Source organism: Arthrobacter pascens (genome assembly GCF_030816475.1).
GTDB classification, from domain to species: Bacteria; Actinomycetota; Actinomycetes; order Actinomycetales; family Micrococcaceae; genus Arthrobacter; species Arthrobacter pascens_B.
Genome location: NZ_JAUSXF010000001.1, coordinates 2,692,709 through 2,807,243 on the forward strand (window position 1 = coordinate 2,692,709; position 114,535 = coordinate 2,807,243).

The following is a 114,535-nucleotide window of genomic DNA, read 5'->3' on the forward strand; positions in this document are numbered from 1 at the left end:
GGAGTGAAGCTGACCCTCACGACGCTGGGTTCCGCCTCCGTCACAGGCGTGGCGGTCCAGGACCTCGTGACCATCCTGGGCAACCTCCTGGACAATGCGATTGATGCGGCGGCCGAAGGCCAGGTACCCAAGGAGGTGTCGCTGACAGTGGAGTCCGACTCCGAGGGCCTGGACATTACGGTCCGCGATTCCGGGCCCGGAGTGGACCCGTCCGCCGTCGAGCACATCTTCAAGCACGGGTTCAGCACCAAAAAACCGGGGGCCTTCGGCCGCGGCATTGGCCTGGCCCTCGTCCGGCAGGCGGTGCAGCGGCTGGACGGTACGATGACGATCACAGGCACTGGCGGAACACAGTTCCACGTTTTCCTGCCGGCAATGGCGCCGGGAACCGACAAAGAGGAGCAGTACCAGTGAGTGATATCCGCGTCCTCGTCGTGGAGGACGAGCAGGTGGCGTCAGCAGCGCATGCCGCCTATGTGGGCAGGCTTGAGGGATTCACGCTCGCCGGAACCGCTCCGGACGGCCAGTCGGCGCTGCGGCTTCTCACGGAGTTCGCAGCTTCAGGCGACCCCGTGGAACTCGTCCTTCTCGACATGAACCTTCCCGATCTCCATGGCCTGGACATCGCCCGCCGCATGCGTGCATCCGGGATCCTGGCGGACATCATCGCCATCACCGCCGTCCGCGAACTGGCCATTGTCCGCAGTGCCGTGGCGATCGGAGTGGTCCAGTACCTGATCAAGCCGTTCACCTACGCCACCTTTGCTGACAAGCTCGCGAGCTATAGATTGTTCCGGCAGCAGCTTGCATCACCCGAAGCCGGCTCAGGCCGGACCGGGGCATCCCAGAGTGATGTGGACCAGGCATTCGCCAGCCTGCGGGCGCCATCGGAAATGCCACTGCCCAAGGGCCTGTCCGCCTCAACTCTTGTGTCCGTCCAGGAGTACATGAAACAGCATCCCCAGGCCGTTTCAGCGGCGGAAGTCATGGACGCGCTGGGCATGTCGCGGGTCACTGCGCGGCGGTACCTGGAATACCTTGCCGACGCCGGCACGGTCTCCCGGACCGCCCGTTATGGGACTCCCGGCAGACCGGAAAATGAATACCGGTGGAGCGGCCGATAGTGCTTCCAAGCGTATTTGTATACACAGATCGCGCTTTTCCTGACGTACTCGTCCCTTTGGTAGGCAAACTGCCCATTGGTGTATACAGTGGAGCTGAGATCCAGCGAAGGAGAACGGGAATGCGCGCCAGTGACCGGGCCTACGCCGTGCTCCGCGACGACATTGTCGAATGGCGCCTTCGCCCCGGCACCGTTCTCGCTGAAGTGGAGCAGTCCGAGCGGCTGGGTGTCTCACGCACTCCACTGAGGGAGGCCCTGGGACGGCTTACAGCCGAGGGGCTTACGACGGCGGCCGGCGGCCGCGGCGTCGTCGTCACCGCCATCTCCCTCGAGGACATCGACGAACTGTTCGAGCTCCGCGAGACGCTGGAGGGCAAGGCAGCGGCGCTGGCCGCCGAGCGGGGCGATCCCGAGGAATTCCGGCAATTGCACCGTGAGCTGCTGGCTGCCCCGGATCTACTCAGCGGGGACGATCCCGCACGGCACGGCTATTACGGTCTGGTGGCGCGGTTTGACGCGGCCATCGATGCCGCGGTCTCAAACGCCTACATGGCGCAGGCCATGGGCAGCCTCCGGGTCCACCTGGTCCGCATCCGCCGGCTCGCCGTGGACGATCCGGCCCGCCTTACGGCCGCAGCGTCCGAACATGCAGCGATCGCCGAGGCCATCGCCGACCGCAATCCACGACTGGCCGAAGCGGCCACCACCGTGCACCTGCACCGCAGTCTTTCGCACGTCAAAGCAACCCATACGCCTTATGAGAAGGAGCCCCATGGTTAAGGAACACCACGTCCGTGTCTTCCGCAGCGAGGAAAACCTGGCCCGGGAGGACCAGCTGGCACACAAGATCGCCGTTGTCGCCGCGGACCCCGTCGAGGTGACTAATGAGGTCACGAACATGGTGATCAACCGGGTCATCGACAATGCTTCGGTGGCCATCGCATCGTTGAACCGTGCCCCGATCGTTGCGGCCAGGGCCCAGGCGCTCAGTCACGGGCCCAGCACCGGGGGCAAGGGCGCCAAGGTCTTCGGCATCGGCGAACGCGTCGCCCCCGAGTGGGCCGCCTGGGCAAATGGTGTGGCCGTCCGTGAACTCGATTACCACGACACCTTCCTGGCGGCGGACTACTCACACCCGGGCGACAACATCCCGCCGATCCTCGCCGTCGGCCAGCACGTCGGATCCAGCGGCAAGGACCTGGTCCGGGCGATCGCCACCGGCTACGAGATCCAGGTGAACCTCGTCAAGGCGATCTGCCTGCACAAGCACAAAATCGACCACGTCGCCCACCTTGGTCCGTCCGCGGCCGCCGGCATCGGCACTCTTTTGGGACTCAACGTCGAGACGATCTTCCAGTCAGTGGGCCAGGCGCTCCACACCACCACCGCCACCCGGCAGTCCCGAAAAGGCGAGATCTCCACCTGGAAGGCACACGCCCCGGCCTTTGCGGGCAAAATGGCAGTCGAAGCGGTGGACCGCTCCATGCGCGGCCAGACCTCCCCCGTACCCATCTATGAGGGCGAAGACGGTGTGATCGCCTGGCTGCTGGACGGCCCCGACGCCTCCTACAGCGTCCCCCTTCCGGAGTCCGGTGAGCCGAAACGGGCCATCCTGGACACCTACACCAAGGAACACTCAGCTGAATACCAGGCCCAGGCGTGGATCGACCTGGCGCGCCGGTTGCACGGCGAGCACCCCGAGGCCACCGATCCGGCCAACGTGAAGTCAGTGCTGATCAGGACGAGCCACCACACGCACAACGTGATCGGTTCCGGTGCCAACGATCCCCAGAAGTACAGCCCGACCGCCAGCCGTGAAACCCTGGATCACTCCATCCCCTACATCTTCACCGTGGCCCTCCAGGACGGCATATGGCACCACGTCGATTCCTACTCCCCCGAACGCGCCGGACGGCCGGACACCGTGGATCTGTGGCACAAGGTCAGCACCGAGGAAGACCCGGAATGGACCCGCCGCTACCATTCGCTCGACATGGCCGAGAAGGCCTTCGGCGGCTCCGTTGAGATCACCCTGGCCGACGGCACTGTGATCACTGATGAGATTGCCGTGGCCGATGCCCATCCGCTGGGCGCGCGCCCCTTCGCCCGGGAACAGTACGTGAACAAGTTCCGCACGCTTGCGGCGGGTCTGGTAGAGGAAGCGGAAATCGAACGGTTCCTCGCCGCCGCTGCTCGGCTTCCCGAGCTGGAGCCCGGTGAGCTGGACCAGCTGAACATCACGGCAGCCTCCGGCATCATTGACTTCGCCACCGCACCGAAGGGACTGTTCTAGATGCTGTACTCCAAGACCACGCCGGAGCAGAAGCGGATCCGACTGCGGGAGATGCTGGCGTCCGGAACCATCCAGCAGTTCCCCGGCGCCTTCAACCCGCTGTCCGCGCGGCTGATCGAGGAAAAGGGCTTCCCGGGCGTCTACATCTCCGGCGCCGTGCTCGCCAACGACCTCGGGCTGCCCGACATCGGGCTCACCACCCTCACCGAAGTGGCCACCAGGGCCGGGCAGATCGCCCGGATGACTGACCTGCCCTCGATAGTGGACGCCGACACAGGCTTCGGCGAGCCCATGAACGTGGCCCGCACAGTGCAGGAACTCGAGAACGCCGGGCTGGCCGGCCTGCATATAGAGGACCAGTTCAACCCGAAACGCTGCGGCCACCTGGACGGCAAGAACGTCGTGGACCTGGACACCGCCACCAAGCGAATCCGCGCTGCAGCGGACGCCCGCCGGGATCCGAACTTCCTGATCATGGCACGCACGGACATTCGTGCCGTGGAGGGTCTGAAGCCAGCCCAGGACCGGGCCAAAGCCCTCGTCGAAGCGGGAGCCGACGCCATTTTCCCCGAAGCCATGAAGGATCTGTCCGAATTCCAGGCCATCCGGGAAGTCGTAGACGTCCCCATCCTGGCCAACATGACAGAGTTCGGCCAAAGCGAACTGTTCACGGTGGATCAGCTGGCCGCCGTCGGAGTCTCCATGATTATTTATCCGGTGACCCTGCTCCGTAGTGCCATGGGCGCCGCGGAGCGTACGCTGGAATCGATCAAGGCTGATGGAACCCAGGAGGCACAGGTCGGAAGCATGCTGACCCGTGCGCGTTTGTATGACCTGGTGGACTACGAGGCCTATAACCGCTTTGACACAGGAATCTTTAACTTCCAGATCCCCGGCACATAAAGTCCACCCACAAAATCCGGCTCCGGCCGGCTCACCAGGCGACAGGAACGAAGGAGTCTCAGCATGGCTGAACAGGACATCAAAAAGGGCCTCGACGGCGTCGTGGTGGACTACACCGCCGTCTCGAAGGTCAACCCGGAGACGAACTCCTTGCTGTACCGCGGCTATCCCGTCCAGGAGCTGGCCGCCAGGTGCAGCTTTGAAGAAGTCGCCTACCTGCTCTGGAACGGCGAGCTTCCCGACGCCGGGCAGCTCGCGGACTTCACTGCCCGGGAAAGGGCAGGACGGGCACTGGATCCGGTGGTCAAGCAGGTCATCGACGCGCTCCCCGCCAGCTCCCACCCCATGGACGTATGCCGTACCGCAGCATCCGTCATGGGGGCACGCCACGCTCTGGCGGAGGACTCCTCCCGCGAGGCGAATTTGGCCAAGGCCATTGACCTGTTCGCCGCGATGCCGGCTGTCGTTGCCTATGACCAGCGCCGCCGCCACGGCCAGGAGCCGGTGGCACCCCGTGAGGACCTGGACTATTCCGCCAACTTCCTGTGGATGACCTTCGGCGAGGAACAGGTCCCGGAGGTTGTGGAGGCGTTCAACGTGTCCATGATCCTTTACGCGGAGCACTCGTTCAACGCTTCCACGTTCACAGCCAGGGTGATTACATCGACCCTCTCGGATCTTCATTCGGCCGTGACGGGCGCCATCGGGGCGCTTAAGGGAGCGCTTCATGGCGGCGCCAACGAGGCCGTTATGCACACCTTCGACGAGATCGGCATCCGGCCGGAGGAATCCTTGGAGGACGCCGCCGCGCGCGCCAAGACATGGATGGAAGACGCCCTCAAACAGAAGAAAAAGGTCATGGGCTTCGGCCACCGCGTCTACAAGCACGGCGACTCCCGCGTCCCCACCATGAAGGCCGCACTGGACAAGATGATCGCCCACTACGGCCGGCCCGAACTGCTGGGGCTCTACAACGGGCTGGAAGCGGCCATGGACGAGGCTAAGGGGATCAAGCCGAACCTCGACTACCCCACCGGGCCTACCTACCACCTCATGGGATTCGACACCGCCACGTTCACTCCCCTGTTCGTAGCGAGCCGGATCACGGGCTGGACTGCGCACATCATGGAGCAACTGGCTTCGAACTCGCTGATCCGCCCGCTCAGCGAATACAACGGCCCCGAGGAAAGGCACCTCCCCTAGCCCGCGCGTCCGCCAGGCCAAGAGCAGGATCAACAGTCTGGCTCAACGGGCACAACGGGCGGCCCGGTCACCTTGAGGGTGACCGGGCCGCCGTCGTCCGCACCCTACCCGGGCAGCGACAGGGTCAAGATCATCTTCTTCAGGTTCCGGTACTCGTCGGTGCTCATGTATGCGGTGGCTTCGGCCATGGTCTGGAATACGGGTTCATCGGGGGCATTCCACGCCCTGTCGGCGAAGTAGAGCGTGCCGCGCGGCACGCCGTGGACTACGGAGTACATCAGGCAGCTATTCGTCAACCGGCCGCTGGACTCATCAACCAGCCCCGCCTGGTAGGAGAAGCCTCCGCCAACCGAGGTCCTGTCAATGAGGCGGTAGGAGAAGCGGACGCCGGCGTTTGGATCCCACCCAGCGGTATATTCCGCGGAGTCCAGCTCGATTTGCGTGTACTTTTCTGGACCGCAGGCGCCTCCCAGGCCACCACCGGTGCCGTAGTAGAGGGTCGCTACCGTCTTGCCGGCCTCGTCTGACACCTCTATGCCGGAGGCCGGGTAGTCAGGCGCTCCAGCCGGCACATCCTTCGCAGTCCAGCCAGCCGGCACTTCGAACGAAACCCCGGCACTGGGACTTGAGAACCGCCGCCAGTCTGCGACAGGCGGCGATGCCGGTTCAGAAGGGGTAACGGGCAAAGTCGCGGCGGGCGTTGGGGCCGGGCTGGCCGATGGTGTTGAACTCGCGGTTGCGGTCGGTGTTGGACTAACGCTGGAACCGGCAGTTGGAGTCGGTGTGGATGTGCCCGCCGGCGCCGGTGCGGAGGTCAGCGGTCCAAGGTTCAGGGATACGAGGACACCGGCTGTCACGGCCGCTGCCGCTATCGTCATCAGCCCCAGCACCCTGCCGCGGCGCTGCCTCCGCTCCGCGAGGGTCGGAATGTCCGGGGACACCCGGTCAGCGAAAACCTCCGGGCGGGAAAACATCGAGCCCAGGGCCTCCTCAGCATCCGGAACGATGGGGTCGGGACCGATCGGGTCAGCTCCCGCAACGAGATTCCTGATGGCGTCCATTGCTAGGCACCCACTTTCTGTTCGAACGGCCCGCACAGGGCCGGAAGAAGTTTACGGAACGCTTCCCTGGCCCGGTGCAGCCGCACCTTGGCCGAAGACTGAGTGCAATGGAGCACCTGCGAGATCTCCAAAATGGTGAGCTCATCCCAGTACGCCAGTTGCAGAATGTCACGGTCCTTTTCCCGCAGCGCCATCATGGCGTCCTCCACTGAGGCGTTGTCGCTGTTGTCCCAGGAACCCTCCACCGAGGAGACCATGAGCTTGTCGTGCAGCGCGTGCTGCCGGTCCCGTCCGCGATAGGCGTTGCCAATGAGATTGCGGGCCACGGTAAAGAGCCACGCAATCTCCGTGCTGCCCGCGCCGTCCCACTTCTGCCAGGCAACGCGGAAGACATCAGCAGCCAGCTCCTGGGCCAGCTCGGCGTCATCAACCCGCCGAAGCACGAATTTGTGGATCCTCGGATAGCTGTCCTTGTACAAGGCGACAAACGCCTGCTCGCGCTCTGAAAGCACGATCCCCCCTGAAGTTGTCTCGTCCCGGTCTAGCCTGTAACCCTATAGTTTCCGCCCAGCCCGCAGAGGTTACACCGACTCTCCCCAGGCCAAAATTCCGCTTCAGCGCGTGGTGTAGTCCAGCACTTCGCGCACAGTCTCGTTGTCATCGTTCAGAACCACTGTGATCTGAAGTACGGCGCCTTGCAGGGCCAGCGGGAGCCAATGGGCTGCGTCCTGCCACATCCGGTCGACGGGAAGGGATCCGACGTCGAACCATTCCGGGAGGATCTCGGCGCTTTCGGCCGGTTCGCCGCTCCAACGTGCCGCGACAAACAACCGCGTTGTCATGTTCCATGCCGGGCGGGCCGGGAAATCGAACATCACCAGACCCGCATCGCGGAGATCCTGCTGCCGGACCACCAGTCCGGATTCCTCGTGGACCTCGCGGCAGGCGGCCTCCGCCTCCGTTTCACCCGGTTCAACGTGGCCGCCCAGCCCGACGATTTTCCCCCGCCCGAAGCCGGTCTTCTTAAGTCCCAGCAGGACCTGGGGCACGCCGCCGTACTCACGGGTGAGAAAGCACAGCGTGACAGGGGTGAACGTCATGCCCTCACACTATCGCCTGGCAGCATGCCATCTCGGGTGGTTGCTTGCTCGGGGCGGATTACTTGCTCAGGAGGCGTCTGTCGGGCCTTCTCCAACCAGCTGCCGCCGGAGTTCAACAGGGATCCCTTTCTGTGCGAATTCCTTGTCCATCGCTTCCTGCGCAGTCGCCCGTTGGCCGTTCTGCGAGACGTCGTTGTTCAAGGCCTGGAATTTCCAACTGAAAACCGTGGACCACGGCGCCTGCACATCAAAGAGGAAACGTCCGTTCTGCAGCCTGGCAATGTAATACCAAGCGTTTCCCCCATCGAGCTGAAGGTCCCTGGCGCCCTCGTCCGAAATCGAGTAAGCCAGCCAGCCGTCAGCGCAGCCAAGCACCGTGTAATAGTGCTGCTCGGCTGCGGCAATCGGCTCAATCACAGGGGTACGGGTGTTCATGAGCTGGTCAATGTTGGCCACGATGCAGGGAACGCCGCCCGTGCTCAGGGCTGCGGGTGAGGTTGCAGTGGGGCTGAGCGACGGTGACGGCGACGGTTCGGTGGCGCCTGGGCTCGGGGCAGGAGGCGCTTGGGTGCTGGCCGCCGGTGCAGGCTGGGGTTGCGGTGCCCCCATCCCGCTGGCAACCACGACGGCCCCGACCACGGCGGCGGCGGCAAGGCCGACGACTGCCGCTCGGGCAGCCGTCCGGCGAGCGGACCTGTGCCTTGAAAAGGGGACCACATCGGCGTGATCGGACAGGACGATGGAGCGTGCAGCGGCGGCCGAGGCGGCGCGTGGTTCCGCGACCTGTGGTTTGGCATCCTTCATGAGCTGTTCGATCCGGTCCATGGCTAACCCTTCCGTTCGGTCATGAGTTGTGCGGGGGCCACACTGGCAAACGCCTTGCGTGCCCGATGAAGGCGCACGGCGGCGGCGGAGGGGGAACATCCCAGTGTCTGGGCCAGTTCCGCGGTGGTCAGGTCGTCCCAGTAGCTGAGCATGAGGACCTCCCGGTCCCGCTCCTTCAGCCGCAGCAGGACTTCGGCCACGGCGGCCTGCTCTTCATCGTTGGAGCCCGGGGCCTGGCTCCAGGCCTGGTCCTTCAGCCGGTCGACAAGTTCGAGGCGACGGCGGCGGCCCTTATATTCGTTGCTGAGCAATTTCCGCGCGGTGGCGAGCAGCCAGCCAATGCCGGGGGGTTCGGCCGGCTGTTTTTCCCAGGCGATCCTGAAGACATCCGCCGCCAGTTCCTCCGCCCGGGGCAGGTCATTAATCCGGTAGGCGATATAGCGGTAGACGCGCGTGAAGTGCTGGGTGTGCAGGTCGATAAAGTCATGTTCACTGGCTGCCAACATAGTGTTCCCCCCGGCATCGGATGACCTTGGTTGTTAACCAACTAGTGTCCCGTGGCGCCGTGTTTCTTACACCCGGGCAAAGGTATTTTTGCCGGACCGTTAAGCGCGGATTCGGCCCGGCAGTCAGCCCAGCGCCCGGGGGTGGGCGGCAGCGTAGATTTCACGGAGGGTGTCGGCAGTAACCAGCGTGTAGACCTGTGTGGTGGTCACGGAAGCATGGCCCAGAAGCTCCTGGACTACGCGTACGTCCGCACCGCCTTCCAGAAGGTGCGTGGCGAAGGAGTGGCGCAGCGTGTGCGGCGAGACATCCTTGGTGATGTTGGCCTTCTCCGCCGCGGCCTTCAGGATGGTCCAGGCGCTTTGGCGGCTGATCCTTCCGCCCCTGGCATTGAGGAACAGCGCCGGTGTGCCCTTACCCTTGACCGCCAGCAGTGGACGGGCACGCACCAGATAGGCATCCAGGGCCCTGGCTCCGTATGATCCGAGGGGCACCAGCCGCTCCTTGGAGCCCTTGCCGAAAAGACGGACGATCGCGGGGCCGGCCTCGGCTTCCTGCAGCCAAATGTCGTCTACATCCAGGCCCACGGCCTCGCTGATCCTGGCCCCGGTGGAGTAGAGGAATTCGAGCAGGGCCCGGTCGCGCATGCCGGTCGCCGTATCCGTTCCGGTTGCCTCGAGGATCCTGGTGACTTCGTCCACGCTGATCGCCTTGGGCAGCCTCTTGCCGGGCATGGGCGGATGGACATCACTGGCGGGGTCAGTGGTCGTCAGTCCTTCCAGGGCCCAGAACTTATGCAGCCCGCGGACCGCCACGACTGTCCTGGCCGCCGACCTTACGCCCAGGGCGGTGCCGCCGTCGGAACCGTCGGTGAGGGCCCGGACGTACCCTGTCACATGGTGCCGGGTGACCTGGTCCGGGCGTAGACAACCGGCCTTGGCCAGGTAGCGGGAGTACCTGGTGAGGTCCCGCCGGTATGCCGAGAGGGTGTTCGCCGCAAGTCCCCGCTCGACGCCCATGTGCTGAAGATATTCGGTGATGGCGCGGTCGATGGCAGTGGGCTGCCGGGTGTCAGGTTCAGCGGGATCTGTCGCGGCGCTCCCGGCTGCAAGTTCCTCCGAAGTCGCTACGGCCATCAGCGCTGGCTGGGGTGCGCGGGCCACGGAGCATCCGCCGGCCGGAGGTCAGCATAGCCGCGGGTCCGGGCAGCAGCGGCGGCAAGGATCCCGACGACGGCGGACGGGTTGTGCAGCCGCCCCTCCAGGACAGCGTCCACGGCGTCGTCCAAGGCTATCCAGTGGAATTCGATTTCCGCTTCCTCATCCATCCGCTCATGGCGTTCGTGATGGGGAACGTAGGCGATGTCCCGGGCGAGGTAGATCCTGATGGCCTCGCTGGAGGATCCGGGCGAATTGAAGAAATCGGCCAGGACATTCCAGGTGCCGGCCGCGAGGTCCGCTTCCTCCGCGAGCTCACGGGCGGCACCGGCCACAAAGTCCTCACCCTCCACGTCCAGCAGGCCGGCCGGGATTTCCCACAGGTCCATGCCCACCGGGTGGCGGTACTGCTTGAGGAGCAGGATCTCACCGGCGTCGTTCATCGGCAGGACCGCCACGGCGCCGGGATGTTCGATGTAGTCCCGGGTCAGCGCATCGCCTGTGTCCTGCAACTGGAAGCTGTCACTGACCACGTCCCAGATCCGGCCTTCGTAGACCTTCTCGGTAGATAAAAGACGGCGCGGGCTCGGTGTGTCCGAAACCTGCCGTGCAGCGTGGGGGGTTTCAGGGATACCGGGCATCGCGCCGTCCTTTGCGTGTGTTGAACTACTTAGCGGCAACCGTACGCGATTGCCCGGCAGCAGCCGCTTCCGCCACGGCGGCAGGCGCCGTGGGGGCATCCGCCAGGTCGGGTCCTTGCTGGTGATCCAAGGCAGCCTTGATCAGACCGGCAAAGAGCGGGTGCGGCCGGGTGGGGCGCGAGCTCAGTTCCGGGTGCGCCTGCGTGGCGACATAGTAAGGGTGAACCTCAGCGGGCAGCTCCACGAACTCCACCAGCTTGCCGTCGGGGGACGTTCCGGAGAAGACGAGGCCCTGCGCAGCGATCTGCTCGCGGTACTTGTTGTTGACCTCGTAGCGGTGCCGGTGGCGTTCGCTGACAGTGGTCTTTCCATAGGTCTCGGCGATTACTGAACCGGCGTCGAGCTTGGCTTCGTACAGGCCCAGGCGCATGGTGCCGCCCAGGTCGCCCTTGCCCTCGACAATATCCAGCTGTTCTTCCATCGTGGCGATGACCGGGTACTTGGAGTCGGGCTCGAACTCGCTGGAGGAGGCACCTTCCAGGCCCACCACGTTGCGGGCGTATTCGATCACCATGCACTGAAGGCCAAGGCACAGGCCCAGGACGGGCAGCTTGGTTTCGCGGGCGAACTTGAGTGCGCCCAGCTTGCCTTCGAGCCCGCGGATCCCGAAGCCGCCCGGTACGCAGATCGCGTCCACTCCGTCGAGGGAAGCGACAGCTCCCTCATGGGTTTCGCACTCGTCGGACGGGACCCAGCGGATCTTGACCTTGGTGTCGTTGGCGAAACCGCCGGCACGCAGGGCTTCAGTCACCGACAGGTAGGCATCCGGCAGGTCGATGTACTTGCCCACGAGCGCGATCTCCACGTGGTGCTTGGGGTTGTGGACTGCTTCGAGAAGTTTGTCCCAGCTGGTCCAGTCGACGTCCTTGAACGGCAGGTCCAGGGCGCGGACGATGTAGGAGTCCAGGCCCTGGGAGTGCAGGGTCTTGGGGATGTCGTAGATGCTCGGCGCATCGGCGGCGTTGACCACGGCGTCGATGTCGACGTCGCACATGCGGCCGATCTTTTCGCGCATGGCGTCCGGGACTTCACGGTCTGAGCGGATCACGATCGCTTCAGGCTGGATGCCGATAGAGCGCAGCGCAGCTACCGAGTGCTGCGTCGGCTTGGTTTTGAGCTCCTGCGAGGGGCCGATGTAGGGAACCAGCGAGACGTGGAGGAAGAAGACGTTGCCCCGGCCGATGTCCTGGCGGACCTGGCGGGCTGATTCGAGGAACGGCTGGGACTCGATGTCGCCCACCGTGCCGCCGATCTCGGTGATGATGACGTCGGGCGCGTTTTTGCCCTCGGCGGGCAGCCGCATCCGGCGCTTGATTTCATCGGTGATGTGTGGGATGACCTGGACGGTGTCGCCGAGGTATTCGCCGCGGCGCTCCTTGGCGATGACCGTGGAATAGATCTGGCCCGTTGTCACATTGGCCGAGCCCTCGAGGTTTTCGTCGAGGAAGCGCTCGTAATGTCCGATGTCCAGGTCCGTCTCGGCGCCGTCGTCGGTCACGAAGACTTCACCGTGCTGGAAGGGGTTCATCGTGCCCGGATCCACGTTCAGGTAGGGATCCAGCTTCTGCATAGTTACAGACAAGCCGCGTGCCCGCAGGAGGTGACCGAGGCTCGAAGCCGTCAGTCCCTTACCGAGCGAGGACGCCACACCACCGGTGACGAAGATGTGTTTGGTCGTCTTGGACGAGCCCGGGAACCGGGAATTTACACGGGAATTTGATCGCTGCACCACGGAATTTGAGCCTATCATCAAATGCGCCTTCCACGGGTTCGGAAACTGTTCCCCAAATGATCCAGTGTGCAGTCCTGCCGGCCTAGGATCAAGGGATGGCCATGTATCCAGACCAGGAAAATCCGTTGCCCCGCTCCGCCGGCGAAGGATCGTTGCCGGCCTTCCGGTCCCTCGCGCTGGATTCCATCCCGTTCCCTGACTACGCCGATGTGATTGTCCTCCCAGTCCCTGACGGGCTACACAATGGCGATGGCGGTGAAAAAGGTGCCATTGAAGATCCGCGCGTCTGGGCGGAGGCGCTGTTCTCAGCAAAGTCCATGCCGGCCTGGGTGGTTGCCCTGATGGGGCTTCGGCAAACCGTGGTTGGTCTGATCGGCGCCAGCCGGGCGACAGCGGGCGTATTTGCCGTCTCGGAAGTCCGTGGCGAGGAAGCCCTCATCAGTACCGATGACCGGCACCTGGATTTCCGTTGCGGAGTGGCTTACGACGCCGGTGCGCGGCTGTTGCGGGTCACCACCACCGTGCGCCTGAAGGGCTGGCGGGGGCGGCTGTACTTCTTCCCCGTGCGGCTGCTGCATCCACTGGTGGTGCACGCAATGATGGCACGGGCCGTCCGCCGCCTCACCCAGGTCCCGGCAAGCCGGCAATGAGAACCGGCAGCTGATATCTGACGTTGAAATCCAGTGGCTGTCAGGCCCGCTGGGGCAGCAGCTTTGCGTCGTCGAGCAGTTCCTGGGCGTGGGCCTGCGCCGATTCCGAATCTTCCTGGCCCGCCAGCATCCGGGCAAGTTCGCGGACCCTTTCGGGACCGCTGAGCAGCCGGACATCGCTGGAAGTGAACCCCGTGGCGGTGCCGCCGTCGGCTCCCCTGACGGAAGTCTTGGTGACCGTGATGTGCTGGTCGGCGAAGGCAGCCACCTGCGGCAGGTGCGTGACCACCAGGACCTGGACGTGCTGCGCCAGCATGGCAAGCCGGCGGCCGATCTCGACGGCGGCGCGTCCGCCCACGCCGGCATCCACTTCATCGAAAACAAAGGTGGGCACGGGGTCAACGGCGGCCAGGACCACTTCGATGGCCAGCATCACGCGCGACAGTTCACCTCCGGACGCACCCTTGCCAAGCGGCCGCGCGGGGGCCCCGGAGTGCGGCTGGAGCAGGAACGAAATCTCATCCCGGCCGTGCGGTCCGAGCCGGCCGGCGGCCTCGATCGCAATCACCAGGGTGGCCTCCGCCATGGCCAGGGCCTTAAGCTCGGCACTGACACGGGCGGACAGGTCTTTGGCGGCCTTCGCGCGGATCTTGCTGATCGCCGAGGCCTGCTTCTGCAGCTCCGCTTCCGCGCGGACCACTTCCGCGTCGAGGGCCTCGATCCGGGTGGAATCGTCCTGCAGTTCGTCGAACCGGACCCGGGCGTTATCGGCCCAGGCCAGGACTTCGTCGATGCTGGGCGCGTACTTGCGCACCAGTTTTGCCAGGGCACCCCGCCTGTCCTCGATCTCGGCCAGCCGTTCAGGCCCCTCAGAATCCAGCCCGGCCTGGTAACTTGCCAGTTCGGTGGCGATGTCATTGAGCAGGAAGCCCACTTCGGCGAGCCGGGCAGCGGCGGCACCCAGTTCGCCGTCGTGCTCCGCGACATGCTCAAGGGTCCGTTTCGCGGCATCCACCAGGGTGGTGGCATCCCCGGCATCACCGAAATCCTCGGCGATGAGTGCCTGGTGGGCTGTACTGGCGGCGATCCTCAGCTCTTCAACATTGGCGAGTTTCACAGCTTCCGCCTTGAGGGTCTCATCCTCCCCAGGCTGCGGGTCCACCTCATCGATCTCGGCAAGGGCGGTCTCCAGGGACTCGGCTTCACGGAGCCGGTCCCGGGCGGCGCCGCGCAGGGTGTCCAGCTCCGCCTGGATGGACTTCCAGTGGCCGTACAGGGCCTGATACGCCTCGAGCGGACCTGCCAGCGCCTCGCCGGCAAACTTGTCCAGCGCGCCCCGCTGGGCGGTGGCCCCCTTCAACCGGATCTGGTCCGACTGGCCGTGGACCACCACGAGGGTTTCGCCGATCTCCCCGAGGACTCCCACCGGAGCCGCCCGCCCGCCCAGGAAGGCACGGCTGCGGCCGTCAGCGCCAAGCCGACGGGCGAGGATGAGCTCTGCACCGCCGTCGAACTCCTCCACATCGGCCCCGGCTTCAACGGCACGGGCAACCGCCGGATGGCCGGCTTCAAGCCTGAGGACCGCCTCGGCAGTGGCGCTCTTTGCGCCGCTGCGGACGGCGCCGGCGTCGGACCGGGCACCCAGCAGAAGCCCGACGGCGGTGACCACCATCGTTTTGCCGGCACCGGTTTCGCCGGTCACCACGCTCAGCCCGGGGCCCAGCGGCAGTGTGGCGTCAGTGATGACGCCCAGATCGCGGATTCTCAGTTCTTCAAGCATGGTTCACTTTGCTGTTGACGGATCGGAATCTTCTTCGGGCTGGTCGCCATGGGAGACCTGCAGCGGTGCCATCGGCCTTGGAGTCCTGATAATGGGAATCGGCCCCGTATGGATGGCCTCGGCCTTGGGTACCGGGCCCCTCCAGCCATGGATCGGGAGCTCGAATTTGCGGACCAGCCGGCCGGAAAATGGCGTCTGGTGCGTCCGCGCCAGCCGCACCGGGATGGCTGACTTCGTCACTTCCACACGCGCGCCGGGCGGCAGGTCAACGGACCGGCGGCCGTCGCACCAGAGCACCCCCTGGGCATCGGTCCGGTTCAGCACCTCCACGGCCAGCTTTGACCGCGGCGATACCACCAGCGGTTTGGCAAAGAGCGCATGCGCGCTGATGGGGACGATGACCAGGGCCTCGACCTCCGGCCAGACCACGGGTCCGCCGGCGGAGAAGGCATAGGCGGTTGAGCCGGTGGGGGTGGCAAGAACGACGCCGTCGCAGCCGAACGAGGTCAGCGGGCGTTCGTCCACTTCCGTGACCACCTCCAGCATCCGTTCCCGGTTGCCTTTTTCGATCGCGGCCTCGTTCAGGGCCCAGGTGTGCCAGATCTTCTGCCCGCGCACCCAGACCTGCACGTCGATGGTCATCCGCTCTTCCACTGTGTAGTCCCGGCGGGCAATCCACTCGACGGTCTGCGCGAGGTCCGCCCGTTCGCTCTCTGCCAGGAATCCGATGTGGCCCAGGTTGACACCCAGCAGCGGCACATCGACTTCCCGCACCAGTTCAGCGGCGCGCAGGATGGTGCCGTCGCCGCCCAGGACCATGACCAGCTCAACGTCCGGCAGCTGCACATGGTCATGCAGGACCTCCACCGGCTGGGTCAGGTGTCCGAAGAACCGTTCCATGTCGCCCAGCTCGGACTCCTGCATGACGGGCACAATTCCGGAGCCATGCAATTGGGCGCAGGCCTCCCAGGCGGCCTTCAGTGATTCCTCGCGGCCAGTGTGGGCAAGGACTAATACTCGCCTGCTCATCGGGTTCCGCTTTCTAGTGGTTCGGCCAGATACGTCCAAGCAACTCAGCTATGGCTGCTTCGCGCTCTTCGATCTTAGGCAAGTCTTGGGTCATCCTGCGCTTTATCCACAGGAAGTATTCGACATTTCCGTCCTGGCCCGGCAAAGGACTCGCCGCCAGACCGCATAAGTCGAGCCCGGCCTCAACTGCTGCTATGGCTACTTTTTCCACCGCCATCCGGCGTTCCCGCTCGGAATTCACTACGCCGGTACGGGCCAGGCGGTCCTTGCCGATCTCGAACTGGGGCTTCACCATCAGCACCAGATCCCCGCCGGGTTCGGTGCACAGAGCCAGGGGAAGGACCACCAGGGTCAGTGAGATGAAGGACAGGTCAGCCACAGTCAAGGCGGCCTGTCCGCCGATATCCTCAGGCGACATGTACCGCACGTTCAGGCCCTCATGAACTGCGACCCGGGGATCGTTTCTGAGCTGGGGGACCAACTGGTCATGTCCGACGTCGACGGCCACCACATGGGCGGCACCCCGCCTCAGGAGCACCTCAGTGAAGCCGCCGGTGGACGCGCCGGCATCAAGGCAGCGTTTCCCGGCCACGGCGATCGATGGAAAAGCATCCAGCGCGCCGGCCAGTTTGTGGCCGGCCCGGCTCACGTATATGTCCTCCTCGGTGTGCTCCACGGCCAGGTCCCTGCCGTCAGTGACCTGGAGGGACGCTTTGGACAGGATCTGCCCTGCGGAGCTCACTTTGCCTTCGGCAATCAGGGCGGCGGCGTGGGTGCGTGACCGTGCCAGGCCACGGGCAACGAGTGCCTGGTCGAGTCGTGCCATGCTCAGGATCCGCCGTTCCCTGACGGGGCGTCCTCATTCAGTGCTTCGAGCAGCGCATCATGGAGTTGGCCATAGACGGCCTCGTGCTCAGCCACCGGCAGGGCCTTCAGGCCGTCCAGCGCGGCGACGATAGCCTCAACTGACGGATCGCCGATGTCATCGGCCCGTACTTCCGGCCATTGCGGCGTGGGCTGGGCTGCCTGGTGCTCTTCGTTCAGCTCAGTCATGGCACCAGTCTAGTGACCCACCCACTCGAGCTTTGGCGCCTGTGCCTCTGCGGTCTCCGGCACGGCGGCCCACCACGCGGCGCAGGCGGCCCGCCAGGAGTCCAGGTCATCCTCGTTGCCCGTGACCTTCACTGTGCCGTCGCCGGCCACGGCGCTGGAGGCGCCGCACCGGTAGACGCCGTCGGCGTTTTCAATTACGGGATAGGGCTGGTGCAGGTCCGAAAGCGAGTTGATCAGGTAGTTGGGGCGTTCGGCAGTCCTGGCGGCCAGGATTGTCTCCCTCGTATCGACGCCGGTTAGGACGGCCACCGTGGCAAAGCCTGCGTTGTTGCCGCCAAGGATGTCGGTGTCCAGCCGGTCGCCCACCACCAGCGGGCGGTCAGAGGCAAGCCGCTTCGCGGCGGCGTGGAACAGCGGAGCCTCCGGTTTACCGGCGACTCGTGGCCTCTGGCCCGTCGCAGCGGCTACCGCGGCTACCAGCGTGCCGTTTCCGGGAGCTATGCCGCGTGCCTGCGGGATGGACATGTCAGTGTTGGTCGCCACCCAGAGGGCGCCGGCGGCAACCACGTAGGCGGCCTCGGCGAGGTCCTTCCAGCCGATAGCGGGGTTGAAGCCCTGGACCACCGCAACGGGGTCCTCATCCTGGCTCCAGACAGGGGTCAGGCCCACAAGTTCAATTTCCTGGGCAAGCGCCGGGCTTCCCGTGATCAGGACGCGGGAAGCCGGGGCGAGCACCGAGGCAAGCAATTCCGCCGCGGCCTGCGAGGAACTGACCACCTGCTCGTCTTCGGCAGGCGCGCCCAACTCCCTGAGGTGGGCGGCAACCTGGGCAGGCGTACGCGAAGCGTTGTTGGTGACATAACCAAGGCCCACGCCCAGTCCGGCCAGCTGCTGAAGCGAATCAACAGATCCCGGAACCGCGCGCGGGCCGGCGTAGACCACCCCGTCCAGGTCTGCCAACAAGGCGTCGAAACGGGAAATCAGAGAAGCGGCGGCCATCCGGACTACTGTTCCCGGCTCTCGGTGTTACCTGCAGCCTCGCCATCGGCCTGTCCGGCTTCAATGAGTTCAGCTTCATCGCCAGATCCCGATCCCTCGAAGTCCGGTTCATCCGACTCGAGTTCACCTGATTCAAGTTCGTCGGACTCGAGCTCTTCTGATTCAAGGGAGTCCTCATCCGATTCCGCGTCATCCGACTCGAAGAAGTCTGATTCGGCGTCATCAACCGATGAGTCCACGCCGGTTGGCTCCGGAGCGGGAACGGGCTCCACTGCCTCGGAGCGGGTGGCGGATGCGGTTGCGGTGCCGGATTCGCTTGAAGCGCGTTCCAGCAGGCGACGGCGGTCCGCCTCCTCACGGGCTTCTTCTTCCTCGTCCCAGCCCAGGTCCAGGATGTCCGGCTCTTCGTCTGCGCCCAGGCCCAGGGCGTTTTCGGCCACGATGGCCTGCTTCTCCCACTTAGCCGCCTCGGCCTCGCGGCCCACCGCGGACAGAGCGTTCGCATAGGCACGGAATAGCCGGGGGCTGTAGGAGAAAGCGCGGTTGATATCAAGCTGCGGAATCTCCAGCTCAGCAACGGCGGCATCCAGCTGGCCAAGATCGGTGCGTGCTCCGGCAGCCACGATAGCCAGCTCGGCCTTCCCCGGAGCGTCGAGGTCCTTGGCTTCCTCGGAGCGCACCACATCGAGGGCGCGGTCCGGGCGGCCCAGGCCGCGTTCGCAGTCTGCCATCACCGGCAAGTGGACGTTTGAGCCGCTGATGCGGCGGTAGGTCCTGAATTCCCTCAACGCTTCACCGTAGTGCCCTGCTGCATAGGCCGTGAGGCCAACAGCCTCGCGGACGGCGGCCAGCCTGCCGCCACGACGGCTCGCTGCCAGGGCATGCTGGAAAGCAAGCTCCGGCTCGTCATCGATCAGCCGGCCGGCCATCACCAGGTGACGGGCCACCCACTCCGCGCTCTTGTCTTCGAGGGTCTTAACCTGGTGTTGGGTGGCGCGGTCAAGCTCCTTGCCCGTGACGTCATCGTCGATCTCCGGAGAGCGTTCGCGGTCGGGGCGGTTGGCGCTGCGGAGGTCACGCGCGTTGGGCACGCGTGCCGGGCGGTCTTCCGGACGGTCACGGCCAAACTGGCGGGGGCCTGAATCGCTACGATCGAAACCGCGCGGTGCCCTGTCCTGGCGGTCGCCAAAGGGCTTCCGGTTTTCGCCCCCCGAATAGCTGCGGCGTTCGCCATCACCCTCGCGGCGCGGACGCTCACCGTACGGCTTGTTTTCACGGTCACCGTAAGGCTTCCGGTCGCCGTAAGGCTTGCGTTCACCGCCGGCGCCACCACCGTAGGGCTTGCGTTCGCCGGCTCCGAAGCTGCGGCGTTCGCCATCACCTTCACGGCGCGGACGCTCACCGTACGGCTTGTTTTCACGGTCACCGTAGGGCTTCCGCTCGCCGGCTCCGAAGCTGCGGCGTTCGCCATCACCTTCACGGCGCGGACGCTCACCGTACGGCTTGTTTTCACGGTCACCGTAGGGCTTGCGTTCGCCGGCGCCGAAGCTGCGGCGTTCGCCATCACCCTCGCGGCGCGGACGCTCACCGTACGGCTTGTTTTCACGGTCACCGTAAGGCTTCCGGTCGCCGTAAGGCTTGCGTTCACCGCCGGCGCCACCACCGTAGGGCTTACGCTCGCCGGTCCCGAAGCTGCGGCGTTCGCCATCACCCTCGCGGCGCGGACGCTCACCGTACGGCTTGTTTTCACGGTCACCGTAAGGCTTCCGCTCTCCGCCACCGCTGAAGGGCTTACGCTCGCCGGAACCGGTACCGGCAGCACGTCGAGGCCCGTCCGTGTCCCGGTTCTCCCGGGCCCGGAAGCCGCGGGGCTCTCCGCCCGAGTTATTGGTTCCGCGGAACGGTCCGCGGTCTTTTCCGCCGCGGTTGCCGCCGTTGTGCTCAGCCATGTGGGATTCCTCCTGTTGCGAGCCGACCACTGGCGCAATCGCAGCCGCTCTTCTCGGTGTTTCGTCTTCTACGCAACCCGAAATCAAGCGCTTCCAAGTCCGTACATCTGCATCAATTCTAGGCGAGTGGCCCTATGGTGCGTGACAGGTATCCCGTCCAGGCCGTTATCGTGAAATTCTTCACACCCAGGACCCTCTCTCACTTCCTGCAGGAAAATGAGCAGCGCTCTCTCACTTTCCGTGGTTCATGCCGGACGCTCTCGCAGTTGTTGCCCCGGTCGGGGCCTCAGGTGAGGCAGCGTTCGGGATGGACGTACGACGGCGTCACGCCAGGCAGCCTTTTTGCCCAACGTTGGTGCCGCTGGTTCGCCAAACCGGGATGCCGCCGTCGTCCGCTGTTCAGAAGCCTGCGCCGCGTGATGCCCGCCGGCGCCCGTGCACCCTAAGGTGCGGGTAGTGAGTGAGGGTCGCGGGTTTCTGCGGGTGGTGGGAGGGGGTTGTGTGTGGTGGTTAATGTGGGAGAGCCCCCCAACACGTGTGTGTTGGGGGGCTCTCGACCTAATGGTTGTCCGGCGGTGACCTACTCTCCCACACCCTCCCGGGTGCAGTACCATCGGCGCTGTGGGTCTTAGCTTCCGGGTTCGGAATGGGACCGGGCGTTTCCCCCACGCTATGACCGCCGTAACCCTTGTACCCGGACCCGTTGGCTGTGCCGCGGGGTGGGGAAATCATTGGTTACAACATTCGTGCCCGTGTTAAGGGGCAGTTGTGGTGTTGTTATGTAGTTGTGGTTTTGTTCCCTGCAACTAACCGGTTTGGTTTGTTGTTTGGGAACCACATAGTGGACGCAAGCAGTCTTGTTTCTTTTTACCAGCCCCGTGGTGCAAACGCTTTTGAAGTTCGTTTGCGGGGTGGTGTGTGGTGTAAGTTATCGGCCTATTAGTACCGGTCAGCTTCACGAGTCGTTAGTCCTCGCTTCCACATCCGGCCTATCAACCCAGTGGTCTGGCTGGGGGCCTCTCACACACGAGGTGTATGGAAATCTCATCTTGAAGCGAGCTTCCCGCTTAGATGCTTTCAGCGGTTATCCCATCCGAACGTAGCTAATCAGCGGTGCACTTGGCAGTACAACTGACACACCAGAGGTTCGTCCGTCCCGGTCCTCTCGTACTAAGGACAGCCCTTCTCAAATTTCCTGCGCGCGCAGCGGATAGGGACCGAACTGTCTCACGACGTTCTAAACCCAGCTCGCGTACCGCTTTAATGGGCGAACAGCCCAACCCTTGGGACCTACTCCAGCCCCAGGATGCGACGAGCCGACATCGAGGTGCCAAACCATGCCGTCGATATGGACTCTTGGGCAAGATCAGCCTGTTATCCCCGAGGTACCTTTTATCCGTTGAGCGACGGCCATTCCACAATGTACCGCCGGATCACTAGTCCCGACTTTCGTCCCTGCTCGAGATGTCTCTCTCACAGTCAAGCTCCCTTGTGCACTTACACTCGACACCTGATTGCCAACCAGGCTGAGGGAACCTTTGGGCGCCTCCGTTACTTTTTAGGAGGCAACCGCCCCAGTTAAACTACCCATCAGGCACTGTCCCTGACCCGGATTACGGGCCGAAGTTAGATGTCCAAAGTGACCAGAGTGGTATTTCAACGATGACTCCACCCGAACTGGCGTCCGGGCTTCAACGTCTCCCACCTATCCTACACAAGCCACTCCGAACACCAATACCAAACTATAGTAAAGGTCTCGGGGTCTTTCCGTCCTGCTGCGCGTAACGAGCATCTTTACTCGTACTGCAATTTCGCCGAGTTTATGGTTGAGACAGCGGGGAAGTCGTTACTCCATTCGTGCAGGTCGGAACTTACCCGACAAGGAATTTCGCTACCTTAGGATGGTTATAGTTACCACCGCCGTTTACTGGGGCTTAAATTCTCAGCTTCGCCTTGCGGCTAACCGGTCCTCTTAACCTTCCAGCACCGGGCAGGAGTCAGTCCGTATACATCGTCTTGCGACTTCGCACGGACCTGTGTTTTTAGTAAACAGTCGCTTCCCCCTGGTCTCTGCGGCCCCGATCCCCTCCGGACAGCGTGTGTCCATCAAGGTTGGGGCCCCCCTTCTCCCGAAGTTACGGGGGCATTTTGCCGAGTTCCTTAACCATAATTCTCTCGATCGCCTTAGTATTCTCTACCTGATCACCTGTGTCGGTTTGGGGTACGGGCGGCTAAAACCTCGCGTCGATGCTTTTCTCGGCAGCATAGGATCACCAAATCCCCCCGTGAGGGGGTCCCATCAGATCTCAGGCATCATGAACAGCGGATTTGCCTACCGTTCGCCCTACATCCTTAGACCGGGACAACCATCGCCCGGCTTGGCTACCTTCCTGCGTCACACCTGTTAATACGCTTACCTCCCAGGATCAGGTCCCGCGCTCCACCAAAACCCTCACACCACAAGGGTGATCGGGCAGGTCTCGGGCAGTTAGTATCCCCTGTTCAGCATGGACGGTTTTTCGCCGGTACGGGAATATCAACCCGTTGTCCATCGACTACGCCTGTCGGCCTCGCCTTAGGTCCCGACTTACCCAGGGCAGATTAGCTTGACCCTGGAACCCTTGATCATTCGGCGGACGGGTTTCTCACCCGTCTTTCGCTACTCATGCCTGCATTCTCACTCGTGTAGGCTCCACCGCTGGTTTACACCGCGACTTCACCGCCCACACGACGCTCCCCTACCCATCCAGACGCCTGAACCACAAGGGCTTAGCAAAAATCTGAATGCCACAACTTCGGCGGTGTACTTGAGCCCCGCTACATTGTCGGCGCGGAATCACTTGACCAGTGAGCTATTACGCACTCTTTTAAGGATGGCTGCTTCTAAGCCAACCTCCTGGTTGTCTTCGCAACTCCACATCCTTTCCCACTTAGCACACGCTTAGGGGCCTTAGTTGGTGGTCTGGGCTGTTTCCCTCTCGACTATGAAGCTTATCCCCCACAGTCTCACTGCTGCGCTCTCACTTACCGGCATTCGGAGTTTGGCTGACGTCAGTAACCTTGTAGGGCCCATTAGCCATCCAGTAGCTCTACCTCCGGTAAGAAACACGCAACGCTGCACCTAAATGCATTTCGGGGAGAACCAGCTATCACGAAGTTTGATTGGCCTTTCACCCCTACCCACAGCTCATCCCCTCCATTTTCAACTGAAGTGGGTTCGGTCCTCCACGACGTCTTACCGTCGCTTCAACCTGGCCATGGGTAGATCACTTCGCTTCGGGTCTAGATCACGCCACTGCAACGCCCTATTCAGACTCGCTTTCGCTACGGCTTCCCCACACGGGTTAACCTCGCGACGTAACACTAACTCGCAGGCTCATTCTTCAAAAGGCACGCCGTCACAGCTACTTGTGATTACTCACGGCTGCTCCGACGGATTGTAAGCACACGGTTTCAGGTACTGTTTCACTCCCCTCCCGGGGTACTTTTCACCTTTCCCTCACGGTACTGGTCCGCTATCGGTCATTAGGGAGTATTTAGGCTTATCAGGTGGTCCTGACAGATTCACACGGGATTTCTCGGGCCCCGTGCTACTTGGGATACTCTCACAGGCGGTACACAACATTTCGGTTACGGGGCTCACACCCTCTCTGGCCGGCCTTTCAAGACCGTTCACCTATGCCTGCACATCACACCCCACCGGTCCGGCAGAACCAGTATGGAAAGTCCCACAACCCCGACCATGCAACGCCCGCCGGCTATCACACATGGAACGGTTTAGCCTGATCCGCGTTCGCTCGCCACTACTAACGGAATCACTATTGTTTTCTCTTCCTGCGGGTACTGAGATGTTTCACTTCCCCGCGTTCCCTCCACGCACCCTATGTGTTCAGATGCGGGTCACCAGATCACTCGCGCGTCTGGCGGGGTTTCCCCATTCGGACACCCTGGGATCACAGTCCGGTTATCGACTCCCCCAGGCTTATCGCAGATTCCTACGTCCTTCTTCGGCTCCTAATGCCAAGGCATCCACCGTGTGCTCTTAAAAACTTGACCACAAAAGATCAAAAAACTAATTCACGAGAGAACCACGAAAACCACCCGGGAACCACCACCACAACCCAAAAGAGCCACAGCAACAGCACCCCGGACAGATCCAGGTTCATATTCTTGGAAATTGCTTCTTATAAAAGATGCTCGCGTCCACTATGTAGTTCTCAAACAACAACCCCAAACCACACACCCCACACACCACCCGCCCCAAAGGACAAGCAAACCGTGCGATCAGTGCAGCCAGGAAACCAGAAACAAACAAACCCGGAAAAACACACCACAACCCGTAAGCCATGACGCATCCCACCGGCCCTGTTGCCTCAGGACCCAACAGTGTGCCAAACACTAAACCACCCAAACCACACCCCGACGTTCCAGGACACCCGCACTCCCCAAAGGAAGAACAAAACATCCGTACTAGACAAGGCATAAACCAGGCAGCCGCTATTCGTTGATATTCCACCCTTGAGCACCCGCCGCAGAACTTGCGTCTGCGCAACGGGCATATACTCCTGACAAACCCCCACACCACATACATGGCATGAACAATCCGTAGGTGCTCCTTAGAAAGGAGGTGATCCAGCCGCACCTTCCGGTACGGCTACCTTGTTACGACTTAGTCCCAATCGCCAGTCCCACCTTCGACAGCTCCCTCCCACAAGGGGTTAGGCCACCGGCTTCGGGTGTTACCAACTTTCGTGACTTGACGGGCGGTGTGTACAAGGCCCGGGAACGTATTCACCGCAGCGTTGCTGATCTGCGATTACTAGCGACTCCGACTTCATGGGGTCGAGTTGCAGACCCCAATCCGAACTGAGACCGGCTTTTTGGGATTAGCTCCACCTCACAGTATCGCAACCCTTTGTACCGGCCATTGTAGCATGCGTGAAGCCCAAGACATAAGGGGCATGATGATTTGACGTCGTCCCCACCTTCCTCCGAGTTGACCCCGGCAGTCTCCTATGAGTCCCCGCCATAACGCGCTGGCAACATAGAACGAGGGTTGCGCTCGTTGCGGGACTTAACCCAACATCTCACGACACGAGCTGACGACAACCATGCACCACCTGTGAACCAGCCCCAAAGGGGAAACCACATCTCTGCAGCGGTCTGGTCCATGTCAAGCCTTGGTAAGGTTCTTCGCGTTGCATCGAATTAATCCGCATGCTCCGCCGCTTGTGCGGGCCCCCGTCAATTCCTTTGAGTTTTAGCCTTGCGGCCGTACTCCCCAGGCGGGGCACTTAATGCGTTAGCTACGGCGCGGAAAACGTGGAATGTCCCCCACACCTAGTGCCCAACGTTTACGGCATGGACTACCAGGGTATCTAATCCTGTTCGCTCCCCATGCTTTCGCTCCTCAGCGTCAGTTAATGCCCAGAGACCTGCCTTCGCCATCGGTGTTCCTCCTGATATCTGCGCATTTCACCGCTACACCAGGAATTCCAGTCTCCCCTACATCACTCTAGTCTGCCCGTACCCACCGCAGATCCGGAGTTGAGCCCCGGACTTTCACGGCAGACGCGACAAACCGCCTACGAGCTCTTTACGCCCAATAATTCCGGATAACGCTTGCGCCCTACGTATTACCGCGGCTGCTGGCACGTAGTTAGCCGGCGCTTCTTCTGCAGGTACCGTCACTTTCGCTTCTTCCCTACTGAAAGAGGTTTACAACCCGAAGGCCGTCATCCCTCACGCGGCGTCGCTGCATCAGGCTTGCGCCCATTGTGCAATATTCCCCACTGCTGCCTCCCGTAGGAGTCTGGGCCGTGTCTCAGTCCCAGTGTGGCCGGTCACCCTCTCAGGCCGGCTACCCGTCGTCGCCTTGGTAAGCCATTACCTCACCAACAAGCTGATAGGCCGCGAGTCCATCCAAAACCACAAAAAGCTTTCCACCCCCCACCATGCGATGAGGAGTCATATCCGGTATTAGACCCAGTTTCCCAGGCTTATCCCAGAGTTAAGGGCAGGTTACTCACGTGTTACTCACCCGTTCGCCACTAATCCCCCCACAAGTGAGGTTCATCGTTCGACTTGCATGTGTTAAGCACGCCGCCAGCGTTCATCCTGAGCCAGGATCAAACTCTCCGTTGAAGTAAAACAAAAACGAAAACACCATGGAAACCACGGGAAAACGCGGCAACCACACTGCAAAAATTTGAAACCAGCTGTAAAAACCAGACCCAACCACGAAGTGGCGGACCCGGCCAAAACAACCAATCAATAAAACAATTGGTATCAACAAACTTGGCACACTATTGAGTTCTCAAACAACAGACGCATTCGAATATTCCCGAAACAATTCATATTCAATGAATTCTTATTCCGTATTTCTTCGCTGCGATGTTTCTAGCTTATTTCATTCATATTCACTTTGCAAATCCGGGTTATTTTCCCGATATTCACTTTGCGGCATGAATCCGCCCATCAAAAAATGAAGCTTTTCTTCATTTCCGTGCTGTGCACACGAAGAATCGCTTCTTTTGTGAAGGGGGTTTGTCACCACTCACCGGCGGCGACTCAGAAAACAATACACGCTCCCCCGCGGCCGTGCAAATCGGCTGCGGAGGAGCGTGCAAGCGGTGCAAAAAGGGCTACGGAACCAGTACTTCCACGGTAGCCAGGTTCTTCTTGCCGCGGCGCAGCAGCAGGTATTGGCCGTGAAGCAGCTCTGATTCAGAGATCACGGCTTCCGGGTCGGATACCTTCTCATTGTTCACGTAGGCACCGCCTTCACCGACAGTCCTCCTGGCGGCGGACTTGCTCTCTGACAGGCCTGAGGCGACCAGCAGATCCACAATGCCCATTCCGTCCACCTGAATAGTGGCGGAGGGAAGTTCAGACGTGGCTGCTTCAAGAGTCTGCTTATCCAACGCCGTCAGGTCTCCGTTGCCGAACAGGGCAGCCGAAGCAGCAATGACCTTCTCTGTCGCGTCCACGCCGTGGACCAGGGAGGTCACCTCGAATGCCAGCTTCCGCTGGCCTTCGCGTGCGAACGGACGCTCCGCCACCGCGGCGCCAAGCTCTTCAATCTCTGCCCGGCTCAGGAACGTAAAGACCTTGAGACGGTTGACTACATCCGCGTCGGCGGTGTTGAGCCAGAACTGGTAGAAGGCGTAGGGGCTGCACATTCCGGCATCGAGCCAGATTGCATTGCCTTCACTCTTGCCGAACTTGGTGCCGTCGGAATTGGTGATCAGCGGAGTTCCCAGGGCGTGCACACTCTTGCCCTCAACCTTCCGTATGAGTTCGGTGCCGCTGGTCAGGTTTCCCCACTGGTCCGATCCGCCGGTCTGCAGCACGCAGCTGTAATCGCGGAAGAGCTGGAGGTAGTCCATGCCCTGCAGGATCTGGTAGCTGAACTCGGTGTAGCTGATGCCTTCTTCGGAGTTGAGCCTGGAAGCAACGGCATCCTTCCGCAGCATTGTTCCCACCCGGTAGTGTTTTCCGATTTCACGCAGGAAATCGATGGCACTCAAGGGAGCGGTCCAGTCAAGGTTGTTAACCATCCGGGCAGCATTGGGCCCCTCGAAACTCAGGAACCGTCGGACCTGCGCCTGCAGGTAACCCACCCACTCCGTCACGGTGTCCTTGGTGTTGAGCGTCCGTTCGGCCGTGGGACGCGGGTCACCGATCAGGCCAGTGGAACCGCCCACCAGGCCCAGCGGCTTGTGCCCGGCAAGCTGCAGCCGCCGCATCAGCAGCAACTGGACCAGATTCCCCAGGTGCAGGCTGGGTGCCGTGGGGTCGAAGCCGCAGTAATACGTGACCGGCTCGCCGGCGAGGAGCTTTTCCAGTTCCGCTTCGTCAGTGGAGACATGGACAAGACCGCGCCATTTGAGCTCCTGCCAGATGTTGGCAAAGGAGGGGTCGTTCTGCTGGGATTCGAGATCGTTGAGTTCTGACACGCCTTCTAAGTTAGCAGGATTGCAGGTCTCAAGCGCCGAATCGACCAACCGGAGGCATTACATGCCATGTGGCGCAGGGCGACATGTCCGCCACCCTGCGCCCCAACAAACTCAGCGTTCGATACCCGCCGGAATGCCCTCGGCCGCGATCAGCCTGAGCCGCTGGGTTGGACGGGTCATGGCAACATACAGGTCCCCCACGCGGCCATGCTCATGGTTGAGCATCATGGACGGCTCCAGCACCACAACACCGTCGAACTCGAGGCCCTTGGCCTCGCGCGGACTGATGACCACGATGTCCTGTTCGTAACTTCCCGCGCCATTGCCAATGCGCCTGCCATAGACAGCGCGGAGGGCTGCAGTGGCTTCGGGCAGGACGTGGCCGTCCGCGATGACGGCCAGCAGGCCGCCGTCGAGCGCCTCCAGTTCCTCCGGCAGGACCTCAACCAGACGGTTGACGATGGCACCCGTATCGACCCTGTCGATAATGGGCGACCAGCGCCCCTCCCGGACGGCCTTGGGCGCCGAAACCACCAGTCCGGCCGCGTTGGCCATCCGCGCCGCCGCTTCCGCGATCTGGGACGGGGTGCGGTAGTTGACCGTCAGCTCCTCCAGCTGCCAGCGGTCCCCGAACATCGGACCGAGCGCCCCCTGCCAGGAGTTGGCCCCGGCAACTGAACTGGTCTGGGCAATGTCGCCCACAATCGTGAAGGACTTCAGCGGGCACCGGCGGACCAGGAGGCGCCACTGCATCGGCGAGAGTTCCTGTGCCTCGTCGACCACGATGTGGCCAAAGGCCCAGGTCCTGTCGCTGGTGGCGCGCTCGGCGGCAGTCAGCCTGCCCTCCCGCTCCTGGTTCTGGTCGACGAGCTCTTCGGCGGACATCAGCGCGTCCACGCCGGCGGCCTCCATGTTCACCAGGGTCTGCTTGGCGTTGGCGAGATCGCGGGCGCGGTCGTGTTCCTGCTGCGCTAGTCCGCGGCCGGCGGCCGGATCCAGCTCGCCCAGAAGCTCCGCGGCTTCGTCCAGGAGAGGGACATCGGATTCCGTCCAGGGCGCGCCCGCAGGGCGGAGCAGCAGGGCACGTTCCTTCGCAGTCAGCTGCGGCGTGCAGGCTTCCAGCACGGCGGGCTTGCTCAGGAGCTCAGTGATCAGTTTCTCCGGAGTCATGGGCATCCAGCACAGGTTGAGAGCGATCCGCACATCCCGGGCGGTACGCACGTCCTCGGCCAGATAAGAGCGGTCGGCGTTGTTTCCGATGCTGCCTGCCTCCACAAGCTCGGTCATCTGCTCCGTCAGTTCCCGCAGCAGGATCTTGACGAAGGTCAGGCGGGCCTCGTTGTGCGGCTTGCCGGTGGAACGGGCACGCTCTCGGGCACGCCGGACCTGGCGCGGCGTCAGCACCAGCTTGCGGCCGTCGACTTCCAGGATGCGGTCCTCCGCGGGAATCCGCTGCCGGTTGGCCACCGCATTGGCCACGACGGCGGCCATGTCCAGCCGGCCCTTGATGGCCGCGATATCGGCCTCGGGCTCGGCCACAGCGTTGATGCCGGGCATCAGGCGTCCGAGGCTGGCCATCACCACTCCGGTTTCACCCAGCGAGGGCAGGACCCGCTCGATGTACTTCATGAACGACGACGACGGGCCGACGAGCAGGACGCCTGCGGTCTTGAGCCGGTCCCGGTGGGTGTAAAGCAGGTAGGCCGCCCGGTGCAGCGCAACCGCCGTCTTGCCGGTGCCTGGGCCGCCCTGGACCACCAACGCGCCGGAGATCGAGGACCGGATGATGCGGTCCTGTTCCGACTGGATGGTGCCGACGATGTCGGACATCCTGCCCGTGCGTTTGGAGTCCAATGCCGCAAGCAGCGCTCCTTCGCCCTGCAGCGACGCGTTGTCGGCCAGCATCCCGGCATCCAGGACATCGTCCTCGATAGCCTTCACCACGCGGCCCTGCAGAATCAAGTGCCGGCGGCGGCGGACACCCTGCCGGTCAAACGCCGTCGCCTGGTAGAAATGCCCCGCCTCCGGTGCACGCCAGTCAACCATGAGCCGCTGAAGATCATCAGTGGTCAGGCCGATACGGCCGATGTACTGCGCCTCGCCGGAATCAAGGTCAAGCCGGCCGAAGACCAGCCGGTCATCAACGGCATCGAGCTGCGCCAGGCGGTCCTCATAAAGTGCGGCAAACGCGTCGCGCTCGGAAACATTCTGCATGGTGCCCACGGCACCTGCCCGGCGGACCTGCGCCAACTGCTTGCGCTTTTCCTCGCGGAGCTCTTCAAGCCGCGCATACAGGCCGGCAACATACTCCCGTTCGTGGGCCAAATCGGCGTCGAGCATTAAACGTTTCCCCTATCGCAAAAGACAGACCGTCCATTCTACAACCATTTCGGCTGGCGCACGTGTTCTCCTAGGCACTGTCATCCCGCCCTTCGGGGTTTTGCGGCCTTATATGCGGAAACTGTGGGGTCTCCGGTGATCCAGAACCGCCACGCATACTGGTCCGACCCGCCGGCGCCCGCGACTCCCACGCGCGGCCCCGAGCTGATCCCTCCGACCGGCGACGGCGGCAGCACCAGGCTAAACGGTTCAGCAAGGGCATCCCGGCCGCTGTCAGCCGTGGTGAGGCCCAGCGCCTTGGCCAGCCTCGCGGGACCCCTGGCCAGGTCTGCGGGCGACTTCGACGTCGGCCGCCGGTGAGCCGCCAGCGCCTGTCCCGCTGTCACGGCACCGGCCCGAAGCAACACCGCGGACGCCACTCCAGGAGGGCCGCAGACGATGTTGGCGCAATGGTGCAGACCATACGTGAAGTACACATACAGGTGCCCCGCGGGACCGAACATGGGCGCATTCCTCGGCGTGGGCCCACGGAAGGTGTGCGAGCCCGGATCCGGGTGGAGCGAGTCCGCCGGACCCAGGTAGGCCTCGACTTCCGTCAGCCGGACGGACACTGCCCCTTCCCTGGAGTCATGGGTCAGGACGGCACCCAGCAGCAGTTCGGCCACCTCGCGGGCGTCGCCGGAGAGGATCTCCCGGAGCGGTGCCTCCCCCGGCAGGGCTTTGCTGCGCATGTTCCGACTCTATCCAAGCCGACGCCGCCCGTGCCGGCAGGCACCACGGTCATGTCCGATTTCCGCTAGCAGCCACCTTCCGGGACTGGCAGGATAAAGGGATGGACTTCTGGCAGCGCTACCGTGCAATCGACGCACGCGATACCCGCTTCGACGGCCAGTTCTACACTGCCGTGCGGACCACCGGTATCTACTGCCGGCCCTCCTGCCCTGCCAGGACCCCCAAAGCCTCCAACGTCACGTTCTACGAAACCTCCGCCGCAGCACACGACGCCGGCTACCGGGCCTGCAAGCGCTGTCTCCCGGAAGCCGTCCCCGGCACGCCGGCATGGAACATCCGGCAGGACATCGCGGGCAGGGCCATGCGCCTGATCAACGACGGCGTGGTCAACCGGGAAGGTGTTGACGGCCTCGCGGCCCGGCTGGGTTATTCGGCCCGCCAGCTCAACAGGATCCTCAGCCACGAACTTGGCGCGGGACCCCTGTCGCTTGCACGGGCCGGCCGCGCCCAGACAGCCCGCACGTTACTGGTATCGACATCCATGAAGCTGGCCGACATCGCCTTCGCCGCAGGATTCAGCAGTGTCCGCCAGTTCAACGAGACGGTGGCGGAGGTCTTTGCCATGACACCCACCGCGCTGCGGGCCACGGCAAAACATTCCAAGCCTGCCGCCGCTGCCACTGCCCTCACACTCAGCCTGCCGTACCGCGAACCGTTCGACCCGGGTATCTTTTCCTTCCTGGCGGCTCGGGCCATCCCCGGCATAGAGGCCGGGACGCCGACGTCGTACGCCCGCACGCTGAGGCTGCCCCACGGCGATGCCCGCTTCAGCGTTGATTACGACGCCGACACTCCCGGGCGGCCGCTCACCCTCGCCGTCGGTGCCGTGGACCTGCGCGACCTGCCTGCACTGCTGAGCCGGGTGCGGCGCCTTTTTGACCTCGACGCCGATCCCGTGGCGATCGACACTGCCCTGGCAGCAGATGCCCGGCTTGCTCCAGCCGTCATCGCGGCCCCGGGCATCAGGTTGCCCGGCGCCCTGGATCCGCAGGAGCTGCTGATCAGGGCCATGATCGGGCAACAGATCACCGTCGCGGCCGCCAGGACGGCCCTGACCCAGCTATCCGCCGTCGGAAGCGCTGCCCTGTTACCTGGCAACGGCCTGAACAGGTTGTTCCCCACCGCAGCCGACATTGCGGAGACCGGACATGCACTTCTGCGCGGTCCCAAGCGACGGCTTGACGCCCTCCGGTCAGTTGCGCGGGCCCTTGCGGCCGGGGAGCTCGAATTTGGCTACGGCGACGATCTGCCCGGGCTGTCGGCCAAATTGCTCCCGCTACCCGGCATAGGACCCTGGACCGTGGGCTACGTGGCGATGCGTGTACTCGGTGCCCCGGATGTTTTCCTGTCCAATGATGCGGCGGTGCGGAACGGAATCCACGCGCTCGGCCCGCTTCCGGACCGGGCCGGGCCAACTGTCAGCACCGACTTCCGTGAAGCCACCCCCTGGCGCTCCTACGCCACCATGCACCTTTGGCGCGCCGCCGCCATGATGAAAGCCAATGCTCCAGAGAAAGCGATGCGATGAAAGCCCAGCTGTTACTGATGTCCACCCCTGATGGCCCGTTTACCATCATTGCCCGGGACGGAATGGTCCTGGCATCCGGCTGGACCACTGATCCCGGTGATTTGACCGGCCAGATCAACCCCGGGCTGCGGCCGGCCGAATTTGAAGTGGTGGCGGACCTTGGGCCGATTTCGCAGGCAGTGGAAGCCTTCTACGCAGGAGACCCGGTACCGGCCATGAACGTTCCCGTCATGCAGAAGTCCGGACCTTTCCGCGCCCGTGCCTGGGACGTCCTGAGGACCGTCCGGCCCGGGTTTCCGGTCACGTACAGCCAGTATGCCGAGCTGTCGGGTAATCCGAAGGCTGTCAGGGCTGCGGCCAGCGCCTGTGCCTTCAACGCCGCCGCCCTGTTCGTGCCGTGCCACCGGGTGATCCGTACCGATGGATCGTTGGGCGGCTTTCGCTGGGGCATGGCCATCAAGGAGAGCCTGCTCGCCCGGGAGGCTTCCTAGGCCCCCGTCCGCGTCAGTGCAGCTCTATTTCGCCGGCGTCCCGGCAGGCCAGGGCAGGAGCTCCGGGAGGTCCACGTCATCAGCCGCTGCCGAAGCGCGAAGGCTGCCCAGGGATGGTTCGCGGCCGGCCAGCCACGCCGCAATGTCCGTGATCATGCCGCTGACGACGACGGAACGGCCGCCGTTTCCGATGGTCACCGGTGCCAGTCCGAGCGGCTGCAGCACCAGCCTGTGGGTCTCGGGAACCCTGGCTGACAGGAACTCGAACAGGTGCTCACAAAACTGCCTGCTCCAAGCCTCCGGACCATAGCCGGTGCCAAGGTCCGCGGTATGGATCACCAGTTCGCGCCAGAGGGCCAGGCCGCCGTCGAGCACCACTCCCCCTCGGTACGAGATGGGAGTCTGCCAGGTGGCGCCGCTTGCCGCGGACGCTTCGGTGCTGCTTTCCGTGGCCGCAGCTTCCGCAACGTTCAAGGAATCAAAGGCCTTCAACACCCGCTCAAGGGCGGTGTTGAGGTCTGCGAGGTGGGTAGCAGCGTCGTGGCCGGCTGCCGTGTCGATCGCCTTGTTCCGCCCCTCCTGGCCGCCGTCATACAGTTCAACGGTCTCGCCACGGCTGGCAAATTCCAGCTGCCTGGCCATGGCATTGCAGATCCCGGTGAGGTGGGCCAGGACGTGGCCACGGGTCCAGCCGGGCAGGGCGGACGCAGCCGGGATGTCCGCGTCAGTGAGCTTCGAAGCGGTGGAAGCAGCGACGTCGGCGGCTTTGTGGAGTTGGGCCAGCAGGACGTCGGGTGCAGGAGCTGTCATGGCGCTCATCCTAACGGAGGTTGCGTCTCCGAGCCGGGTGCCCGCATGCTTTAGGAGCCGTAGCGGTGCCGGATGTGCCGCCGGTCGTGGCGGGCCTGCCAGAATTCAATTTCCGCGGCACGGATGGAGTACAGCTGCCAGTCCGGATTGTGTCCGCCGTCAGCTGCCGGGCGCGCCTGCCAGTCAGCCGCTGAGGCTTCTGCGGACAACTCCACTACCGCGCCGGCAACCCTGACCTGACGCCCTTGCTGTGGCCAGTAGAAGTTCAGTGCTGCCTGCGGGTTTGCGCTCAGTTCCTGGCCCTTCCGCGAGGTGCGGGATGTTGCGAAGTGCCAGCCGTCGTCGTCGATGTTCTTCAGGATCAGCATCCGGGCGGACGGCTGGCCGTTTCCGTCCGCGGTCGCCAGGCTGCAGGCGTGCGGCTGCTGCACACCGGCAGCCAGGGCCTCATCCAGCCACTGCTTGAACAGCTCTGCCGGATCGGAGGGGGCTGTGGCCGGGTCAAAGTCCGGCAGGTCGGGAGGAAAGTCGGGCAGGGCCCGGAGTTGGCTGCGGAAGGCATCACTCATTCCCCAAGCCTAGCGAAAGGGGTCAGCCTGACTTCGCGCGGGTGGGTTCATCAGCAATGTCCTTTGCACGGCAGGGACCGGGCTCAGGGTGGCCAATGTCAGCGGCTCATGCCATCGTGAGGCATGACCATTGAACGCATCCGCCCCGAGGGGCTTGTCCGCAGTCCAGCCTTCAGCCACGTCGCCATTGTGCCGCCGGGTGCGACCACCATCTACGTTGGTGGCCAGAACTCCGTCGCTGCCGACGGTTCCCTCGTCGGGGAAGGCGACGTCGCGACACAGTCCACCCGCGCCCTGGAGAACGTCAAAACTGCGCTGGCCGCCGCCGGCGCCACCATCGACGACGTCGTGCAGTGGACGGTGCTGTTCGTTGACGGGGTCGACCTTGCGGCGGCATACAACGCCATCGGGTCGGAGCTTGCTTCGGACGAGCCCGCCTTGGTGACGGGGGCTCGAGTCGCCGGGCTGGGCGTTCCGGGGGCGCTGGTCGAGATCGGTGCAGTCGCCGCCGTCGTTCGATAATGGCCAAACACGCTGCACCTGCCCGGTAAATCAGGGAAGTCCCGGCGCTGGAAAGTCCTGTGGGTGTTGCCCGTTTCTCCGCGTTCGTCACGGTGACGTGCCGGCGTCTGCGGATAACGCCGCCGTCGTTCTTGAAACATGAGTGCATCAGAAGATCCGATGCCACACACGAGAAGGCCCCGGACCAGCTTCTACTGGTCAGGGGCCTTCAGCGGGTTAGGCTCGTTTCGGCGATCCCCTATCCGGCGTACTCCCGCACACCCGCGAGCTCGGCTTCCAGTGCGACGAGCTGGCGTTCGACGGCGGCGGGCGCCGTGCCGCCCTGGGAGTTGCGGCTGTTGAGCGAACCTTCGGTGGACAGGACTGTCCGCACCTCGGGGGTGAGGTGATCCGAAATCGCGGCAAATTCCTCGTCCGTCAGGTCCCACAGCTCGACGTCACGGCTTTCGGCCTGTTTGACGGCGGCACCGGACAGCTCATGCGCCTCGCGGAACGGGACACCCTGGCGTACCAGCCATTCGGCGATGTCAGTCGCCAGTGCAAAGCCCTGGGGCGCCAAGGACTCCATCCGCTCCGTGTTGAACGTCAGGGTGGCGAGCATGCCGGAGACAGCCGGGAGCAACAGCTCAAGCGTATCCGCGGCATCAAAGACGGGTTCCTTGTCCTCCTGCAGGTCGCGGTTGTACGCGAGCGGCAGGCCCTTGAGGGTTGCCAGCAGCCCCGTGAGGTTGCCGATCAGGCGCCCTGCCTTGCCGCGGGCCAGTTCCGCCACGTCAGGGTTCTTCTTCTGCGGCATGATGGACGATCCGGTGGAGTAGGAATCGTGCAGGGTCACGAAGGAGAACTCCTTGGTGGCCCACAGGATGACTTCTTCGGAGACCCTGGACAGGTCCACCCCGATCATGGCCGTGACCCAGGCGAACTCGGCGAAGACATCGCGGGAGGCCGTGCCGTCGATCGAGTTGTGCGTCGCCGAGAAAAAGCCGAGGTCAGCCGCAACCGCCTCCGGGTCCAGTCCCAGCGAAGACCCGGCAAGGGCACCTGAACCGTATGGCGAAACACCGGCCCGCTTGTCCCAGTCCTGAAGCCGCTGCACATCGCGCAGCAGTGCCCAGGCGTGGGCGAGCAGGTGATGGCTGAGCAGGACCGGCTGGGCATGCTGCAGGTGCGTGCGGCCTGGCATGGCCACACCCTGGTGCGCCCTGGCCTGCTCCACCAGCGACTCGATGGTTGCCAGCACGCCGCGGGCGATGATCCGGGCGTGGTCCCGCAGGAACATGCGGCCGAGGGTCGCCACCTGGTCATTGCGGGAGCGGCCGGCGCGGAGCTTGCCGCCCAGCTGTGTCCCGGCGCGTTCGATCAGTCCGCGTTCCAGCGAGCCGTGCACATCCTCATCGGACTCCGCCGGCAGGTACGCACCGGAAGCCACGTCCTCGTCCAGCTGCGCCAGGGCGGAGAGCATGCCCTCAAGCTCGGAATCGTCCAGCAGTCCTGCCTTGTGGAGCACACGGGCGTGCGCCTTGGACCCGGCGATGTCATAGCGGGCCAGCCGCCAGTCGAAATGCGTGGACTTGCTCAGCGCCGCGAGGGCATCCGCGGGGCCGCCGGCAAAGCGGCCGCCCCACAGAGCACCCGTGTTGGTAGCTTCGGTCTTTTGCTCAGCCACCGGGGCTACTGTCCTGCGACCCGGATATCGCGGCCGGAGGCAACCTTGGCGGACATGCCCCACAGCTCGATGAAGCCGCGCGCCATGGACTGGTCGAACGTGTCGCCGGTGTCGTAGGTGGCGAGGTCGAAGTCGTACAGCGATGTCTCGGAGCGGCGTCCGTTGACGATCGCCTGGCCGCCGTGCAGCACCATGCGGATGTCGCCGGAAACGTACTTCTGGGTGTCTTCGATGAAGGCGTCCAGGGAGCGCTTGAGCGGGGAGAACCACTGTCCGTCGTAGACCAGCTCGGCCCAGCGCTGGCCGACTGTGGCCTTGAAGCGGGCCTGCTCGCGCTCGATGGTGATGTCTTCGAGGTGCTTGTGGGCGGTGATCAGCGCCATGGCTCCGGGGGCCTCGTAGATTTCGCGGGACTTGATGCCCACCAGGCGGTCCTCGACGACGTCGATGCGGCCCACGCCCTGGGCACCGGCCCGGCGGTTGAGTTCCTTGATGGCCTGAAGCGGGGTGACCTTGACGCCGTCGATCGCGACCGGGACACCGGCTTCGAAGGAGATGGTGACCTCGTCCGGTGCCGGCGGGAACTCCGGCGTGGCCGTGTAGTCGTAGATGTCCTTGGTGGGCGCGTTCCAGATGTCCTCGAGGTAGCCGGTTTCGACGGCGCGTCCCCAGACGTTCTGGTCGATGGAGTACGGATTTTTCTTGGTCGTCTCGATCGGCAGTCCCTTTTCCTCGGCGAAGGCGATGGCCTTGTCGCGGGTGAGGGCGAGGTCGCGGACCGGGGCGATGCACTTCAGGTCCGGGCCCAGGGTCTGGATGCCCACTTCGAAGCGGACCTGGTCGTTGCCTTTGCCGGTGCAGCCGTGCGCGACGGTGGTGGCGCCGAACTCGCGCGCGGCCTTGACCAGGTGCTTGACGATGACGGGGCGGGAGATGGCGGAGACCAGCGGGTAGTGGCCCTGGTAGAGGGCGTTGGCCTTCAGGGTGGGGACGCAGTACTCGTTGGCGAACTCGTCGGACGCGTCGGCCACATAAGCTTCGACGGCGCCGCAGCCCAGGGCGCGCTGCCGGATGGTCTCCAGGGATTCGCCGCCCTGTCCGACGTCGACAGCCACGGCGATGACCTCGGCGCCGGTCGCTTCGCCGATCCAGCCGATGGCTACGGAAGTATCCAGGCCGCCGGAGTAGGCCAGAACAATACGCTCAGTCACGGAAAATGCTCCTCATGTTGGGTTGGTAGTTGATTGTCTCGGACGTTCTAGGGGAATTCTTTACTGAAAGCCTGTCACAGACGGCGGCGGGCCATTACTGGCCGCCGGCTTCCTCTGCGAGCTGCAGGAACCGCGCAGCCAGGTCCTGTCCGCCCTGGGGGTCCCGGGAGACCAGCAGCACGGTGTCGTCCCCGGCGATGGTCCCCAGGATCGAAGGCATCACGGAATGGTCGATGGCCAGGGCCAGGAAATTGGCCGCCCCCGGCGGAGTCCGCAGGACCGCGATGTTCGCCGAGGCTTCCGCCGTGACCAGGAGTTCGCTGCACAGCCGGGCAAGCCTCGCGTCAAGGATTTCCTGGCTCACACCGCTCTTGGCGGCGCGTTCGCCGCCCTCGCCCGGAACGGCGTAGACCAGGACGCCTTCCTTGCCGCGTACCCTGACGGCGCCAAGTTCCACAAGGTCCCGGGACAGCGTCGCCTGGGTGACCTGCACGCCGTCGTCCGCCAGCAATGCCGCGAGCTCCGCCTGGGAGCGGACGGATTCACCCGTCAGGATGGCGGTGATCCGCGCCTGGCGGGCGGTCTTGGTGGCCGGGCTTGAGCCCGGCTGTGCAGGTTGGACGGACACTAGAACGTGCTCTCCCCGGTGCCTTCGACAGGAGAAAGTCCGTCCACGAAAGCCAGGCCGGAGCGGTGCATGAGCCACGCCATCAGTGCCTTCTGGGCATGGAGCCGGTTCTCGGCCTCGTCCCAGACGATCGACTGCGGGCCGTCGATAACGCCGGCCGAGATCTCATAGCCCCGGTAGGCGGGCAGGCAGTGGAGGACGACGGCGTCATCCGCCGCGTGTTCCATGGCCGCCTCATCGACGGAATAGTCCCGGAACAGCTGCATCCGGGCTTCCTTTTCGGCTTCCTGGCCCATCGACACCCACGTGTCGGTGGCCACGACGTCGGCGCCCTTGAGGGCCTCGGCAGCATTGGTGGTGACCAGCACCGAACCGCCTGTTTCGGCGGCCCGTGACTCGGCTGCTGCCACGATCTCCGGGGCCGGCAGGTAGCCCTCAGGCCCGGCGATGCGGACGTGCATTCCGGCCGTGACACCAGCCAGCAGGTAGGAGTTGGCCATGTTGTTGGCGGCATCGCCGAGGTAGCTCATGGTGAGGCCCTTGAGCTCGCCTTTGTGCTCCTTGACTGCCAGCAGGTCTGCCAGCAGCTGGCAGGGGTGGTAATCGTCGCAGAGAGCGTTGATGACAGGCACCCTGGAGTTCTGCGCCATTGCCACGAGCCCGGAGTGCGCCCCCGTGCGCCACACGATGGTGGAGACCATACGCTCCAGGACCTTCGCGGTGTCCTCCACGGATTCCTTGTGCCCGATCTGAGCCTCGCCCGGATTGATGATCAGGGCATTGCCGCCCATGTCAGCCACTCCGGTGGCGAACGATACCCGGGTGCGCGTGGAGGTCTTGTCGAAGATGACAGCCACCGTCCTGCGGCCGTTCCCGTCTGCGGCGTACGGCTGGACGCTGTACGGTGCGGCCTTCATCCTGACGGCGAGCTCGAGCACCTCGGCCTGCTCGGCCGGGCTGAGGTCAGTGTCCTTGAGGAAATGCCGGGTTGTGATGGCTGAAGGAACTGTGGTGATTGAGGAATCTGCGGTCGTCACTGGGCGTCCTTGGCTGTTTGGAGGATGGCCGGGAAGGCCGCGAGGAACGTGCTGGCCTGGTCCTTGGTCAGGACCAGGGGCGGAGCGAGCCGGATCGTGCGCGGCCCGGGGCTGTTGACGATGAACCCTGCTTCCAGGCCGGCGGTCACCACGGCAGGAGCGACGTCGGCGTCGAGGTCGAAGCCGATCAGCAGGCCCTCCCCCCGGACTTCGGTGACGCCTTCAATGCTGGCCAGCCGGGCCCGGAGGTGCTCCCCCACCACGTCAACGTTCTCCAGCACTCGCTGGCTTTCGATGGCGTGCAGCGTGGCCAGTGCGGCTGCCGTCGCAACCGGATTGCCGCCGAAGGTGGTGCCGTGCTGGCCTGCAGACAACAACGACGACGTTCCGTCACCGAAGGTGATCAGGGCCCCGATGGGGAAGCCGCCGCCCAAGCCCTTGGCGAGCGTGACGGCATCGGGCATAATCCCGGAGTCCTCGCTGGCAAGCCACTTGCCGGTCCGGCCAATTCCGGTCTGCACCTCGTCCAGGATCAGCAACGCCCCTACCCTGGCAGTCAGCTCCCGTGCTGCCCGGAGATATCCGGGCGGCAAGGGGCGCACGCCCGCCTCGCCCTGGATCGGCTCCAGGAAGACCGCAGCCACGCTTTCGTCCACAGCATCCTTGAGTGCCTCCACGTCGCCGAACGGGATGTGGACCACGCCGCCGGGCAGCGGCTCGAACGGTGCCCGGTAGGCTTCCTTGGCGGTGAGGGCAAGGGCGCCCATGGTCCGGCCGTGGAAGGCTCCCTCAAGCGCAATGATCTTGGTCCGCTTCTTGTCGCTGCCGCCCGTATTGCGCCGGGCCAGCTTAAAGGCGGCTTCATTGGCTTCGGTGCCGGAATTGGTGAAGAACACCTTCGAGCCCGCGGGGGCGTCCGTCAGGTCCAGCAGCTTCTCTGCCAGCGCGATCTGGGTGGGGCTGGTGAAGAAGTTGGAGACATGTCCCAGTGTGGCCAGCTGGCTGGAGATCACGGAGGTGACAAAAGGGTGGGCATGACCCAGGGCGTTGACGGCGATCCCGCCGAGCAGGTCCAGGTACTCCTTGCCGTCGGCGTCCCAGACCAGGCAGCCGGCACCGCGCACCAGCACACGCTGCGGTGTGCCAAAGACGCCCATCAGGGATGTGGAATAGCGGGCCAGCCAGTCGGCACCGCTGGTGTGGCCTTTGCCGTCGACCAGGTCTCCGACTGGTGTTTTCTCAAGTGTTCCGGCCGCGTGGGTTCCGGTGCGTGTCTGGTTCATGGGGTTACTCCTGCTGCTTCGTTGAGTACGTCTCCGTCGGGGACCACCTGCGTGCCGATGCCCGCGGTGGTGAATGTTTCCAGGAGCATGGAGTGCGGGAGCCGGCCGTCCACGATGTGCGCCTGTTCAACGCCGCCGTCAATGGCCTTCAGGCACGCCTGCATCTTGGGGATCATGCCCGATTCCAGTGATGGCAGCAGCCGGCGCAGTTCGGAGGCTGTGAGCGAGGAAATGAGCGAGGACCGGTCCGGCCAGTTGGCGTACAGGCCTTCAACATCTGTCAGGATGACCAGCTTGGACGCGTTCAGTGCCTCGGCAAGGGCAGCGGCTGCCGTGTCCGCGTTGACGTTGAGTACCTGCCCGGTGGTCTGGACGCGCTGGTCCGGCTGGAAACCCTGGCCGGCCCCGCCGTCGTCCTCAATTTCCGGTGCGACGGTGGATATCACGGGGATGCGTCCGGCCGCCAGGATGTCCAGGATGCCTTCGGGGTTGACGCCCACCACTTCGCCCACGAGGCCCAGGTCAACTTCCTCGCCGTCGATGACGGTGCCGGTCCGGACGGCGCGCAGGAGCCCGCCGTCTTCACCGGACATTCCGACGGCGTAGGGTCCATGGGAGTTGATCAGGCCGACGAGTTCGCGTCCCACCTGGCCGGTGAGGACCATCCGGACCACGTCCATGGCCTCCGGCGTGGTGACCCTGAGCCCGCCTTTGAATTCGGATTCGATGCCCAGGCGGCCGAGCATGGCGTTGATCTGGGGACCGCCGCCATGGACCACCACGGGATGGATCCCGACATGGTGGAGGAAGACCACATCCTCGGCGAAAGCACGGCGCAGCTCGTCGTTGACCATGGCATTGCCGCCGTACTTGATCACCATGGTGGTTCCGGCGAAGCGCTGGATCCACGGCAGGGCCTCGATCAGGGTGCCGGCCTTGCTCCGGGCGTCAGTCATGGACGTGGTCTCACGGGTCTGGGTGTTCATGGGGTGCAGCATCTCCAGGTTTGGCTGGTTGATCTAGCTTGAGTAGGCGCTGTTTTCGTGCACGTAATCATGCGTGAGGTCGTTGGTCCAGATGGTGGCTTCCGCGTCGCCGGCCTGAAGGTCTATCTCCACGTGCACTTCCCGCGGTTCCAGGTCCACGAGGTTGCGGTCATCGCCGATGCTGCCGTTGCGGCAGATCTGGATCCCGTTCATGGCCACATTGAGCTTGTCCGGCTCAAAAACGGCGTCAGTGGTTCCCACAGCAGACAGGACCCGGCCCCAGTTGGGATCCTTGCCGAAGATGGCCGCCTTGAAGAGGTTGGACCTCGCGACGGAACGGCTGACAATTTCGGCGTCCCGTTCGCTGGCCGCGTTGAACGTACGGATGGCGATGTCGTGGCTGGCACCTTCGGCGTCGCCAATCAGTTTGCGCGCCAGTTCGGCACACACCTGGGTGAGGCCGGCACCGAACGCCTCGGCAGAGGGCACGGCGCCGGATGCACCGGAAGCCAGCAGCACCACAGTGTCGTTGGTTGACATGCAGCCATCAGAGTCGGCACGGTCAAAGGTGACCCGCGTGGCGTCCCGAAGGGCGAGGTCAAGCAGTTCGGGAGCGACCTCAGCGTCAGTGGTGAGCACAACCAGCATGGTGGCCAGGCCGGGGGCCAGCATGCCTGCACCCTTCGCGATGCCGCCGATGGTGAACTCCTGGCCGTCGCCGTTCATGCCGATGAACAGAGCTGCCTTTGGTACGGAGTCAGTGGTCATGATGGCAAGGGCCGCCTCGGGGCCGCCATCCGTGCTGAGCGCCGTCGAGGCTGCCTCGATGCCTGGCAGGATCTTGTCCATCGGCAGCTGCTCGCCGATGAGGCCAGTGGAGCATACCAAAACGTCGGTCGCCGAAATCTCCAGCACCTTGGCCACTTTTTCGGCGGTGCTGTGGGTGTTCTGGAATCCTTCGGGCCCGGTGCAGGCATTCGCACCGCCGGAATTGAGGACAACGGCGTCCACCCGGCCGTCGGAGACAACCTGGCGTGACCAGTGGACGGGAGCGGCTGCCACCCGGTTGCTGGTGAAGACGGCGGCGGCTGCCTTGGAGGGTCCGTCGTTGACTACCAGGGCGAGGTCGGGTTTGCCGGATGCCTTCAGTCCGGCAGTGATGCCGGCAGCCCGGAATCCGAGGGGGGCTGTAACGGTCACGGGGCAACTCCCTGCAGGTTGAGGCCGGCGGTTTCTGCCAGCCCGAGCGCGATGTTCATGGATTGCACAGCGCCGCCTGCAGTCCCCTTGGTGAGGTTGTCCAGGACACACGTGACGATGACGCGGCCAGTGTGTTCGTCCAATGCCACCTGCATGGCGGCGTGGTTGGATCCAACAACGGACTTGGTGGTGGGCCACTGCCCTTCCGGCAGGAGGTGCACAAACGGCTCGTCGTCGTACGCGTCGGCCCAGGCCTGGCGGACGTCGGCTGCTGTGGTTCCCGCCTTCACCCTGGCTGTTGCCGTGGTCAGGATGCCGCGGCTCATGGGTGCCAGCGTAGGGGTAAAGGAAACAGTCACACGTCCACCGGCGGCATTGGACAGGCCCTGCTCGATTTCCGGAGTGTGGCGGTGTCCGCCTCCCACCCCGTAGGGGCTCATCGAGCCCATCACTTCCGATCCAATCAGGTTGACCTTCGCCGCTTTGCCCGCACCGGACGTACCGGAGGCGGACACAATCACCACATCTTCGGGCTGAAGCAGTTGGGCTGTGAAGCCAGGCGTCAAAGCCAGCAGGGCCGACGTCGGGTAGCAGCCGGGAACGGCGATGCGGGTGGCGCCCTTCAGCGCCTCGCGCTGGCCGGGAAGTTCCGGCAGGCCGTAGGGCCAGGTTCCGGCGTGGGCCGAGCCGTAGAATTTTTCCCAGGCGGCAGGATCCTCCAGCCGGTGGTCCGCCCCGGCGTCGATTACGACCGTGCCTTCGGGGAGCTGCGCGGCAATCTCGGCGGAGGCGCCGTGCGGCAGGGCGAGGAACACAACATCGTGGCCCGCCAGGTTCTCCACGGTGGTGTCTTCCAGGAGCCGGTCCGCCAGCCCCAGCAGATGGGGCTGCAGTTCGCCGAGGCGGGATCCTGCATTGCTGTGCGCGGTGATGGCGCCGATGGTCACGTCCGGGTGTCCCGCCAGGAGGCGCAGCACCTCTCCCCCGGCGTAGCCACTCGCCCCGGAAACGGCAACAGAAATAGTCATGCCTTGAATCATACAGCAAACAGCAAAAGTATTCATGCTGTCCGATAATTATGCATGACCTTGGAGTTGCTCGGATAAAGAACGGCGCGACCCCTGCCGTATGCTGGACAAAGGGTGATCCTGACCGTGCAGTCCGAGTGTCGGCTGCAGCGTTGCCCGTAACTGTTACGAGGCCCCGTTACATGACCGCCACCCTCCTTACAACTGAACGCCCTAAATCGCGTATCCGCCAGCCCAACGCCGTCGTCCTGAGCTATTCGGAACTGCTGAAGTCCGTCAAGGCCGCGGGTTTGCTGGAACGCCGGGTTGGTTTCTACGTCACTGTCTTTGCCAGCCTGGTGCTCCTGATGGCGGCCACCTGGTTCGGTTTCGCCCTGATCGGTGACAGTTGGTTCCAGCTCCTGATCGCTGCGGCCCTGGGAGTCCTTTGCACCCAGCTGAGCTTCCTGGCCCATGAGGCCGGGCACCGCCAGATCTTCGCTTCACGCCGCGCCAACGACTGGTCCGCCAGGCTGCTCGCCACCTCTGTGGCCGGGATGAGTTACTCGTGGTGGGAGCAGAAGCACGGAGCCCATCACAACCACCCGAACGTGATCTCCAAGGATCCGGACATCATGGACAGCCCCATCGCCTTCCACACCGAAACCGCGGCCGCCCGTCAAGGATGGCTCTCGTCCGTCCTGACGCGAAAGCAGGGCTGGTTCTTCTTCCCGCTCCTCCTGGGCGTGGGCCTGGGCCTCCAGATCGATTCCGTCAAGTTCGTCTTTCGCCGCGCCAAGGTCACGCACCGCTGGGTTGAGCTGCCCATCCTCGTCGTCCGGCTCAGCATCCTGCCCATCCTCGCCTTTTCATTCCTGCCGCTGGGGATGGCCTTTGCCTTCATCGCCGTGCAACTCGCCGTTTTTGGTTTCTACATGGGTGCCTCGTTTGCACCCAACCACAAGGGCATGCCTGTCCTTCCCGCAGATAGCCGGGTGGATTTCTTCAGCCGTCAGGTGCTGACGTCCCGGAACATCTCGGGCGGCTTTTTTATGGATATCCTCTTGGGCGGCCTGAACCGCCAGGCCGAGCACCACCTGTTCCCGGACATGGCCCGGCCGCAGCTGGACAAGGCTGCAAAGATTGTCCGTGAGTATTGCCACAAGCACCAGGTCCCCTACACGGAAACGACGCTGCTGCAGTCCTACGGCATCATCGTCCGCTACCTCAATGACGTGGGGCTTGCCGCCGGACGCCACTTCGAGTGCCCGATGGCCACGGTTACCCGCCGCTACTGAGCGAGGCTGGCGTTCCGCCCGGGTGTCCCTAGGATGGTCTGAGGATCCGGGCAGGAAATCCCGTGCCGGAGGAGGAGAGCAGCCATGACGCATGCAATCGTCGCCCGGCAGCAGGGCGGCCCCGAAGTACTGGAGTACGCAGAGGTTGAGCCGCCCGTTCCCGGGCCCGGCCAGGTGCTCATCAAGGTGGCCGCCGCCGGCGTCAACTTCATTGATACCTACCAGCGCGGCGGCGTGTACAAGGTTGAATTCCCGTTCACACCCGGGTCTGAAGCCGCAGGAACGGTTGAGAAGCTTGGTGCCGGGGTCGAGGATTTCACGGTGGGCAGCCGCGTGGCCACCGCCGAAGGCTCAAAGTGCTATGCGGGTTATACCGTCGTGGACGCCGCAAAGGCCCTCCCAGTGCCGGAGGGCGTGGACGACCTGACGGCGGCGGCGCTCCCGCTGCAGGGCATGACCGCGCACTATCTGATCAATTCCTCGTTCCGGGTGGAGCCAGGCCACACCGCCCTCGTCCACGCAGGTGCCGGCGGCGTAGGACTGCTCCTGATCCAGCTCCTCAAGGCTCGCGGCGCACGCGTCATCACCACGGTCTCCTCCGGTACCAAGGAGGAGCTGGCCCGGGCAGCCGGGGCCGACCATGTGCTGCGCTATGCCGGCTTCCCGCATCATGTCCGTGACCTGACTGACGGAAAGGGTGTGGACGTGGTGTACGACGGCGTCGGCAAGGACACCTTTGACGGGTCCCTTTCCTGCCTGCGCATCAGGGGTTTCCTGGTCCTTTTCGGTGCGGCTTCCGGGCCCGCCCCGGCTTTCGACCCGCAGCGGCTGAATGCTGGAGGATCGTTGACCCTGACCCGTCCTACACTGGGGCACTTCCTCCTGAACCAGCAGGAACGCCGGTGGCGTTCCACAGAAATTTTCGGCGCGGTTGCTGACGGAAGCCTCAAAGTCAGGGTGGGGTCCACGTATCCCCTTGCAGACGCCCGGCAGGCCCACGAGGACCTTGAAGGTCGGCGCACCACGGGCAAGGTACTGCTGATCCCCTAGGTGCGACTTTGTCTGCAGGGGAACAACTCCCATTCCGCGCCCCAGAGGTTACGGCCGGGAAAAACGCAGGCGAACCCGCGGTGGACGGCCGGCAAACCGCGACACTTTCCGTTCATCTTGTCCAGAGAGACTGCAGGGGTGACCGAGCAACAACTCAGCGGCCTTGCACCAGACTGCCATGCCGAATATCAGCCCCAGCTGCCCCGGGCCGCCGCATCTCCGCCTGTGAGGACATTGGTGGAGATCCTCGAGGCAACTGCCGACCTCCATCCGGACGCATCAGCCCTCGACGACGGACGTCAGTCGCTAAGTTACGCCCAGCTTCTGACAGCCGTCAGGTCCGCAGGCAGGCAGTTGCATCTTGCCGGGCTTGGAACAGGTGACAAGATCGGCGTGCGGATCCCTTCCGGCACCAACCAGCTGTACATCTCCATTCTGGCGGTCCTCCACATTGGGGCTGCTTACGTCCCGGTGGATGCCGACGACCCCGACGAACGGGCACGCCTGGTCTTCGCTGAGGCAGGAGTGTCGGCCATCCTGAGCGCGACGGGCCTCACCCTGACGGGCGTGCGGCCCGCGCCCTTCCCGGCGCCGCGGGCCGCCACTCCTGACGATGATGCCTGGGTAATTTTCACCTCGGGTTCCACCGGCACCCCCAAGGGCGTCGCAGTCACGCACCGGTCTTCGGCTGCCTTTGTCGATGCAGAAGCACGCCTCTTCTTGGCGGCCGAGCCCATCGGCCCCCAGGACAGGGTCCTGGCCGGACTCTCCGTGGCGTTTGATGCCTCCTGCGAGGAGATGTGGCTGGCCTGGCGGCACGGGGCCTGCCTCGTGCCCGCGCCCCGCACCCTCGTGCGTACTGGAATGGACCTCGGCCCTTGGCTCATCAGTCACGGGATCACTGTGGTCTCCACTGTTCCCACGCTGGCCGCCTTGTGGCCGGCAGAGGCACTGGAGAACGTCCGGCTGCTGATCTTCGGGGGCGAGGCCTGCCCTCCTGAGCTTGCGGAGCGCCTCGCTGTGGAGGGCCGCGAAGTCTGGAACACCTATGGTCCTACCGAGGCGACGGTAGTGGCCTGCGCTGCGCCGCTGGGCGGCCCCGGGCCGGTCCGGATCGGCCTGCCGCTTGACGGCTGGGACCTGGCTGTGGTCGATTCCCTCGGCGTTCCGGTCGTTGAAGGCGGCGTGGGTGAACTCATCATCGGTGGCGTGGGGCTGGCCCGCTACCTCGACCCCGCGAAAGATGCTGAGAAGTACGCTCCGATGCCCGCACTGGGGTGGGAGCGCGCCTACCGGTCAGGGGACCTGGTTCGGTTCGAAGCCGCCGGGCTCGTTTTTGTGGGCCGTGCCGACGAACAGGTGAAGCTGGGCGGCCGCCGGATCGAACTCGGGGAAATCGACGCCGCGCTGCAGGCCCTCCCCGGCGTTGCGGGGGCTGCTGCGGCGGTCCGGACCACTGCCGCCGGCAACCAGATCCTGGTGGGATACCTCGCCCTTGCCGCGGATGCTGATCCGGACCTCGCCGCCGCCCGTCAACTTCTGGCAGCGAACGTTCCAGCCGCGCTCATCCCGCTGCTTACAGTCGTCGATTCGCTGCCGACGAAAACGAGCGGCAAGGTGGACCGGCATGCCCTTCCCTGGCCGCTGACCGGAGCCGGCCTGGCAGACGCCGACAACGCCCCGCTGAATCTGCCGGATGACGCCCGCTGGATCGTCGAACAATGGGCCGCCGTGCTCGGAAGTCCTGCCGCCAGCCTGAATGCTGACTTCTTCGCCCACGGCGGCGGATCGCTTGCCGCGGCGCAACTCGTTTCCGCCCTCCGGCTGCGCTACCCCACCATCACCGTCGCTGACATCTATGCCACACCACGGATGGGAGCCTTGATCGACGCGGCCCGCCAGTCGCTGCCCGACGGCGTTGCGGCCGGGCCGGCAAGGGAACGCACCGTCCGGCCCACGGCACGGAAGTCCCAGGTTTTCCAGACCTTCATGGGCGTCCCGTTGCACATCCTGGTGGGCATGCGCTGGCTGACCTACCTCATGGCGGGGAACAACCTCCTCGCAGGGCTGGCCGGGTTCACGGCGGCTCCAACAGTTTCCTGGTGGTGGGTCGCGGCATCGTGGCTCGTGTTCGTCAGCCCGCCAGGCAGAATGGGACTGTCCATAGCGGCGGCCCGGATCCTGCTGCGAAAAGTAGTCCCGGGAACTTACCCACGGTCGGGCAAGGTGCACCTTCGCCTGTGGCTTGCCGAGCAGATCCAGGATCTGTCAGGCGCGGTGAGCCTCGCCAGCGCCCCCTGGGTGCCCCACTATGCCCGTGCCCTGGGAGCGAAGATCGGCACCAACGTGCAGCTGCATTCCCTGCCGCCCGTGACAGGTCTGATCTCCCTGGGCAACGACGCGAACATCGAGCCGGAGGTGGACCTTTCGGGGTGGTGGATCGACGGCGACAGTGTCCACATCGGGGCAATCCACGTTGGCGCAGGTGCGACAGTGGGCGCGCGCAGCACGCTGATGCCCGGTGCCAGCATCGGAGCCGGCGGCCAGGTGGAACCGGGCTCGGCTGTACTTGGCAAGGTGAAAGCCGGCCAGGTGGTGGCAGGCTCTCCCGCACAGCGGCGGGGCAAGGCCCGGCAGGACTGGCCGGAGGCGCCCCGCACCGGAGCGCTGGCCGGCAGGCTCTGGTTCACGGCGTTCGCGGCGGCGTCGGCCGTACTGGCCGTGATTCCCTACTTCTCTGCGGCAGCCGCCTGCCTGGTGGTGTTCCTCTTCATCCGGGGCGGCAGCTCGCTTTCAGCTGCCTGGCCGCAATTGCTGGCGTCCCTCCCGTTGGCTGCCCTGGCCTGGTTCGTGGCCAACCTGCTGCTGGTCCTGGGAACCACGCGCCTGCTCGGACTGGGCCTGGAGGAGGGCTACTACAGGGTCCGGAGCCGGATCGGCTGGCAGGTCTGGGCCACGGAGCGGGTTCTGGACCTGGCCAGGGACCTGCTCTTCCCGATCTATGCGAGCCTGTTCACACCCGTCTGGCTGCGCCTGCTGGGAGCAAAGATCGGCAAGAATGTGGAAGCCTCCACAGTGCTGCTCCTGCCGAAGATGACCACCGTTGGTGAAGGGGCATTTCTTGCCGACGACACCATGGTGGCATCCTACGAACTCGGCGGCGGGTGGATGAGGATCGCCCCGGCCAAGATCGGGAAACGTTCATTCCTTGGGAACTCAGGCATGACAGGGGCAGGCAGGAACGTCCCGAAGAACTCCCTGGTCGCAGTCCTGTCCGCAACGCCGTCGAAGGCCAAGTCCGGAACGTCCTGGCTCGGCAGCCCGCCTGTCCGGCTGCGGCGCACCGCAATTGCCTCGGACAACTCCCTGACATTCAAGCCCCCGCTCCGTCTTAAGGTCGCCCGGGCGCTCTGGGAAGCCTGCCGATTCGTGCCGGTGGTGCTGACGGTGGGTCTTGCCTTCGGCGTGCTGCTGGCCTTCGACCGGCTGGCCGCTACCTTCGGCTACGTCCTTGCCGCTGCGCTAAGCGGAATAGTGATTCTGGTGGCAGGAGCCGTGGCTGCCGCCAGCGCCGTCATTGCCAAATGGCTGCTGGTGGGCAGGATCAGGGAGGGCGAACACCCGCTCTGGAGCTCCTTTATCTGGCGGAACGAAGTAGTGGATACCTTCATCGAGATGGTCAGCGCGCCGTGGTTTGCCCGTTCTGCCACCGGAACGCCGGCACTGGTGTGGTGGCTCCGCGGTCTGGGGGCCAAAATCGGCTCCGGAACCTGGTGCGAAAGCTACTGGCTGCCGGAAGCCGACCTGGTGACTCTTGGCGCTAATTCCACCGTCAACCGCGGGTGCGTGGTCCAGACGCACCTGTTCCACGACCGCATCATGAGTATTGGCACTGTTACGCTCGAAGACGGGGCGACCATGGGGCCGCACGGCGTCATCCTTCCGCAGGCACGGATCGGCCGTGGCGGAACCGTAGGGCCGGCTTCGCTGGTGATGCGTGGGGAAACTGTTCCGGCAGGAACGTACTGGATGGGCAACCCGGTGAGTCCGTGGGCCGGTCCGGGCAGTCCCGCGCCCCGCCTGAAGCAGGCAGGCTCCGCAACAGAGACAAGACCGCTTGTCCATAACCTTTTGTGATTGAGGCCCGCCCAGCATGAGCTCACCAGATTCGACCAGCTCCGGAACAGCATTGGGGACGACTGAGGCCCGCCCCGTAACCGATCCATATGTCGCCGGCCATGGTACTGACGCCTACAGCGTATCGCGCTATGAGCTGGACCTCGATTACCGGCTGTCCAGCAACAGGCTCTCCGGTCACGCTGTCCTTCATGCCGCGGCCACCCGCACTGTCTCGGCCATAGTGCTTGACTTGGCGGGGCTCCGGGCCGTCAAGGTCTCCCTCAACGGTCGGCGCGTCCGGCGTTTCACGCACCGCGCGGAACAGCTGGTGGTCCACCTCGAGACGGGGCTTGTCCGGGGCGACGCCATCAGCCTGGACATCCGGTACGAGGGCAACCCGTCACCCCGCCGTGGCCTTTGGGGTGAAGTGGGCTGGGAAGAGCTGACCGACGGCGTCCTCGTGGCAGGACAGCCGAATGGAGCGCCGTCGTGGTTCCCCTGCAACGACCACCCACGTGATAAGGCCAGTTACCGGATCTCCGTGACCACTGACGCAACCTACCGGGCCGTCTGCAACGGGAAACTGGTGGGCCACACCAGCAGGTCCAGCCGGGAAACCTGGACGTACGAGCAGGACGAGCCGATGGCCACGTACCTGGCGACGGTTCAGATCGGCCGTTACGACGCCTTGGTCCTTGACCCCGGAACAGCGCCCGGGGGCGTCCTGCAAAGGGTGGCTGTTCCGGCAGCCCTGGCCGGCGCGGCCCGTGAGGGGCTTCGCCTGCAGCCGGAAATGATGAGGACGTTCATCAGCTCTTTCGGGCCCTATCCGTTCGCTGAATACACCGTGGTTGTGGCTGACGATGTCCTGGAAATCCCGCTGGAAGCCCAGACCCTGTCGATTCTTGGCCGCAACCACCTGAGCCTGGACTGGGAGGCACAGCGGCTGATCGCCCATGAACTGTCGCACCAGTGGTTTGGCAATTCCCTGACGGTGAGTGCTTGGAGCGACATCTGGCTCCATGAGGGCTTCGCCTGCTACGCCGAGTGGATCTGGTCCGAGGCCGCCGGCGTGATGCCCGCACAGGACCGGGCAGCGTCGGCCTGGCGGGGGCTCTCCGCCGACCCGCAGGACCTGGTTGTCGCAGATCCAGGCCCGGCGCTGATGTTCGATGACCGGGTCTACAAACGGGGAGCCCTGGCCCTCCACGCCCTCCGGGTCCGCTGCGGCGATCTGGCTTTCTTTGCCCTCCTGCAGGAATGGACAAGGAGCCGCCGGCACGGCTCCGTATCCACCGCCGAGTTCATTCTCCTCGCTGACAGCACCGCCGGCATCGATTCGGAAGCGCTGCTCCACCCGTGGCTGTTTGAGGAAGCACTTCCTCCGCTGCCTGCAAGGGGGCGGCCGGCCTAGGCGGTCGGCCTGGCCGGCCGCAAGTTCATCCCTTCGCCACAATCATCCCAGCGCAACAGCCGCAGCGAAGGCGTCAGGCAGGCCTGTGCGGGTGGCGGCGAGGTCGGCGATTCCAGGCAGGCTTCCCGCATCAACAGTCCGCGGATCCCTCCGAACCCCCTCGCCCGTCATCTTGAGCCAGGCCTCTTTCCGGACCCACAGACGGGCGCGCTCGCTGAGCAGCGCAGGACCGGAGAGCGACGCGACGCCGACCCGTTCATCCTGTCCCAGGGCCACGGCGTCGAATCCTTCAAAGCCCAGCCGTCCCGGGTCCTCGGCATCAACCCCCAGCCGCAGGCCCTTGACCGGCGACGTTAGCCCTGCAAGCAGAATCCAGTCCTGCGTCCGTGCCAGGCTCAGCAGCACCGGCAGCTGTTTGCCCCTGCGTGCATACCCTGGACGGCCATGGGAGACCGCCGGGCCTGACCCGCAGACCGGGCAGGAGTAGGAGGCTTCCAGCTCATCGGGTGGCACGTCCAGCAGCGTCGCAGCGAACCGGCGCAGGGCCGTCCTGCCGGCGATGAAGCGAGCCCGTGAATCCGGCACCATGGCCGCCGCACGGCCCGCTTCCGCAGGATCCAGCAGGAGGCCATGCACGTTGTGCCCGGCGGAACCCGGACGGTCGCCCTCCCTTCCGGTTTGAACGGCCTGAAGAACGAGTCCGGGTTCCATACGCAGCGACTACCGCTGGACGGCGCCGAAACGCTCCGAAGCCACGGCAACTGCGCTTTCACGGGCTGCGGAAGCCTCGTCCGCGGTGAGCGTCCGGTCATTGGCGCGGAACCGGAGCCCGAAGGCCAGGGACTTCTTGCCTTCTTCGATCCCCTTGCCCGCATACACATCGAACAGCGCGACATCTTCCAGGAGCTCCCCCGCGCCTTCGCGGAGCGCCGTCAGGACATCGTCCGCCGGGACGTCCTGCGGCACCACGAGGGCCACGTCCTGGGTCGCCACCGGGAAGGTGGAAATGTGGCGGGCAACAATGACGTCGGCGGCCGCTTCGAACAATGCGTCCGCGTCGATCTCCACCGCAACGGAGCGGGGAGGCATGTCGTGCGCGGCAAGGAGCTTCGGATGCAGCTCCCCTGCGTAGCCCACCACTTCACCGCTGCGCAATGACAGCTGCGCGGTGCGGCCCGGGTGGAAGGCCTGGTGCTTGCCTTGGCTGACCACTGTCTCCACGCCCAGGACGTCACCGGCGAGCCGGGCGATGTCCAGCGCATCGGCCCAGTCCCAGGCACGGGGTGTATGGGCAGCGGCTGCCGGCGAATCGTGGCCGGTCAGTACGGCGGCAAGGTGCAGCGGCTGGTCCGGGACGCCGTCGTACAGTGCATCAAGCACCTCGTCGGAGGGCTTGACGCCAAGCGGCGGAATGGAAGCGGTTCCCACGGTGCCGCCGGGCAGGAACACCAGCCCGGACTCGAAGAGTGCCAGATCCCGGAAACCTCGGGAGTGGTTGCGCTTGGCCACCTCGATCAGGCCGGGGAGGATGGAAGTCCGCAGGAAGCCCTGCTCCTCGCTGATGGGGTTGGCGAGCTTCACGGCGGTCCGTTCGGCCCCCGCCTCCGCCACGCCGAACGTGTCGTTGGAGGCCTTGGATACAAAGGGGTACGCGATGACCTCGGTCAGGCCTGCGTCGGCCAGCGACTGTATCAGCCGGCGCCGCTGCTGCTGCGTACGCGTCAGGCCGCGCCCCGGAGGCGCAACCGGCAGGGTAGCCGGGATGTGGTCATAGCCCACCAGCCGCGCGATTTCCTCGGACAGGTCCTCTTTGGTCTCAAGGTCGTTCCGCCAGCTCGGGGCAGTGACTGTCCAGCCGCCGTCGTTCTGCTCCACCACGGCGCCGAGGTCCTCAAGGGAGGTGACGATCTGTTCTTCCGTGAAGTCAATGCCGATCCGTTGCGCCGCAAATGCAGCCGGCAGGTGGATGGACACGGCATCCGGAGCAGTCCCGACGTCGGTACCGGCCCCGTCCGCGATGCCCCCGGCGAGTTCCACGAGCAGGTCGGTGACCCGCTGGGCAGCGACGTTTGCCACCTGCCAGTCGACGCCGCGCTCAAAGCGCTTGGAGGCTTCGGACGGCAGCTTGTGGCGGCGGCGGGAGCGCGCAATGGACACTTCGTCGAAGTGCGCCGCCTCCACCAGGACGTTCGTGGTGGAGTCGGAAACCTCGGTGGCGGCCCCGCCCATGACCCCGGCGATGCCGATCGCGCCCGATCCGTCAGTGATGAGCAGATCCTCGACGTCGAGCGTGCGCTCTTTGCCGTCCAGGGTGGTGATCTTCTCCCCCGCTACGGCACGGCGGACCACGATGTCCCCTGAGAGCCTGTCCAGGTCGTAGCAGTGCGTGGGCTGGCCAAGTTCCAGCATGACGTAGTTGGAGATGTCCACCGGAAGGGAAATGGAGCGAATTCCGGCAAGACGCAGCCGCGAGGCCATCCAGGGAGGCGTCGGCTTGGTGGCGTCAACGCCGCGGATGGTGCGGGCTACGAAACGGTCGCAACCTGGCTTGCCGTAGATCGGGGCGTCGTCGTTGAGCTTGACGCCGTGCCCGCCGGAAAGCTCGGCCGGCGCGTTAACGCGGGAAGCGGGATCGGTGAAGGAGGTACCGGTGGCGTGAGCGTACTCGCGTGCCACACCACGGATGGAGAAGGCGTAGCCGCGGTCAGGGGTGACGTTGATTTCGGCTGCTTCGTCATAGAGGCCCAGGAGTTCCATGGCGTCGGTGCCGATTTCCGGATCCAGCCCGATGCGGGACAGCACCAGGATGCCGTCGTGGTCCTCGCCGATGCCCAGTTCGCGGACCGAGGCGATCATGCCAGCGGAGAGGTGGCCGTAGGTCTTTCGGGCGGAGATGTGGAAGTTCCCGGGCAGTACCGCGCCCGGCAGGGTGACCACCACTTTGTCGCCCTCAACGAAGTTGTGCGCGCCGCAGATGATGCCCTGGACTCCGGACGGATCGATGCCGTCGCCTGTAAGTGTCTGCTGCTGGCCCTCCGGGACAACCCGGACCTGGCACCAGTTGATGGTCTTGCCGTTGGACTGCGGCTCCTTGACCAGGCTCAGCACCTGACCGACCACGACGGGACCCTGCAGCCCATCGGTGGGGCGGTGGACAGCTTCCTCTTCAAAGCCGACCTTGACCAGCTCAGCCATGACCTCTTCGGCCGTTGCTCCGGCCGGTACCTGCGCGAATTCACGCAGCCAGGAAAGTGGGATACGCACTGTTAGATCTCCATCCCGAAGTGCTCGCTGAAACGTACATCGCCTTCGATCATGTCGCGCATGTCGCCCACCTCATTGCGGAACATGAGGGTGCGCTCGATGCCCATGCCGAAGGCAAAACCTGAATAGACGTCCGGGTCGATACCGGCCGCGCGGAGCACGTTGGGGTTGACCATTCCGCAGCCGCCCCATTCGATCCAGCGCGGGCCCCCCTTGGCGCCCGGGTGCCAGATGTCCAGCTCGGCGGAGGGTTCGGTGAAGGGGAAGTAGTTGGGGCGCAGCCGGATCTGAGCTTCGTCGCCGAACATCTGCCGGGCGAAGTGTTCAAGGGTGCCGCGAAGGTCAGCCATGCTCAGGCTCTTGTCGATGGCCAGACCCTCGAACTGGTGGAAAACCGGTGTGTGCGTCGCATCCAGCTCATCGGTACGGAAAACCTTGCCAGGGCACAGCACGTAAATGGGCAGCTCGCGTTCGAGCATGGAGCGGACCTGTACCGGCGATGTGTGCGTGCGCATCAGCAGGTGGGCTTCCGGCGGCTCCACAAAGAATGTGTCCTGCATTTCGCGGGCCGGGTGGTCCGGCTTGAAGTTCAGGGCATCGAAGTTGAACCACTCCGATTCGACCTCCGGTCCTTCGGCGATTTCCCAGCCCATACCGACAAAGATGTCCGCGACGCGGTCCTGGAGAGTTGAGAGGGGATGGCGGGCACCGGCACGACGACGGCGGGGCGCGGCAGTGACGTCCACAGTCTCTTCGACCAGTATCCGGGCGTCATTCTCGGCTTCCAGCTCGGCGGTGCGGTCAGCGAGCGCCTTGTTGACACGTCCCCGGGAGGAGCCCATGAGCTTGCCGGCAATGGCCTTCTGGTCCTTCGGCAGGGCACCGATTTCACGGTTGGCCAGGCTCAGCGGAGATTTCTCGCCCGTATGCGCGAGCCTCACCGCCTTGAGCTCGTCAAGGGAGCCGGCGCCGGCAATGGCGGCGATGGCCTGGTCTACGGCGGCGGTGATGGCGGCTTCATCCAGAGGGTTCGGGATGGCGGCGCCCGGCAAAGTTTCAGTCATCTACTGTTCTTAGCTACGAGTCGGGGCTGATGAATTACCTCAATGACCTGGGCGGCCGTACACGGTTTCCCGGCAGCCGCTTCCGTCACTGGCAGGCCACCTTACGAATCCGCTGAAAGATCGAGGTTGAATCATTCAGCGCACTTAATTCAGTGACCGGGTCAGGGCACACCGGGACAAGTCCGGCGGCCACTATCCCCAGTCTAATTGAACGCCCCGGCTACCATTGCCTCATGACACAGCGGCAGCGCCGGCGGGCAGGACAGCCGTTGACGCCGGGACAGCGCGTACGACGATTCGCCAACCTGGCCAACGGCACTACGGTCCTGGGCCTGGCTCTCGCCCGGGCAGCAGGAACGGCAGTCAGCCGGGGCCCGCGCGGCCTGGTCATTGCCTCCGGTTACCGGTGGCGCGTCCCCTTCGCCGGCGCCTTCGCGGTGGGCAACGTCGTGATCTGCCGCTCGGCAGCCGGGAAACTGGCGTCCGATCCCGTCCTGCTGGGCCACGAGGAGAAGCACTGCACGCAATATGCGTGGTGCCTTGGGCTCCCCTTCCTCCCGCTCTACTTCCTCGCGGCAGGCTGGTCGCAGCTTCGCACGGGAGACCCGGCGTCGGGCAACTTCTTTGAACGCCGGGCGGGCCTTGAAGCCGGCGGATACCGCATCATTAGCAAACGACAGCCGGCTCCTGGCCCCACCCGCGGAATAGAGGATTGGACATGACTCCCGAAGCTCCCACCCGGACCATTTCCGTGAGCGGTGCGGGGACAGCCGAGGCAGTCCCGGATCTGCTGACCATTTCCGTAGGCGTGGAGTGCCGGCGGGACACCGTGGGCGCCGCCTATGCCGACGCCGGGGCAGCCTCCGCCGCTGTCTCCGATGCACTCAGGCAGCATGGCGTTGCCGGAGCAGACATCCGGACTTCCGGGCTAAATGTGCGGGCAGACCTCACCTGGCTCGAGGGCGAAGGCCAACGAGTGGCCGGCTATGTCGCCTCCAGCATGCTCACCGTCCGGCTCCGGGAACTGTCCGCCGCGTCAGCCTCCATCGCTGCAGTTGTCGACGCCGGTGGCAACGACGTCCGGCTCAACGGGCTTGAACTCGGCTTTGCCGACGAGGCGGCCGTCAAGGCACGCGCGCGGGAGGCTGCCTGGAAGGATGCGCTCAGAACCGCGGAGCAGTACGCGTCCCTCGCCTCGGCCCGGCTCGGCGCGGTGGTGTCGGTCAGCGAAGGCCCGGACCTCCCGGCGCCGGTACCGTTGGCCGGGGTCCAGCGGGCGGTTTCCGTCGAAGCCTTGAATGTTGAAGCTGGCGAAACGGGCGTGTCCGCCGGCGTCAGGGTGGTCTGGGAATTGCTGGACTGACCCCCGTCCGCATCCTGCTGCGGCTGTTCCGGTGTTGACGGACGGCCTGCGGAGGCGAGAGTGGATTCATCCCGGATAGGCCGCGGCGGCCTTGACTTAAGTTCGAACATAGATTCGAATGAGATGTATGAGATGGGATGCCCAAGCACTGATCCCGCCGCCACCAGAAGCAGTGCCCGGCGGAGCGACCCCGGCGTTCCTGCCGCTCGCCGGACTGGTCCGCTCCGTATCCACTCCCGAGTTTGCCGGCATCACCTTCCATGAGGTCACCGCCAAATCGGTGCTCAACAAGGTGGTTTCCGGTTCGCGGATGCCGTTCGAGTGGACGGTCAACCCGTACCGCGGCTGCAGCCACGCCTGCGTATACTGCTTTGCGCGGAAGAGCCACACCTACCTGGATTTCGACGCCGGACTGGACTTTGACAGTCAGGTGGTGGTGAAGGTCAATGCGGCAGAAGTGCTCCGGAAGGAACTGGCCAAACCGTCCTGGGGACACCACCAAGTGGCCCTGGGCACCAACACGGACCCTTACCAACGGGCAGAGGGCCGTTACCAGCTGATGCCCGGGATCATTTCGGCACTGGCCGACTCCGGCACGCCACTGTCCATCCTGACCAAGGGAACACTGCTCGCCCGCGATATTCCGCTCCTGAAAAGTGTTGCGTCGCAGGTTCCGGTGGGCCTCGGCATATCCCTGGCCATGACCGACGAAGCCCTGTCTGAAGCCGTGGAACCGGGGACTCCTGGCCCGCGGGCCAGGCTGAAGCTGGTCTCTCGCCTCCGCGAGGCGGGACTGCCCTGCGGGGTCATGGCCATGCCCATCCTCCCTTGGCTGTCGGACAGTGACGAAGCCCTGGACGACCTGTTCAGGTCCCTGGCTTCCGCCGGGGCCACCGGTGTTACCGCCGGCGCCCTGTATTTGAAACCCGGCACCCGCGAATGGTTCATGCAATGGATCGCCAGGCACCACCCCGGGCTCACCGGACGCTATGAGGAGCTCTATGGCAGAGGGTCCTACGCGTCAAAGGAGTACCGGAGCTGGCTCTCCGGCAAGATCCGCTACTTCAAGCAGCGCCATGGCTTCTCCGGCTCCGCGGGCTTCAGCCACCGGGATCTGGAGGACGATCCGCGAGGCGAAGAGGCGCAATATCCGGCAGGCAGCCTCCCGGCAGCCGGGTCCGGGACGGCGGAACTGCCGGCCGGCGCCATCGCATCCGGCACCATTAACCAGGGTGAGCAGCCCACCCTTTTCTAGCCGTCGTTTCCCGCGGGCCGGCGAGCCGGCGGGGGCGTCAGCGGCCGCTCTGCAGGGATCCTGATGTTCCACTTGAAGCCTGTCGCTTCCCCGTGAGTGAATCCAGCAGTGCCCGGACAATCGGGAAGTCTGCTGGAATCCAGGGAAGGCTAAGAGCTTCGTCACCGTCGCCCAGGCTGATCCATCTCAGTTCGTCGTGATCCTCAAGCGGCACGGGCTCGCCTTCGCAGATCTCCGCCAGCCAGACCCGCATGGTGGCCCGCTCGTTCAGTGGCCAGCCGGCTGCGGTCGCTGCGGCGAGTTCGTTCCCCAGCCGGACCTCTATTCCGAGTTCTTCGCGGAGTTCCCGGTGCAGTGCGGCCTGGGGCGCCTCACCCGGTTCAACTTTTCCGCCAGGGAACTCCCAGAGGCCGGCGTACTGCTCGGGGGCACTGCGACGGGCCACCAGAATGGAGGTGGGATCTGCGAGGGAGTCCAGCACAGCTCCGCCAACTACGTGTATGTGTCCAGTCACTGCCCCATTCTATGGGGGACCATTTCGATGGGGGACAATGGAGAGGCCTTTCCTTTCCGGGTGGCGTTCCCGCCCCTCTCGACTGCGGGTCCACGGAACACACTCCGGTTGGGCGGGTCCTAGACATTTCTTACTACTTCCGATCGCAGCAGCGGTTTCCCGGTAACTCCCGTAAAGCAGGCACATGAGCAGCGCCATCCAAACCCCGACCACGCCAACCCGAACGGCCAGCGTAGCGCCAGCCATTATTTCCCTGGCGATGGGCGGTTTCGGTATCGGTGTCACCGAATTCACCATGATGGGTCTGTTAAAGGAAGTGGAGCAGGGACTCAACATCACAACCCCTGAGGCCGGGCATCTGATTTCGGCCTATGCCCTGGGCGTCATGGTGGGCGCGCCGCTACTTGCCGCCGTCGGAGCCAAACTGCCCCGGAAGCACCTGGCACTGGGGCTGATGCTGTTCTTCACCCTGGCCAACCTCACGTCGTTCATTGCCCCCGACTACGGGAGCATGCTCGTGTCCCGCTTCGCAGCGGGGCTTCCGCATGGTGCGTTCTTCGGTGTGGCAGCGGTGATCGCAGCATCACTGGTTCCGCCGACGCGGCGGGGCTGGGCCATCTCCATGGTGATGGCCGGCCTCTCGGTTTCCAATGTCGTCGGGGTGCCGATTGCAACATGGGTGGGCCAGGCCTTTGGCTGGCGCCTGCTGTTTGTCCTGGTGGGAGCCATAGGCCTGCTGACCCTGGTCCTGCTGTGGAGGTTCGTCCCGTTCCAGGAAGCCCATCCCGAGGCGAGCATCCGCCGGGAGCTGGGCGCGCTGAAGCGCCTGCAGGTGTGGTTGGCCATTCTGATCGGCATCGTCGGCTTTGGCGGGTTTTTCGCCACGTACACCTACATTGCCCACACGATGACCTATGTCGCCGGCATCCCCTCAGCCTTGCTTCCCCTCGTGGTTGCCTTGTACGGCCTGGGAATGGTGGCGGGCAACATCGTGGGCGGCCGGATTGCAGACAAGTCCGTGATGGGGACCATCTACCGGGTCCTGCCGGGCATCGCCGTCGCCCTGGTGGTTTACGCCGTGGCTGTCCACTGGCCCTGGTCGGCGTTCGTCATGGTTTTCGTGGTCGGTGCAGCCGGCAGCATGCTGGTGCCTGCCTTGCAGACCCGACTGCTGGACGCCTCACCGGACGCGCCTTCGCTGGCGTCCTCGCTCAACCACGCCGCCCTCAATGTAGCCAATGCGCTGGGTGCATTCCTCGGTGGCGTGGTGATTGCATGGGGCTGGGGCTACGTCGCACCGGCCCTCGTCGGTGCCGTGCTGGCGGTCCTGGGGCTGGCGGTAGCCGCCGCCAGTGGCCTGCTGGAACGCAAAAAGCCGTTGGCTGCCTGATCCCAGGGAGAGGTCAGGCCTGAGCGTCCTGGGCGCTGGAGTCTGAGGCCGCCGGGTCGCTGAGGGCTTCGGTACGCGGCAGGTCGGGTTCGAGGTATATGACCCGGGCGATTGGAACAGCTGCACGGATCCTCGATTCCGCATTGTCAATCGCTGCCGCGATGTCGCGGCCCCGGTCGGAGCCACCGATGGAGATCTTTGCCGCTACCAGAAGCTCCTCGGGGCCGAGGTGGAGGGTCTTCAAATGGATAATGCTGGTCCCGTCCGCCTCGATCGCCTGGCTGATCCTGGTGACGTCGCCGCGGGTGGCCGACTCACCCAGAAGCAGGGACTTGGTTTCCACTGCGAGTACTGCAGCGATGGCCACCAGCAACAGGCCGATCATGCCGGTACCCACGGCATCCCAGATTCCGTTGCCGGTAATAAGCGTCAGCCCCACGCCTACGAGGGCGAACGCCAGACCCATGAGGGCCCCCAGGTCCTCCAACAGGATGACCGGGAGTTCCGGTTGCTTGGCGTTCCGGACAAAGCTCACCCAGCCTTGCCGTCCACGCACAGGGTTGGACTCCCTGATGGCCGTCCGGAAGGAAAAAGACTCCGCAAGGATGGCCCCGATGAGCACGCCCAGGGGCACCCACCAGAAGTCACCCTCGATGGCATGCGGATGCTGTAGCTTCCCCCACGCCTCATAGAGCGCGAACAGGCCACCGACGCTGAAAAGCACAATCGAGACGATGAAGGCGTAGATATAGCGTTCGCGGCCGTAGCCGAAGGGGTGCTGGGCGTTTGCCTCTTTCCTGGCCCGTTTCCCACCAACCAGCAGGAGCAACTGGTTGCCTGAGTCCGCCACGGAGTGGATGGCCTCGGCCAGCATGGACGACGACAGGGTCAGGATGAATGCTACGAATTTAAGGACGGCGATGGTCAGGTTTGCAGCAAGTGCCGCGACAATCGCCCTGGTACCGCCAGTTGCAGCCACGAAGGCTTCACCTCTTCAGGATTACGGGACAAAACAGGGGAAAATGCTGAACCGGCAGCGGCTCCGCCCATGAATACCGTACCCGCCACGACGTCCGGCACGCACCTGTCACAACCGGTAAGCATACTGACAATAAGGGTGCTGTGTGTTAGCTTGTTGAGTAATCGGGACGAACAAATCCCGACGAATATGAAGGAGGAGACAATGGGTTTTCTTGCTTGGATTATTCTCGGCCTCATCGTGGGGGCTATCGTCAAGGCCGTTATGCCCGGAAGAGTGGGCGGCGGATGGGTAACTAGCCTCGTACTCGGTGTGGTCGGTGCGATCGTAGGCGGCTGGATCGGAAGCCTCCTGTTCGGCAAGGGCGATCTTGCCTTCTTTGATCTTGGCACCTGGATCCTCGCCATCATCGGCGGCCTGGTCGTCGCCGGCGTCTACGGCGCCATCACAGGACGCGACAGGACCACCCGCGCACCCTGATTGCCGATTTCTCACCTGAAAGATTCACACTAAAGGGCTCCGGAGATTACTCCGGAGCCCTTGTCTGTGCCGGCTGTCCCGGCAAGTCCCCTATTCCGGCAGTCCCAATTCCGGCCATCCAGGCCAGTCCGGACTGGACCCTAGGAGGGACCGAGTCTTGAGGCAGATGCGGAGACGCTGCCCTGCTGCGACCGAGCACTCGCGTACAGGCAGACCGTGGCCGCTGTGCCCAGGTTCAGGCTTTCTGCGGTCCCGTACACCGGCACCGCCACCCGGTGGTCAGCCAGCGCCAGCTCGGCCTCAGAGAGTCCCTGTGCCTCGTTTCCGAAGAGCCAGGCTGTGGGCCGTTCCAGCGCGTAGGCCGATTGCGCGTCGGAACCCGCTAGGCGGCGCGCGGCATTTTCGTCCTGCAGGATGTCAAGATTCAGGTCACCGTAGCCATCGGCGGCCAGGAGGCCTATCCCCCGCGCCCGGCAGGCAGCTGCCAGTTCGTGGATGTCGGCTCCCAGGACAACCGGCAAGTGAAACAGCGAACCGGCCGTTGAGCGGACTGCCTTGGGATTATAGATATCAACGCTGGAGCCGGTAAGGATCACAGCGTCCGCGCCGGCTGCGTCCGCGGCCCTGAGCACCGTGCCGGCGTTCCCGGGATCCCTGACCTGGCACAGGACAGCGATAAGGCGCGGTCCGCCGTCGAGCACTTCTTCAAGGCTGACGTCCACGAAGGCGCAGACGGCAATGATGCCCTGGGGATTCACCGTGTCCGCCATCGCCGCCAGCACGTCGTCAGTGGCCAGGCGGGCGCTGGTTCCCTCAGCCAATTCCTCGAATTCGGGATAGCGGTCAAGGCATGCTTCGCTGGCAAAGACCTCCGGGACAATGCCAGGCGCGCCGGCAGCGATCCGCTGCTGGTGCAGCTTCAGGGCCTCGCGCACGGCCTGCGGACCCTCCGCCAGGAACTGTCCGCGCTTTAAACGGGCCGGGCGCCCGGCAAGTTTCGCCACGTCCCTGACCCGATCAGCTCGGGGGTTGGACAGTGGGAAATCTTGCGGGCGCCCGGTTTCGTTCATATAAGAACTTTAGTGGCTGGTGCCACGGGTCCTTGAACTGCGGCCTGAGCAGGCTGCGATACTACTCGGCAGCGGCAGCCTTCGCCTTCGGCGCCTTGGCGGCCTTGGGCGCTGCTTCAGCCTGGGCGGCCGGAGCGGACGTGTCTGCGGGGAGGGAATCCTTGGCGATGTTCACCAGTGCGGCGAAAGCGTTGGCGTCAGAGACGGCCAGCTCGGCCAGCATGCGGCGGTCAACCTCGACCTCAGCGGCCTTCAGGCCCTGGATGAGTCGGTTGTAAGTGAGGCCATTGGCGCGGGATGCGGCGTTGATGCGCTGGATCCACAGGCGGCGGAAGTCGCCCTTCTTCTTCTTACGGTCACCGTAGCTGTACACAAACGAGTGCAGCAGCTGCTCTTTGGCCTTGCGGTACAGGCGTGAGCGCTGTCCCCGGTAGCCCTTTGCGCGTTCGAGGATAACCCTGCGCTTCTTGTGGGCGTTTACCGCCCTCTTCACACGTGCCACGTGCGTACTCCTTCAAATTCTGGTCCCAAGCGTCTACTGCCGGAAAACCGGCCGGCCTGAGAAGGCTTTATGGTAGGTGGCTGCTGCCGGGAGGCAGTCAGCCGGAATGCTTGGAAATTAGATGCCGAGCATCTTCCGGATGACCTTGGCGTCGCCCTTGAAGACGATCTTGTCGCCGGCAAGGCGGCGGGTCAGCCTGGAGGACTTGTGCTCGAGGTAGTGGCGGCGGTTGGCCTGCTGGCGGCGCAGCTTGCCGCTGCCGGTCAGCTTGAAGCGCTTCTTAGCACCACTGTGGGTCTTCATCTTCGGCATGGGAACCGATCTCCTTACGTATCCACAGACAGTGTCTGCAGTTCTTTCGTGCAGCCGCCCCTGCGGGCGGCATGCTGGTTGCGTACTGCGGGAGGACACACCTCCTGCAGTTTTGAACTAGGTGGTCTTCTTGCCGGCCGGCTTCGGCGCCGCCTTGGGGGCGGGCCTTGCAGCAGGCTTGGGGGCTGCGGGCCTGGCCACCGGCTTCGGCGGCGAGGGTACTGCGGCCGGCCTCGGAGCTGCCGGAGCAGGCGTTGCAGCCGGAGCAGGCACTGCAGCTGCCGGCTTGGCCGCTTCCGGCGCCTTGGCGGCCGGTGCAGATGCCTTGGGGGCCTCCCGCTTGGGAGCGGCAGCCTTCGGAGCAGCCTGTCGTGGCGCCTCCTTTGGTGCAGCTTCCGTGGCTGGAACCTCTTCAGGAACCTCCGCTGCGGGGACGGCTTCCACCGTCTCTTCGGCCTGCGTGGCTTCGGTCACCGCGGCGTCAGCTGCGGCAGGTGCCTGGGTCTCGGGTGCCTCAGCTTCGACGGCCTCGATTTCCGGCTCCGTGGAGATAGCGAAACCCTCAGGAAGAAGATCAGCCAAGGACTGGGTCAACGGGGCCTGATCGTCACCGGAGACGTCGATTCGACCCGAAGCCTTCGCTTCGTTCTGCGCCTTTGCTTCTGCCCGCTGAGTAGCGCGGCGGGCTTCGGCCTTGGCCTCTGCCTTATTCTTCAGCGGCCCCACGACCATCACCATGTTGCGGCCATCGATGCGGGGGCTGGACTCAACAACCCCTACGTCGGACACGTCGTCTGCAAAGCGCTGGAGCAGGCGGATACCCATCTCCGGACGCTGCTGCTCGCGGCCGCGGAACTGGATCATGGCCTTGACCTTGTCACCGGCGCCGAGGAAGCGGAGTGCATGCCCGCGCTTGGTCTCGTAGTCGTGGGTGTCGATCTTCAGGCGGAAGCGGATTTCCTTCAGAACCGTGTTGGTCTGGTTCTTCCGGGCTTCACGTGCCTTGACGGCGGCCTCGTACTTGTACTTGCCGAAGTCCATCAGCTTGCACACCGGAGGCTTCGCCTGCGGTGCAACTTCAACGAGATCAAGATCGGACTCGGCAGCCAAACGCAGGGCATCCTCAATACGGACGATTCCTACCTGTTCACCTGCAGGGCCGACCAGCCGCACCTCGGGGACGCGGATACGCTCATTGATTCTTGGCTCGCTAATGTTAAAGCTCCTGTGTTTGTTGTGGGTATTCCACCGGCAAAATAGAGAAGGCCCCCAATTGCCGGAGCAATCGAAGGCCTCGATGATCGGTTGTGCAGGCCTCCAACGGAGACTGCACGCATGCGCCCCGACAAATGCCTGGGGCGATGCCCGACCTGGTACCCGGCAACCTTGCTTCCCAGGAATGGCTTCCTGCGGGAAATCGGTCGACGCGGGTGGGAGAGAACTCCGCTTGCAAACTGCATGCCATTCTACAGAAAAAATCCCGCACAGCGCAGCTTGGCGCCGGTGGGACCTTAACACAGCAAATAACGACATCCAGTCGGTCTGTGACAAGCTTACCAGTATGACCACCCCAGAAAGTAATTCACACGTTTTCGCGCCTGCCGGCACCACCGGTGACGTGACCCAGCAGATCCGCGACATCTCCGAAGTTCCGGCCATTGAGGTCATTACGACAGCGGCAGTCCACCTCATGAGCGCAGCAGCAGTGAAGCTGGGCCTGGCCGCCGAGGACAACGCCGAGGAACTCAAAGACCTGGATGAGGCCCGCAAACTCATTACGGCCCTTGCAGGACTGGTGACTGCGGCGGCGCCCGAGATCGGTTCCCAGCACGCCGGGCCCTTGCGCGATGGCCTGCGGTCGCTACAGCTTGCGTTCCGCGAGGAATCCATCATCCCTGACGCTCCAGGCAAGGGCCCGGGCGAGAAATACACCGGCGCGGTCAACTGACCGGAGCGGAAAAGCCAAATTAATCACGACGGCGGCGGGCTGACCATGGCGGTCCGCCCGCCGCCGTCGTACTTAGGGCAGGTTCCATTTACCTCCGCCACCCCGTCGGCTTGCTCCGCAGGCGCCATTTAGGGCCCAAAGGGCGGCGTCGCAGCAATTGATAGTGGCTCCGTCAGGCTGCGGCGCGGCGCCGCCGGCGCCGCTGGAGCAACAGCCCCACCAGGCACAGCGCAACCCCTGCCGCACCCACCGACACGAACCCGCCCGAGGGCCCTGTTGCGTCGATGAAAACGCCGGCCAGGGGCGCCCCGAACGCCACGCCTCCCGTCAGGGCCGAGCCGTACCAGCCCATCGCTTCCCCGCGCCGGTCCTCGTCAACGAGCTCGGCGACCTTTTCGGACGCTGCCGACAGCACCGGTGCGCAGAGCAGACCGGGAAGGAGGGACACCAGGGCCAGCGTCCAGGTGTCATGGGCGAACCCCATCGGAATAGTCAGGGCCGCCATTCCGAGCAGCAGGACAATGGGCGAAACCGGCCGGTGCATGGCCCCATAGATCACTCCGCCGACCACTGATGCCGCACACCAGAACAGGAAAACCAGTCCGATCTCCCCCTGGTGGCCGCCTGTCTCCAAGGCCGCGACGATGCCGACATCCGTGCCACTCAGGACCATCCCCGCCCCCGCCGCAACTGCGAAGACTGCAGCCACGGTGGCCGTGAACCAGGCGAAGTTGTGCGCCACTTTTCCACGGAGTCCGGGCCGCCGCTCCGTCGCGGACCGTCGGACACCCATGGGGGCGAGTTCGGCGGCAGCCTCCTGGGGGTGGGCCGGTGCGCTGGAGACGACAGCAACGTTGGCAGCGTACTGCTGATCCCCTTCGCAGCCTTCCGCCAGGACTGGGCTGCGGGTGGGCGGATTGAACCACATCAGGAACAGCCCGGCGAGCGAAGTGGACACGCCCACAATGGTGAGTCCGACGACGGTGTATCCGCTGGTTGCAACAATTGCTCCGGCAGCAGGGCCGATCATGAACACCACTTCGGTGGTGATCGCGTCCAGGGCGAAGGCCGTTCGACGCTGGTCACCGTCAGCCAGGACGCCGAGGGACTGGCGTACGACGCTGAAGATCGGCAGGGTGAGCAGCCCGCCAACGAAAACCAGCGGCAGCAGCCATTCGTAGGACACATGGGGAACGATCGACCAGATGACCGTTTCTGACACGACCGACGGGATAAGAGCCGTTCGCAGGCCGACAGTGTCCACGCGGCGGCCGCGCCATGGTGCTCCCACCGCGATGCCTATTGTCATCACTGCTGCCGCAGCTCCCGCCGCAGCGTAACCCTGGCCCAGGGCGAGGACGATGTGCAGGGTCAGCAGGACACCTGCCGCTGAATGGGGTATGCGGGCGATCATGCCGACAAGAAGAAGCCGCCTGACGGGCTGGACGGCCAGCAGCTCCCGGTAAAGAGCGAAGTTCACGAATAATCCTTTGGTCCGCCGGCGTCGGCCAAGGGATCTCCCCGCTCACCCGCCAGCTACTGTACTGCGCGCCTTAACTTGATTTCGATCGAGTCAACCCGCTCAGCAAACAATACATTCCGGGACCATGCCTGCTGGAGCCCGGCGAGCAGATCCTGGACAGCAGCGGCGTCCAGCCCGTCTTCAAGGTAGAGCACCACCTGCAGCTCCGGTCCTGCTCCTCCGCCCGGCATTGACCCTCCGGTTCCGGTGACGGCGGGGACGCCCGAGCCGGGGAGAAGGACGATATTGCGCACTGCCGGGAACCCGGCGGCGGTGGCGGTAATTTCCGCGGCCAGCGCTTCATCGGCGTAGGAAGGAATCCATTCCCGCTGTTGTGCCAGCGCCCACACGGCGGGACGGCGGATCACCCAGGTAAGGTCGGAGCCCGGATCAAGGACCAGGAGTTCGGCGCCTTCGGCCACTGCGGACAGTGCCGCCCTCGCCGCGTACACCGCCACGGGACGTGCTTCCGGATGCCAGGCCGCCAAGGCCTTTGCCGAGGTGAAGGCCGGCATCGCTGTCCGTCCATCGGCTGCCTTCAGGGTGACCAACGCCATGTCCGCCTGTTTGTCCGCTTCCAGGCCGCCCATGCTCTCCGTTCCGGCGAGCTGGGCAATGATGGGGATAAAGATCCGGGCGGTGGCCAGCGAGGCCACTACTGCTGCTTCATCGCCGTTGCCGTCAAGGAGCGCCCCGACGGCGGCGAGGTAGCCGGCGTCGGCAGAACCGTCGTCGTCTTCAAAGTTGTGGATCTTGCCGTCGTCCCCGGCGAGGCTCCGGCCGGCCCACGGCTGGCCTGCGGTGTCGGCGGCGCCGCCCGCCCCGGCCAGCGCCGCGGCGATGTGTCCCGGAAGATGGCGCGTGACGGGTGCCGACCCTGCGCTATCCGGGTTGTCCCTGGAATCCACGGGAGCTGCCTACCGGCGGCCGGCGACGTCGAGCGCCTCGGGAAGGGTGAACGCACCGGCGTACAGCGCCTTGCCCACGATCGCGCCTTCCACGCCCAGCGGAACCAGGGAACGCAGGACCTTCAGGTCATCAAGGCTGGAGATGCCGCCGGAGGCCACAACGGGTTTGCCGGTCTTTTCCACCATTTGGCGCAGCAGCTCGACGTTCGGGCCCTGCAGCGTGCCGTCCTTGGTGACGTCAGTGACAACGTACCGGGAGCATCCGGCCTCTTCCAGCCGGGCCAGGACGTCCCAGAGATCGCCGCCTTCCTTGGTCCAGCCGCGACCTGCCAGCGTGGTTCCTCGGACGTCGAGTCCGACGGCGATCTTGTCGCCGAAGCGCTCGATGGCGCGGCGGGTCCAGTCGGGGTTTTCCAGCGCTGCGGTGCCAAGGTTGACGCGTGCGACGCCGAGGTCCAGGGCAGCTTCCAGCGACTCATCGTCCCGGAGGCCGCCGGAAAGTTCCACCTTGATGTCCAGCCGGCCCACCACTTCGCGGAGCAGTTCGGCATTGGAGCCCCGGCCGAAGGCCGCGTCCAGGTCCACCAGATGGACCCATTCCGCGCCCTGCTGCTGCCAGTTGAGTGCGGCGTCCAGCGGGGTGCCGTAACCGGTCTCGCTGCCAGCCTCGCCCTGGACCAGGCGGACGGCCTGGCCGTTGACGACGTCGACGGCGGGCAGCAGTTCAAGTACCGGCAGATCGTATGGGGTGGTCATCTCAAATCCTCAGTGTGTATGGCGGCGTGGTGTGGCTGGAGGCAGCTTGCGGGGTGGCCGACCCCGCAGGGTCAGGAGGTACGCAAGGTCAGGCGGCAGGCAAGGTCAGGAGGTAGGCAGCCAGCAGTGACATGGCGGCGAGTACATAGAACGCGACTTGGGTCCAGAGCGGTTTGTGCTGCTGTTTGAAAGACAGTGCCCCGCCCACGAGGAGGCCGGCGAGGCCCATCAGGACGATTGACCACATCTAGGCGGATCCGTCAGTCGGCACGGGTTTACGGAGTCCGCCCACCCAATTGCGCAGCAGCCGTGCTCCGGCGTCACCGGACTTCTCAGGGTGGAACTGGGTGGCGCAGAGCGGTCCGTTTTCCACTGCGGCGATGAAGGGGGCGCCATGCTCTGACCAGGTGACCAGTGGCGGCGCCATCCGGGGCTGGACGACGTCGAATTTCCAGTCCTGGACTCCGTAGGAGTGCACGAAGTAGAAGCGTTCCTCCTCGACTCCTGCGAAGAGCTTGGACCCTTCGGGAACCTTGACCGTGTTCCAGCCCATGTGAGGTACGACTTCCGCCGGGAGGAGCTCAACTTTGCCGGGCCACTCCCCCATGCCTACGGCTTCTGTCCCGTGTTCAACGCCGGCTTCGAACAACACCTGGAGTCCGACGCAGATGGCCAGCACGGGCCGGCCGCCGGCTACGCGCCTGCCGATCAGCCGGATTCCGTCCACGGCTTTGAGCTCACGCATCACTGTTTCGAAGGCACCGACGCCTGGCACCACGAGCCCGTCCGCGTTGAGCACGTCCTCCGGTTTGGCGCTGAGGATGACCTCGGCTCCGGCGCGTTCCAGGGCACGCACGGCGGAGCGGACGTTGCCGGAGCCGTAGTCCAGGACTGTGACCGTCGGCTTGCCCTCGGGGGACGAGGGTTTCTTAAAGGCAGCCGGATCGATCACCGCCCCGTTCTGCACGATAGGGCCGGTTACAGTCGGCCTAGTTACAGCAGGCCCGGTCACAGCGCACCTTTGGTGGAGGGAATACCTTCGACACGGGGATCAGGCTCGACGGCTGCGCGCAGGGCACGCGCGAAGGCCTTGAACTGCGCTTCCACGATGTGGTGTGGATCCCGGCCCGCGATGACGTTCATGTGCAGGCAAATGCCGGCGTGGAGGGTGATGGCCTCAAACACGTGCCGTGTCAGCGAACCCGTAAAGTGGCCGCCGATGAGGTGGTACTCCTGCCCGGCCGGCTCGCCCCCGTGCACCAGGTACGGACGCCCTGAAACGTCCACGACGGCGTGGGCCAGCGCTTCATCCAGGGGCACCGTGGCTTCGCCGAACCGGCGGATCCCGGCCTTGTTGCCCAGCGCCGTGCGAAGGACCTCGCCGAAGGTGATGGCCACGTCCTCAACGGTGTGGTGGACGTCGATGTGCGTATCACCGGTAGCCTTGACCGTCATGTCGATGAGCGAGTGCTTGCACAGAGCGGTCAGCATGTGGTCGTAGAACGGCACCGACGTGTCGATGTCCGAAACCCCGGTGCCGTCGAGGTTGATCTCCACGAGCACCGACGATTCGCTGGTGGCACGCTCCAGGCGTGCGCTCCTGGCATCGGCGGCGTTCGATCCGGTGGAAGTCATGGTCATATGTCCTTAGGAGAAGGAGTCGGGCGGCGCTCACGGCGCCGCTCGTTCAAGTTTAGGCTGGGAGCTTGTCCTGGGCGGCAAGGATGCCTTCCAGGGAGGTCAGGAAGGCTGTGGTTTCCGTCTCAGTTCCCGCGGTGACCCGCAGGTGGCCCGGAATGCCGACATCCCGGATGAGCACCCCGGCCTCCAGCAGTTCCTGCCAGACGTCATGGGGGCGGTCAAGACCTCCGAAGAAGACATAGTTCGAGTCGGATGCTGCCGGTTTGAGGCCCATCCTGGTCAGCTCCGTCACGATCCTGTCGCGCTGCTTCTTGATGTCCTCAACGTCGGCCATCAGCGCCTCGCGGTGCTGGAGGGCTGCCAGGGCGGTCGCCTGTGTGATGGCAGAGAGATGGTATGGCAGGCGCACCAGCCGGAGGGCGTCCGTCACTTCGGGGGCTGCTGCCATGTAGCCAAGCCGTGCGCCGGCCAAGGCAAAGGCCTTGCTCATGGTCCGGGTGACAATGAGTCGTTCCCTTCCGGGCAGCAGCGTCAGTGCACTTGGCGTGCCGTCATGCGCGAACTCGTGGTACGCCTCATCAACGATCACGATGGTTTGGGATGCCTCACCAGCAGCATAAACAGCCTCCACCACGTCAAGGGTGAGGCCGGTGCCAGTGGGGTTGTTGGGCGAGCAGAGGAAAACGACGTTCGGCTGCAGCTCCTTGACCTGCAGCGCTGCCGACTCGGCGCTCAGTCCGTAGCCTTCGGCGCGCTGGCCGACGATGTATTCCGTGTCGGTTCCGCTCGCAAGCAGGGGGTACATGGAATACGTTGGCGGGAAACCCAAGGCCTTGCGTCCCGGCCCTCCGAAAGCCTGGAGAATCTGCTGGAGCACTTCATTCGAGCCGTTGGCCGCCCAGATGTTGGTGGCGTCAAGGCCATGGCCCAGGTATTCGGCCAGGGCCTCCCGGAGGGCAGTAAACTCACGATCCGGGTACCGGTTCAGGCCTGCAGCAGCCTCTGTCACGGCGGCGCTGATTGCCGCCCGAACGTCAGCCGGAACGCCGTGCGTGTTTTCGTTGACGTTAAGCAGAATGGGCACATCCAACTGCGGAGCACCGTACGGGGTCAGGCCGCGGAGGTTGGTCCGGAGGGGTAGTCGGTTCAGACGTTCTAGCTGGTCATTCACCTGAACAGTTTAGTGCCCGGGCAGATACCCGGAAAATGTGACAGCACGCGGCACGCCCGGGACTGGCAGTTGGGCCGGCACTGATGGAGTGACCGCCCGCCCGCCATGGCTCCGGTCTGCGAACTTGCTGGTTTGCTAGCTTGCGGGAACAAACAGCTGCTGGCCCGGCACGACGACACCTGAGTTGAGGTTGTTGAGCTGCACAATGTCGGCGACCACGTCGCGGGTGTCGCGTTCCGGCGCCACAGTGCCGGCAATCGCCCAGAGCGACTGGCCGGACTGGACGGTGACCGAGACCGTCGGGGTGAGTGCGAGGTCAGAGGTGTTGTCGGCCGCCTTGGCGGGAGCGGTGAGGAATCCTGCCAGGAAGAGCAACAGAGCGGCCACAAGCACGAGCGGGATGCCTATGAGGACAACCTTTCCCCGCCTGGTGAGCCGCAACGGCGGCATGGATTCCTTGCGGGTCCGGGATTCCTGATCCGGCACCGAGGTGAGGTGCTGAACGGAGACGAACGTCGGACGGGAATCCTGCGAAGCAGATATAGCTGACATGAAATTAGCCCTCCTGGACCATACTGTGCTGCCCGGTGTGTTCGCGTCTGCCCTGGTTACCGCCCTGATGCACCGGATATTCGAAGCGGTCAGGGCGAGCAGAGAATTTACTAGAACACATATTCGAACTTTGCTTTCTCAGTTTTAGCACTTATCAACGAACATTGTCGAGACTCGCTAGAACAAATGTTTGAAAAAGCTCTGCGGCTGCCCTACGTTTGGAACAAAGGATCAACCACCTTCGTAGTTGATCAGCAGGGTCTGACAATTCAGGCCGGACGTTCCCGGCATCGCCGCCGGAAAGGCCGGCCGACGGAAAGGCAATGGCGAACATGGCAGCACCAGCCGCCGACGGCAGGGCGACCCAGCGGGGCCGGCAGCCCCAGAGGACACCCAAAGGGCTCACCGCACGCCAGAAGAAGATCCTGGAGACCATCCAGCGCTCCGTCAATGACAATGGTTACCCCCCATCCATGCGGGAGATCGGCGACACCGTAGGCCTCGCCAGCCTTTCCAGCGTGACGCACCAGCTGTCGCAGCTTGAAAAACTCGGATACCTGCGCCGGGATCCCAAGCGTCCGCGCGCCATGGAGGTCCTGATGCCGCTCACGCTCGATGGCGGATCCGCCAAGGGGGCAGGCGCGGCCAAGCCTGCGATCCTGCACGGCCTCGACGGAGGGGCAATTGCGGAGCTGCCCACTGCCATGGACACGGCAATGGTCCCCCTTGTGGGCAGGATCGCGGCCGGTGGTCCCATCTTCGCCGACCAGCTGGTGGAGGACGTCATGCCGCTGCCCCGCCAACTGGTGGGCCAGGGCGAACTGTTCATGCTGCGCGTGGCCGGTGACTCGATGGTGGACGCGGCGATCTGCGACGGCGACTGGGTAGTGGTCCGACGGCAGGCTGACGCCGTGAACGGTGACATCGTTGCCGCCCTGCTGGATGACGAAGCCACCGTGAAGACTTTCCGCCAGCGGGACGGCCACACCTGGCTGCTTCCGCAGAACACCCAGTACGAGCCAATTCTTGGCGACCACGCCACCATCATGGGCAAGGTTGTATCGGTACTGCGGTCGCTTTAGGACCTGCCCGCGCCGCCTTTCGGCTCAGGAACTCTCCCTGGCCAGCCTTTCCAGCGCCGCGAAGGCGATCTTACGGTCAGTAGTGGGCCAGAACGGCGGCAACGCCGCCCGGAGAAAGCCTGCGTAGCGTTCGGTGGCAAGCCGTGAATCCAGAACGGCAACCACTCCCTTGTCTCCGGTGGAGCGGATCAGCCTGCCCGCCCCCTGGGCAAGCCGGATCGCAGCATGCGTGGCAGACACGGACATAAATCCGTTGCCGCCGGCCTGCGCCACTGCGCGGGACCGTGCTGTCATGAGGGGATCGTCCGGACGCGGGAAAGGAATGCGGTCAATCACCACCAGCCGGCACGATCCGCCGGGGACATCAACGCCCTGCCACAGGGACATGGTCCCGAAAAGGCACGTATCCGGCTCGTCCGCGAACTGTTTGACCAGCGCTGTCATGGTGGAATCGCCCTGGCAGAGGATACTGATGCCCAGTCGGGGGCGTAACGCTTCAGCGGCCTCTTCGGCCGCTCGCCGTGAGGAGAAGAGGCATAGGGCACCGCCGCCGGAGGCCCTTATCAGTGCTTCAAGTTCACCCAGGGCCTCGGGCGAGGCGCCACGGCCGGGTTTCGGCAGGTGCCCGGCAACGTACAGGATCCCCTGCTTCGGGTAGTCGAAGGGAGACCCCACGTCCACCCCGGTCCAGCTGGGGGCGCCGTCCCCTACCAGCCCCAGTCCGCCGGCTGCCGGTTCAAAGGCGGACCCGATGGCCAGGGTGGCGGAGGTCAGAACCACCGTATGGCCGGCAAACAGGCCTTCGCGCAGCTTGCCTGCCACACTGAGCGGGGCAATGTTGATGAGCGCGGGAGAGGTCTCGTCAGGCTGCGAGTAGCCCTGCTGGGGATCAAACGTGCTGGCACGGGAGAACCACACAACCTCCCGGTTTTCCCGGGCCGCGACAAGTCGTTCGCAGAGTTCCAGAATCAGCAGGAGCCGCGAACGCGCGAGCTGCCGCCCGCCGTCGGCTGTTGCACTGCTGTCCCCCTTGGAGTCCGACAGGGCGGCGCGGCAGGCCTCGCGCAGCTGGTCGATACAGTCCAGCTGTTCATCGTTGAGGCCGTTGGGAAGCAGCCCGTTAGGCACCCCCGCGAGGGCGAGCTCAAGGTTGGCCGCCGCCGCGTTCAGGGCGTCGACGGTGATGGCGGTGTGCTTCCGGGCGCCGGCAGCGGCAGCGTGGACCATGGCCACGGAGAGTTGCCCGGATACGGCGCCGGTGACCCGGTCCTGGAGTTCGTGGGCTTCATCCACCACCACGACGTCGTACTCCGGAAGGACTGCCAGTCCTTCGAAGGCGCTGACGGCGAGCATGGCGTGATTGGTGACCACGACGTCGGCGTCGGCTGCGTCCTGGCGCGCCAGCTCGCTGAAGCATTCCGCCGCGAGCGGGCATTTCTGGGCCCCCAGGCACTCCATGGAGGTGACGGAAACCTGCCGCCAGGCGCGGTCGGTGACACCCGGCAGGAGCTCGTCCCGATCGCCTGTGGCCGTCTTTTCCGCCCACTCGCGCAGGCGCACCACTTCCTTGCCAAACTGGGACGAGGGCCCGCCCTGGGCAGCGGCGAAATGCGGCACGCTGGTGTCCTCGCCCAGGGAGAACAGCTGGCCCTCCGCAGGCTCCTCCGAGGGGAAGCCGCCTTCCAGCTTATGCCGGCAGACATAGTTGGAACGGCCTTTGACCAGGGCCACCTTGACGGGACGGTCCAGGGCCGGCGTGATGGTCTTCAGGAGGCGGGGAAGGTCCCGGCCGACAATCTGGGTCTGCAATGCGAGGGTAGCGGTGGAAACCAGGGTGGGCTTATCGCTGACAAGTGAGTGGGCAATGAGCGGAATCAGGTACGCCAGCGACTTTCCGGTACCGGTTCCGGCCTGCACCAGTAGGTGGTTGCCCGTTTCGATTGCCCTGGCCACCTGCCGCGCCATTTCGTGCTGGCCGCTTCGGCTTTGGCCCCCCATGCCGGCCACGGCACGGTCGAGCAGTTCAATCACGAACTGCTCGCCGGCCGTATCCGAAATCTCCCCGGCCGCCAGCTCAGTCATTACTGACGAATGATTCCAGTTCGGCCGCGAGGCCCTCACGGACCATCACCACCGCCCGTGTTCCGTCCTCGCCGTGATCCAGGCTGAGGATTTCGGCGTCGGTTTCATGGAGCTTGCTGATCAGGTCACCCCTGTTGTACGGAATGAGCAACTCCAGCTTGACGCTTGGCCGAGGAATCGATTCGCTGATTGCTTTGAGCAGTTCGGCGATCCCCTGGCCGGTCCGGGCTGAGACCACCACGTGTCGCGGTTCGCGCTGTTTGAGGCGCTCCACGACAAACGGGTCCGCGGCGTCCGCCTTGTTGAGCACGATGATCTCAGGAACCTTGCGGGCGTCCACTTCGCTGAAGACCTTGCGGACTGCAGCGATCTGGCCTTCCGGATCGGGGTGCGAGGCGTCCACCACATGCAGGATCAGGTCCGCGTCCGCAACTTCCTCCAGCGTGGAGCGGAATGCCTCCACCAGCTGGGTAGGCAGCGAGCGGACAAAGCCGACAGTGTCAGCGAGGGTGTAGCCCAGTCCGTCGGCCGTCTCGGCTTTGCGGACAGTAGGGTCCAGCGTGGCGAACAGGGCGTTCTCCACGAGCACCCCGGCATCGGTCAGCCGGTTCAGAAGCGACGACTTACCCGCGTTCGTATATCCGGCAATGGCAACCGACGGCACTGCATTACGACGCCGGTTGGCGCGCTTTGTTTCCCGTGCCGGCTTCATGGCGGCTATTTCGCGCCGCAGCTTGGCCATCCGGGTCCGGATCCGTCGGCGGTCCAGTTCTATCTTCGTTTCACCCGGACCACGCGAGCCCATGCCGGCGCCGGCGCCGCCCACCTGGCCACCTGCCTGGCGGGACATCGACTCGCCCCAGCCACGCAGGCGCGGCAGCAGGTATTCGAGCTGCGCCAGTTCCACCTGGGCTTTGCCCTCGCGGCTCTTGGCGTGCTGGGCGAATATGTCCAGGATCAATGCCGTGCGGTCAATCACCTTGACCTTCACGATGTCCTCAAGGCCGCGGCGCTGGGACGGTGCCAGTTCGGCGTCCACTACTACAGTGTCGGCGCCCGTGGCCATCACGACGTCCTTGAGCTCAAGGGCTTTGCCTGAACCCAGGAACGTGCCCGGATCCGGCTTGGCACGACGCTGCACCAGGCCGTCCAGGACCTCTGAGCCGGCAGTCTCGGCCAGCGCGGCAAGCTCGCGCAGGGAATTTTCAGCGTCGGCCAGGGTGCCTTCGATCCAGAGCCCGGCGAGCACCACGCGCTCAAGGCGCAGCTGCCGGTATTCGACCTCGGTGACATCTTCGAGTTCGGTGGACAGTCCGGCCACGCGCCGGAGCGCCCGGCGCTCTTCGAGATCCTGTTGGTCGCCGTCGTAACTGGTGTGTTCCTCGTCCAGGCGCGAGATCGCCTGGGCTTTGCCGAACACTCCCTTGCCGTTGCCGTCTACGCTGCCGGCGTTCCTTGCCGGTACGTCCTTGGACAGAATCCGGTCGATGACAGCTTGGATTTCCTCAGGACTCATATCCTGGGCTGCTGGATCGGAACCGGTGTTGGGCTGGCTGGTCATGGTCTCCTTTGAAGATTCGGCATTTCCAGAATAGTGCCGATTGGTTGTGAGTGGTGAAGTATTCGCGCTGGGCTGACGGCTTGCGGTCATCCTGGCCTCCTGGTCCTCTGCTCCTGCCTGGCGGAGCCGCGGCGTGCAGAACGGGGTCCACGCCCGGTCGATGCGTGGAGTGGTGGAAAAGGCGCCGGCAAAGTCAGGAAAGGACCAGCAGGAGGCTGATCTTTCGAGTTTGCCCGGCGGTCAGACAGGCGTCGAAGGCCTGGCTGGTTGCGCATTTGCGGAAGGTTGACACCTGCATCGCTGCGGGACGGGGCTGCGGGACGGGATTTGAAACCCGCGCCGGCTACTCGAAGACCAAGAACATGCCTTTCAGAATAGCAGACCACCAGCACGCGGTTTCCCATCGGCCCCTGCGGGCAACTAATCTGGCCAGTTATGGAGTCCGCACACTATTTCAGCGCATCGCCCGCCGGGCCGTTCACCCGCAAGCCGCTCACCGTGGAACTGGCCGGGGAAACGCGCAAGCTGCAGACCTCTGCGGGGATCTTCAGCCCGGACGGCATTGATAAGGGAACGGCTGTACTCCTCGCCGAAGTCCCGGCCCCTTCGCCCGCCGGCAACCTGTTGGACATCGGCTGCGGCTGGGGTCCGATAGCGCTGACCATGGCACTCCGGGCGCCACATGCCCGTGTGTACGCCGTGGATGTCAACGAACGCTGCATCACGCTGACGAACGAAAACGCCGCCCTGCTGGGCCTGGACAACGTCACGGCCAGCATGCCTGATGAAGTGGATCCTGATGTCCGCTTTGACACCATCTGGTCCAATCCCCCCATCCGGATCGGCAAGGCTGAACTCCATTCGCTGCTGAAGATGTGGCTTCCGCGCCTGGCACCAGGGGGCTCGGCCTGGCTTGTGGTGCAGAAAAACCTGGGGTCCGATTCGTTGCAGCGCTGGCTTTCCACGGAGCTCGGTGCATCCTTCACGGTCAGCCGCGAAGCCACGTCCAAGTCCTTCCGGATCCTGAGGGTCAGGAAAGCGTCCCGCTAGCCACAATCACTGCCGGGCCGCTCAGCTCGACATGTTCATCGCCGCCTGCGCCCGCAAAGAACTTCACGCCCACGACACCGCCCGGCACGTTGATCTGCCACGCGTCAGGGGCCTCCGCCCCTGCCCAATGCCTGATGGCGACGGCAGCGGCGCAGGCGCCCGTGCCGCACGACTGGGTTTCGCCGACTCCCCGTTCGTGGACCCGCATGGTCACCATGCCAATGCCGTCATGCACCAGGGGTTCGGCCGGGACCACAAACTCCACGTTGGTCCCGTGGGGTGGGACCGGATCCACGTGCGGAGCGGTAAAGAGCCGCATGCCCTCAAGCTGGGACAGTTCCGCCAAAGCAACCACTGTGTGGGGATTGCCCATGCTGACGGAGAGGGCAGGACGCGGTACTTCCAAGCCGTCCGCACTGACCAGCGAATCCATGGCCTTGGCGGTCGCGTCACCGGGGAAGATGAACTTCCAGGGACCCATGTCCACCGCGTAGTTGTCACCGGTCCGGACAACCGTCTTGACGCCGCCGCGGGTGCCAATGGTGAGCGCGCCGCCGTCGGGCAGGTCAATCAGGCCCTCCAGACGGAGGAAGTGCACAAAGACCCGGACCCCGTTGCCGCACATCTCGGACAGCGAACCGTCGGCGTTGCGGTAGTCCATGAACCACTCCGCCTCCGGGGCATCGGCCAGCAGTTCCCTGCCTTCGGGAAGGAACCGCGAAGGGACGGCCCGGATCAGGCCGTCACCGCCAATGCCGCGGTGCCTGTCGCACAAGGCTGCAGCCTGGCCGGCATCGACGGCGTGGACACCCTCAGGATCGGCGATCAGGACAAAGTCGTTGCCGGTGCCGTGGCCCTTCGAGAAGCGGAGACCACCCAAGGTCCGGAATGCGGGCTGCCTGGTCTCTGAAAGGGTTGCGTCCATGATTCAAGGTTACCGGCACAGTGCGGCGGCCAGCGGCACGAGCCGCGGATCCTGCCAGTCCAGCCAGGTGATCCGGGGGTCGGCGCGGAACCAGGTGAGCTGGCGCCGGGCGAACTGCCGGGTAGCCACGATGGTTTCCTCTGCCGCCTCGTCAACTGTCACCCCGCCGTCGAGCACCTTCAGGAACTGGGCATAGCCCAGGGCCCGGGGAGCTGTTTTGCCCTGCCGGAGACCGGCCGCATCCAGGCGCCTGACCTCTTCCAGCAGCCCGTTGTCCACCATGGAGTGCACGCGCGTTGCGAGGCGCTCACGGAGCACGTCCCGGTCCACGGCCAGCCCGATCTGGACCGCTGGCTGGAAATACGCGCGCCGGGGCATGTATGAGCTGAAGGGGCGGCCCGTCAGCTGGTGCACCTCCAGCGCCCTGATGATCCGCCGCGCATCTGACAGGCGCCCGGCCGAGACCGGGTCCACTTCACGGAGCCGGGCATGGAGAGCGTCCATGCCTGCCGTCTCAAGCTCGGTCTCCAGCTGCCGCCGGAGCTGAGGATCCGTGCCAGGGAATTCGAGGACGTCCAGCGCGGCCCGGACGTAGAGCCCTGACCCGCCCGCCAGGATGGCGCGCCGGCCCCGGGAATGGATGTCGGCGATGAGCTCCCGGGCCTGCTGCTGGAAGTCCGAGACGCTCGCTTCCTCCGTCACGTCCAGGGTATCGAGGAGGTGGTGGAGCACTCCCCTGCGTTCCGCGAGGGTGATCTTGGCGGTCCCGATGTCCATGCCCCGGTAGAGCTGCATGGCGTCAGCGTTGATGACTTCCCCGTCCAGCTCAAGGGCAAGGCTGACGGCAAGATCGGACTTCCCGGACCCGGTGGGGCCGACGACGGCAATGACCGGAGGGATGGCCACCGGTCAGCGGTTGCGGACCGGGAGTGCTGGCATGCCCAGCGACACTCCGGTGCGGCCTGCGCCGCCGCCTGAACCTGGCGTTGGCGCTCCGCAGGAGTCGGCCTGGGACCTGTCCCAGGCGTCCCCGGCACGGGAGCGCCTCAGGCTGTAGTCCTGCGGTCCCGGGTCCGCCACCAGGTGGAAGGCAGCGGCTTCCGTGATGGTGACTGTCACGAGGTCCCCGGGACGGGGCGCCGGGGCGCCATCGGGAACGGAGAAATGCACCAGCCGCTGGTCCCGGGAGCGTCCGGACAGGCGGTGGGTCTCTCCGGACTTGCGCCCCGACTGGGCCGTGACCATGACCTCGACCCGGCGTCCCAGCTGCTTGGCGTTTTCCTCGGCCGCGATCCTGTCCTGAAGGGCCGTCAGCCGTTCGAAACGTTCCTGGACGACTGCCTTGGGCAGCTGGTCCGGGAGGTCGGCGGCGGGCGTGCCCGGGCGCTTGGAATACTGGAAGGTGAAGGCCGTGGCGAACCGGGATTTTTCCACAATGTCCAGGGTGGCCTGGAAGTCCTCCTCGGACTCGCCGGGAAAGCCCACGATGATGTCGGTCGAAATCGCGGCGTGCGGGATCTTCGCCCGGACCTTGTCCAGGATTCCCAGGAACTTCGTGGACCTGTAGGACCGTTTCATGTCCTTGAGGACCTTGTCCGAGCCCGACTGCAGCGGCATGTGCAGCTGGGGCATCACGTTGGGAGTCTCGGCCATGGCATCGATGACATCGTCCGTGAAGGCCGCGGGATGGGGGCTTGTGAAGCGGACCCGCTCCAGGCCTTCAATTGCTCCACATGCGCGCAGCAGTTTGGAGAAAGCCTGCCGGTCGCCGAACTCCACACCGTAGGAGTTCACGTTCTGCCCCAGCAGCGTCACTTCGATGGCGCCGTCGTCCACGAGGGCCTGGATTTCGGCGAGGATCTCACCGGGACGGCGGTCCTTTTCCTTGCCGCGGAGCGCTGGCACGATGCAGAACGTGCACGTGTTGTTGCAGCCGACCGAGATGGACACCCAGCCGGAGTAGACCGAATCGCGCTTGGTGGGCAGTGTGGACGGGAAAACATCGAGGAATTCGAGGATTTCCAGCTGTGCTTCGTTGTTGTGGCGGGCCCTGTCCAGCAGCGCCGGGAGGGCTCCCACGTTATGGGTGCCAAAGACGGCGTCCACCCACGGCGCCTTCTTGAGAATGGTCTCGCGGTCTTTCTGGGCCAGGCAGCCGCCCACGGCGATCTGCATACCCGGGTTCGCGGCTTTGACCGGGGCCAGCATGCCCAGGTTGCCGTACAGCTTGTTGTCGGCGTTCTCCCGCACTGCACAGGTGTTGAACACGACCACGTCCGCGTGCTCACCCTCAGCCGAGACATAGCCGGCAGCTTCCAGCATGCCCGCCATCCGCTCCGAATCATGCACGTTCATCTGGCAGCCGAAGGTGCGCACCTGGTACGTGCGTGGCTGCACAGCTGTGTCGACGGAGGGGGCCGTGCCGGATGCTGGGGAAGGAATGGTCAAACTCACCTGTTAAGGGTACCGGGTCAGCGGAAACACCGCTTCGACCGGCAGCGCACACCGAAAATGCCTACTCGTCAAACAGAACATCCTCCGGGCTGCCCGTCTCTGTGTGGTCCCCGTGTGCATGGTCCGCGCCTGTGTGGTCCGCGTGCGAGGCGATCACCTCGCCCACAATCCGGAAAGCCTGCGACGGCTGGTACCCCTTGCGCGCGAGCATTGAGGCCAGCCGGCGGGAGGCCTTGTCCCGCGCGGCCCGATCGGACAGGTCAATGCCCGGGCGGAGTTTCCGCTCCACGAGCAGGCGTGCTGCCGCCTCCTCCTCTTCGTCGGACAGCTGCTCCAACGCGGTGGCGGCCGTCTCCGCTTCAATGCCTTTTTCAGCGAGCTCGCGGCGAAGGGCACCCTTGGCAAGCTTCCGGGACTGCGACCGGCTGCGCACCCACATGTCGGCGAACTCGGCGTCGTCGATGAGCCGCACTTCCTGGAATCTGTCCAGCACGGCCTCGGCAACGTCCTCGGGGATGTTTCGCTCCGCCAGCTTGCGCGACAGCTGCAGCCGGCTCTTGGCCGAACTGGTCAGCTGCCGCAGCACTATGGCGCGGGCAACGGAGGCGGGATCCGGTTCCGGGTCTGATGCGACCGAAGATTCCGGGTCGGGTCCCTCCGGTCCGAAACCGCGGCGTCCGCCCCGGCCCCGCCGACGCCGACCAGAGCCAGAGTCAGGACCCGGGCCGAAGGCCTGCCCGTCCGTGACGTCCGCGGTATCCCTAGAAGCCGTCAACAGCCTTCAGCTTCGGTGTGTCTTTGGAATCAGCTTCGGCCGGCTTGACGCCCACTCCGAGCTTTTCCTTGATCAGCCGTTCCAGTTCCGCCGCGAGCTCTGGGTTGTCGCGCAGGAACCTGCGCGAGTTCTCCATGCCCTGGCCCAGCTGGTCGCCGTCGTAGGTGAACCACGAACCGGACTTCTTGATGATGCCGTGTTCCACGCCCATGTCGATGATGCCGCCCTCGCGGGAGATGCCCTGGCCGTAGATGATGTCAAACTCTGCGATCTTGAAGGGCGGGGCCATCTTGTTCTTGACGATCTTTGCCTTGGTGCGGTTACCGACCGAGTCCGCACCTTCCTTGAGGGTCTGGATCCGGCGGACGTCAATGCGGATGGACGCGTAGAACTTGAGGGCCTTACCACCGGTGGTGGTCTCGGGGGAACCGAAGAACACGCCGATCTTCTCGCGGAGCTGGTTGATGAAAATAGCCGTGGTTTTGGTCTGGCTCAGGCGGCCGGTGATCTTACGCAGCGCCTGGCTCATGAGGCGGGCCTGAAGGCCCACGTGGCTGTCACCCATGTCGCCTTCGATTTCCGCACGCGGAACCAAGGCGGCCACGGAGTCGATAACAATAACGTCAAGGGAACCGGAGCCGATGAGCATATCCATGATTTCCAGCGCCTGTTCACCGGTGTCCGGCTGCGAGACCAGGAGCGCGTCCGTGTCCACCCCCAGCTTGGCGGCGTACTCGGGATCCAGGGCGTGCTCGGCGTCGATAAACGCCGCAATGCCTCCCAGCCGCTGCGCGTTGGCGACAGCGTGGAGCGCGACGGTGGTCTTACCTGAGGACTCCGGTCCGTAGATCTCCACAACTCTGCCGCGCGGCAGGCCGCCGATTCCGAGGGCAACGTCCAGGGCAATGGATCCCGTGGGAATGACCTCAATGGGGGCGCGTACTTCATCACCCAGCCGCATGACCGAGCCCTTGCCGAACTGCTTGTCAATCTGGGCCAGCGCTGCTTCCAGCGCTTTTTCACGATCCGGGGCTGCCGCCATGGTTCACACCTCTAATGTTTGTCGCTTTGGAGTGGCTTCAGTGGCCGTTTTGGTCACCTCTGACGCTAATGGCACCCTCTGACATTCACGCCGGATGACATCGGCTATGTGGATAAACCACTAGGAAAATCATAGCTTTACCCGAACAGGTATTCGAACAATCCTGCGGCGTGTCAGGGCAAAAGCCGTCAGTCCTGCTTCGGCTTAACGTCTCGGCCCAGGCGCCGCTCAGCGGGAACGTCCTGCACGTCGCAGACAGCCAGCCAGACTTTTCGGGGGCTGACTCCCGCGGCGAGGGCCTGGTCCGCGGTCCGCCCGCCCACTCCGGCAAGGACCAGGGTGCTGCTCAGGACACGGGAATAGCCTGCCCCGAATTCGTCGTCCATGAGGCGCCAATAGTCACTGATTCGCACCAATAGAGTCTCTCACGGCGCCGGACCCTAGAATTGTTGCCATGAGCAACTCCCCTGACGTCCCGGCTGCAGGTTCTGCAGACGATACAGTAGATGCGGCGCTGAGGACCGTTGAGCACCAGATCAGCGTCTTGTGGCGGCGCGCGCGCTCAGTCTCCCATCAGCTCTCGCGCCAGGTCCACCCTGACATGGAACCGGCAGCATACGGGCTGCTGACGGTAATCCGCCGGGAGGGTCCCATCCGGCTCACCGAGCTCGCGCTCAGCATCGGCGTCGGCAAGCCGTCCGTGAGCCGGCAGATCGCGTTCCTGGAGAGCATCGGGCTGGTGTCCAAGGAGGCCGACCCACTAGACGGCCGGGCCCAGTCCATCCGCCTCACGGACAAGGGCGAAGAGAAAATGCACCAGGTCCAGGATGCGCGGCGGCAGGTCTTCCGCGAGCGGCTGGGCGAGTGGCCGCTGGAGGAGCTGCAGACCCTGGCGCAATACATAGCCAAGCTCAACGCCATCTATGAACGCGACGGCTTTCCCAAGGATGGGCTGCCACCGCCCGATGTTTCCGCATAGCAGGCAAACGAAAGCCTCCGGCACTGCCGGAGGCTTTCGTTTGGGTTTTCGAGCTTTGTTGCGGGCTGCGTTACCTTGCGCCGGAAAGAAGGCCCGTGGAGAGCTCGTTAGTGAGCTCTGCATTCAGGTCACGCTCAAGGTCGCGGCCGTAGCGCTGCGAGAATTCCTGGGGAACTGTGTCCGGAACTGCAACGCCCTCGGCGACAGCAACACGGTCGCTGACTTCCCGGAGCATGCTGGACAACGGCACGTCCAATGCTGAGCAGATGGAGGATAGAAGCTCAGATGAGGCTTCCTTTTGGCCCCGCTCGACTTCACTGAGGTAGCCCAGGGAAACTCGGGCACTGTGCGAGACTTCGCGGAGCGTGCGGCCCTGGCGCTGGCGGACATCGCGCAGGACATCACCGATTTCGTGACGAAGTACAACCATCTTGCGCTCCTTCTGTTCGCTCTTAGCCTGATCGGCGAGGCCCACATCCTTCCAGCGGACAACGCCGTTTACGGATACGGGCTGCTTAACCATCTGTATCGCCTTGCTCCCTCATAAGTCCGGTCCGCCGTGGAGCGACCGTGGTGGTTTATTCATCCTAAGCGCCCCCGCTCTCCGGAAGCGACACAATGTAATAACTAATGGGTATAGGGATTTGTTCCCGGCTACTTTACGCCCGGTAGCTTCAGGAGGATAGGGCGGCGAGCAATCTTTCCAGTGCCGCCCCGCAGGCCTGTCCGCGGATCTCTGCACGGTTCCCGGTGAAGCCGTACTCGAAGGAGGCCGAGCCGTCCGCGGTGGCAATGCCGATGAACACTGTCCCCACGGCTTTCCCGTCATGTTCCTCGGGTCCGGCCACCCCCGTGGTTGATACTCCGATGTCCGAATTCAGGACGTTACGGGCGCCCGCGGCCATGGCAGCGGCAACGTCGCCGTCCACGGATCCGACGGCGGCCAACAGTTCGGAGGAAACGCCCAGGACATCGGACTTCACGGAGTTCTGATAGGCCACCACGCCGCCCTGGAGCATTCCGGATGCACCGGCAGTGTCTGCCAGGACCGCCGAAACCATGCCCGCGGTCAGAGATTCAGCCGTACCTACGGTTACCCCAAGGCCCTTCGCACTGCTCACGGCCTGTTCGGCGAGATGGTGAAGATTAGTCACATCGGCTCCTTCTTTGCCTCGTGGTGGGCTGCCTCGTTGTTGGGGCGTTCCTGCCTGGCATCGCGGACGGCGGGTCCTACGTCCCGGCCGTTCCGGCGCGTTTGCCGCGGGATCGTAGCCGGAGCGCTTCCAGGACGTATTCGCCGCCGGTCCACACTGTGATCAGCACTGCCGCCATCATGACTGCGAAGGCCACCCGAATGAGCCACGGGGCCAGGGCGGCGAGGGGCAGCAGATAGAGGAAGATTGCGGCGGTCTGCACTACTGTCTTGAGTTTGCCGCCACGCGAGGCCGGGATGACGCCGTAGCGGATCACGAAGAAACGCAGGGCGGTGATGCCCCATTCCCGGACCAGAATGACGATAGTGACCCACCACGGCAATTCCCCCAGGACGGAGAGCATCACCAGCGCGGAACCGATCAGCAGCTTGTCAGCGATGGGGTCGGCAATCTTGCCGAAGTCGGTGATGAGGCCCCGGCTCCTGGCGATGTCGCCGTCGAGCTTGTCCGTGTAGATCGCGACGGCGAACGCCAGTACCGCCGCCCAGCGCCAGAGCCCTGACTCGCTGTGCAGGCCGGGGGCATCCGCAAGGAGGAACCAGACGAAGAACGGCACCAACGCAATGCGGAGCATGGTCAGGATGTTGGGAAGATTCCAGATCCCCGCACTGCCTGAGTCGGCGGCGGTTGCTTCGGTGCTAGTCACCCTCCTAGGCTACATTCTTTGGGCTAGCGCCCGGTGAGTGACCAGGCGTCCTCTGAACCGTCCTCATCGTCTCCGTGCGAGCCCGGGGGCGAATCGGCGCCGTCGTAATATTCAACGTTCTGCGCGCGCTGATCCAGGTCGGCTGCCACGAGGTCTTCGGCATAGCCGCCCTGGGCGATATTCGCGTTGGCGTTGTCACTCAGGGCCGCCGTTTGCGAGTCCGCGGCAGTCGGCGCGTCTAGCCCCTTCATGGCAGCAAGCACAGCGGCGAGGTCGTCAGGTTTGACCAGCACGTCGCGGGCCTTGGAGCCTTCGGACGGACCCACCACTCCCCTGGATTCCAGCAGGTCCATCAGCCGTCCCGCCTTGGCGAAACCGACGCGCAGTTTGCGCTGGAGCATCGAGGTGGAGCCGAACTGCGTGGTGACCACGAGTTCGGTGGCCTGCAGCAGTACCTCAAGATCATCCCCGATGTCGTCGTCGATCTGCTTTTTCTGCGCTTCGGGGGCAACGTCGTCGCGGTAGACGGCCTTCAGCTGGCCCTTGACGTGCTCCACGACCTTGTGAATTTCGGATTCGGTCACCCAGGCGCCCTGTACGCGCATGGCCTTCGAGGCCCCCATGGGCAGGAACAGGGCATCGCCCTGGCCGATGAGTTTTTCGGCGCCGGGCTGGTCCAGGACCACGCGGGAGTCGGTCACGGAGGATGTCGCGAAGGCCATCCGGGACGGGACGTTGGCCTTGATGAGGCCGGTAACCACGTCGACCGAGGGCCGCTGGGTGGCCAGGACCAGGTGGATGCCGGCGGCACGCGCGAGCTGGGTGATCCGGACGATGGAATCCTCGACGTCGCGCGGGGCCACCATCATGAGGTCGGCCAGCTCGTCCACGATCACCAGCAGGTACGGGTAGGGCCGGATGACCCGCTTGGAGTCGACAGGCGGCTGGACCTTGCCTGCCCGGACCGCCTTGTTGAAGTCGTCGATGTGCTTGAAACCGTAGTTGGCGAGGTCGTCGTAGCGGGCGTCCATCTCGCGGACCACCCACTGGAGGGCCTCCGCGGCCTTCTTCGGGTTGGTGATGATCGGCGTGATCAGGTGCGGGACGCCCTCGTAGGCGGTCAGTTCGACGCGCTTGGGGTCCACCATCACCATCCGGACCTCATCCGGGGTGGCCCTCATCAGGATGGAGGTGATCATGGAGTTCACGAAGGACGACTTGCCTGCACCGGTGGCGCCGGCCACGAGCAGGTGCGGCATCTTCGCGAGGTTGGCTACGACGTAGCCGCCTTCGACGTCCTTGCCCACGCCCATCACCATGGGGTGGTCGGTCCGCCGGGCGTTCTGGCTCCGGAGCACATCGCCGAGGGACACGGTCTCACGGTCGGTGTTAGGGATTTCGATGCCGATGGCGGACTTGCCGGGAATCGGACTCAGGATCCGGACATCTGAACTGGCAACGGCGTACGAGATGTTCTTGGACAAGGCGGTGACGCGTTCCACCTTCGTGCCCGGGGAGAGCTCAATTTCGTACCGCGTCACGGTGGGACCGCGGCTAAAGCCCGTGACCTGGGCTTCCACGTTGAACTGGTTGAGGGTTTCCGTCAGCGACGCGACAATGGCGTCGTTCGCTTCGGTGCGCTCCTTGGGGATGGAGCCCGGCGTCAGGACGTCCGACGACGGCAGGGTGTACGTGACGTCGCCGGCCAGGGACAACTGCTCGGTCCGCTGCGGAATGGGGATAGGCAGCGGCGCGGGTGCTACCGGATTTGCCGGCACCTTCACCGGGTTCAAAGAACCGGCGGCAACCATGCCCGGCGTCACGAGCGGAATGGCTTCGGTGGCGTTCTCACCCGCCGCTGCCTTGCCTGCGGTGCCCAGTCCCTGGGCAGCCTTGATCTTCTCGACGGCGATTTCCGCCTGGGTGGGACGGCGGACGCCGGGCGCGAGGCTCGGCCCCTTGCTTTCGTTGTCACCGGCAGGCGCGTCGTCATCGATGACCGCGTGCTCAAAGGCTTCATCTCCGACGTAGCCTTCCAGGCCGGCGTCGTTCTCCTCGTCCTTGCCGAAAAGCCGCCGCCTTTTCTTCTTGGGCGCCGTGGCGGCCGGCGTTTCGTAGAGGTAGCTGCGGTCGTGTCCGGCGTCGTCGGCTTCCTGGAGGTCGATGCCCATGAGGTGCTCGTAGGCCCCGCGCAGGCGGCGGGGAATGGCACCAAACGGCGTGGCGGTGATGATGAGCAGCGAGACAAACGCCAGCAGGCCGTAAATTGCCAGGGGAACGGCCGCGTGGATGGCGGCCAGCGGTGATGCTGCGAGGAAGCCGAGCATGCCGCCCGCCTGGCGGAGCCCGTCGAAGCCCTGTGCAACGGTGGGCTGCCCGCCGAGGACGTGGGCCAGCCCGCAGCCAGCGAAGGTCATGATCAGGAAACCGATGCCCACCCTGTTGTTCCCGCGTCCGTCCGCCGGCCTCCTGAAGAGCCGGAAGGCGCAGACAAAGAGCATCAGCGGCAGCAGGAGGGAGATCCAGCCGAACGTGCCGTTGACCACGGCGTAGACCGTGTCCGGGAACCAGCCGGTCAGCCCCCACCAGGCGAAGGTGGCGATGAAGACACCGAGCCCCAGGTTGAACAGGGCTGCACCGTCGCGGCGTTGTTCCGCAGGCAGGTCGCTGACATCGTGGCCTATCCTGCGGACGCCGCCGCCCACCATATGGCCGATTCCGAGCCAGGCGCCGCCCAGCACGCGCAATGGCCACGGCTGGCGCTGTTCGACGGCGGGAAGCTGGCGGGTGCGGGGGGCGCGGGTGGAACTGCCGGTCCGGCCGGTCCTGGGCGTTGTGGAGCCAGTACCGCGGCCTGCGGAGCTGCCGGATTTACCGCCGGAGGTGCCGCCGGTATTTCCTCGGGGCGCGGAAGTAGTGCGAGTGGCCATACCTGCCACGGTACCCGAAGGGGGCCGGATTTCCGCGGATTTCCGCGGATCCGGGGCTTCCATGTTCGCTGCCCGAGCCAGGCCTGTGATGCTCCGACGGGAAAGGCCCGGTTCCGAGGAACCGGGCCTTTCGTCATTCCGGACACAGGTCCTGTGGCTGTTACGCCTCGAGGACCACCGGGATGATCATGGGCTTGCGGCGGAGCTTGCGGTTGACCCAGGTGCCGACCACACGGCGGACCACCTGCTGGAGCTGATGGGTGGTGTGGTCCGTGCGGTTGAGCACGGCTTCCTCCAGCGCAGCGTTGATCTTGGGAATGATTTCATCGAAGACGGCATCGTCTTCCGCAACGCCGCGGGCGTGGATCTCGGGACCCGAGACCACCTTCCCGGTGGCGCGGTGGATGACCGTGATGATGGAGATGAATCCTTCATCGCCCAGGACCTGGCGGTCCTTCAGGTCGGCGTCGGTGATTTCGCCGACGCTGGAGCCGTCCACATAGACGAAGCCGACCTCGACCTGGCCAACGATGTCCGCCTGGTGGTCATGAAGATCGATCACGGTGCCGTTGTCTGCGAGCAGGATGCTCTCGTCGGGGACCCCGGAGTCCAAAGCAATCTTGCCGTTGGCAATCAGGTGGCGGGTCTCGCCGTGCACCGGCATCGCATTGAGTGGCTCGAGGATGTTGTAGCAATACAGCAGTTCACCCGCGGCTGCGTGGCCCGAGACATGGACCTTGGCGTTGCCCTTGTGGATGACGTCGGCGCCAAGCTTCAGCAGGCCGTTGATGATCCGGAAGACCGCATTCTCATTTCCCGGAATCAGGCTGGACGCCAGGATGACGGTGTCGCCGTCTCCAACCACCACCCGGTGGTCGCCGTTTGCCATCCGGGACAGTGCGGCCATGGGTTCGCCCTGGGAACCTGTGGACATCAGCACCACCCGGTTATCCGGAAGGTTGTCGATGTTCTTGATGTCCACCAGGAGTCCCTCGGGAACGTCCAGGTAGCCCAGCTTCTCGGCGATCGCCATGTTCCGGACCATTGAGCGGCCCACGAAGGCCACCTTGCGGTTGTGCTTGGCCGCCGCATCCAGGACCTGCTGGACACGGTGCACGTGCGAGGAGAAGGAGGCGACGATCAGGCGCTTCGTGGCCTGGCCGAACAGCCGGTCCAAGGTGGGTCCGATTTCCTTCTCGGCGGTGGTGAAGCCGGGGACATCGGCGTTCGTGGAATCGGACATGAACAGGTCCACGCCTTCTTCGCCCAGTTTGGCGAAGTGGCGCAGGTCGGTGATGCGTCCGTCCAGGGGCAGCTGGTCCATCTTGAAGTCACCGGTGTGCAGGACGGTTCCGCCAGCGGTCCGGAGGAACACTGCGAGGGCATCGGGAATGGAGTGGTTGACTGCGACGAACTCACACTCGAACGGGCCGAACTTCTCCACCTGGCCTTCGGTGACGGTGAGGGTCAGGGGCCTGATCCGGTGTTCCTGCAGCTTCGCCTCGATGAGCGCAAGAGTCAGCTGCGAGCCCACGAGGGGGATATCGCTGCGCAGGCGGAGCAGGTACGGAACCGCCCCGATGTGGTCTTCGTGGCCGTGTGTCAGGACGACGGCCACAATGTCGGCCAGCCGGTTCTCGATGTAGGAGAAGTCGGGGAGGATCAGGTCCACTCCGGGCTGGGTCTCCTCCGGAAAGAGGACACCGCAGTCGACGACGAGCAGCTTGCCGTCGATTTCAAAGACGGTCATGTTCCGGCCGATCTCGCCCAGGCCTCCGAGCGGCACAATCCGCAACGTGTCCTGGGGGAGTTTCGGCGGCGTGACAAGGCCGGGAAGGGCGGTTTGGGTCATAGTGCACTACTTTCCAGGCGATTGCCAGGCAGGTCGTTGCCGATCAGGGGAACCTGATCAGGAAAAAACCAGCCCCGCTTGCGCCAAATCCTCGCGGATGGTTTCGATCTCGGCTTCGTCCGGCTCCACGAGGGGCAAACGGACAACCGAGTTGGGCAGGACTCCCTGCCATTTAAGAATTTGCTTGGCCGCGACTGCTCCCTGCACGCGCGTCATCGTTGCGCGCACCACAGGCTCGAGGCTGAAATTGATCTTCCGGGCGGTTCCAAGGTCGTTGGCATTGACGGCGTCAATGAGTTCCCGGAAGCGGCGGGTGGCAACGTGTGTTGTGACACCTACCAGCCCTACGGCACCCAGGGCCATCCATGGCAGTGTCAGTCCGTCGTCCCCCGAGTAGAAAAGAAGGTCAGTCTCGGCCATAACGCGTGTTGCCGCCGTGAAATCGGCTTTGGCGTCCTTCACGGCAACGATGTTCGGGTGCTGCGCGAGGCGGATCATGGTCTCGGGCGCGATGGGGATGGAGGAGCGTCCCGGGATGTCGTAGAGCATGACCGGGACATCAACAGACGAGGCGACGGTCTCGAAGTGTGCGCGTACACCTGCCTGGCTGGGCTTGTTGTAGTACGGCGTGACCAGCAGGAGGCCATCGACGCCGAGCGCGGCGGCCTGCCGGGAAAGATGCACGGAGTGTGCGGTGTCGTTGGTCCCGGTGCCGGCGATTATGGCGGCCCGCCCTCCGACTGCCTCCTTGACGGCACGGAACATTCCGAGGTTTTCCTCGTCGGTGAGGGTGGAGGTTTCCCCGGTGGTTCCGGTCACGACGAGGCCGTCGCAGCCGTCATCCACAAGCTTGACGGCCAACTCCGCCGCCTGCTGGTAGTCCACTTTGCCGTCGTTTGTGAACGGTGTGACCATGGCGGTCAGGAGGGTACCAAGAGCAGGAACGGTCGCGGAAGTTTCAGCCATGGAAAAAACGTTACCCTGTAGGCGGCTGGTTAGGACAATGCCGCCGGCGTGATGAACATCAAATTGCTTGCTTGCGGTGTCATCGGAACCCGCCGGTGAAGGGTCAGCGGAACTTCCGCAGCGCGCTCCGCTGGAGGATGGCCGTCACCACTTCAGTGCTTGTTCCGGCCGCCTTTTTCATCAGGAGGCCGTCCGGGCCCCAGAATCCGCTGAGCCCGCACGAGGGACCCAGCATGCTGGTTCCGCCAAGATTGGCCAGGATCGCGAACATTCTGTTGTCCATGGCCCGGGCTCCCAGGTGCAGTGCCAACCGGTGCGCCTCTTCGCGCGTGTAGACCGCCGAGACAGCGTAAACGTCCGCCCCTGCCTGCGCTGCATCGGTTGAGTGGGCTGGAACCGCGGCATCAAAGCAGATGGCGAGGGCGATTCTCCAGCCGTCCAGTTCAAGGAGGGCAGCACCTCCGCCGCGCACAAATATCTCCTTCTCCTGCCCATGGAGATGGGTCTTGAACGAGATCTCGGTACTGCCTTCGGGGTGGATGGCCAGGGAAGCAAGCCGCGGGGTGCCGTCCGATTCGCGGTAGGGGGCGCCTGCAACGGCAGTGATTCCCGTGCGGCGGCAGATTTCGCGGATGTCGCCCAGCCGGTGGTCGTCCGGGTCCAGCCAGTTCTCCTGGTCCTCCAGCAACGGCAGGTCGTAACCGGTGAGGGACAGCTCCGGAAATATCACCAGCCTGGACCCGTGGGATTCGGCATCCTCGATCAGGCGGACGTGCTCCATCGCGTTGGGGATGATACCGCCGTCGAGGGCCTGGTACTGGACAGCGGAAACAGTCAGGGCGTCGCTCACACCTTCATCCTAGGGAACGAGCATCCCGGGGAACGATGCATCTCAGGGAACGAGGCATTTTTCCGGATGCCACATCGCTTTCAGGATTTTGCTTCACCCGCCGTCATGTGCGGGTGCGGATGTGGACATGGATGGGATGCGGCTGCGGATGCGGCTGCGGATGCGGCTGCGGCAGGTTTCCCACCCGGGTGGCCACCAGGCGGCATCGCGGCAGGCTGACAGTACCTGCCCACTGCAGCCTCCCGCAGCCCCTCGGCCCAGCTCGCCAAACGCTGCGATGCCCTGATGTAGTGAAACAGTTCAACGGGCGTGAGGGCTTCGAGGTCAGTTTCGGCCAGCCTCCGTGCCAGTTCCGCTCCTGGCGGTTGGGCCGACAGAGTGACGCCCTCCTGTTGCCACTGCACGTCCTCCGACGATTCCCCCGTCACCAGTTGCCGGAAAAGGTAGTCCACGACGCCCGGGCTCATGGCCTTCGTCAGCCCCTGCGAAGGTGAGGGACGGCCGACGTCCCGGGCCGGCTGTGAGGAGCGGCTGGCGGCCATCGCCGCTGGTGCCACTTGCGTCGGTTGCGTGTTTTGCGCCGGTGCCGCTCTGGAGGAAACCGCCGTCCTGGATGAACCTGCCGTCCTGGATGAATCTGCTGTCCTGTATGAATCTGCTGTCCTGGATGAGCCCGATGGAGTCTGCATGGCATCAAGGATATTCGAACATATATTCGAATACAAGAGTTTCTCGCCGGATGGCCGAATCCTCGTCAGGTCCAGGGTCCACTCCAGCATCCGCTGCATCGCGCGGTCCGGCGTCCGGTGCCTGGCACCGCCGCCAAGCGCCCTTGTGTGAGAACATCGGCTCATGACCTCGCGTGCCACGGCAAGACCTTCCAGGGCGCCCGGAAGCTCATCTGCCGCATACCGCCTCCGTGGTATTGACGCTGCACGTGGTCTGGCGCTTCTTGGCATGATGGCCACACACCTCCTACCCACGTTCGAGTCCGACCCGGGCATGACCCCTACCTGGATCGGCCTCACCTTCTCCGGCCGGGCCGCTGCCTTGTTCGCCGTGCTGGCTGGAATCGGGCTGGCTCTGTCAACGGGAAAGCAGGTGCCGTTTGAGGGCCCGGCGCTGGGGGCGGCCCGCCGCGGCATAGCGCTCCGGGCGGGAGTGATTGCCGCCGCCGGGCTGACGCTTGGTGGGCTGGAAGTAAACCTGGCAATCATCCTGGTCCATTACGCTGTTCTGTTCCTGTGCATCCTGCCGTTCCTGGGCCTGAAACCGAAGGCACTGTGCATCTGGGCTGCCGGCTGGATGCTGGCATCCCCGGTACTCGCTTACCTGCTCCGCCCGTGGCTCATGGCTTCTTCCCCGCAGCTGATACTGGACCACAATCCGGCCTGGGAGGACCTTGGCACGCCCTCCCAGCTTCTGGGAGATGTGTTCTTCACCGGTTACTACCCGGTGTTCCAGTGGCTGTCCTACCTGCTGGTGGGCCTGGCCATCGGCAGGCTTCCGTTGACGAAGGCGCGTATTCCGGTCCTGCTGCTGGCCGGAGGAACGGTGCTGGCTGTCCTCGCCAAGGCGCTGGGCGTAGCGGCGATGGAGAACTGGGGCGGCAGGGCTGCCCTCCAGCAGGTACTCAACGCCCCGGACTATCCGCTGGATAGCCTGTTGCAGGTCAACCTGGCGGGCGTACAACAGGAGGGATCGTGGTGGTGGCTTGCGACGGTGGCGCCGCATTCCGGCACCACCCTTGACCTCGCACACACCTCCGGTGTTGCTGCGGCCGTGGTGGGGGCATGCCTCTTGCTGGGCCGGCTCGCGGATTGGCTCAACCTCGACCTGTTGCTGCCCCTGCGCGGCGCCGGCGCCATGACGCTAACGCTGTATAGCGTTCACGTCTGGGTGGTGGCGGCGTTCTACCTGAAGCCGCTGCCCGCCGGCTGGACGGAAGAAGGAATGTACTTTGCGCATGCCGCCACAGCCGTCATCGTGGGCATGGTGTTTGTCCTGCTGAAATGGCGGGGCCCGCTTGAATGGCTGGGCCACGCGGCAAACCAGCTGGGCCGTCATTCAGGAAGCGGACTTCGCTAGCCAGGACTCCGCCAGCGAGGGGGATCCGTGCTCCCTGCCGGCACAGCCGTCAACGGTCAGACTGGAACTTTTCCGCGAAAGAGCCGGACGGCGTCGCGCATGGAAGCGCGGGCGCGCTTGCGGTCCCCGGCGGCATCGTAGGCGCAGCTGAGGCGGAACCAGGAACGCCAGTCATCGGGCGCCGTCTCAGCCTCTGCACGGTATTTTTCGAATTCCTGGTCCGCCGCGGCGCGGACGATCCTTCCGCCGGGAGTGCGCGGCAGGTCATCCACAGGCAATCCGCCCTCGGCTTCGAGGACCTTGGCCATCTGCTCCGTGCGCGCCCCGAACATCAGCTCACGGATCATGGCCCACGCCCCGATGACGGGAAGTACAAGGTATCCGGCACCAATGGCTTTGGCCGTCAGGTTACTGTCCATGAGCAGCAGAACGGAACGCTGGAAAGACACCACCAGGTAGAACACCAGGAGGGCCGTTACGGCACCCACCCAGATCTTGGTCCGGTTTTTGCGGAAAACCTCGATGAACCCCACGGCTCAGAACCCCAGGTCCAGGTAGCCGTCCAGGCCCACGGTGAGTCCCGGGTGCGCGGCGACATTGCGGAGGCCCAGCAGGACCCCGGGCATGAAGGAGGCCCGGTCAAACGAGTCGTGCCGGAAGGTCAGCTGCTCCCCCGGCCCGCCGAGAAGCACTTCCTGGTGTGCCACGAGGCCGCGCAGCCTTACGCTGTGCACGCGGATTCCGTCCACGTCGCAACCCCGCGCGCCGGCACGTTCGCTCGTGGTGGCATCAGGGCTGGGCGGGACGTCTGCGGCTGCGCGCTCCGCAGCGATGAGCTGGGCAGTGCGGACTGCAGTGCCTGACGGTGCATCCACTTTGTCCGGATGGTGCAGCTCGACGATCTCGACTGACTCGAAGTATTTTGACGCCTTCGCGGCAAGTGCCGATGCCAGCACCGAACCGAGGGCAAAGTTGGGGGCGATCAGCACGCCGGTTTCCGGCTTTGCCGCCAGCAGTGCTTCCAGGGTTGCGAGCCGCGAGGCGTCCCAGCCGGTAGTTCCCACGACAGCATGCATGCCGTGCTCGACGGCGAACCGGACATTGGCCTCGGTGCTTTCAGGAACCGTCAGGTCCACCACATACCTGGTCCCGGACGACGCCAGCTGGTCCAGTGAATCGGCGCGTCCCAGCGCGGCGACGAGCTTCATGTCAGCGGCGGCTTCAACGGCCTTGACGGCTTCGGCGCCCATGCGCCCGTTGGCGCCCAGCACGGCGACAGCTAGTTGTTGGGTCATGGCGTTAACCCTACCGTCGGGCCGGGGCGTGGGCTGAACCGGAGGCTGTGCGTTACCTCCCATCCTCCCGACCTGCCATACCGGTCACCGGCGCGGTCAGCCGCCCGTGATGTCCTTTGGCGGTCAGCCTCCCGCGCCCACCCATTCCACGGTGCCGTCGGTAAAGAACTGTTCCTTCCAGATGGGCACCTGTTCCTTGATCCGGTCCACCAGCTCGGCACAGACCGCGAAAGCCTGGCCGCGGTGCGCAGCCGAAACGGCACAGACGAGCGCGGGATCCCCGATCTCCAGCATCCCGATCCGGTGGGCAGCCCAGATCCGCACGGGCTGCGGAGAGGGCCCTGCTGCGTCCTGTTCGGCCGCGAGCCGGGCGACGACGTCGGCCATCACTTGGTGGGCGGTGGGGTGGGCGCTGTAACTGAGGCGCTGCACTGCCTTCCCGCCGTCGTGGTTCCGGACGACGCCGCTGAAGCTCACCACTGCCCCGGCGGTGTCTGATTCCACGGCCGCAATGGCCTGGTCAACCGAGATGGGTTCGGCGCTGAGGACGGCGTGGACCACCTCGAAAACTGATTCAGTGCCCATGGCCGCCCTCCAGCTGGTCGCACAGGTGGCCGATGACGGGATCCAGGACGGACAGCCCGTCCATGACTCCCTTGGGCGATCCGGGCAGGTTGACGATGAACGTGCTGCCATGCGACCCGGCGTGCCCCCGGCTCAGCGCAGCGAGCGGCGTCTTGGCCGCACCCGCCTGCCGCATGGCTTCCATGATGCCCGGGATTTCACGGTCCAGCAGCGGGAGGGTGACGTCAGGGGTCCGGTCGTCAGGGCTGAGGCCGGTCCCGCCGCTGGTGATCACGACGGCGGGATGCTGGGTCAGGAGGGCTCGTATGGCCGCCCCGACGGGCTCGCCGTCCGGGACCACCATTGCGGGGAAGGCTTCAAACCCGTGTTCGGTAAGCCAGTCGATGATGATCGGACCGGTCTCGTCCTGGTAGATGCCCGCAGCGGCCCGGGTGGAGGCGATGACAACTCCTGCCTTCCGCCCCTGCACATCCCCGTGCCGGTGCGGTTCCGGAAGGTTAAGGGTGTTCCCGGTAATGCTGCTCATCGTGTCCAGTCTCCGCTCTTGCCGCCGCTTTTCGCGAGCACTTTGATGTCCGTGAGCACCGCATGCTTGTCCACGGCCTTGATCATGTCGTAAACGCTCAGGGCCGCCACCGAAGCAGCTGTCAGGGCTTCCATTTCCACGCCCGTGACACCGCGGGTCTTGACCGTGGCTAGGATGGCTACGGAATCTGTTTCCAGCTCAAAGTCGACTGTCACCTTCGACAACGGCAACGGATGGCACAGCGGAATCAGGTCAGGCGTCTTTTTTGCGGCCATGATACCTGCCACCCGGGCCACCGCCAGGGCATCCCCCTTGGGCAGGCCGCCAGATCCCAGCAGGCCCAGCACTTCCCTGGTCGTGCGCACGGTGGCCGTGGCGGTGGCTTCGCGGGCGGTTTCGGCTTTCGCTGAAACATCCACCATCTGGGCGGTGCCGTCTCCGCGCAGGTGCGTCAGCGCGGACGGGCTCTGTTCTGCATTCACAGCATCCATACTTCCACCTCGTCGCCTGCAGCGAGCGCCGCGACCCCTTCAGGCACGTGCACCAGCGCATTTGAACCAGCCAGGGCATGCATCAGATGGGAGCTTTCGCCGCCCTCGAGCCGGACGGTCCCGTCAGCCCCCAGGCTCCCCCGGCGGACCTGGTGCTTGTGCTCGGGCGACGTGAGTCCATGGGCAAGCCTGGCCCGGACCGGTATCCGCGGCGCCGGAGATCCGAAGAGCCCGGACAGCACGGGACGGAGGAACATTTCGAAGGAAACCAGGCAGCTGACCGGGTTCCCTGGAAATCCTAGGAAGGGCACGGCGTCGAAGGTGCCGATTCCCTGGGGCCCGCCGGGCTGCATGGCCACGTGGAGGAACTCGGCCGGCTGCTCTTCCATCGCCTGGCGCACCACCTCATAGGCGCCTTTGCTGACCCCGCCGGTGGTGACGATCAGGTCCGCCACCGGCCGGTTGGCACGCAGGACGGCGCGCAGCTCCTCCGGCCTGTCGGTGGAGATCCCGGTGCGGAGCACCGAGAGGCCGGCCTGCCGCATGGCGCTTTCCAGCAGTGTGCCGTTGGCATCGTAGATCTTGCCTTCACGAAGCGGCTGCCCAGGTTCCACCACCTCGTCCCCTGTGGTCACCAGGAGGACCGTAACCGGCCGGTACACGGTGACTTCCGCGATGCCCAGTGCCGCCAGGAGTCCCAGCTGCGCCGGGCCCAGGAAAGTCCCGGCGGCCAGCGCCCGCTCGCCTGCCGGGACATCACTTCCCACGGACCGGACGAACGTTCCGGCTGCAGTGGACGGCAGCCACACCGTATTTTCCCGGTTCCCGGCGTAGTCCTCGTTCCCGGTGCCTGGAAGCGGGAACGTGTCGGGAACGGCACGTTCCACCGGCACGACGGCGTCCGCTCCGGCTGGGATCATTGCTCCAGTCATGATGGGGGCGGCCGTGCCGGTCTCCAGCCGGGCGGGGATGGCTCCGGCCGGGACGGGGTCCACGACCCGCAGCTCCGCACCGCCGTCGGGCAGGTCAGCCGTGTTGACGGCAAAGCCGTCCATCTGTGAGTTGGCGAACGGCGGGAGGCTGACAGGCGCCGTGACGTCCTGCGCGAGGCCTTTGCCCAAGGCGGCCCCGAGGGGCAGCGTTTCTGTCCGGTCCGCGGACCGCAGGTGCGTGAGCAGCTTCTGCACGGCTGCCCGGTGGGCAGCTACGGACCGTGCGGCGTGGCCTGCTGTTTTTGTGCCTGCCCCGCGGGCAGCTTCCGGGTGCGTGCCGCCGTCGTGCGTGCCGCCGTCGTGCCTGCCGTGATCCTGGCTGGGCTCCGGACCGGAACCGCCGGTGGAAGCCTCGGCGTGCTGATGCGGAGGGCTGTGCATGTTCCTGCCTTCGGTTGCGGCCGTCATGGTCTCACGTCAACTCTAATCGTGTGGAACCCCGTGGCTCCGTCCGGCGCAACCGGCCGGCGTTCCTCCGCCTGGGGTTCGCCATTGAGGTTTGTGGCCCGCACCTGGACCTCGTATTGCCCTGGCGTCAGGTCAATCCCGAGCGTCCACTGGTACCACGTATCCAGCGAGATCCCGGGTGCAAGTCCGGCCGTCTGCCAGGGTCCGCGGTTGACCCGGAGTTCCACTTTCCCGATGCCCGTGTGCTGCGCCCAGGCCACGCCTCCGAACATGACTTTTCCGGCTGCAACCTGCCGGCCGCTGCGTGGCACGTCGATGCGGGACGAGGTCTTGATCGGCCCCCGGTCGGACCAGCCGCGCGGTGTCCAATATCCGACGTCGTCCGCGAACCGCGTGACCTTCAGCTCGGTCAGCCACTTGGTTGCGGACACGTAACCGTAGAGCCCCGGCACGATCATCCGGACCGGAAAGCCGTGTTCCAGCGGCAGGGGTTCGCCGTTCATCCCGACCGCGAGGATCGCGTCCCTGTTGTCCATGAGGACTTCGAGCGGAGTCCCGGCAGTCCAGCCGTCCGAGCTCCGCGACAGCACCATGTCCGCTCCGGTTTTGGGGCCGGCCATGGACAGCAGCTCCCGGACCGGCCAGCCAAGCCAACGGGCATTGCCAATCAGGTCGCCGCCCACCTCGTTCGAAACACAGGCGATGGTCACATGCCGTTCCACGAGGGGTTTGGCCAGAAGCTCCGCGAATCCCAGTTCAACCTCGTGGTCGACCATGCCGGTGACCCGCAGCTTCCACGTGTCGGGGTTTATCGCGGGTACGGACAGGGCGGTATCGATGCGGTAGAAATCCCGGTTGGGCGTAACCAGCGGCTCCATCCCGTCCAGGCGCACCTCCGCGCCGGCCGGAATGGTCGGTGCAGGTGATCCGGCGGCCGGAAGCTGCAGACGCTGCCTGGCTTCGTTGATGCCGGCAGCAGCGCCCCGCCAAGCCGCGGCAAGGACGCCGCCCAACGCCGTCACCACGGCACCGCCTAGTAGGAGCTGCAGGAAGGTCCGCCGGGCGGCATTCCCTCCTGATTCCGCGGCCTGCGCCTGCCACTCCGCCAGCCGTCGGATGAGCTGCCTTAGGAGTATCCCGCCCAGCACCGCGGCCACCACAGGGACCGCGACGGCGTTGGGTGTCATCTGCGGCCGGGTAAGGACGGCGGCCACTCCGACCAGCCCGAAAACTGCAATGACGGCGACGCCGGCAAACCGCCTGGCCTGTTCGAGCATTCCGGCCAGCGCGGCCAATGCCGCAATGACAAGCACCATGCCGGTCAGGAGGGCTGCCTTGTCGGCCGTCCCGAACAGCGCGATGGCCGCGTCCTTCACCCCTGGCGGAACGGCGTCGATCACGGCTCCGCCAACCGCCGTCATGGGCGACAGTGACGGGCTGACCAGCCCCGCCAGGAGTTCGCCCAGCACCACGCCGGTACCGACGGCGGCTACGCCGGAGGCGGCAGCCCACTTCCGGCCCGGGCCTGGGGTTGTCGGGCCTTGTGGTTGGGGGTCTTGGGTTTGGGAGTCTTGCGGTTGGGGCTCTTGCGCGGCCGGCTTATGCGGCGCAGTGACTCCCTTCCCTGTCATGCTGTTGGGTTCATGAGGCATGGTGACTCCCAGACTTGTGGTGCTGTTCGGCTGAATTAGTGGCGCCATCCAGGGCAGTCCTGCCAGTCCCAACGGGAGAAGGATGTCCCTCCGCGGGCAGATGCAGCGTGAAGCGGCACCCGTCGTCGAGGTTTTCCACTGCGACGCTGCCCCCGTGGGCACGGGCGATCCCTGCCACCATGCTCAGCCCTACCCCGGCGCCGCTGTACGGCGCGTTGCCGGCGGCGTCGGGCTGACCTGGATCCAGGCGCGCCCGGCTCCCCTGCCACCCGGTATCGAAAACGTGTTTGAGGTCCTCCACCGGGATTCCACCGCAACCGTCCGTGACGGAAACCGACGCACTGCCGTTATTGCGGCCCACCATGACGGTGACATGCGACCCGGGCCGGCTGTAGAGGATGGCATTCAGGACAATGTTTCGGACCGCCCGTCCGATCGACGGCCCGTCGGCGAGGGCCAGGCTCTCCCGGCGTCCCCCACCGTCGAGGGTGATGCCCCGGCGGGCCGCGAGTGGCGCCAGATCGGCGAGGGCGTCGCTGGCCAGGTCATACAGATCCAGCGGTTCCGCGTTGAGCCGCAGAGTTCCGGCCTGGATCTTGGACAGTTCCAGGAGGTCGTTGACCATGGCCGCCATCTGGTCCGTCTGCGCAATGATGGTGCGGTGGTAGGCGGAGGGATCGGCTGCCATGCCGTCCTCCAGTGCTTCCGCCATGGCGCGCATGCTGGCCAGGGGTGTGCGGAGATCGTGCGAGATCCAGGACACCAGTTCCCTGCGTGACTTCTCGACGGCGGCCTCCCGCTCCCTGGATTCCTCAAGCCGGCGGCTGCTCAGGGCAAGTTCACTGGCAAGCGCGGAAAGTTCTGAACCCATCACGGCCGCTGCAGGCCCGGCTTTCTCGCCCCTGCCGATACTCCGCGCGGCCTCCAGGAGGATGCGGGCATTCCGCGAGACCCTCGCGCCGAGCATCAGGGCTATGGCGACGGCAGCCGCGGATGCCACAGCCAGGATGTACCACATGACTTCCAGGTCCCTGGCCGAGATGAACATCGCGTTGAAGGCGCTGACCATGCCCGCGGTGAGGACAGCGACAGTGGCCAGGACAACCACGCAGATCTGGACGGCGAAGGACGCACGGCGGAGGAACTTCAATACCAGCAGCGCGGCGGCCCCGAGGACGACCGCCCATAGCAGCGCCCAGCCGATGATCGCGAAAAGCTCACTGCCCTGCATCTGAGGCCTCGCTCAATTCCTGCGGGACTGCCGGAACCTCGGAACGCGCATTTTGGGGATCTCCCGGACTTCCCGGACCGGCAGGGACGTCCAGCCGGTATCCGACTCCCCATACCGTTTTGAGGAAGACCGGATGCTGGGGGTCCTCCTCGATCTTCTCGCGCAACCGCCGGACGTGGACCGTGACGGTGGAGAGATCACCGAAATCCCACCCCCACACGGCTTTGATGAGGTCTTCCCGGCTGAACGCCTGGTTCTGCCGGCGGAGCAGGAAGGCCAGGAGGTCGAACTCACGGGCGGTCAGCGACAACGGGGTGCCTTGATGGGTGACGGTGCGGGCTGAGGGATTAAGTTCGAAGCCCGCCACTTCCACCGGAGGCTCGGGCGTGAACTCCTGCAGGCTCCGGCGGAGCACCGATCTGACCCTCAGCACCAGTTCCCTCGGCGAGAACGGCTTGGTGATGTAGTCGTCGGCGCCGACCTCCAGTCCGAGGATCCTGTCGTCTTCGGTGCCAAGGGCCGTGAGCATGATCAGCGGCACAGTCATGGTTTTCCGGAGCCGGCGGCAGACCTCCACCCCGTCCAGTCCGGGAAGCATCCGGTCAAGGATGACCAGGTCCGGATGCCTGGATGAGGCCAGCTCCAAGGCCACGAACCCATCGCGGGCAAGGTCGACCTGGAAGCCGGCCTGCAGCAGATAGTCCCGCACCACTCCAGCGATGGTCTGCTCGTCCTCGACGAGCAGGATGCGGCGATTGCCGACGTCGGCCGTTACCTGCGGCTGGGACCTGTTCACTCCTCCAGCATAGGTTCGCGGGAAGGCCGCGGAGCCGGTCCTGGCCGTCCAGAGCGGAACCGTAGGACTTCCGTAAGATTCCCCGGCGTCATGGGCGTGATGGTGGGGCCCAAGGTGGCGTAGCCTGAATTCATGAGTGTTCAGCTAGGCATGCCGCAACCCCGTGAGGGTTCGGGCTCCAGCCTGCCGCATGCCACCCGTCCGGCGGACGCGCCGCCGGGACTGCTTGATCGTTATGGGCGCCGTGCCACGGACATGAGGCTGTCCCTGACTGACAAATGCAACCTGCGCTGCACCTACTGCATGCCTGCCGAAGGGCTGGAGTGGCTGGCCAAGCAGGCAGTGATGTCAGCTGAGGAGATCGTGAGGATCGTCCGGATCGGTGTGGACCGGCTGGGTGTGCGGGAACTGCGGCTGACGGGCGGGGAGCCATTGGTCCGGGCGGACCTGATCGGCATTATCGGGGCCATCAGGAGCAACCACCCCGACCTTCCCATTTCCATGACAACCAACGGTGTGGGGCTGGACAAAAAAGCGTCGGCCCTCAAGGCAGCCGGCCTTACCCGTATCAATGTCTCGCTGGACTCCCTGCACGAGGAAACCTTCGCGAAACTGACCCGCCGCCCCTTCCTGGACCGTGTGCTGGCAGGGGTGGACGCGGCCTGGGCGGCCGGGCTGGGCCCCGTCAAGCTCAATGCCGTACTGATGCGGGGCATCAACGACGCCGAGTCGCCGTCCCTGCTCGCCTGGGCTTTGGACCGCGGCTACGAACTGCGATTCATTGAACAGATGCCGCTGGACGCGGACCATGGCTGGACGCGCCGGAACATGATCACGGCAGCCGAGATCCGCGGGCTGCTTTCAGTGGACTACGTCCTGAGCCCGGACCCCCGTGCCCGTGACGGAGCACCCGCGGAGCGCTTTGAAGTACGACGCCGGGTGGCCGGGTCCGCGGACCCTCAGGGACCTGTGCTGGGAACCGTCGGAATCATCGCCTCTGTGACGGAACCGTTCTGCTCCGATTGCCGGCGGACACGGATCACCGCCGAGGGCAAGATCATGAGCTGCTTGTTCTCCCGGGAGGAGTTTGATCTCCTGGGGCTCCTGCGCGAAGGGGCCAGCGACGATGCCCTGGTCGAACGATGGCAGGACGCCATGTGGGTCAAACCCAAGGCACACGGTATGGACCATGTAGGACTTGACGCCCCGGACTTCGTCCAGCCGGACCGCAGCATGAGCGCCATCGGAGGCTGAATTTCTTGAACGTACGATACTTCGCTGCCGCACGCGCCGCCGCGGGTGTGGAAGAGGAGCGGTTCGACCTGCCCGCCGGCGCCACGGTTTCGGACCTGCTGCAGGCTGTTCTGGGAGTGGAACGGCCGGAGCCGCCGGCCGGCACACCGCCCCTGCCGCGCATCCTGTCCCGCAGCAGCTTCCTGCTCAATGAGGTGGCGGTGCGGGACCGGAGTGTTGTCCTTGCGCCGGGGGATGTTGTTGACGTGCTTCCGCCGTTCGCCGGGGGCTAGGCACTTCCAGCTTGGACTAAACATTTGAGGTTGTACGCTGTCGACCCACCGGTCGTCCTGCGGCCTCTGGTTGACGTGGATCGCGGGAGGACACAATCCCAGCCACTGATGACCCGGTCGATCGCGGTGTTATCCACATAGGCCCTCGCCTTCGCCGTTTTTGTCGGTGCCTCGCAGGATGATTTGAGTATGGAACGAATGGCAGCGGGTGAGGCAGCAGAGGCTCTAAAGTCTTCTGTCGCTGCGCTCGTTGTCCACGTCGGCCGGGCGACCTCTTATTCGGGTCCTATCGGTGCCGACCCGCTTCGGGAGCAGGCGGATGCGTTCCTGGACGGGCTGGCCGCGATTGCCCGGACGGAAGCCCAGCTGGCCGCACTGAAGGTCTTGTTGGCCAGGGGTTTTGAGCAAGCAACTCACGCCATGGCCCCGCCTGTCACGTCGCCGCAGGAACACACCGCCCAGGAGATGGTCGTGGTCGCGGAGGTCGCGTGCGTACTAACAGTGAGCGAACGCGCCGCCAGTGCCCTCCTTGCCCAATCCCGGGAGCTCACCACCACCTTGCCTTTGACCCTGGCCGCGCTGCAGGACGGGTCGATTTCGTGGCAGCACGCCCGGGTGATGGTCGATGAAACCACAGGCCTGGACCCGGCGGGCGCGTCGGCCTTGGAGGGGCACTTCCTGAATCCGGACCCGGCCGCCATGTGCGCCGCCGGGGAGCTGGTCCCGTCCCGGTTCCGGGCCAAAGCCCGGACTTGGCGCGAACGCCACCATCCTGTCAGCATCGAAATCCGCCATACCCGCAGCATTCTGGACCGGCGGGTCGAGTAAGCCCCGGACCGGGACGGCATGGCCTGGCTCGCCGCCTACCTGCCCGCCGATACCGCGGCAGGGATCTGGGACCGGACCACTACCGCAGCCCGCGCACTGCAAAGCCCGGGAGAGGGCAGGACGCTGACGCAGCTGCGCGCGGACACCGTAGCGGCCTGGCTCCTGGAAGGCGTCACCACCGGCACCGGCAGTACGGCCACTATTACCGGCGCCGGCACCACGATCGCTGGCACCAGTGCTGGCACCATGCGTGGCATCAGCACCGTCGGCACCACGACCACTGGTAGCACGATCACTGGCAGCATTGCAGACGGCACCAGGGCAGACGGCACCAGGGCAGACGGCACCTCGACCGGCACAACAACCACCGGCGGGGTGCCCTCACCCAAAGCCCAGGTCCTCATCACCGTCCCGGTGTTCGCCCTCATGGGCCTCACCGACGAACCCGCCACCCTGGACGGGTATGGCCCCATCCCTGCCTCAATGGCCCGCCGGCTCGTCGCCGACGGCGCCGAGTCCTTCCACCGGGTCCTGACAGACCCCCGCGACGGCGCACCCCTGGAAATCGGCCGCACCAGCTACCGCATCCCCGCAGCCATGCGGCAATGGCTCCGCATGCGCGACGGAAAGTGTCCCTTCCCTGGCTGCAACAACCACTCCCTGGACAACGAAGCAGACCACCTCCTCGCCTGGACCCACGGCGGTACCACCGGCATCACCAACCTCGGCCAACCCTGCCCGAAACACCACAAACTCAAACACACCACCGCCTGGAAACCCACCCAAGCCACCAAAAACAAACCACCAGGCTGGACCTCACCCACCGGACGCCACTACCAAAGCGAACAACAAAACTGGGAACCACCCCACTGGCCCAAAAACGCCATGCACGAAATCCAACATAAGGAACAAGGATGGGAACCACCACAATGGCCGCCCCATATCCTGAACCAATGGCAGGACCATGAACAGGGGCATGCCGCGCGCGGTATCTCGTGCCTGGAACCCGAACCGGCAGCCCCGGAATAACCCGGCCGGGATCGTCGTGATCGCTTCCCGTGCTCGATGGCGCCATCCCCTGAACGAGGCTGGGACTTGAACTACGGAGGCTGGCCTTTGAACTACGGCTGGCACTTGACTCCTTAGACAAAAATTCCGGATACCAGGCTGCCTGGAACTGTCACTTATGCCGCTACAGCCCGGACTCGCCAGCGACGATTCCCAGTGCCATGGCCAACAGAGACGCGCGGCTCCGCACACCACAGTTTTCAAAGATCTGTTTGAACTGGTCCTGGACTGTATAGACGCTTGTTCCCTGACTCTCCGCCATGGCCGCTGTGCTCGCCCCCGCTGACGCGAGCTCCAAAAGTTCCCGCTGCCGCGGCGGCAGACCGAAGCACCGCGCAAACATATCCAACCTTGCCTCAGGCGGGCACTCCTGGATGGTCACGGCCAGGGGCGGGGTTGAACCGGAAGCCGCAGCCGACATCCGGGTTGCCCTCAGTACTGCCCATCTGCCCGAGCCGATGTGGACCCGCGCAGCAGCGTCATGATCGTCAACGCCCGCCTCTCGGGCCAGCAGTTGCGCAGCCACATTCAAAACCTCAGCGGGGACGGCCTGATAGGGGCGCGGACCGGGCTGGAGTAAATCCAGCCAGTCTCTGGTCGACGCCGTCTCGCCCACCACGGCCATGTCTTCGTCCAGCGTGAGCACGGCCTGTGGAGGCAGCTCCAGTCGGCTTGCCCCGTTCCCTGGATGTGAGGTCATCTTGACCCCGTTCCCTGGATGTGAGGTCATCTTGGCCCCGTTCCCTGGATGTGGGGTCGTGACGAGAGGTGTCGTCATTGACGCCTCCGGCCGGTTATTTCCATCGTTGCTCGGCACCTGAAATTGCCGCGCAACCGATCGTCGCAAGGCAGGCGTCAGCTCTCTTGCAACGTCACTCATGTACCGTGTTTCCGTGTCCGAAAAGGCTCCTTGGCTGTCCACCCGCCACAGGTCAAGCCATCCCCAGCACCCATGCTTGTCCGCGAAGACAGTGGATAGGACATCGGAGATTCCGTACCGCTTCAATACACCGTCCCACAGCAGGCTCCGGGACAGATCTCCGTCCGTAGCGCGAAGCAAAGTCATCGCCAGTTGCCCTGAGCCTGCCAGCCCCGTCCATCTGGCGGGCCGCGACAAATACTTCAGCCGGATCAGCAGCGGCAATTCCCGCGGGCTGGGAATCCTGGCACGGGGCGCGACGCCGGTTGCCGTCACCGGATCACAGAGGGGCCAGACGAAAGCATCGAACGGGACAACGCGGGCTACTTCGGCCAAAGCCTCGGAGCGAAGTGACTGATGGTCCAGGGTTGAATCCCCCAGTTTCCAGTCGGCCAAGAGACGAACCCGCTCCAGGCTCCGGGTTAGCGCCCTGCCAGTAATCATTGCCCCAGTATGCCCCGGCTTGAGCGGCAACACGTCGGCCGGGCATACTCCAGATTTCTGGGATAACGGCGACCGGGAGATGGGCCTACCTTGGGCAGTGTCCAACAAAAATTGACGCCGTCACAGAGGGGCGTCGGCTCCGAAGGAGAATACCGAAATGTTCACCCTCCAGATAGAACACAGCATCAAGGATTTCGAGATGTGGAAGGCCGCTTTTGACAGCGATCCGGTGAACCGGACGGCGTCGGGGGTTGTGTCCCACAGGATAGGTCGGCCCGTGGACGATGCCCATTACGTAGTGGTGGAACTGGACTTCGCCACGCTCGAACAAGCCCGGCGTTTACTGGAAAACCTCAAGGCCAAAGTATGGAATTCGCCAGTCGCGGCTCCTGCCTTGGCCGGGATACCGCAGACAAGAATTGTGGAATCTGCGGGCTAACCACGTTCCTGGGCAACAATGTTCGTTCGCGCCAAATGCCAGATGGTCCGCCTGGTCAGGGTGCCCTGGGGATCAGACGCGCCGGCACTCCGAGGTCATGAACGGGACGAAGTTCTGGTCCGCGCCGAAGCGCAGTTCGATTATGTGGGTCAGTACCTCACCATCCACCCGGAAGGTATGGCGGGCGGTCTCGCGCTCGGTGCGGCGCTCAACGCGCAGGACGCCATCAACCCAGCTGCAGCGGGCCGGCCCGGCCGGCGGCAGGCCCATGCTGTCGACGTAATACCAAAGAACACCATCATGGTCTGGGTCTATCGTGAAGACTCCATGGCCTTCAAAATGCGACCCGTCAGCTTCGACGTGCCGGTAGCTTTGGACGACAGCGTAGCCGCCCGCCGCCCGCGTGTAAGTCACTTCGGCGGCGGCAGTGTGCTCCGGCCCCCAAGCTGATGCGGCGACCCGGGCCGTGCCCCGCCAATGCCCCAGGAAGTTCTCGAGCACCGCGTGCACGGCGCCCGTCTGCGGACTGTTCATGGCGCTGCGCGCTCCCTTAGTAAGGTATCCGGGTCAGAGACCGAATGTCTCGGTTTCATCAAACGGCCCCACCACGGTGACTGTGCGTGGCGCCGCAGCCAGCTCCCGGGCAAGGTCCTGGACCTCCTGCGCGGTGACCGACTTGATCAGCCTGAGGGTCTCGTCGATATCCTGGTACTCACCGGACACCAGTTCAGCCCGGCCGAGCCGCGACATCCGGGAACCGGTGTCCTCAAGAGCCAGCACGATTCCGCCACAGAGCTGGCCGACTGCCTTGCGGAGCTCGTCCTGGGAGATCCCGCCCTCGGCCAGCTTGTCCAGCTCGAGCCCCAGCAGATCCAGCACCTGGCGGACCTTCGAAGGCGTACACCCAGCGTACATGCCGAAGTAGCCGGCATCAGCGTAGGAAGAGGCGAAGGAATACGTGGAGTACACGAGCCCCCGCTTCTCACGGATTTCCTGGAACAGCCGCGAGGACATTCCGCCGCCCAGCACTGCGTTGAGCACGCTCATGACGTAGCGGCGGTCATCGGTGGCCACGATCGTGGGGCAGCCCATGATGATGTTGGCCTGCTCCACCGCGCGCTTGACGACATGCAGGCCCGCGGTGCCGGTAATCTCCGCACGTTCCGTAGAGCGGCGTTCCACGGGGGCGGCATCGGACTCCAGGGACCAGCCGGCCGTGTGGAGCGCGTCCACCACAAGGCGGCAGACGACGTCGTGCTCCAGGCCTCCCGCGGCGGTGATCACCAGCTCATCCGGACGGTAATAGCGGCGGTAGTGTTCCCAGACAGAGTCCCTGGCCACAGCCTTGATGGCCGCAGGCGTGCCGCCGATGGGGCGGCCCAGCGGGTGGGTCCCCAGCACGGCCGCCACGAAGTGCTCATGGGCGACGTCGGTGGGGTCATCGCTGTCCATCGCGATTTCCTCCAGGATGACATCGCGCTCCTGCTCCATTTCAGTGGGATCCAGGACGGCGCCGGTGATCATGTCGGCGATGACGTCGATGGCCATGGGCAGGTCGGTGTCCAGTACCCGGGCGAAGTAGCACGTGCTTTCCTTGGCGGTGGCGGCGTTGGATTCGCCGCCCACCTCGTCGAACGCCGAGGCGATTTCCAGCGCCGTCCGCCGCTTGGTGCCCTTGAACAGGAGATGTTCAAGGAAGTGCGTGGAACCGTGCTGCCCCGGAGCCTCGTCACGGGACCCCACACCCACCCAGAAGCCAATAGTTGCCGAGCGCTGCCCGGGCATTGCCTCGGTCAGCACCCGCACGCCGCCGGGCAGTACGGAACGCCTGACGACGGGTCCGCCGTCGGACCCGTGGACCAGGGTGTCGCCGGGCTGGTTCTGCTCAAGCGGCAGGGGTACAACAGTCATTGAAGCCTTTCAGGAGCGGCAGCCGGATCTGGCTGCCATCGTAACAGCGGCGGGGCCGGTGGATCATCCACCGGCCCCGCTGCTTCATACTATGCGCAGGAGGATGTTACTCCGCGTCAGTGGACTACTCGGCTTCGCCAGCGCCCTCTGCCCCGGCGTTGGCGTGAACGGGCTCGGGTTCGCCGGCGCCTTCCTCTTCAGCCACTACGGGGGACAGCGACAGCTTTCCGCGGTCATCGATCTTGGTGATCTCCACCTGGATCTTTTGGCCGACGGAAACGACGTCATCAACGTTGTCCACGCGCTTGCCGCTGGCCAGCTTGCGCAGCTCGGAGATGTGCAGCAGGCCGTCCTTGCCCGGGGTCAGGGAAATGAAAGCGCCGAAGGTGGTGGTCTTGACGACCGTACCCAGGTAGCGCTCGCCGATTTCCGGAACCTGCGGGTTGGCGATGGCGTTGATGGCGGAGCGTGCTGCGTCTGCAGACGGACCGTTGGTGGCGCCAATGTAGACCGTGCCGTCGTCCTCAATGGAGATGTCGGCGCCGGTGTCTTCCTGGATCTGGTTGATCATCTTGCCCTTGGGGCCAATAACCTCGCCGATCTTGTCTACCGGGATCTTGACCGCGATGACGCGCGGCGCGAACTCGGAGAGCTCGTCCGGGGTGTCGATCGCGGAGTTGAGGACATCCAGGATGTGCAGGCGGGCTTCGCGGGCCTGCTTCAGCGCTGCTGCCAGCACTGACGCGGGGATGCCGTCGAGCTTGGTGTCCAGCTGGATGGCCGTAACGAACTCGGCTGTACCGGCAACCTTGAAGTCCATGTCACCGAAAGCGTCTTCGGCGCCCAGGATGTCAGTCAGGGCAGCGTAGCGCGTCTGGCCGTCGACCTGATCCGAGACCAGGCCCATGGCGATACCCGCAACGGCGGCCTTCAGCGGCACACCGGCGTTGAGCAGGGACAGCGTGGAGGCGCAGACCGAACCCATCGACGTCGAGCCGTTGGAGCTAAGCGCCTCGGACACCTGGCGGATGGCGTACGGGAACTCCTCGCGGGACGGAAGCACCGGCACGATTGCGCGCTCTGCCAGGGCACCGTGGCCGATTTCGCGACGCTTCGGCGAACCGACGCGGCCGGTCTCACCGGTGGAGTACGGCGGGAAGTTGTAGTTGTGCATGTAGCGCTTGCGCGTGACGGGCGACAGCGAATCGATCTGCTGCTCCATCTTGAGCATGTTCAGCGTGGTGACGCCCATGATCTGGGTTTCGCCGCGCTCGAAGATCGCGGAACCGTGCACGCGGGGCAGAACCTCGACCTCGGCGGTGAGCTGGCGGATGTCCGTCAGGCCACGGCCGTCAATGCGGATCTGGTCCTTGAGGATGCGCTGGCGCACAACCTGCTTGGTTACCGAGCGGAATGCTGCGGAGAGCTCCTTCTCACGGCCTTCGAACTGGCCGGCAAGGGAGGAAACAACCTCGTCCTTCAGGGCGTCGGAAGCGTCGTCGCGCTCCGTCTTATCAGCGATCTGGAAGACAGCGGCCAGCTTCTCAGCGGCAGCGGACTCAACCGCGGCGTAGACGTCATCCTCGTAGTCGAGGAAGACCGGGAACTCAACGGTGGGCTTCGCAGCGCGCGCTGCGAGGTCCGACTGTGCGTCGCAGAGTGCCTTGATGAACGGCTTGGCGGCCTCGAGGCCCTCGGAGACAACCTCTTCGGTGGGAGCCGTGGCGCCCTGTTCCTTGATGAGGTTCCAGGAGTTGTCCGTTGCTTCGGCTTCAACCATCATGATCGCGACGTCGTCACCGGCGATGCGGCCGGCGACAACCATGTTGAACACGGAGTTCTCGAGCTGGGAGTGCTTCGGGAACGCGACCCACTGGGAACCGTTCTCGTCAGCAACCAGGGCAACGCGGACGCCACCGATCGGGCCGGAGAAGGGCAGGCCGGAGAGCTGGGTGGACATGGAGGAGGCGTTGATGGCCACCACGTCGTAGAGCTCGTCAGGGTTGATGGCCAGGACGGTCACCACGATCTGGACCTCGTTGCGCAGGCCCTTGACGAAGGCCGGACGCAGCGGACGATCCATGAGGCGGCAAGCCAGGATGGCTTCGGTGGACGGGCGTCCTTCACGGCGGAAGAACGAGCCCGGGATACGGCCGGCAGCGTACATGCGCTCTTCAACGTCGACCGTCAGGGGGAAGAAGTCGAAGCCTTCACGCGGGTGCTTGCCTGCGGTGGTGGCGGACAGCAGAGCGGTGTCGTCGTCGATGTACACCATGGCTGCGCCGGCTGCCTGCTTGGCAAGACGGCCGGTTTCGAAGCGGATTACACGCTTGCCGAAGCGGCCATTGTCAATGATTGCTTCTGAGAACTGGATTTCGGGACCCTCCAAGAGAGTCACCTCCGTTTCTTGTTTCACGGAGTCCAGCCGCATCAACCCAGTCCAGCATCTGTCTACTGGCCTGCACTGCACCCGGTCATCGATCGAGACCCTCGGCCAGGGCTTCAGTCTTCGAAGCCGTTCCCGGGAATCACTACCGAGGACCGCGAATGCGTGATGCGGTTGATCCTCCTGTTTAGTTTTTTGAAGAAGGCGGCCCGTTCCATGGAGGAAGGGGCCGCCCCTTAAGCCTGACTAGCGGCGCAGGCCGAGGCGCTCGATGAGCGCACGGTAGCGGGCGATGTCAGTGTTCTTGAGGTAGGTGAGCATGCGCTTGCGACGACCGACCATGGCCAGCAGACCGCGCTGGGTGTGGTAATCGTGCTTGTGCTCCTTCATGTGCTCAGTCAGATCCTTGATCCGCTGGGTCAGGACTGCAACCTGGACCTCCGGCGAACCGGTGTCGGCCTCAGACGTTGCGAAATCCTTGATGATGGACTGCTTTACAGCGGCGTCAAGTGCCACAATAACTCCTATTGATGTGCCGTGAGGCCCGAATCAGTAACTCACTGCCGGGTCTGCCAGCGCAGGATTTCCCGGAAACCGGAGCCATTCCACGCACAGCAGGAACCAGCCGCCACGGACTGCAGCCGGATCCATCGTCCAGTTTACCGGCCGCGCCGCAATCTTGTCGAAACAGCCGCCATCGGCTTCGTCGGCACGCTGACGCGGGGCCTGCAGGTCCGGCTATCCGCGGAGCTGATCCCGGACTGCTGCCATCCCGCGGAACAGTTCGGCAAAGCTGGTGCTCAGTGGCGACAGTCCGACGCGGATGCCGTGCGGCGCGCGGAAATCCGGGATGACGTCCTGCTCCCACAGGGCGGCCGTGACGTTCCGGAAGGCCGGATGGTCCACGGTAATGTGGCTGCCCCGGCGGTCAGGATCGCCGGGTGAAGCCAGGATGACGCCCAGGGGTTCCAGCCACGCTTCAAACAGCTCGACGGCGAAAGCGGTAAGTTTCAGGGACTTCTCCCGGATCGCTGCCATCCCGGCTTCTTCAATGAGGTCAAGGGTGCCCTGCATGGCCAGCATCCCGAAGATGGCCGGAGTGCCGCTCAGGAACCCCCGGATGCCGGGCGCCGGCTCGTAGCCCGCTGCCATCTCGAACGCATCCTTGCGTCCCATCCAGCCCCAGATGGGCTGCTTCAGGCTGGCCAGGTGCCGGCTGTTGACGTAGGCGAACGCCGGCGAGCCCGGGCCGCCGTTGAGGTACTTGTAGGTGCAGCCGGCCGCAAAATCCACGCCCGCGCCGTCCAGGTCCAGCTCAACCGAACCCGCCGAGTGGCACAGGTCCCAGACCATCAGGGCTCCTGCCCGGTGGGCGGCTTCGGTGATGGCCGGAAGGTCGGCAAGGAACCCGGAGCGGTAGGCAACATGGCTCAGGAGTACGACGGCGGTCGTCGGCCCGGTGGCTTCCCTCACCTGTTCGGGGGTCACGCCGGCGGCCGGATCAGCTTCGATCCAGCGCAGGGAAAGCCCCTCCTCGCGGGCGATGCCCTCCACCAGGTAACGGTCCGTGGGGAAGTTGTCCGTGTCCAGGACGACTTCCGTCCGGGCAGGGTCTGTCACGGCGGCGAGTGCAGCGCGAAGGAGTTTGTACAGCACCACCGTGGTGGAATCGGCAATGACTGTCTGGCCCGGAGCGGCGCCCAGCACTGCCCTTCCCAGCTGGTCGCCGATGGCCTGCGGCAGCTCCAGCCATTCCTCGTCCCAGCCCCTGATCAGCCGGCCGCCCCAGCCGTCCCGGATGAAGGTGCTGATATCCGTGATACTGCGCTTGAGCGGGCGTCCCAGGGAGTTGCCATCGAGGTAGGACAGGTCCGAATCTG

At 64.7% G+C, this 114,535-nt stretch carries 102 protein-coding genes, 3 rRNA genes and 1 pseudogene (2 of these 106 cut by a window edge); 29 read left to right on the plus strand and 77 right to left on the minus strand.

The genetic code is table 11. The features are described from left to right. From QFZ40_RS12360 to QFZ40_RS12385, 6 genes are all read left to right on the plus strand, one after another. Positions 1-414, plus strand: the 3' portion of a protein-coding gene (locus QFZ40_RS12360) for a sensor histidine kinase (RefSeq protein ID WP_306904699.1). Its footprint begins 1,227 nt before the window's first position; only the last 414 of its 1,641 coding nucleotides appear in the window; its start codon lies beyond the left edge, outside the window; it ends in the stop codon at positions 412-414. Continuing rightward, entirely contained in the window at positions 411-1,124 is a 714-nt protein-coding gene (locus QFZ40_RS12365) for a response regulator (RefSeq protein WP_306904701.1), read from the plus strand. The genes QFZ40_RS12360 and QFZ40_RS12365 overlap by 4 nt, the downstream gene beginning before the upstream one ends. A gap of 119 nt (positions 1,125-1,243) precedes the next feature. Further along, positions 1,244-1,903, plus strand: coding sequence for a GntR family transcriptional regulator (locus tag QFZ40_RS12370; RefSeq protein WP_306904704.1), 660 nt, complete (start codon positions 1,244-1,246; stop codon positions 1,901-1,903). Further along, positions 1,896-3,416 (plus strand): MmgE/PrpD family protein, encoded by a 1,521-nt coding sequence (locus QFZ40_RS12375; protein ID WP_306904705.1) that lies wholly within the window; start codon positions 1,896-1,898, stop codon positions 3,414-3,416. Before QFZ40_RS12370 ends, QFZ40_RS12375 begins: the two co-directional genes overlap by 8 nt. Next, a complete protein-coding gene (prpB, locus tag QFZ40_RS12380) occupies positions 3,417-4,319 on the plus strand; it encodes a methylisocitrate lyase (protein WP_306904707.1) in 903 nt (300 codons plus the stop codon). A gap of 63 nt (positions 4,320-4,382) precedes the next feature. Next, a complete protein-coding gene (locus tag QFZ40_RS12385; protein WP_306904709.1) occupies positions 4,383-5,522 on the plus strand; it encodes a bifunctional 2-methylcitrate synthase/citrate synthase in 1,140 nt (379 codons plus the stop codon). A gap of 104 nt (positions 5,523-5,626) precedes the next feature. On the opposite strand, the gene QFZ40_RS12390 is transcribed toward QFZ40_RS12385, so the two are convergent. From QFZ40_RS12390 to QFZ40_RS12425, 8 genes are all read right to left on the minus strand, one after another. Continuing rightward, positions 5,627-6,583 (minus strand): hypothetical protein, encoded by a 957-nt coding sequence (locus QFZ40_RS12390; RefSeq protein WP_306904711.1) that lies wholly within the window; start codon positions 6,581-6,583, stop codon positions 5,627-5,629. A gap of 2 nt (positions 6,584-6,585) precedes the next feature. Next, complete coding sequence (locus QFZ40_RS12395) at positions 6,586-7,095, minus strand: RNA polymerase sigma factor (RefSeq protein WP_306904713.1); 510 nt, start codon at positions 7,093-7,095, stop codon at positions 6,586-6,588. Between the two features lie 102 nt (positions 7,096-7,197). Further along, positions 7,198-7,683: an 8-oxo-dGTP diphosphatase gene (locus QFZ40_RS12400; RefSeq protein ID WP_306904715.1), complete on the minus strand. Its 486-nt coding sequence runs from the start codon at positions 7,681-7,683 to the stop codon at positions 7,198-7,200. A gap of 66 nt (positions 7,684-7,749) precedes the next feature. After that, positions 7,750-8,508 carry a hypothetical protein gene (locus tag QFZ40_RS12405; RefSeq protein ID WP_306904717.1) on the minus strand — a complete coding sequence of 253 codons (759 nt, stop codon included), beginning with the start codon at positions 8,506-8,508 and terminating at the stop codon, positions 7,750-7,752. 2 nt (positions 8,509-8,510) lie between these two features. Continuing rightward, positions 8,511-9,014: an RNA polymerase sigma factor gene (locus tag QFZ40_RS12410; RefSeq protein ID WP_306904718.1), complete on the minus strand. Its 504-nt coding sequence runs from the start codon at positions 9,012-9,014 to the stop codon at positions 8,511-8,513. A 123-nt stretch (positions 9,015-9,137) separates the two neighbouring features. Then, a complete protein-coding gene (xerD, locus tag QFZ40_RS12415) occupies positions 9,138-10,148 on the minus strand; it encodes a site-specific tyrosine recombinase XerD (RefSeq protein WP_306904720.1) in 1,011 nt (336 codons plus the stop codon). After that, entirely contained in the window at positions 10,148-10,810 is a 663-nt protein-coding gene (locus QFZ40_RS12420) for an NUDIX domain-containing protein (protein WP_306904722.1), read from the minus strand. Before QFZ40_RS12420 ends, xerD begins: the two co-directional genes overlap by 1 nt. A 25-nt stretch (positions 10,811-10,835) precedes the next feature. Continuing rightward, on the minus strand, positions 10,836-12,620 hold the full coding sequence (locus QFZ40_RS12425; RefSeq protein WP_306904724.1) for a CTP synthase: 1,785 nt from the start codon (positions 12,618-12,620) through the stop codon (positions 10,836-10,838). 77 nt (positions 12,621-12,697) lie between these two features. Between QFZ40_RS12425 and QFZ40_RS12430 the strand changes: the two genes are divergently transcribed. Beyond that, on the plus strand, positions 12,698-13,252 hold the full coding sequence (locus QFZ40_RS12430; RefSeq protein WP_306904726.1) for a DUF2867 domain-containing protein: 555 nt from the start codon (positions 12,698-12,700) through the stop codon (positions 13,250-13,252). 40 nt (positions 13,253-13,292) lie between these two features. Here the strand turns inward: QFZ40_RS12430 and recN are convergent, their stop codons facing one another. The 12 genes from recN to QFZ40_RS12490 all read right to left on the minus strand — a co-directional run bounded on the left by recN (position 13,293) and on the right by QFZ40_RS12490 (position 31,091). Further along, entirely contained in the window at positions 13,293-15,032 is a 1,740-nt protein-coding gene (gene recN / locus QFZ40_RS12435; RefSeq protein WP_306904727.1) for a DNA repair protein RecN, read from the minus strand. Between the two features lie 3 nt (positions 15,033-15,035). Beyond that, positions 15,036-16,061, minus strand: coding sequence for an NAD kinase (locus QFZ40_RS12440; RefSeq protein ID WP_306904730.1), 1,026 nt, complete (start codon positions 16,059-16,061; stop codon positions 15,036-15,038). Between the two features lie 13 nt (positions 16,062-16,074). Then, positions 16,075-16,887 (minus strand): TlyA family RNA methyltransferase, encoded by an 813-nt coding sequence (locus QFZ40_RS12445; RefSeq protein ID WP_306904732.1) that lies wholly within the window; start codon positions 16,885-16,887, stop codon positions 16,075-16,077. A 2-nt stretch (positions 16,888-16,889) separates the two neighbouring features. Further along, positions 16,890-17,114, minus strand: coding sequence for a hypothetical protein (locus QFZ40_RS12450; protein ID WP_306904733.1), 225 nt, complete (start codon positions 17,112-17,114; stop codon positions 16,890-16,892). A gap of 9 nt (positions 17,115-17,123) precedes the next feature. Then, positions 17,124-18,113 (minus strand): HAD-IIA family hydrolase, encoded by a 990-nt coding sequence (locus tag QFZ40_RS12455; protein ID WP_306904735.1) that lies wholly within the window; start codon positions 18,111-18,113, stop codon positions 17,124-17,126. Between the two features lie 5 nt (positions 18,114-18,118). Next, positions 18,119-20,062 (minus strand): hypothetical protein, encoded by a 1,944-nt coding sequence (locus QFZ40_RS12460; RefSeq protein ID WP_306904737.1) that lies wholly within the window; start codon positions 20,060-20,062, stop codon positions 18,119-18,121. A gap of 567 nt (positions 20,063-20,629) precedes the next feature. Further along, a 5S ribosomal RNA gene (gene rrf, locus QFZ40_RS12465) occupies positions 20,630-20,746 on the minus strand. Between the two features lie 234 nt (positions 20,747-20,980). Further along, positions 20,981-24,118: ribosomal RNA gene (locus QFZ40_RS12470) — 23S ribosomal RNA — on the minus strand. A 564-nt stretch (positions 24,119-24,682) separates the two neighbouring features. Continuing rightward, a 16S ribosomal RNA gene (locus tag QFZ40_RS12475) occupies positions 24,683-26,206 on the minus strand. Together the 16S, 23S and 5S rRNA genes form the textbook arrangement of a ribosomal RNA operon. Positions 26,207-26,706: 500 nt before the next feature. Further along, the gene (gene tyrS / locus QFZ40_RS12480) at positions 26,707-28,020 is read right to left on the minus strand and encodes a tyrosine--tRNA ligase (RefSeq protein WP_306904739.1); all 1,314 of its coding nucleotides are present in this window, start codon (positions 28,018-28,020) and stop codon (positions 26,707-26,709) included. 111 nt (positions 28,021-28,131) lie between these two features. After that, positions 28,132-30,360, minus strand: coding sequence for a HelD family protein (locus QFZ40_RS12485; protein WP_306904741.1), 2,229 nt, complete (start codon positions 30,358-30,360; stop codon positions 28,132-28,134). An 80-nt stretch (positions 30,361-30,440) separates the two neighbouring features. Further along, positions 30,441-31,091, minus strand: coding sequence for a DNA-3-methyladenine glycosylase (locus QFZ40_RS12490; RefSeq protein WP_306904743.1), 651 nt, complete (start codon positions 31,089-31,091; stop codon positions 30,441-30,443). A gap of 101 nt (positions 31,092-31,192) precedes the next feature. Between QFZ40_RS12490 and QFZ40_RS12495 the strand changes: the two genes are divergently transcribed. Continuing rightward, positions 31,193-32,680, plus strand: coding sequence for a DNA-3-methyladenine glycosylase 2 family protein (locus tag QFZ40_RS12495; protein WP_306904745.1), 1,488 nt, complete (start codon positions 31,193-31,195; stop codon positions 32,678-32,680). Beyond that, entirely contained in the window at positions 32,677-33,171 is a 495-nt protein-coding gene (locus QFZ40_RS12500) for a methylated-DNA--[protein]-cysteine S-methyltransferase (protein WP_306904747.1), read from the plus strand. Before QFZ40_RS12495 ends, QFZ40_RS12500 begins: the two co-directional genes overlap by 4 nt. A gap of 24 nt (positions 33,172-33,195) precedes the next feature. Here the strand turns inward: QFZ40_RS12500 and QFZ40_RS12505 are convergent, their stop codons facing one another. Beyond that, entirely contained in the window at positions 33,196-33,981 is a 786-nt protein-coding gene (locus tag QFZ40_RS12505; protein ID WP_306904749.1) for a maleylpyruvate isomerase family mycothiol-dependent enzyme, read from the minus strand. A 50-nt stretch (positions 33,982-34,031) separates the two neighbouring features. After that, on the minus strand, positions 34,032-34,550 hold the full coding sequence (locus QFZ40_RS12510) for a pyridoxine/pyridoxamine 5'-phosphate oxidase (RefSeq protein WP_306904751.1): 519 nt from the start codon (positions 34,548-34,550) through the stop codon (positions 34,032-34,034). A gap of 123 nt (positions 34,551-34,673) precedes the next feature. On the opposite strand from QFZ40_RS12510, the gene QFZ40_RS12515 reads away from it, so the two are divergent. Then, the gene (locus QFZ40_RS12515; RefSeq protein WP_306904753.1) at positions 34,674-35,072 is read left to right on the plus strand and encodes a RidA family protein; all 399 of its coding nucleotides are present in this window, start codon (positions 34,674-34,676) and stop codon (positions 35,070-35,072) included. Between the two features lie 238 nt (positions 35,073-35,310). On the opposite strand, the gene argH is transcribed toward QFZ40_RS12515, so the two are convergent. From argH to argC, 8 genes are all read right to left on the minus strand, one after another. Next, positions 35,311-36,738, minus strand: a complete 1,428-nt coding sequence (gene argH / locus QFZ40_RS12520) for an argininosuccinate lyase (protein WP_306904755.1) — start codon at positions 36,736-36,738, stop codon at positions 35,311-35,313. Positions 36,739-36,743: 5 nt separating this feature from the next. Beyond that, positions 36,744-37,949, minus strand: coding sequence for an argininosuccinate synthase (locus QFZ40_RS12525; protein WP_306904756.1), 1,206 nt, complete (start codon positions 37,947-37,949; stop codon positions 36,744-36,746). A 94-nt stretch (positions 37,950-38,043) separates the two neighbouring features. After that, positions 38,044-38,577, minus strand: a complete 534-nt coding sequence (locus QFZ40_RS12530; protein ID WP_306904757.1) for an arginine repressor — start codon at positions 38,575-38,577, stop codon at positions 38,044-38,046. Then, positions 38,577-39,614, minus strand: coding sequence for an ornithine carbamoyltransferase (argF, locus tag QFZ40_RS12535; RefSeq protein ID WP_306904758.1), 1,038 nt, complete (start codon positions 39,612-39,614; stop codon positions 38,577-38,579). Before argF ends, QFZ40_RS12530 begins: the two co-directional genes overlap by 1 nt. Next, the gene (locus QFZ40_RS12540; RefSeq protein WP_306904759.1) at positions 39,611-40,897 is read right to left on the minus strand and encodes an acetylornithine transaminase; all 1,287 of its coding nucleotides are present in this window, start codon (positions 40,895-40,897) and stop codon (positions 39,611-39,613) included. Before QFZ40_RS12540 ends, argF begins: the two co-directional genes overlap by 4 nt. Next, entirely contained in the window at positions 40,894-41,883 is a 990-nt protein-coding gene (gene argB, locus QFZ40_RS12545; RefSeq protein WP_306904760.1) for an acetylglutamate kinase, read from the minus strand. The genes QFZ40_RS12540 and argB overlap by 4 nt, the downstream gene beginning before the upstream one ends. A gap of 33 nt (positions 41,884-41,916) precedes the next feature. After that, positions 41,917-43,083, minus strand: a complete 1,167-nt coding sequence (argJ, locus tag QFZ40_RS12550; protein WP_306904761.1) for a bifunctional glutamate N-acetyltransferase/amino-acid acetyltransferase ArgJ — start codon at positions 43,081-43,083, stop codon at positions 41,917-41,919. Continuing rightward, positions 43,080-44,111 carry an N-acetyl-gamma-glutamyl-phosphate reductase gene (gene argC / locus QFZ40_RS12555; protein WP_306904762.1) on the minus strand — a complete coding sequence of 344 codons (1,032 nt, stop codon included), beginning with the start codon at positions 44,109-44,111 and terminating at the stop codon, positions 43,080-43,082. Before argC ends, argJ begins: the two co-directional genes overlap by 4 nt. Before the next feature lie 182 nt (positions 44,112-44,293). Here argC and QFZ40_RS12560 point away from each other — a divergent pair, with 182 nt between their 5' ends. The 4 genes from QFZ40_RS12560 to QFZ40_RS12575 all read left to right on the plus strand — a co-directional run bounded on the left by QFZ40_RS12560 (position 44,294) and on the right by QFZ40_RS12575 (position 51,971). Then, positions 44,294-45,388 carry a fatty acid desaturase family protein gene (locus tag QFZ40_RS12560; protein WP_306904764.1) on the plus strand — a complete coding sequence of 365 codons (1,095 nt, stop codon included), beginning with the start codon at positions 44,294-44,296 and terminating at the stop codon, positions 45,386-45,388. Between the two features lie 84 nt (positions 45,389-45,472). Next, a complete protein-coding gene (locus tag QFZ40_RS12565; RefSeq protein WP_306904766.1) occupies positions 45,473-46,438 on the plus strand; it encodes a quinone oxidoreductase family protein in 966 nt (321 codons plus the stop codon). A 138-nt stretch (positions 46,439-46,576) separates the two neighbouring features. Then, entirely contained in the window at positions 46,577-50,575 is a 3,999-nt protein-coding gene (locus tag QFZ40_RS12570; RefSeq protein WP_306904767.1) for a Pls/PosA family non-ribosomal peptide synthetase, read from the plus strand. 16 nt (positions 50,576-50,591) lie between these two features. After that, positions 50,592-51,971 (plus strand): M1 family metallopeptidase, encoded by a 1,380-nt coding sequence (locus QFZ40_RS12575; protein ID WP_306904769.1) that lies wholly within the window; start codon positions 50,592-50,594, stop codon positions 51,969-51,971. A gap of 42 nt (positions 51,972-52,013) precedes the next feature. Here the strand turns inward: QFZ40_RS12575 and QFZ40_RS12580 are convergent, their stop codons facing one another. From QFZ40_RS12580 to pheS, 3 genes are read right to left on the minus strand one after another with little or no spacing between them, the layout of a single operon-like run. Further along, positions 52,014-52,682: a 4'-phosphopantetheinyl transferase family protein gene (locus QFZ40_RS12580; protein WP_306904770.1), complete on the minus strand. Its 669-nt coding sequence runs from the start codon at positions 52,680-52,682 to the stop codon at positions 52,014-52,016. 9 nt (positions 52,683-52,691) lie between these two features. Then, positions 52,692-55,235 carry a phenylalanine--tRNA ligase subunit beta gene (pheT, locus tag QFZ40_RS12585; protein ID WP_306904771.1) on the minus strand — a complete coding sequence of 848 codons (2,544 nt, stop codon included), beginning with the start codon at positions 55,233-55,235 and terminating at the stop codon, positions 52,692-52,694. 2 nt (positions 55,236-55,237) lie between these two features. Beyond that, complete coding sequence (pheS, locus tag QFZ40_RS12590; protein WP_306904772.1) at positions 55,238-56,299, minus strand: phenylalanine--tRNA ligase subunit alpha; 1,062 nt, start codon at positions 56,297-56,299, stop codon at positions 55,238-55,240. 233 nt (positions 56,300-56,532) lie between these two features. Here pheS and QFZ40_RS12595 point away from each other — a divergent pair, with 233 nt between their 5' ends. From QFZ40_RS12595 to QFZ40_RS12605, 3 genes are all read left to right on the plus strand, one after another. Beyond that, entirely contained in the window at positions 56,533-57,021 is a 489-nt protein-coding gene (locus QFZ40_RS12595) for a hypothetical protein (RefSeq protein ID WP_306904773.1), read from the plus strand. Beyond that, positions 57,018-57,662, plus strand: a complete 645-nt coding sequence (locus QFZ40_RS12600) for an SIMPL domain-containing protein (protein ID WP_306904774.1) — start codon at positions 57,018-57,020, stop codon at positions 57,660-57,662. Before QFZ40_RS12595 ends, QFZ40_RS12600 begins: the two co-directional genes overlap by 4 nt. A gap of 127 nt (positions 57,663-57,789) precedes the next feature. Next, a complete protein-coding gene (locus QFZ40_RS12605) occupies positions 57,790-58,917 on the plus strand; it encodes an Rv2578c family radical SAM protein (RefSeq protein WP_306904775.1) in 1,128 nt (375 codons plus the stop codon). Positions 58,918-58,954: 37 nt separating this feature from the next. On the opposite strand, the gene QFZ40_RS12610 is transcribed toward QFZ40_RS12605, so the two are convergent. Beyond that, complete coding sequence (locus QFZ40_RS12610; protein ID WP_306904776.1) at positions 58,955-59,431, minus strand: (deoxy)nucleoside triphosphate pyrophosphohydrolase; 477 nt, start codon at positions 59,429-59,431, stop codon at positions 58,955-58,957. 184 nt (positions 59,432-59,615) lie between these two features. Between QFZ40_RS12610 and QFZ40_RS12615 the strand changes: the two genes are divergently transcribed. Next, complete coding sequence (locus QFZ40_RS12615) at positions 59,616-60,821, plus strand: MFS transporter (RefSeq protein WP_306904777.1); 1,206 nt, start codon at positions 59,616-59,618, stop codon at positions 60,819-60,821. A gap of 13 nt (positions 60,822-60,834) precedes the next feature. Here QFZ40_RS12615 and QFZ40_RS12620 read toward each other — a convergent pair whose 3' ends face one another. Next, positions 60,835-61,800 carry a cation diffusion facilitator family transporter gene (locus QFZ40_RS12620; protein ID WP_306904778.1) on the minus strand — a complete coding sequence of 322 codons (966 nt, stop codon included), beginning with the start codon at positions 61,798-61,800 and terminating at the stop codon, positions 60,835-60,837. Positions 61,801-62,004: 204 nt separating this feature from the next. On the opposite strand from QFZ40_RS12620, the gene QFZ40_RS12625 reads away from it, so the two are divergent. Further along, on the plus strand, positions 62,005-62,280 hold the full coding sequence (locus QFZ40_RS12625) for a GlsB/YeaQ/YmgE family stress response membrane protein (RefSeq protein WP_306904779.1): 276 nt from the start codon (positions 62,005-62,007) through the stop codon (positions 62,278-62,280). Between the two features lie 140 nt (positions 62,281-62,420). Here the strand turns inward: QFZ40_RS12625 and QFZ40_RS12630 are convergent, their stop codons facing one another. The 4 genes from QFZ40_RS12630 to infC all read right to left on the minus strand — a co-directional run bounded on the left by QFZ40_RS12630 (position 62,421) and on the right by infC (position 65,337). Then, positions 62,421-63,350 (minus strand): TrmH family RNA methyltransferase, encoded by a 930-nt coding sequence (locus QFZ40_RS12630; RefSeq protein WP_306904780.1) that lies wholly within the window; start codon positions 63,348-63,350, stop codon positions 62,421-62,423. A 61-nt stretch (positions 63,351-63,411) separates the two neighbouring features. Beyond that, entirely contained in the window at positions 63,412-63,852 is a 441-nt protein-coding gene (gene rplT, locus QFZ40_RS12635) for a 50S ribosomal protein L20 (protein WP_306904781.1), read from the minus strand. A gap of 117 nt (positions 63,853-63,969) precedes the next feature. Then, complete coding sequence (gene rpmI, locus QFZ40_RS12640) at positions 63,970-64,164, minus strand: 50S ribosomal protein L35 (protein ID WP_009358635.1); 195 nt, start codon at positions 64,162-64,164, stop codon at positions 63,970-63,972. A 117-nt stretch (positions 64,165-64,281) separates the two neighbouring features. Beyond that, complete coding sequence (infC, locus tag QFZ40_RS12645; protein WP_306904791.1) at positions 64,282-65,337, minus strand: translation initiation factor IF-3; 1,056 nt, start codon at positions 65,335-65,337, stop codon at positions 64,282-64,284. Between the two features lie 388 nt (positions 65,338-65,725). Here infC and QFZ40_RS12650 point away from each other — a divergent pair, with 388 nt between their 5' ends. Further along, complete coding sequence (locus QFZ40_RS12650; RefSeq protein WP_306904792.1) at positions 65,726-66,112, plus strand: DUF1844 domain-containing protein; 387 nt, start codon at positions 65,726-65,728, stop codon at positions 66,110-66,112. Between the two features lie 172 nt (positions 66,113-66,284). Here the strand turns inward: QFZ40_RS12650 and QFZ40_RS12655 are convergent, their stop codons facing one another. The 8 genes from QFZ40_RS12655 to QFZ40_RS12690 form a co-directional block, all read right to left on the minus strand. Then, on the minus strand, positions 66,285-67,592 hold the full coding sequence (locus tag QFZ40_RS12655) for an MFS transporter (protein WP_306904793.1): 1,308 nt from the start codon (positions 67,590-67,592) through the stop codon (positions 66,285-66,287). Positions 67,593-67,648: 56 nt separating this feature from the next. Further along, on the minus strand, positions 67,649-68,542 hold the full coding sequence (locus tag QFZ40_RS12660) for an SseB family protein (RefSeq protein ID WP_306904795.1): 894 nt from the start codon (positions 68,540-68,542) through the stop codon (positions 67,649-67,651). Between the two features lie 9 nt (positions 68,543-68,551). Continuing rightward, entirely contained in the window at positions 68,552-69,298 is a 747-nt protein-coding gene (gene priA / locus QFZ40_RS12665) for a bifunctional 1-(5-phosphoribosyl)-5-((5-phosphoribosylamino)methylideneamino)imidazole-4-carboxamide isomerase/phosphoribosylanthranilate isomerase PriA (RefSeq protein WP_306904797.1), read from the minus strand. Positions 69,299-69,386: 88 nt separating this feature from the next. Continuing rightward, complete coding sequence (locus QFZ40_RS12670) at positions 69,387-69,545, minus strand: hypothetical protein (RefSeq protein WP_306904799.1); 159 nt, start codon at positions 69,543-69,545, stop codon at positions 69,387-69,389. Beyond that, positions 69,546-70,250, minus strand: coding sequence for an imidazole glycerol phosphate synthase subunit HisH (hisH, locus tag QFZ40_RS12675; RefSeq protein ID WP_306904800.1), 705 nt, complete (start codon positions 70,248-70,250; stop codon positions 69,546-69,548). It lies immediately after the preceding gene. A 56-nt stretch (positions 70,251-70,306) separates the two neighbouring features. Continuing rightward, positions 70,307-70,933: an imidazoleglycerol-phosphate dehydratase HisB gene (gene hisB, locus QFZ40_RS12680; protein ID WP_214958415.1), complete on the minus strand. Its 627-nt coding sequence runs from the start codon at positions 70,931-70,933 to the stop codon at positions 70,307-70,309. 58 nt (positions 70,934-70,991) lie between these two features. Then, positions 70,992-72,110 (minus strand): histidinol-phosphate transaminase, encoded by a 1,119-nt coding sequence (locus QFZ40_RS12685; RefSeq protein ID WP_306904802.1) that lies wholly within the window; start codon positions 72,108-72,110, stop codon positions 70,992-70,994. A gap of 135 nt (positions 72,111-72,245) precedes the next feature. After that, on the minus strand, positions 72,246-72,560 hold the full coding sequence (locus tag QFZ40_RS12690) for a LysM peptidoglycan-binding domain-containing protein (protein WP_306906911.1): 315 nt from the start codon (positions 72,558-72,560) through the stop codon (positions 72,246-72,248). A gap of 434 nt (positions 72,561-72,994) precedes the next feature. On the opposite strand from QFZ40_RS12690, the gene lexA reads away from it, so the two are divergent. After that, on the plus strand, positions 72,995-73,744 hold the full coding sequence (lexA, locus tag QFZ40_RS12695; protein ID WP_306904804.1) for a transcriptional repressor LexA: 750 nt from the start codon (positions 72,995-72,997) through the stop codon (positions 73,742-73,744). A 24-nt stretch (positions 73,745-73,768) separates the two neighbouring features. Here lexA and QFZ40_RS12700 read toward each other — a convergent pair whose 3' ends face one another. Together QFZ40_RS12700 and hflX are read right to left on the minus strand one after the other, a co-directional pair. Continuing rightward, complete coding sequence (locus QFZ40_RS12700; protein WP_306904805.1) at positions 73,769-75,826, minus strand: ATP-dependent DNA helicase; 2,058 nt, start codon at positions 75,824-75,826, stop codon at positions 73,769-73,771. Then, a complete protein-coding gene (gene hflX / locus QFZ40_RS12705) occupies positions 75,819-77,387 on the minus strand; it encodes a GTPase HflX (RefSeq protein ID WP_306904806.1) in 1,569 nt (522 codons plus the stop codon). The genes QFZ40_RS12700 and hflX overlap by 8 nt, the downstream gene beginning before the upstream one ends. Positions 77,388-77,822: 435 nt before the next feature. On the opposite strand from hflX, the gene QFZ40_RS12710 reads away from it, so the two are divergent. Further along, a complete protein-coding gene (locus tag QFZ40_RS12710; protein ID WP_306904807.1) occupies positions 77,823-78,437 on the plus strand; it encodes a class I SAM-dependent methyltransferase in 615 nt (204 codons plus the stop codon). On the opposite strand, the gene dapF is transcribed toward QFZ40_RS12710, so the two are convergent. The 6 genes from dapF to QFZ40_RS12740 all read right to left on the minus strand — a co-directional run bounded on the left by dapF (position 78,418) and on the right by QFZ40_RS12740 (position 84,046). Further along, a complete protein-coding gene (gene dapF / locus QFZ40_RS12715; RefSeq protein WP_306904809.1) occupies positions 78,418-79,362 on the minus strand; it encodes a diaminopimelate epimerase in 945 nt (314 codons plus the stop codon). The genes QFZ40_RS12710 and dapF overlap by 20 nt on opposite strands. 9 nt (positions 79,363-79,371) lie before the next feature. Continuing rightward, positions 79,372-80,268 (minus strand): tRNA (adenosine(37)-N6)-dimethylallyltransferase MiaA, encoded by an 897-nt coding sequence (gene miaA, locus QFZ40_RS12720; RefSeq protein ID WP_306904810.1) that lies wholly within the window; start codon positions 80,266-80,268, stop codon positions 79,372-79,374. Between the two features lie 3 nt (positions 80,269-80,271). Further along, on the minus strand, positions 80,272-81,816 hold the full coding sequence (gene miaB, locus QFZ40_RS12725) for a tRNA (N6-isopentenyl adenosine(37)-C2)-methylthiotransferase MiaB (protein WP_306904812.1): 1,545 nt from the start codon (positions 81,814-81,816) through the stop codon (positions 80,272-80,274). Between the two features lie 61 nt (positions 81,817-81,877). Next, positions 81,878-82,405: a regulatory protein RecX gene (locus tag QFZ40_RS12730; RefSeq protein ID WP_306906912.1), complete on the minus strand. Its 528-nt coding sequence runs from the start codon at positions 82,403-82,405 to the stop codon at positions 81,878-81,880. Between the two features lie 172 nt (positions 82,406-82,577). Continuing rightward, positions 82,578-83,633: a recombinase RecA gene (gene recA, locus QFZ40_RS12735; protein ID WP_306904813.1), complete on the minus strand. Its 1,056-nt coding sequence runs from the start codon at positions 83,631-83,633 to the stop codon at positions 82,578-82,580. Positions 83,634-83,821: 188 nt separating this feature from the next. Continuing rightward, complete coding sequence (locus QFZ40_RS12740) at positions 83,822-84,046, minus strand: DUF3046 domain-containing protein (protein WP_306904814.1); 225 nt, start codon at positions 84,044-84,046, stop codon at positions 83,822-83,824. Positions 84,047-84,087: 41 nt separating this feature from the next. Between QFZ40_RS12740 and QFZ40_RS12745 the strand changes: the two genes are divergently transcribed. After that, positions 84,088-84,612: a MarR family winged helix-turn-helix transcriptional regulator gene (locus tag QFZ40_RS12745; RefSeq protein ID WP_306904815.1), complete on the plus strand. Its 525-nt coding sequence runs from the start codon at positions 84,088-84,090 to the stop codon at positions 84,610-84,612. A gap of 70 nt (positions 84,613-84,682) precedes the next feature. On the opposite strand, the gene QFZ40_RS12750 is transcribed toward QFZ40_RS12745, so the two are convergent. The 7 genes from QFZ40_RS12750 to QFZ40_RS12780 all read right to left on the minus strand — a co-directional run bounded on the left by QFZ40_RS12750 (position 84,683) and on the right by QFZ40_RS12780 (position 93,070). Then, positions 84,683-85,135 (minus strand): helix-turn-helix domain-containing protein, encoded by a 453-nt coding sequence (locus QFZ40_RS12750; RefSeq protein ID WP_306904816.1) that lies wholly within the window; start codon positions 85,133-85,135, stop codon positions 84,683-84,685. Positions 85,136-85,286: 151 nt separating this feature from the next. After that, positions 85,287-85,766 (minus strand): CinA family protein, encoded by a 480-nt coding sequence (locus tag QFZ40_RS12755; protein WP_306904817.1) that lies wholly within the window; start codon positions 85,764-85,766, stop codon positions 85,287-85,289. Positions 85,767-85,842: 76 nt separating this feature from the next. Next, the gene (pgsA, locus tag QFZ40_RS12760; protein WP_306904818.1) at positions 85,843-86,472 is read right to left on the minus strand and encodes a CDP-diacylglycerol--glycerol-3-phosphate 3-phosphatidyltransferase; all 630 of its coding nucleotides are present in this window, start codon (positions 86,470-86,472) and stop codon (positions 85,843-85,845) included. Positions 86,473-86,495: 23 nt separating this feature from the next. Next, positions 86,496-89,402 carry an FtsK/SpoIIIE family DNA translocase gene (locus tag QFZ40_RS12765; RefSeq protein ID WP_306904819.1) on the minus strand — a complete coding sequence of 969 codons (2,907 nt, stop codon included), beginning with the start codon at positions 89,400-89,402 and terminating at the stop codon, positions 86,496-86,498. A 160-nt stretch (positions 89,403-89,562) separates the two neighbouring features. Further along, positions 89,563-91,254, minus strand: a complete 1,692-nt coding sequence (locus QFZ40_RS12770; protein ID WP_306904820.1) for a ribonuclease J — start codon at positions 91,252-91,254, stop codon at positions 89,563-89,565. Between the two features lie 57 nt (positions 91,255-91,311). Further along, positions 91,312-92,220 (minus strand): 4-hydroxy-tetrahydrodipicolinate synthase, encoded by a 909-nt coding sequence (gene dapA / locus QFZ40_RS12775; protein ID WP_306904822.1) that lies wholly within the window; start codon positions 92,218-92,220, stop codon positions 91,312-91,314. A gap of 103 nt (positions 92,221-92,323) precedes the next feature. Further along, on the minus strand, positions 92,324-93,070 hold the full coding sequence (locus QFZ40_RS12780) for a carbon-nitrogen hydrolase family protein (RefSeq protein ID WP_306904823.1): 747 nt from the start codon (positions 93,068-93,070) through the stop codon (positions 92,324-92,326). Between the two features lie 465 nt (positions 93,071-93,535). Between QFZ40_RS12780 and QFZ40_RS12785 the strand changes: the two genes are divergently transcribed. Then, on the plus strand, positions 93,536-93,910 hold the full coding sequence (locus QFZ40_RS12785; RefSeq protein WP_306904824.1) for a hypothetical protein: 375 nt from the start codon (positions 93,536-93,538) through the stop codon (positions 93,908-93,910). Positions 93,911-93,922: 12 nt separating this feature from the next. Beyond that, entirely contained in the window at positions 93,923-95,158 is a 1,236-nt protein-coding gene (locus QFZ40_RS12790) for a heparan-alpha-glucosaminide N-acetyltransferase domain-containing protein (RefSeq protein ID WP_306904825.1), read from the plus strand. A gap of 56 nt (positions 95,159-95,214) precedes the next feature. Here the strand turns inward: QFZ40_RS12790 and QFZ40_RS12795 are convergent, their stop codons facing one another. The 9 genes from QFZ40_RS12795 to QFZ40_RS12835 all read right to left on the minus strand — a co-directional run bounded on the left by QFZ40_RS12795 (position 95,215) and on the right by QFZ40_RS12835 (position 103,134). Then, positions 95,215-95,691, minus strand: coding sequence for a hypothetical protein (locus QFZ40_RS12795; protein ID WP_306904826.1), 477 nt, complete (start codon positions 95,689-95,691; stop codon positions 95,215-95,217). A gap of 3 nt (positions 95,692-95,694) precedes the next feature. Next, a complete protein-coding gene (gene dapB, locus QFZ40_RS12800; protein WP_306904827.1) occupies positions 95,695-96,453 on the minus strand; it encodes a 4-hydroxy-tetrahydrodipicolinate reductase in 759 nt (252 codons plus the stop codon). Between the two features lie 123 nt (positions 96,454-96,576). Then, the gene (locus tag QFZ40_RS12805; RefSeq protein ID WP_306904829.1) at positions 96,577-97,038 is read right to left on the minus strand and encodes a molybdenum cofactor biosynthesis protein MoaE; all 462 of its coding nucleotides are present in this window, start codon (positions 97,036-97,038) and stop codon (positions 96,577-96,579) included. Beyond that, complete coding sequence (locus QFZ40_RS12810) at positions 97,028-97,564, minus strand: MogA/MoaB family molybdenum cofactor biosynthesis protein (protein WP_306904830.1); 537 nt, start codon at positions 97,562-97,564, stop codon at positions 97,028-97,030. The genes QFZ40_RS12805 and QFZ40_RS12810 overlap by 11 nt, the downstream gene beginning before the upstream one ends. Further along, positions 97,561-98,055 carry a cyclic pyranopterin monophosphate synthase MoaC gene (gene moaC, locus QFZ40_RS12815; RefSeq protein ID WP_306904831.1) on the minus strand — a complete coding sequence of 165 codons (495 nt, stop codon included), beginning with the start codon at positions 98,053-98,055 and terminating at the stop codon, positions 97,561-97,563. The genes QFZ40_RS12810 and moaC overlap by 4 nt, the downstream gene beginning before the upstream one ends. Beyond that, on the minus strand, positions 98,043-99,455 hold the full coding sequence (locus tag QFZ40_RS12820; RefSeq protein ID WP_306904832.1) for a molybdopterin molybdotransferase MoeA: 1,413 nt from the start codon (positions 99,453-99,455) through the stop codon (positions 98,043-98,045). Before QFZ40_RS12820 ends, moaC begins: the two co-directional genes overlap by 13 nt. After that, a complete protein-coding gene (locus tag QFZ40_RS12825) occupies positions 99,452-101,107 on the minus strand; it encodes a molybdopterin-dependent oxidoreductase (RefSeq protein WP_306904833.1) in 1,656 nt (551 codons plus the stop codon). Before QFZ40_RS12825 ends, QFZ40_RS12820 begins: the two co-directional genes overlap by 4 nt. Continuing rightward, entirely contained in the window at positions 101,097-102,338 is a 1,242-nt protein-coding gene (locus tag QFZ40_RS12830; RefSeq protein ID WP_306904834.1) for a sensor histidine kinase, read from the minus strand. The genes QFZ40_RS12825 and QFZ40_RS12830 overlap by 11 nt, the downstream gene beginning before the upstream one ends. After that, complete coding sequence (locus QFZ40_RS12835) at positions 102,325-103,134, minus strand: response regulator transcription factor (protein WP_306904836.1); 810 nt, start codon at positions 103,132-103,134, stop codon at positions 102,325-102,327. The genes QFZ40_RS12830 and QFZ40_RS12835 overlap by 14 nt, the downstream gene beginning before the upstream one ends. Positions 103,135-103,266: 132 nt before the next feature. Between QFZ40_RS12835 and moaA the strand changes: the two genes are divergently transcribed. The 3 genes and pseudogenes from moaA to QFZ40_RS12850 all read left to right on the plus strand — a co-directional run bounded on the left by moaA (position 103,267) and on the right by QFZ40_RS12850 (position 106,517). After that, positions 103,267-104,388 carry a GTP 3',8-cyclase MoaA gene (moaA, locus tag QFZ40_RS12840; protein WP_306904838.1) on the plus strand — a complete coding sequence of 374 codons (1,122 nt, stop codon included), beginning with the start codon at positions 103,267-103,269 and terminating at the stop codon, positions 104,386-104,388. A gap of 5 nt (positions 104,389-104,393) precedes the next feature. Continuing rightward, complete coding sequence (locus tag QFZ40_RS12845; protein ID WP_306904839.1) at positions 104,394-104,660, plus strand: MoaD/ThiS family protein; 267 nt, start codon at positions 104,394-104,396, stop codon at positions 104,658-104,660. 189 nt (positions 104,661-104,849) lie between these two features. After that, positions 104,850-106,517: pseudogene (locus QFZ40_RS12850) on the plus strand (DUF222 domain-containing protein). A 163-nt stretch (positions 106,518-106,680) separates the two neighbouring features. Here QFZ40_RS12850 and QFZ40_RS12855 read toward each other — a convergent pair. Further along, entirely contained in the window at positions 106,681-107,256 is a 576-nt protein-coding gene (locus QFZ40_RS12855; protein ID WP_306904840.1) for a helix-turn-helix transcriptional regulator, read from the minus strand. A gap of 820 nt (positions 107,257-108,076) precedes the next feature. Between QFZ40_RS12855 and QFZ40_RS12860 the strand changes: the two genes are divergently transcribed. Then, positions 108,077-108,358, plus strand: coding sequence for a hypothetical protein (locus QFZ40_RS12860; protein ID WP_306904841.1), 282 nt, complete (start codon positions 108,077-108,079; stop codon positions 108,356-108,358). A gap of 72 nt (positions 108,359-108,430) precedes the next feature. Here the strand turns inward: QFZ40_RS12860 and QFZ40_RS12865 are convergent, their stop codons facing one another. From QFZ40_RS12865 to kynU, 5 genes are all read right to left on the minus strand, one after another. After that, the gene (locus tag QFZ40_RS12865) at positions 108,431-108,892 is read right to left on the minus strand and encodes a DUF1579 family protein (protein ID WP_306904842.1); all 462 of its coding nucleotides are present in this window, start codon (positions 108,890-108,892) and stop codon (positions 108,431-108,433) included. A gap of 33 nt (positions 108,893-108,925) precedes the next feature. Next, on the minus strand, positions 108,926-110,269 hold the full coding sequence (locus tag QFZ40_RS12870; protein WP_306904843.1) for a M16 family metallopeptidase: 1,344 nt from the start codon (positions 110,267-110,269) through the stop codon (positions 108,926-108,928). Positions 110,270-110,393: 124 nt separating this feature from the next. Beyond that, a complete protein-coding gene (locus QFZ40_RS12875; protein ID WP_306906913.1) occupies positions 110,394-112,658 on the minus strand; it encodes a polyribonucleotide nucleotidyltransferase in 2,265 nt (754 codons plus the stop codon). 243 nt (positions 112,659-112,901) lie between these two features. Continuing rightward, positions 112,902-113,171 (minus strand): 30S ribosomal protein S15, encoded by a 270-nt coding sequence (gene rpsO, locus QFZ40_RS12880; RefSeq protein WP_247048644.1) that lies wholly within the window; start codon positions 113,169-113,171, stop codon positions 112,902-112,904. 222 nt (positions 113,172-113,393) lie between these two features. After that, positions 113,394-114,535: the 3' portion of a kynureninase gene (gene kynU / locus QFZ40_RS12885; RefSeq protein ID WP_373427429.1), read on the minus strand. 94 nt of this gene lie beyond the right edge of the window; the window shows 1,142 of its 1,236 coding nt (coding positions 95-1,236); its start codon lies off the right edge, out of view; it ends in the stop codon at positions 113,394-113,396.

Excerpts from the sequence above, each read along its gene's own strand:
- lexA (WP_306904804.1), top strand. The coding sequence starts at position 72,995 with ATGGCAGCACCAGCCGCCGACGGCAGGGCGACCCAGCGGGGCCGGCAG.
- QFZ40_RS12445 (WP_306904732.1), bottom strand. The coding sequence starts at position 16,887 with ATGGCACGACTCGACCAGGCACTCGTTGCCCGTGGCCTGGCACGGTCA.
- QFZ40_RS12790 (WP_306904825.1), top strand. The coding sequence starts at position 93,923 with ATGACCTCGCGTGCCACGGCAAGACCTTCCAGGGCGCCCGGAAGCTCA.
- moaC (WP_306904831.1), bottom strand. The coding sequence starts at position 98,055 with ATGGATGCTGTGAATGCAGAACAGAGCCCGTCCGCGCTGACGCACCTG.
- QFZ40_RS12455 (WP_306904735.1), bottom strand. The coding sequence starts at position 18,113 with ATGGCCGCCGCTTCTCTGATTTCCCGTTTCGACGCCTTGTTGGCAGAC.
- QFZ40_RS12405 (WP_306904717.1), bottom strand. The coding sequence starts at position 8,508 with ATGGACCGGATCGAACAGCTCATGAAGGATGCCAAACCACAGGTCGCG.
- QFZ40_RS12830 (WP_306904834.1), bottom strand. The coding sequence starts at position 102,338 with ATGCAGGGCAGTGAGCTTTTCGCGATCATCGGCTGGGCGCTGCTATGG.
- pheS (WP_306904772.1), bottom strand. The coding sequence starts at position 56,299 with ATGACTGAAACTTTGCCGGGCGCCGCCATCCCGAACCCTCTGGATGAA.
- QFZ40_RS12825 (WP_306904833.1), bottom strand. The coding sequence starts at position 101,107 with ATGCCTCATGAACCCAACAGCATGACAGGGAAGGGAGTCACTGCGCCG.
- QFZ40_RS12580 (WP_306904770.1), bottom strand. The coding sequence starts at position 52,682 with ATGGAACCCGGACTCGTTCTTCAGGCCGTTCAAACCGGAAGGGAGGGC.
- QFZ40_RS12370 (WP_306904704.1), top strand. The coding sequence starts at position 1,244 with ATGCGCGCCAGTGACCGGGCCTACGCCGTGCTCCGCGACGACATTGTC.
- QFZ40_RS12485 (WP_306904741.1), bottom strand. The coding sequence starts at position 30,360 with ATGCTCGACGCCGATTTGGCCCACGAACGGGAGTATGTTGCCGGCCTG.
- QFZ40_RS12870 (WP_306904843.1), bottom strand. The coding sequence starts at position 110,269 with ATGACTGTTGTACCCCTGCCGCTTGAGCAGAACCAGCCCGGCGACACC.
- QFZ40_RS12460 (WP_306904737.1), bottom strand. The coding sequence starts at position 20,062 with ATGGCTGAGCACAACGGCGGCAACCGCGGCGGAAAAGACCGCGGACCG.
- QFZ40_RS12670 (WP_306904799.1), bottom strand. The coding sequence starts at position 69,545 with ATGTGGTCAATCGTCCTGATGGGCCTCGCCGGCCTCCTCGTGGGCGGG.
- prpB (WP_306904707.1), top strand. The coding sequence starts at position 3,417 with ATGCTGTACTCCAAGACCACGCCGGAGCAGAAGCGGATCCGACTGCGG.
- QFZ40_RS12575 (WP_306904769.1), top strand. The coding sequence starts at position 50,592 with ATGAGCTCACCAGATTCGACCAGCTCCGGAACAGCATTGGGGACGACT.
- QFZ40_RS12560 (WP_306904764.1), top strand. The coding sequence starts at position 44,294 with ATGACCGCCACCCTCCTTACAACTGAACGCCCTAAATCGCGTATCCGC.
- dapB (WP_306904827.1), bottom strand. The coding sequence starts at position 96,453 with ATGACCCAACAACTAGCTGTCGCCGTGCTGGGCGCCAACGGGCGCATG.
- QFZ40_RS12425 (WP_306904724.1), bottom strand. The coding sequence starts at position 12,620 with ATGATAGGCTCAAATTCCGTGGTGCAGCGATCAAATTCCCGTGTAAAT.
- QFZ40_RS12375 (WP_306904705.1), top strand. The coding sequence starts at position 1,896 with ATGGTTAAGGAACACCACGTCCGTGTCTTCCGCAGCGAGGAAAACCTG.
- QFZ40_RS12500 (WP_306904747.1), top strand. The coding sequence starts at position 32,677 with ATGAAAGCCCAGCTGTTACTGATGTCCACCCCTGATGGCCCGTTTACC.
- QFZ40_RS12710 (WP_306904807.1), top strand. The coding sequence starts at position 77,823 with ATGGAGTCCGCACACTATTTCAGCGCATCGCCCGCCGGGCCGTTCACC.
- QFZ40_RS12565 (WP_306904766.1), top strand. The coding sequence starts at position 45,473 with ATGACGCATGCAATCGTCGCCCGGCAGCAGGGCGGCCCCGAAGTACTG.
- QFZ40_RS12430 (WP_306904726.1), top strand. The coding sequence starts at position 12,698 with ATGGCCATGTATCCAGACCAGGAAAATCCGTTGCCCCGCTCCGCCGGC.
- QFZ40_RS12450 (WP_306904733.1), bottom strand. The coding sequence starts at position 17,114 with ATGACTGAGCTGAACGAAGAGCACCAGGCAGCCCAGCCCACGCCGCAA.
- QFZ40_RS12855 (WP_306904840.1), bottom strand. The coding sequence starts at position 107,256 with ATGACCTCACATCCAGGGAACGGGGCAAGCCGACTGGAGCTGCCTCCA.
- QFZ40_RS12865 (WP_306904842.1), bottom strand. The coding sequence starts at position 108,892 with ATGAACAGTCCGCAGACGGGCGCCGTGCACGCGGTGCTCGAGAACTTC.
- recA (WP_306904813.1), bottom strand. The coding sequence starts at position 83,633 with ATGGCGGCAGCCCCGGATCGTGAAAAAGCGCTGGAAGCAGCGCTGGCC.
- dapA (WP_306904822.1), bottom strand. The coding sequence starts at position 92,220 with ATGGCTGAAACTTCCGCGACCGTTCCTGCTCTTGGTACCCTCCTGACC.
- QFZ40_RS12420 (WP_306904722.1), bottom strand. The coding sequence starts at position 10,810 with ATGCCCGGTATCCCTGAAACCCCCCACGCTGCACGGCAGGTTTCGGAC.
- dapF (WP_306904809.1), bottom strand. The coding sequence starts at position 79,362 with ATGGACGCAACCCTTTCAGAGACCAGGCAGCCCGCATTCCGGACCTTG.
- hisB (WP_214958415.1), bottom strand. The coding sequence starts at position 70,933 with ATGACTTCCACCGGATCGAACGCCGCCGATGCCAGGAGCGCACGCCTG.
- QFZ40_RS12785 (WP_306904824.1), top strand. The coding sequence starts at position 93,536 with ATGGCCTTCGTCAGCCCCTGCGAAGGTGAGGGACGGCCGACGTCCCGG.
- QFZ40_RS12860 (WP_306904841.1), top strand. The coding sequence starts at position 108,077 with ATGTTCACCCTCCAGATAGAACACAGCATCAAGGATTTCGAGATGTGG.
- QFZ40_RS12385 (WP_306904709.1), top strand. The coding sequence starts at position 4,383 with ATGGCTGAACAGGACATCAAAAAGGGCCTCGACGGCGTCGTGGTGGAC.
- moaA (WP_306904838.1), top strand. The coding sequence starts at position 103,267 with ATGAGTGTTCAGCTAGGCATGCCGCAACCCCGTGAGGGTTCGGGCTCC.
- QFZ40_RS12600 (WP_306904774.1), top strand. The coding sequence starts at position 57,018 with ATGACTCCCGAAGCTCCCACCCGGACCATTTCCGTGAGCGGTGCGGGG.
- QFZ40_RS12750 (WP_306904816.1), bottom strand. The coding sequence starts at position 85,135 with ATGGTTAAGCAGCCCGTATCCGTAAACGGCGTTGTCCGCTGGAAGGAT.
- priA (WP_306904797.1), bottom strand. The coding sequence starts at position 69,298 with ATGACCACCCCATACGATCTGCCGGTACTTGAACTGCTGCCCGCCGTC.
- rpmI (WP_009358635.1), bottom strand. The coding sequence starts at position 64,164 with ATGCCGAAGATGAAGACCCACAGTGGTGCTAAGAAGCGCTTCAAGCTG.
- QFZ40_RS12390 (WP_306904711.1), bottom strand. The coding sequence starts at position 6,583 with ATGGACGCCATCAGGAATCTCGTTGCGGGAGCTGACCCGATCGGTCCC.
- QFZ40_RS12690 (WP_306906911.1), bottom strand. The coding sequence starts at position 72,560 with ATGCCGCCGTTGCGGCTCACCAGGCGGGGAAAGGTTGTCCTCATAGGC.
- QFZ40_RS12540 (WP_306904759.1), bottom strand. The coding sequence starts at position 40,897 with ATGAACCAGACACGCACCGGAACCCACGCGGCCGGAACACTTGAGAAA.
- QFZ40_RS12650 (WP_306904792.1), top strand. The coding sequence starts at position 65,726 with ATGACCACCCCAGAAAGTAATTCACACGTTTTCGCGCCTGCCGGCACC.
- QFZ40_RS12410 (WP_306904718.1), bottom strand. The coding sequence starts at position 9,014 with ATGTTGGCAGCCAGTGAACATGACTTTATCGACCTGCACACCCAGCAC.
- QFZ40_RS12440 (WP_306904730.1), bottom strand. The coding sequence starts at position 16,061 with ATGAGCAGGCGAGTATTAGTCCTTGCCCACACTGGCCGCGAGGAATCA.
- QFZ40_RS12515 (WP_306904753.1), top strand. The coding sequence starts at position 34,674 with ATGACCATTGAACGCATCCGCCCCGAGGGGCTTGTCCGCAGTCCAGCC.
- QFZ40_RS12810 (WP_306904830.1), bottom strand. The coding sequence starts at position 97,564 with ATGAGCAGCATTACCGGGAACACCCTTAACCTTCCGGAACCGCACCGG.
- QFZ40_RS12505 (WP_306904749.1), bottom strand. The coding sequence starts at position 33,981 with ATGACAGCTCCTGCACCCGACGTCCTGCTGGCCCAACTCCACAAAGCC.
- QFZ40_RS12490 (WP_306904743.1), bottom strand. The coding sequence starts at position 31,091 with ATGCGCAGCAAAGCCCTGCCGGGGGAGGCACCGCTCCGGGAGATCCTC.
- hflX (WP_306904806.1), bottom strand. The coding sequence starts at position 77,387 with ATGACCAGCCAGCCCAACACCGGTTCCGATCCAGCAGCCCAGGATATG.
- QFZ40_RS12510 (WP_306904751.1), bottom strand. The coding sequence starts at position 34,550 with ATGAGTGATGCCTTCCGCAGCCAACTCCGGGCCCTGCCCGACTTTCCT.
- QFZ40_RS12595 (WP_306904773.1), top strand. The coding sequence starts at position 56,533 with ATGACACAGCGGCAGCGCCGGCGGGCAGGACAGCCGTTGACGCCGGGA.
- argB (WP_306904760.1), bottom strand. The coding sequence starts at position 41,883 with ATGAACACCCAGACCCGTGAGACCACGTCCATGACTGACGCCCGGAGC.
- QFZ40_RS12805 (WP_306904829.1), bottom strand. The coding sequence starts at position 97,038 with ATGGGCACTGAATCAGTTTTCGAGGTGGTCCACGCCGTCCTCAGCGCC.
- argC (WP_306904762.1), bottom strand. The coding sequence starts at position 44,111 with ATGACTATTTCTGTTGCCGTTTCCGGGGCGAGTGGCTACGCCGGGGGA.
- xerD (WP_306904720.1), bottom strand. The coding sequence starts at position 10,148 with ATGGCCGTAGCGACTTCGGAGGAACTTGCAGCCGGGAGCGCCGCGACA.
- QFZ40_RS12765 (WP_306904819.1), bottom strand. The coding sequence starts at position 89,402 with ATGGCCACTCGCACTACTTCCGCGCCCCGAGGAAATACCGGCGGCACC.
- QFZ40_RS12495 (WP_306904745.1), top strand. The coding sequence starts at position 31,193 with ATGGACTTCTGGCAGCGCTACCGTGCAATCGACGCACGCGATACCCGC.
- QFZ40_RS12615 (WP_306904777.1), top strand. The coding sequence starts at position 59,616 with ATGAGCAGCGCCATCCAAACCCCGACCACGCCAACCCGAACGGCCAGC.
- QFZ40_RS12820 (WP_306904832.1), bottom strand. The coding sequence starts at position 99,455 with ATGACGGCCGCAACCGAAGGCAGGAACATGCACAGCCCTCCGCATCAG.
- QFZ40_RS12625 (WP_306904779.1), top strand. The coding sequence starts at position 62,005 with ATGGGTTTTCTTGCTTGGATTATTCTCGGCCTCATCGTGGGGGCTATC.
- QFZ40_RS12400 (WP_306904715.1), bottom strand. The coding sequence starts at position 7,683 with ATGACGTTCACCCCTGTCACGCTGTGCTTTCTCACCCGTGAGTACGGC.
- QFZ40_RS12630 (WP_306904780.1), bottom strand. The coding sequence starts at position 63,350 with ATGAACGAAACCGGGCGCCCGCAAGATTTCCCACTGTCCAACCCCCGA.
- QFZ40_RS12745 (WP_306904815.1), top strand. The coding sequence starts at position 84,088 with ATGAGCAACTCCCCTGACGTCCCGGCTGCAGGTTCTGCAGACGATACA.
- QFZ40_RS12770 (WP_306904820.1), bottom strand. The coding sequence starts at position 91,254 with ATGACCCAAACCGCCCTTCCCGGCCTTGTCACGCCGCCGAAACTCCCC.
- QFZ40_RS12700 (WP_306904805.1), bottom strand. The coding sequence starts at position 75,826 with ATGACTGAGCTGGCGGCCGGGGAGATTTCGGATACGGCCGGCGAGCAG.
- QFZ40_RS12605 (WP_306904775.1), top strand. The coding sequence starts at position 57,790 with ATGAGATGGGATGCCCAAGCACTGATCCCGCCGCCACCAGAAGCAGTG.
- recN (WP_306904727.1), bottom strand. The coding sequence starts at position 15,032 with ATGCTTGAAGAACTGAGAATCCGCGATCTGGGCGTCATCACTGACGCC.